Genomic DNA, 114088 nt, shown 5'->3' with positions numbered 1-114088 from the left:
CGGTCCTGCACGTCGACCGACGGACCGGACACGCGCTTCGCGCGGGGCTCGACCACACGCATGACGCCGCCAACTGGGAATTGCAGCTCGAAGGGAAGGACTCGCTGCTGGTGTTCTACTCGCGCACCGAGGACTTTCCCTCGGACGGGCTGCTCGACGACATCGCTGCGCGGCTCCTGGGCTGACTCCGGTCCGGAACATGCATCGGGGCCGGCTCCGAAGAGCCGGCCCCGATGTTTCCGCACGTCAGCGGCCGCGGAGGATAGGGGATTCGAACCCCTGAGGGCTATTAACCCAACCCGCTTTCCAAGCGAGCGCCATAGGCCACTAGGCGAATCCTCCGCCGAGGAGGTTACCGGTCCGCGTCGGCGCCGCGAAATCGCCTCCACTTTGTCCAGGGCGACGGCGCTCACCTACACTCTGCGACAACCCCCCACGTGGCGGCATCTTGCCAAACTCCCCCAGGGCCGGAAGGCAGCAAGGGTAAGCGAGCTCTGTCGGGTACGTGGGGGGCCTTTCCCTGTCCGGCGTACGCGAGGATGGGTCGGTGAGCTTCGCCCAGCTGTCGGTGGTCTGCCTGATTGCGCTGCTCGGCCCTGTGCTCGCGCTGGGCGCCACCTGGCGGCTGCCGGTGGTGCTGGGTGAGCTGCTCGGTGGCCTGGTGCTCGGCCAGTCCCTGCTCGGCTACCTCGATCCCGGTGACCCGACCTTCACGGTCCTGGCTGACATCGGGTTCGCCCTCGTCATGTTCGTCGTGGGATCTCATGTCCCGGTGACCGACCCATCGCTTCGCCCGGCGCTGGGTGTCGGCGTACTCCGCGCGTTGGCCGTCGGCGTCGCCTCGGCTCTGCTGGGGTGCCTGCTGGCCGCGGCGTTCGACGTCCCGCACGCCGCCCTGTACGCCGTGCTGATGGCGTCGTCGTCGGCGGCCCTGATCCTGCCGGCGCTCGACTCGACCGGCCTGACCGGGAAGCCGGTGCTCGAGCTGCTGCCGCAGGTGGCGATCGCCGACGCGGCCTGCATCGTGGCCCTTCCTCTCGTGCTCGAGCCAGCGAACGCGTGGCGAGCCGCGGGTGGCACCGCAGCCGTCATCGCGGCGACCCTGCTGGTCTTCTGGCTGCTCCGGCACTTCGAGCGCAACGGCGCGCGCGCCAAGGTGCACGACCTCTCAGAAGAGCGCGACTTCGCGCTCGAGCTGCGCGTCCAGCTCGCGCTGCTCTTCGGACTGGGTGCGCTGGCGGTGTGGCTGCACACATCGATCCTGCTTGCCGGATTCGCCTTCGGGCTGGCTGTCGCGGCGGTGGGCGAGCCCAGACGGCTCGCCAAGCAGCTGTTCGCACTCACCGAGGGCTTCTTCGGGCCGTTGTTCTTCGTGTGGCTCGGTGCCAGCCTGGACCTGCGAGCCCTCGCGGAGCACCCGCGACTGATCCTGCTGGGGGTCTGCCTGGGGGTGGGGGCCTGCCTGGCGCACCTGGTGGGCCGGTTGCTGGGTCAGCCGGTGCCACTGGCACTGCTTGCCTCGGCCCAGCTCGGGGTTCCGGTGGCCGCTGCCAAGGTGGGCACGGAACTGGGCGTCCTGGTCCCCGGTGAGGCCGCCGCCCTGATGCTCGGCGCCCTCGTGGCCATCACGGTGGCGGTCCTGGGCGGCGTACGGCTTGCTGGGCGCCTACCGGGTGTCGGAACGGGTGCGTAGGGTTCAGTTCGTGGATGCCCCCCTCGCGTTGTATCGCCGCTACCGGCCCGAGACCTTTGCCGAGGTCATCGGCCAGGATCACGTCACCGAGCCGCTGCGGGCAGCGCTGGCCAACAACCGGGTCAACCATGCCTATCTGTTCTCCGGCCCGCGTGGCTGCGGCAAGACCACGTCGGCGCGCATCCTCGCCCGTGCCCTCAACTGCGAGCGTGCGCCCGTGGCGGACCCCTGTGGGGAGTGCGAGTCCTGCCAGGACCTCGCCCGCGGCGGTCCCGGCTCCATCGACGTCATCGAGATCGACGCGGCCTCGCACGGCGGGGTCGACGACGCCCGCGACCTGCGTGAGAAGGCCTTCTTCTCTCCGGTCAAGAGCCGCTACAAGGTCTACATCATCGACGAGGCCCACATGGTCTCCACCCAGGGCTTCAACGCCCTGCTGAAGCTCGTCGAGGAGCCACCGCCACACCTGCGATTCATCTTCGCCACGACTGAGCCCGAGAAGGTGCTGCCGACCATCCGATCGCGCACCCACCACTACCCGTTCCGGCTCATTCCGCCCCGGCTCCTGTCGGCCTACCTCAGTGAGTTGTGCGAGCAGGAAGGGGTGTCCATCGAGCCGGCGGCGCTGCCCCTGGTGGTCCGCGCGGGTGCTGGATCCGCGCGAGACACGCTCTCGGTGCTGGACCAGCTCCTCGGCGGCGCCGGGCCGGAGGGGGTGACCCACATCCTGGCCACGGGACTGCTCGGCTACACCCCTGACTCCTTGCTGGACGAGGTCGTCGATGCCTTCGCCGCGTCCGACGGTGGGGCTGTGTTCGGAGTGGTCGACAAGGTGATCGAGACCGGCCAGGACCCCCGCCGCTTCACCGAGGATCTCCTGCGTCGCCTGCGCGACCTGGTGATCGTCGCCGCCGTCCCGGATGCCCCAGCGACCGGTCTGATCGACTGTTCCGAGGACCAGGGTGACCGCCTGGTCGCCCAGGCCGCCCGCTTCGGAGGCGTCGAGCTCAGCCGCGCAGCCGACCTGGTCGCGGCTGGGCTGACCGAGATGCGCGGCGCGACAGCTCCACGGCTCCTGCTCGAGCTGATCTGTGCCCGGGTCCTGCTGCCCGGCGCCGACGACTCGACCGATGGTCTGATGGCTCGACTCGACCGGCTCGAGCGACGCATGTCCGTCGAGGGCTCCGTATCCGCTGCCCCCCAGCACGCTCCCGTGGGGGGCGCCGCTGCGGGGTCCGCCCCACCGCGGCAGGTGCCGACTTCCGCCCCGGCCCAGACCCCGCCCCCGACGCCGGCCCCGGCTCCGGACGCGTCGGATCCCGGATCGGTCGCGGGTCTCACCGCGCCCGCAGCTGCCCCCGAGCCACCTCCGGCTCCGGCACCCTCGCCGGCGGTGGCGCCTCCGGCGCCGGTCGCCTCGAGCCTCTCGCTCGTCGACGTCCGCCGCCTGTGGCCCGACATCGTGGAGGCCACGAAGCTGCGCCGAAGGGTCACCTGGATCCACCTGACCCAACATGCGCAGGTGGTCGCGGTCGACGACGCGTCCCTGACGCTCGGCTTCGGCAACGCCGGTGCGCGTGACTCCTTCGCCAACGGCGGCAGTCTCGAGATCGTCCGGCAGGCCGCGATCGACGTGGTCGGCAAGGACTGGAAGATCGACGCCATCGTCGATCCGTCCGCCACGCCACCGGGAGCTCCGGGGACCCCGAGCCCCCGCCCCCCGGCTGAGTCGATCCAGACCGGTCCGGCCGCACGACCGGCCGACCCGCCTCGGGAGCCACCGCACCAGGCACCCGATGACCCCGACGGCCCACCCGCCTGGGCGGTGCCCGACGAGCCGGAGGCCGAGGTTCGCGCCGTCGAGGAGCAGGCCTCGTCGAAGGCGAGCCCGGAGGCCATCGCCAAGGCTCGCGAGGCGATCGGGCAACCGCGCGGTGCGGACGCTCCACGTCCCGATCCCCGGCTCGCTGACGCCGACGCGCACCGTGACGACCCAGATGTCGAGGACTCGGGACTGGCAGGCGCAGAATTGCTCCAGCGCCACCTCGGCGCCCAAGTCATCGAAGAGATCCCCCACGACTGAGAGGCATCACCCCATGACCGAGAACCCCTTTGGTGGGCTGATGGGCGGCGGTGAAGGCGGGTTCGACATGAATGCGCTGCTGCAGCAGGCCCAGCAGATGCAGAGCGACCTTCAGCAGGCGCAGGCCGAGCTCGCCGAGACACCCGTCGAGGGCACCGTCGCCGGCGGGGCCGTCAGCGTGACCGTGAACGGTGTGGGCGAGCTCCTCGCGGTCAACCTCAAGGTGGGGGAGTTCGACGGAAGCGACGCCGACCAGCTGGCTGACCTCGGCGACATGATCGTGGCTGCCTACCGCGACGCCAAGGCCTCCGCCGATGCCATGGCCAGCGCCCGGCTCGGGCCGCTCGCCGGTGGCTTCGGAGGCTGAGTTCGCTTGTATGAAGGCATTGTTCAGGACCTGATCGACGAGCTCGGACGACTTCCCGGGGTCGGACCCAAGAGCGCCCAGCGCCTCGCCTTCCACCTGCTCCAGGCCGACCCCGTCGACGTCCGTCGCCTCGCCGACGTACTCATCGAGGTCAAGGCGAAGGTGAAGTTCTGCTCCATCTGCTTCAACGTCTCCGAGGACGACCAGTGCCGGATCTGTCGCGACCCGCGACGCGATCCCTCGCTGCTGTGCGTGGTCGAGGAGTACAAGGACGTCGTCGCCATCGAGCGCACGCGCGAGTTCCGGGGCCGCTACCACGTCCTCGGCGGGGCCATCTCGCCGATCGACGGGATCGGTCCGGAGCAGCTGCGCATCCGCGAACTCATGATCCGGCTGGCCGATGGAGCCGTCACCGAGGTCATCCTGGCCACCGACCCCAACTTGGAGGGGGAGGCGACAGCGACGTACCTCACGCGAATGTTGCGGCCGTTGGGGTTGCGCGTGACGCGTCTGGCGAGTGGACTACCAGTAGGCGGTGACCTCGAGTATGCCGACGAGGTCACCCTGGGACGGGCATTCGCTGGGAGGCGATCGGCTGATGACTGACATCACGCCACAGATGGACAGCGAGACCGAGTATTTCGCGCAGCAGATCGCTGATCAGGTGGAGAGCTTCCTGGTCGCCGTCCAAGCCATCTCTCGTGACGAGGACGGCAGCCGTGCCATCTCGCTGCTCCTGCTCGAGGTGAGCCAGATCCTGCTGGCCGGCGCCCGTCTCGGTGCGCAGTCCGACTTCACGCCGGAGCTGGAGTTCCAGCCCGACGTGGGTCCTGACCCCGACCTCGATGCCATGCGGTTGCGGCTGGCGCGCATGCTCGACCCGGTCGACACCTACAGCTACAACTTCGATCCGTACGACGCCGAGCTCGTCACCGCCCAGCTCTCCGACGACCTCACCAGCATCGCCAGCGAGGTGGCCAACGGGTTGCGCCACTACCGAGCCGGCAATGTGGGTGAGGCGCTGTGGTGGTGGCAGTTCTCCTACGTCTCCTCCTGGGGCAACGACGCGAGCGCCGTACTGCGCGCCCTGCAGTCGATCGTGACCCACAGCCGCCTCGATGCCGAGTTCGAGATCGAGATCGAGCAGGTCGAGGCCGCCGCTGAGATGCTGGGCTCGGAGGCTGACGTCCCCCGCTAGAATCGACGGCGGTCGCCAGCGACGCGGCGACCATTCCGACACCGATCGACCGAGGACTTCACCGTGGGCATTGTCGTGCAGAAGTACGGCGGATCATCGCTGGCCGATGCCGCCAGCATCAAGCGCGTGGCCCGACGAATCACCGAGGCCAAGAAGGCCGGAAACGACGTCGTCGTCGCGGTCTCGGCGATGGGTGACTCCACCGACGAGCTGCTCGAGCTGGCCGAGGGTGTCAGCCCGCTCCCGCCGGCTCGCGAGCTCGACATGCTGCTGACTGCGGGCGAGCGCATCTCGATGGCACTGGTGGCGATGGCCATCTCCGACCTCGGTTTCACCGCGCGGTCGTTCACCGGCTCCCAGGCGGGCGTGATCACTGACTCGGTGCACGGCAAGGCCAAGATCATCGACGTGACGCCGGGCCGGATCCGCGATGCGATCGCGGACGGGCACATCGTGATCGTCGCCGGCTTCCAAGGCGTCAGCCAGGACACCAAGGAGATCACCACGCTGGGCCGTGGCGGCACCGACACGACCGCGGTCGCCCTGGCCGCGGCACTCGGCGCCGACGTCTGCGAGATCTACACCGACGTCGACGGGGTCTTCACCGCAGACCCGCGGATCGTCCGGTCCGCACGCAAGCTGGACCGGGTCTCCTACGAGGAGATGCTCGAGCTGGCCGCCTGCGGGGCGAAGATCCTGCACCTGCGGTGCGTCGAATACGCCCGTCGCTACACCATTCCGATCCATGTGCGCTCATCGTTCAGCCACAAGGAAGGCACCTGGGTCATGGACCCGGCAGAGGGAGACACCATGGAACAGGCCATCATCGCCGGCATCGCCCACGACCGGAGCGAGGCCAAGATCACCGTCGTCGGGGTCCCCGACAAGGTGGGCTACGCGGCCCGGATCTTCGAGGCGCTGGCAGCCGCTCAGATCAACCTCGACATGATCGTGCAGAACATCTCGGCCGCCGCGACCAGCCTGACCGACATCTCCTTCACGTTGCCGCGCACGGACGGTGCCACCGCCATGAAGGCCCTCGACGCGCTCAAGGACGAGATCGGGCTGGCGTCGCTGATGTACGACGACAAGATCGGGAAGATCTCCCTGATCGGGGCCGGCATGCGCTCGCACCCGGGCATCAGCGCGAAGTTCTTCTCAGCGATCGCGGCTGCTGGGGTCAACATCGAGATGATCTCCACCTCCGAGATCCGGATCTCCGTGGTCGTCGACGAGGCCCAGGTGGATGCTGCGGTGGCCGCTGCCCACACGGCTTTCGACCTGGACGCCGATGAGGGCGAGGCCGTCGTGTACGGCGGGTCGGGGCGATGAGCCGCGGCGTACGCCTCGGGGTCGTCGGGGCAACCGGCCAGGTCGGGGTCGCGGTGCGACAGATCCTGTTGCAGCGGGAGTTCCCGATCGATGAGATCCGCTTCTTCGCCTCCGCACGCTCCGCCGGCACCGTGCTGCCGTTCGGTGATCGTGAGGTCGTCGTGGAGGACGCCGCCACGGCCGACCCTGCCGGTCTCGACATCGCCATCTTCTCCGCGGGCGGGGCGACCTCCAAGGCACTCGCTCCGGTCTTCGCGGCTGCCGGCGTCACCGTGATCGACAACTCCTCCGCGTTCCGGATGGACCCCGACGTGCCCCTGGTGGTCTCCGAGGTCAATCCCGAGGCCATCGGCGATGCGGTGAAGGGGATCATCGCCAACCCCAACTGCACCACGATGGCGGCGATGCCGGTGCTCAAGCCGCTCCATGACGAGGCTGGACTGGTGAGGCTGATCGTCTCGTCCTACCAGGCCGTCTCCGGCAGCGGCGTGGCAGGCGTGGACGAACTCCTCGGTCAGGTCACCGCAGCCGGTGAGAAGGCGCGTGAGCTCGCCTACGACGGTGCAGCCGTCAGCTTCCCCGAGCCGGTGAAGTACGAGCGCACGATCGCCTACAACGTGGTCCCCTTGGCCGGTTCCATCGTGGACGACGGGCTCAACGAGACCGATGAGGAGCAGAAGCTCCGCAACGAGTCCCGCAAGATCCTCGGGATCCCGGAGCTGCGCGTCTCGGGCATCTGTGTGCGGGTCCCGGTCTTCACCGGCCACTCGCTGGCCATCAATGCCGAGTTCGCCGAGTCCATGACGCCGGCTCGCGCCGCCGAGCTGCTCGCCTCCGCTCCGGGCGTCGAGCTTTCCGACATCCCGAACCCGTTGCAGGCAGCTGGTCAGGACCCGTCGTACGTCGGGCGGCTCCGCACCGACCCCGGCGTCGACGGCGACCGGGGTCTCGCGCTCTTCGTCTCCAACGACAACCTGCGCAAGGGCGCTGCGCTGAACACCGTGCAGATCGCCGAACTGCTCGCTGCTCGCCTCTGACCCGTTTCACACTGGCCGCATGATTCACCGGCTGGCCGGGTGTCTTCGCGGTTGTCAGCCTCTACAAGGGCTGACAACCGCGGGTTTCCCCGGTCGCCCGGGGAATCATGCACGAAATCGACGAGCACCCCGGATCCAGGTGGATCCGGGGTGTTTTTTGTCGGGCTGACAGGATTTGAACCTGCGGCCTCGTCGTCCCGAACGACGCGCGCTACCAAGCTGCGCCACAGCCCGATCGCGAGCACGAAGACACCGCGCTCGCGAGCATCTGGAGCATACCCGAGCCGCACTCGGGCCTTGAAATCGGGCGTCCCCGGCAAGATGACCCGGTTCAGGCGGGCCGTGCGGTGAGCGTGATCAACGTGACTTCGGGACGGCAGGCGAGCCGGATCGGGGTGTAGGGATTGGTGCCGAGCCCGGCCGAGACATGCAGCCAGGCTGATCCGGGGTCACCGGGTCGGGAGGAGGCCGGATGGCGGTGCAGCCCCTTCGCGCGCCTCCGGTCGAGGTCGCAGTTGGTGGTCAGCGCACCCACCCCGGGCAGGCAGACCTGACCACCGTGGGTGTGCCCGGCGATGATCGCGTCGTACCCGTCGTGGGCGAACTGGTCCAGCACCCTGAGGTACGGCGCGTGTGCCACCGCCAGCCGCACGTCGACGTCGGTGCGGGCCGGGCCCGCCACGAGCGTCAGGTCGTCGTAGCTGAGGTGCGGGTCATCAACCCCCGCGAACGCGAAGGTGGTCCCGGCGATCGACAGTTCCCCGTAGGTGTTGGTCAGGTCCTGCCACCCCGCTGCCACGAACCCCTTCTGCAGGTCCCCCCACGGCAACTTGGGCTGGTCGAGGTAGCGCTTGCCGGTGTCGGGCAGAAGGTAGCGCAACGGGCTGCGCAGGATCGGGGAGTAGTAGTCGTTCGAACCGAAGACGAACACCCCGGGTACGTCGAGCAGGTCACCCAGCGCGTCAAGCAGGACCGGGACCGAGTCGGCGTGGGCGAGGTTGTCACCGGTATTGATGACCAGGTCCGGCTGGAGATCGGCCAGGCGCCGGACCCACGCGATCTTGCCGGCCTGTGTCGGGGTCAAGTGCAGGTCGCTGAGGTGCAGAGCCCGCAGCGGCGGCCGGCCGGGCGGCAGCAACGGCACCGACACGTGGCGAAGGGTGAACTGTTGGGCCTCCCAGAGGGCATAGCCGAGCGTGGCGCCCCCGACGAGCGCGCCGCCGGCGACCGTCCTGCGGAGAATCCCCGTGAGTCCCATGCCGCAAGGCTGCCACAATGACCCCATGAGTGCTCTCAAGGACCGTCTACGTGCTGACCTGACCACCGCCATCAAGGGCCGTGACGAGGTGCGCTCCTCCACGATCCGGATGTTGCTGACGGCGATCACCAACGCCGAGGTGGCTGGCAAGGAGCACCGCGAACTGACCGACGACGACATCGTCGGGGTTCTCTCCACCGAGGCCAAGAAGCGCCGCGAGGCTGCGGTGGCCTTCGACGACGGCAACCGGCCGGAGATGGCGGCCAAGGAGCGCGCCGAGGGCGTCGTGATCTCCGACTACCTGCCGGCGCAGCTCTCCGAGTCCGAGATCGCCGACATCGTCAGCGCTGCGGTGGCGCAGACCGGCGCCGCAGGTGAGGGCATGCGCGCCATGGGCAAGGTCATGGGCGTCGTCTCCCCCCAGGTCAAGGGCAAGGCCGACGGGTCCCTGGTCGCTGCTGAGGTACGACGACAGCTCGCGTGATCCCTGGGCAGGAGGAAGAGTCCGCTGCAGCAGTTCCAGTGCGCCACCTCTCGCGCAGTCGCCGGAGACGTCTGCCACGGCATCGACTCCTGTGGGGTGCCGGCACCGGCGGCGGCATCTGCGTGGTGGAACCAGATCAACGACGCCTTCTGGTGACCGCGATCAGCCGCGCCCCGGACCACCATTCTTGTTCTTCGGCGGCTTGCGGTAGGGCGAGCCGTCCGAGAGATAGATCGTGACGGTGTCCCCGGCCGAGTAGTCGGCGTAGGCCGCCGGGTAGGTGCCGGCCACGAGTCCCTTGGTCAGACCGGAATCCCGGTAGCCGCCTTCGGCAGGCGTGAACCCGGCGTCTTCGAGGACGCCCTTGGCCTGCTCGAGGCTCATGCCGCTGACGTCCGGAACCGGCGTGAGCACGCCGGCGACGTCGGTGGCGGACGGCGGGGTGAAGTCGGTGTGCGGGATACGGTCCTGGATCGCGTGCATCGCGTCGCCCCACATCGGGCCTGCCGTGGTGGAACCATGGGCGCTGTAGGTGGTGACGCCACCCAGCACCTGCCCGTTGAGGGGCACCCAGTGGCCCTGGTCGTTGGCGCCGGCGATCATCGAGGCCGTGGCCACCGCAGGCGTGTAGCCGACGAACCAGACGGCCCGGTTGCTGTCGGTGGTGCCGGTCTTGCCGGCCGAGGCGGTGTTGAGTGCCAGTCCGGCTGAAGCACCGAAGCCGTTGCCCTCCTGGACTCCCCGCAGCACGTCGTTGACGGCATCGGCCACTGCGCTGGGCAGCACCTGGGTGCACCGGGCGGGGTACTTCTTCAGGATCTTCTTGTTCGAGTCGAGGATGTCGGTGACCGGGCGGGCGTCACAGTGCAGTCCACGGCCGGCGAACGTGGCGTAGGCCTCGGCCATCTCCAGCGGGCTGACGTCGACCGTGCCGAGGGTGAACGACGGCGTGCGCTCGGCGCCGTACCCGTCCTTGTTGGGCAGCGGGTGGGTCAGCTGGACACCCAGCTCCCTTGCGAGGTTGAACGGCTGGCAGATCCCGGTCATCTGTTCGAGCTGACCGAAGAAGGTGTTCACCGACAGCCGGGTCCCGGTGTACATGTTCATCCGACCGCTGTCGGTCGAGTTGTGCACCACCCAGGTGCCGTAGCCGTAGGGCTTGTTGCCGCAGTCCTCGTAGTCGCTCTCGTTGAACGTCATCTCGGGCTTGGACTGCAGGGTGGTGCCCAGTGAGATCCCCTGGTCGATGGCCGTGGCCAGTACGAAGGCCTTGAAGGTCGATCCGCCCTGGAAGCCGTTGGCGTCGCCGTACTCCTTGGGGACCACGTAGTTCAAGAAGGTCTCGCCGTCCTTGACCCGGGTGCCCATCGGGCGCGACTGGGCGATGGCGAGGACATTGCCGGTGCGGGGCTCGATCTCGGCCAGGGCGCCGATCGCGCGGTCCTTGGCGAAGACGTGCTTGGCCACCGAGTTGTCGGCAGCGGTCTGGAAGGGCATCTTCACGGTGGTGTGGATCGTCAGCCCGCCGGTCTTGAGCAGCTTCTCGCGAGCCTCGGGGGTCTTGCCGAGCTGCTTGTCCTTCATCAGGTAGCGCAGCACGTAGTCACAGAAGAACGGCGCCCGCGAGTTGAGGCAGCCGTTGCCGACCTTGGACTTCGTGACCTTCAGGTGCAGGGCCTGGGCCTTGACCTGGTTGGCCCTCGCCTGGGTGATCACGTTGAGCTGGGCCATGCGGTCCAGCACGACGTTGCGGCGCTCGAGGGCGACGTCGGGGTTGTTCGTGGGGTCGTAGCCGGTGGGGTTCTTCACCAGCCCGGCCAGCATGGCCGACTCACGCAGGTTGAGCTTGGAGGCGTTCTTGCTGAAGAAGTGCCGGGCCGCCGACTGGATGCCGAACACGCCGTCACCGAAGTAAGCGATGTTGAGGTAGCGCTCGAGGATCCAGTCCTTGGAGTACTTGTCCTCGAAGGCGATCGCGTAGCGCAACTCGCGCAGCTTGCGCTCGTAGGTGTCGGCAGTCGCCTCCTTCTGCAGCCGCTTGTTGTCGCCCGCCTGGGCGAGCAGCGTCAGCTTGACCATCTGCTGGGTGATCGACGAGCCACCCTGGACCACGTCGCCGTTGCTGGCCTGGTTGGTCACGAGCGCGCGGATGGTGCCCTTCACATCCAGGGCGCCGTGGCTGTAGAAGCGATAGTCCTCGATCGACACGATGGCCTTGACCATGGTGCGCGAGATGTCCTTGAGCGGGACGTTGATCCGGTTCTCGTCGTAGAGGGTTGCGATCAGTCCGCCGTTGGCGTCCAGGATGCGGGTCTTCTGCGCCAGGGGCTGCGCGACCAGCTCAGACGGCAGGTCGTCGACGGCGTTGGACACGTTGCGCGCGCCGAGGCCGAGCAGCCCCGCGAAGGGGATGGCCAGGCCGGCCACGATGATGCCGAGCACGACGGATACCACGCCCATCACGGCGAGGTGCGAAAGTACGCGGGATTTGGGCAGCGGAGACCCAGGTCCTGTCACTGACATGGCTCCAGAGTACGGGACGGGTCACATCTCGACCCATTCCCGACCAGAGCGGCATAGCCCGAACAGACTATGGAGAAGAAACCGAAGGGGGGTCGTCACCAGGGTGTTGAAACCTTAACTTTGTTTCTGGGGTTGTACCCCGATCGGAATGGGTCCCTGTGGGAGGGCACTCGTCGAGATAACTCGGATGGGACTGGGGAGAATCGTTATGTGGGTTGAAGATTGGGCACCGTCAGCAGTCTGCCGTCAGGCACAGCCTGACCACCTGTTCGTGCGTGGAGCCGAGCAGAACAAGGCCAAGCAGTTGTGCGGGGCCTGCCCCGTGCGCACCGAGTGCCTCGCGGAGGCACTGGACAACCAGATCGAGTGGGGCGTCTGGGGTGGCATGACGGAGCGTGAGCGCCGTGCGCTGCTTCGTCGTCGCCCCGCTGGCTCGTGGCGTTCGGTCCTCGAGGCTGCCAAGGCCGGCAACCTCACTCCGCTCGCTGGCTGAGCAGGCCCCCGATCCGGCGGAGGCCGTCGAGGTCGTGCACGTCGGTGGACAACGCCGGCACGACCACCGTCGCGACCCGCGGGTGGGCCGCGGTGAACCGCGAGCGCAGGTAGGTCTCGCGCTCGACCATGCGGACGCGGTCGGCGTGCAGTCGCAGCAGGTCGGCGGTCAGTGACTCCGGGTCAGTGCGGCGCAGCCGAGTGGCCGCGCTCATCGCCTCGTCGGCGGACAGGGCGCCGGCCGGCGTACTGCTGGCCCGGTTGACCACCAGGCCCGCCAACGGCATGTCCTCCTCGTCGAGCCTCTCGACGAAGTACGCCGCCTCGCGCAGCGCGTCGGCCTCCGGGCTGGCCACGACGAGGAAGGCCGTGCCATCGGTCTGCAACAACTCGAAGGTCTTGGTCGCCCGAGCGCGAAAGCCCCCGAAGAGGGTGTCCAGGGCAGCGATGAAGGTCTGCAGGTCGCGCAGGACCTGAGCGCCCAAGATCTTCATGAGCGCACCGGTGATGAGGCTCAGGCCGGCGGTCATCAGCCTGGCCGGGCCGCGCGCCGGCGCCAACATGATCCTGATGAACCGCCCGTCGAGGAAGCTCGAGAGCCGCTCGGGTGAGTCGAGGAAGTCCAGCGCCGATCGCGACGGCGGCGTGTCGACCACGATGAGGTCATAGGCACCGGTCTTCTCCGCGTCGCGGTGCAGCTGCCCCAGCTTCTCCATCGCCATGTACTCCTGGGTGCCGGCAAAGGAGCTCGACAGCGCGATGTAGAAGGGGTTCTCCAAGATCTGCTGGGCCTTCTCCGGACTGGCGCCGCTCTCGACGACCTCGTCGAAGGTGCGCTTCATGTCCAGCATCATGGCGTCCAGCGAGCCGCCCGAGCCCGGGGCGATCCCGACCACCGGACGTGGGGTGTTGTCGAGCTTCTCGATGCCCATGGACTGAGCCAGTCGACGAGCGGGGTCGATGGTGAGGACGACCACCTTCCGGCCGCGCTCGGCCGCCCGGAGCGCCAACGCCGCGGACGTGGTGGTCTTGCCGACTCCGCCGGAGCCGCAGCAGACGATGATCCGGGTGTCTGGATCGTCCAGGAGGGCGTCGACGTCGAGCTCCGGTGCCTTCCCCGGCGACGAGGCGAGCGGCCCGACCCGGGGCTTCGGGCTCATGGCGACACCATCCCCTGCGACTTCAGCGAGTCGGCCAGCTCGTAGAGGCCGCCGAGGTCGATGCCCGAGGGCAGTCGCGCGAGCTCGAAGCTGGTCACGTCCAGGTCGCCGACCAGGAGCCGTTGGCTGTCCTCGAGGGAGCGGCGCTCGGCGTGGTCGTGGGCCTCGGTGAGCAGTCCGTCGACCAGAGCGTCGGTCGCCTCGATCCCCGCGGCACCCAGGTCGGCCGCCGTCCGGGCCCGGTCGATGCTGCCGGCGAGGGCCGCCTCGAGCTCATGGGAGTCCAGATCGCGCGGGCGCACCAGGTTGACGATCACCACACCCACCGGAAGTCCGTCGGCGCGCAGCTCGGCGATGCCGTCCGCGGTCTCCTGCACGGGCATCTCCTCGAGCACCGTCACCAGGTGCACGGCGGTGCGCGAGGACCGGAACAGGGTGTTGACCGCGTCGGCCTGATTCTTGATCGGGCCGACCTTGGCCAGCCCGGCGACCTCGTGGTTGGTGTTGAGGAACGCCGCGATCCGACCCGTCGGCGGTGCATCGAGCACGATCGCGTCGTAGTCGCGCACGTTCTTGCCCTTGCGGTGGGGTTTGGCGGCCTCGTAGACCTTCCCGGTGAGCAGCACGTCACGCACGCCGGGGGCGATCGTCGTGGCGAAGTCGATGACCCCGAAACGGTCCAGGGCCCGGCCGGCACGGCCCAGCCGGTAGTACATGGACAGGTACTCGAGCAGGGCGGACTCCGGGTCGATGTGCAGCGCCCACACCGAGCCTGCGGTCCCGCTCTCGTCGACCAGCCCTGTGGCGATCCGCTGCTCGGCGTACGGCAACGGCGGTACGTCGAACAGCTGCGCGATCCCCTGGCGGCCCTCGACCTCGCACAGGAGCACGTCCTTGCCGGTCGAGGCCAGGGCCAGCGCGAGGGCGGCCGCCACCGTCGACTTCCCGGTGCCGCCCTTGCCGGTGACGATGTGCAGCTTCACGTCGTCGCGGATGTCGCGCCACTGAGTCACAACCAAGGAGCCTACTGAGCCGGTGGGAACGCCCGGGCGCGCCTCAGTGGATCGCGCGCTGCAACCGTTGCGACAACGTGTGCGCCTCGCGCAGCAGCAGCGTCCCCAGTTCGGAGCGACGGGCCTCGGTGAAGCGCGACTCGATCCCGGTCAGGCTGAGTGCCCAGGCCGGCGTACCCGTCGAGTCGAAGACCGCGGCACCCAGTCCCCAACTGCCCTCCACGACCAGCCCCGGGTTCACGGCGTACCCGGTGCGCCTGGTGGCGCGCACGCGGTCGGCCAGGGGAAGGCGCCCGTGGGCAGGACCCCACGCGGTGGTGAGGTCGACCCGGGCGAGGTAGGCCTCGCGTTCGTGCTCGGGTAGGTGAGCCAGGATCACCAGTCCGGCGGAGGCGACCCCGAGCGGGAAGCGGACACCTTCGTAGAGCACGAAGGAGCGGATCGGGAAGCTGCCGTCCTCGCGGACCAGGCAGATCGTCTCGTCGCCTCGCCGCGCGGAGAAGAACGCGCTCTCACCGGTGGCCTGCGCGAGCCGGGTGACCGAGGGCCGCGCCAACCCGGTGACGTCGTACCGGGCGGCGGCCGCGTTGCCGAGGAAGAAGAGCTCAGGTCCCAGCACCCAATGCCCGCTGGAGGCGATGCGGTCCACCAGGCCCTCGGCCTGGAGCGAGGTCAGCAGCCGGTGCACCGTGGGGCGCGGCAGTCCGGCCGCGTGGGCGACGCCTGCGGTCGTCGTGCCGGTCGGCTCGTGGTTCGCGACGCTGCGCAACAGCGCGCCGACGCGGCTCACCAGATGCGGGCCGGGCTCCATGCCCGGACTGTAAGGCGTTCACTCAGTGGACGCAATCCGGAGGGGAGGTCCACCACGCGACAGATTCCGTCCGGGGCGGTGCGGTGGCGTTGACGCGCTCCGTCCGTCCAACTTGAATCGGCGGTGGAGATCCGGAGCGCACGGGACCGACGTGCCCAGGATCCACTGAGTGGACGGAGTTGTCATGGACAAGGTGGTCGCGAGCGCCGCGGACGCGGTGGCGGACATCGCCTCAGGGTCGCGGTTGGCGGTGGGTGGCTTCGGCCTGTGCGGGATCCCGTCGGTGCTGATCGACGCGGTCCTCCAGGGCGGAGCAGAGGACCTGGAGGCGGTGAGCAACAACTGCGGGGTCGACGACTGGGGCCTGGGCCGGCTGCTGATGGCCAAGCGGCTACGGCGCATGGTCGCCTCCTACGTCGGGGAGAACAAGGAGTTCGCCCGGCAGTACCTCTCGGGTGAGCTCGAGGTCGAGCTCACGCCTCAGGGCACGCTGGCTGAGCGGATGCGCGCCGGTGGCTCTGGGATCGCGGCCTTCTTCACCGCGACCGGTGGTGGCACTCAGGTCGCCGAGGGCGGACTTCCCTGGAAGTACGACGACGCCGGCACCGTGATCCTCGCCTCGCCGCCCAAGGAGACCCGGATGTTCCTGGTCGACGGGGTGGCTCGTGAGTTCGTGCTCGAGGAGGCGATCACCGCGGACTTCGGTCTCGTGCGCGCTTGGAAGGGCGACCGGCACGGGAACCTCGTCTACCGCGACTCCGCGCGCAACTTCAATCCGCTCGCCGCGATGTGCGGGAGGATCACGATCGCCGAGGTCGAGCACCTGGTCGAACCTGGGGAGCTGAACCCCAATGACGTGCACACCCCGGGAGTGTTCGTGCAGCGCGTCGTCGCGCTGACACCCGAGCAGGCCGCGGACAAGCGGATCGAGAAGAGGACCGTTCGCCCCTCGGTGGTCGAGCCTGTCGAGACCACGAACGGAGCGAACTGACATGAGTTGGACGCGTGAGGAGATGGCGGCTCGGGCTGCCTCGGAGCTGAGCGACGGGTCGTACGTGAACCTCGGGATCGGGCTGCCGACGTTGGTGCCCAACTACGTCCCCGACGACGTCGAGCTGGTGCTGCAGTCGGAGAACGGGATCCTCGGGGTCGGTGCCTACCCGATCGACGGTGAGGAGGACCCGGACCTGATCAATGCCGGCAAGGAGACCGTGACGCTGCGTCGCGGTGCGTCGTTCTTCGACTCCGCGACATCGTTCGGGATGATCCGGGGCGGCAAGATCGATGCGGCCATCCTGGGTGCGATGCAGGTCTCGGCCGGCGGTGACATCGCCAACTGGATGATCCCCGGCAAGATGGTCAAGGGCATGGGCGGCGCGATGGACCTGGTCCACGGCGCCAAGCGGGTGATCGTGCTGATGGAGCACGTTGCGCGAGACGGCTCCTACAAGATCGTCAACGAGTGCTCCTTGCCCTACACAGGGCGGGCCGTGGTCCAACGGATCATCACCGACCTGGCCGTCATCGACGTCACCGCCGCTTCTGAGGGAGGCGGACTGGTGCTGGTCGAGTGCGCACCCGGCGTGACCCCGGAGGAAGTGCGCGAGAAGACCGAGCCACCGCTGGGCTGAGGACCCCTGACGCCCGTGGGCTGCTCGCTAGTAGGGTGCGAACCATGACCAAGTGGGAGTACCTGACCGCGCCGATCCTGGTGCACGCCGCCAAGCAGATCCTCGACAACTTCGGCTCCGACGGCTGGGAGCTGGTGCAGATCGTGCCCGGCATGAATCCCGAGAACCTGGTGGGCTACTTCAAGCGGGAGGTTTCCTGATGAGCGCCGTCGAAGATCGCCTCGCCGCCCTCGGCCTCACGGTGCCTGATGTGGCCAAGCCGGTCGCCACCTACATCCCGGCCGTGCGTAGTGGGCACCACATCTTCACCTCGGGCCAGCTGCCGATGCGGTCGGGTGCGCTGATGTACACCGGCAAGGTCGGTGGTGACGTCACCGCCGAGGAGGCGACCGAGTGTGCCCAGCAGTGCGCGCTCAACGCGATCGCGGCGGTGAAGGCCGAGATCGGTGACCTCGACCTGGTCAAGCGGATCGTCAAGGTGGTCTGCTTCGTGGCCTCGACGCCCGACTTCACCGGGCAGCCCGGGGTCGCCAACGGAGCCTCGCACCTGTTCGGTGCTGCCTTCGGTGACGCCGGCATCCACGCACGCTCGGCCGTCGGCGCACCCGTGCTGCCGCTCGATGCGCCGGTCGAGGTAGAGATCATCGTCGAGGTCTGAGGGGTGGACCCCACCCGCATGCTGCCTCCGGCGCTGGTCGAGTCCGCCAAGGCCTACGCCGCGGGCGTCAAGACTCCGGTCGAGCCACGCAACGCCGCGACCGTCGTCCTGCTGAGGCCGGGTGCGAGCGCTGAGCCGGGTGAGCTCGAGGTCTATCTGCTACGCCGCCATGTCGCCATGGCGTTCGCCGCCGGCATGTCGGTCTTCCCTGGTGGCGGCGTGGACCCCAAGGACGCCGACCTGCCGAGTTCGCTGTGGGCCGGACCGACTCCGCAGGAGTGGGCAGACCGGATGGGGTGCACGGCCGACGAGGCCGCGTCCTTGGTCTGCGCTGCGGTCCGGGAGACGTTCGAGGAGTCCGGCGTCCTGCTCGCCGGCACGGCTGAGGCGGTGCTCGCCGACACCACCGGCCTGGAGGCCGAACGAGCCGCCCTCGAGAGCAGGGAGCTGGCCTTCTCGACGTTGCTCGAGGAGCGGGGATGGGTCCTGCGCACCGACTTGCTCGCGGTGCTCGGCGGATGGCTGACGCCGGTCTTCGAGCCGCGGCGCTACCGCACGTGGTTCTTCGTCGCCGCGATGCCAGCCGGCCAGGTGACCCGCGACGTGTCGAGCGAATCCGACCAGGTGACCTGGATGAGCCTGCGGCAGGCCATCGAGGCTGCTGACTCCGGCGAGATGCTGTTGATGCCACCGACGTACGCGACCTGTTGCGAGTTCTATGCCGCGCGCACGCCCGACGAGGCGCTGGCGCACGCCGCCCAGCTGCCCTACGAGATGATCGAGCCGGTGGCTGAGGGGGAGCGGCTGATGATCCCCGAGCGACTGGTCGCGCTCGGTCTCGAGGTCGGTCGCCAGGTGCATGGCCTATGACCTGGACGGGCGGATCGTTCGGCGCGATCGCCGAGTGCGTGCTGGCACCCAACCCCGGGATGATGACGCTGGAGGGCACCAACACCTGGATCCTGCGCGATCCGTCGTCGTCGCGCTCGGTGGTCATCGACCCCGGACCGCTCGACCACGACCACCTCGACGCCGTGGCGGCGGTTGCCGGCGACGTCGTGGCCGTCCTGCTGACCCACCACCACCTCGATCACTCCGAGGGCGCGCGGGAGTTCGCTGAACGGGCCCGGTGTGGAGTGCGCGCCCTCGACCCGGCGTACCGCCTCGGCCCCGAAGGGTTGGGCGACGGTGACGTGGTCGCGGTGGGTGAGCTGGAGGTCCGGGTCGTCGGTACGCCGGGGCACACTGCCGACTCGCTGTCGTTCCTGGTGCCGTCGCAGTCAGCGGTGCTGACCGGCGACACGGTGCTCGGCCGCGGAACCACCGTGGTCGCACATCCGGACGGTGTCTTGGGTGCCTACCTGTCCTCGCTGGACCGGCTGCACGCCCTGGCGGCGGCCCACGAAGTCACCGCGGTCTGGCCGGGGCACGGACCGGTCATCGACGACGCCTTGGCAGTGCTCGACTACTACATCGCTCATCGGCGGTCCCGTCTGGAACAGGTGGCCGCAGCTCTGGAGACGCTCGGCCCGCAGGCCAGCCCCCGCCAGGTGGTGGAGCATGTCTACTCGGACGTCGACCCGGTGCTCTGGGGGGCCGCCGAGCTCTCCGTGCGCGCGCAGTTGGCCCATCTCTCGACCCAAGACTGAGGCACCACTCAGCGGTCAGCGGGCGCGGCGCGTGAGTCGGTCGATGTCCATGATGACGACCGAGCGGGGCTCGAGGCGCACCCACCCGCGCGACGCGAAGTCGGCGAGCGCCTTGTTGACGGTCTCGCGGGAGGCGCCGACGAGCTGGGCCAGCTCCTCCTGCGTCAGGTCGTGGTGGACGTGCACCCCGTCGTCGGCAGTGCGACCGAAACGGCTGGCCAGGTCGAGCAGTGCCTTGGCCACCCGGCCGGGCACGTCGGAGAAGACCAGGTCCGCGACGACGTCGTTGGCCTTGCGCAGGCGGCCGGCGAGCTGGGTGAGCAGGCCCCGGGCCACCATCGGCCGCCCGTCCAGCCAGCGCAGCAGGTCTTCGTGGGACAGGGACGCGAACGTGGTGTCGGTGACCGCGGTGACGGTGGCCGAGCGCGGACCCGGGTCGAACAGGGACAGCTCGCCGAACATCTGACCGGGGCCGAGGATCGCCAACAGGTTCTCGCGACCGTCGGAGGAGGTGCGCCCGAGCTTCACCTTGCCCTCGAGCACGACGAAGAGCATGTCGCCGGAGTCACCTTCGCGGAACAGCACCTCACCACGACGCAGGGTGTGGTCGGTCATCGAGGACCGCAACGCCGTTGCGGCCTCGTCGTCGAGCGCGCTGAAGAGCGGAGCCTGACGGATGACGTCGTTGTCCACGGTTCCTCCAAGTCCTCCGGCGCCGGATGCGACGCATTGGCTTGATCCTAGCGAGTGGAATGCCTCACAGTGCACGAGCCCGGAAAGCTGGTCATCCAGCCGGCCCGAGACCACGGGGTTGTCGGTGCCAGCACGTACGCTGAGCGGGTGCCTGACACGTCTGTGGTTCGCCGCGCCCGCAAGATCGATCGCACCCTGGCAGCGACCTATCCCGACGCCCGGTGCGAGCTCGACTTCGACACCCCCTTCGAGCTGCTCGTGGTCACCGTGCTGAGTGCGCAGACCACCGACAAGCGGGTCAACGCCGTGCGTCCGGCGCTCTTCGCGGCCTACCCCGGCCCCGAGGCCATGGCGTCGGCCGACCGCGCCGACGTCGAGCGGATCATCGGACCCCTGGGTTTCTTCCGCGCCAAGACCGACAGCCTCCTCAAGCTGTCCCAGGCCCTGGTCGAGCGGCACGACGGCCAGGTGCCGCCCAGACTCGATGACCTGGTCAAGCTGCCCGGTGTCGGTCGCAAGACCGCCAACGTAGTGCTCGGCAACGCCTTCGGGATCCCCGGCATCACCGTCGACACCCACTTCGGCAGGCTGGCCAGACGTTTCGGCTGGACCGAGGAGACCGACCCGGTGAAGGTGGAGCACGCAGTGGGAGAGCTGTTCCCCAAGCGCGACTGGACGATGCTCTCGCACCACCTGATCTGGCACGGTCGGCGGCGCTGCCACGCCCGCAACCCCGCCTGCGGGGCCTGCCCGCTCGCTCGCCTCTGCCCGGCGTACGGCGAGGGGCCGACCGATCCCGAGGTCGCGGCCAAGCTGGTGCGCACCGAGGGTCGGGCATGAGGGTTCTCCTCGTCCTCGCCCTGGCCACCGCGCTGCTCAGCGGCTGTGCTCCTGCGAAGGACGACGACTTCATCGTCCCGATCGTTCCGCCGTCCAAGGTGGACGTCGACACTCCCGCGCTGCGGAGCGCCAAGGCTGCCGCGGGGATCGCGGACTGCACTCCCGGCACGGGCGACAACGACCTCCCCGAGGTGACGCTGCCGTGCTTCGGTGGCGGCCCGGACGTGCGGCTCGACACCCTGACCGGGCCGCTGGTGGTGAGCTTCTGGGCCGGGTGGTGCGGCCCGTGCCGCAAGGAACTGCCCTACTACGCCCGCCTGTCCCGCGACTACGCCGACAAGCTCGGCGTGATCGGCATCGACTACCTCGACCAGCAGACCGAGGCGGCGATGGACCTGCTCGGCGACACCGGGGTGACCTACCCCCAGCTCGCCGATCCCGGGGGTGACCTGGCCGGCAAGGCCGGGCTGCCGCCGCTGCGCAACCTGCCGGTCGTCGTCCTCGTCGGGGCGGACGGGTCGATCGCCGGGTTCAACATCGGCGAGATCACGTCCTACAGCGAGCTGCGGCAGCTGGTCAGCGACGAGCTCGGGATCGCTGCATGATCCCCGAGTGGCTCGAGCCGGTGCGCTCCGGCGCCGCCACCATCACCGCCGACCAACTGTCGCGCTACGTCCCCCCTGCGGGCAGCACCCCGCGGCAGGGCGCCGTACTCCTCCTGATCGGGGAGGGGCCCGACGGCCCGGACCTGCTGCTCACCGAGAGGGCGCACCACATGCGCTCCCATCCTGGCCAGGTGTCGTTCCCGGGAGGGTCGATCGACCCGGACGACGGCGGGCCGGTCGCGGCCGCCCTGCGCGAGGCGCAGGAGGAGACCGGTCTCGACCCGGCCGGCGTTGAGGTGTTCGGCGAGCTCCCGCAGCTGTGGCTGCCGCCCAGCAACTTCGCGGTCACCACGGTCCTGGGCTGGTGGCGCGAGGAGTCTCCGGTCAGCGTGGTCGACACCGACGAGGTGGCCTCCGTCCTCAGGGTGCCCATCGACCAGCTGCTCGATCCGGCCAACCGCGTGACCACGGTGCACCCGATGGGCCGCTTCGGTCCGGGGTTCCTGCTGGCCGACGACCTGCTGCTCTGGGGCTTCACCGCCGGCATCGTCTCGAGGCTGTTCGACCATGTGGGGTGGACCAGGCCGTGGGACGCCGACGTGCAATTCGAGGTCCCGGACTGGATGATCTTCGGTAGGAACGGCGACGAGGCCGAATTTCCCGAACTCCCCGCGCCCAACACGTCGTTCCAGGAGTACCCCGACCGATGAACGTCCTCGACTGGATCCTCGTCGTCCTCGTGCTCGCCTATGCGTTGAGCGGCTACTGGCAGGGTTTCATCACCGGCGCCTTCGCGACGGCCGGCCTGCTGCTCGGCGGCCTGCTCGGCATCTGGCTCGCGCCGCTGGCCCTGGGTGACGCCCAGTCCTCGGTGTGGGTCTCCCTGGGTGCACTGTTCATCGTGATCTTGTCGGCCACGCTCGGCCAGGCGTTCTTCCAGTACGCCGGCGCCAAGATCCGCGAGCGCATCAAGTGGCAGCCCATCCGCGCCGTGGACGCCGTGGGAGGCGCTCTGCTGAGCGCGGTGGCGGTGCTGCTGGTGGCCTGGGCCCTCGGCCTGGCCGTCTCGGGCTCCCGGATCGTCGGGATCACGCCGGCCGTGCGTGACTCGGTGGTCCTGGCGAAGGTCAACGAGATGCTGCCGCAGTCGGCGACCGGGGTGCTCCAGGCGTTCAACAACGTGGTCGGCCAGAGCTTCTTCCCCCGCTACCTGGAACCGTTCGCCCCGGAGACCATCGTCGAGGTGGCCGAGCCGCCGAAGCGGCTGCTCAATGATCCGGACGTGCTCGACGCGGCCGACAGCGTCTTCAAGATCCATGCCGACAACTCCTGTGGTCGGGGGGTGGAGGGCAGTGGCTTCCTCTACGGCAACGACCGCCTCATGACCAACGCGCACGTCGTGGCGGGCGTGAGTGATCCCGAGGTGCTGATCGGCGACGAGACCGTGTCAGCCTCGATCGTCTACTACGACCCGGAGATCGATGTGGCCGTCCTCGCCCTCGACGACCAGGGTCGCACCCCACTCGACTTCGACGACGGCGGCCAGGCCGACGACGGCGTCGCCGTCCTCGGCTATCCGCAGGACGGTCCGTTCGACGTCCAGGCGGCCCGGATCCGAGCCGAGCAACGCCTGCGCTCTCCCAACATCTACGGCGAGGGTTCCGTCGTGCGTCAGGTGTTCTCGCTGCGCGGGCTGATCCGTCCGGGCAACTCGGGTGGACCGCTGGTCTCCTCGCGCGGTGACGTGGTGGGAGTCGTGTTCGCCGCCTCCGTGACCGATGCCGACACCGGCTACGCGCTCACCGCCGAGCAGGTCGCCAAGGCTGCTGCCGCCGGCATGTTCTCCACCGACGAGGTGAACACCGGCGACTGCGCCAGCTAGCTCCGCTTGGTCAGGGCGAGCTTGGTCTCCTGCGCCTGGTGGATGGCGCGTTCGGGACCCTTCACCTTCTTCACCTTGCGCAGGCCGATGAGCGCCAGGATCACGGCGACGAGCACGTAGAACCCGGTGACGATCAGGAACGACCAGTGCAGGCCCAGCCCGGCCCAGTGGATGAAGTACGCCGCGGTGATCGACAGCAGGATGATGCTGATCAGCAGCAGGAACGCGGCCACCGCGAACAGGGCGGCACCGATGCCACCGGTCTTCACGCTGATCTTGAGCTCGGACTTGGCGAGCTGGATCTCCTGCGATATCAGCGACGAGATGTCACGGGTGGCGTCGGTGACGAGCTTGCCGATGGTGGGGTCGTCGTCCTTGACCGGTTCGGGTGCCATGGGTGCGTCCTCTGGATCGGCGTTTCGTCTCGTGGCCGACCTTACAGAATCCTTCGTCGGCGCGGTCAGGGCGGCTCAGGTGTCGCGTCCGCCGTACACGTCGGGAATGCCGTCCCCGTCGGCGTCCAGGGTCTCGCGGGCGTGGATGGCGCGGTAGACCCGGTTGCGCGAACGCAGCACCACGCTGGCCAGGATCACTGCCACCAGGGAGCCGACGAGGACGCCGACCTTGACGTGGTCGTCTCGGTTGCTGCCGTCGCCGAAGGCCAGTTCACCGATCAGCAACGAGACCGTGAAACCGATGCCGGCCAGCATCGCCATGCCGATCACGTCGCTCCAGCTCAGGTCGTCGTCGAGCTCGGCACGGGTGAACCGGGCCAGCAACCAGGTGGATCCGGCGATGCCGACGGTCTTGCCGACCACCAGGCCGAACACGATGCCCAGTGCCACCGGATCGCGCAGGGAGTCCATGAGGCCGTCGAGACCACCGATGGTCACGCCGGCGGCGAAGAAGGCGAAGACGGGCACCGCGAAGCCGGCCGACACGGGACGCAGCAGGTGCTCGAAGTGCTCGGCCAGGCCAGGGCCGTCGTTGCCGTCGCGTCGCAGCACCGGCACCGCGAATCCGAGGAGTACGCCGGCAACCGTCGCGTGCACCCCGGAGGCGTGCACCAACGCCCACGCGATGAGCGCCAGGGGCAGGAGGAGGAAGCCGTTGCGGCTGCGTCGTTGCACCAGGACGGTGAACGCGGCCAGCGGCAGGACGGCGAGGGCCAGGTAGGCGAGATGCACGTCCTGGGTGTAGAACAGCGCGATGATCGTGATGGCCAGGAGGTCGTCGACGACGGCCAGGGTGAGCAGGAAGGTGCGCAGCCCGGTCGGCAGGTGAGTGCTGATGACCGCCAGGATGGCCACGGCGAACGCGATGTCGGTGGCAGTGGGGATCGCCCATCCACTGAGGTCGCCGCGTGAGCTCAGGTTCCAGGCCACGTAGACCAGGGCCGGTGCAGCCATCCCACCGACCGCCGCGGCGACCGGGAGCGCGGCGCGCCGGGGGTCGCGCAGGTCTCCGGCCACGAACTCGCGCTTGAGCTCCAGGCCCACCACGAAGAAGAAGATCGCCAGGAGCCCGTCGGCCGCCCAGGTGCCCAGCGAGAGGTCCAAGTGCAGTGAGGCGGGCCCCACGACGAAGTCCCGGATCGCCTCGTAGCCGTCCGACCACGGGGTGTTGGCCCAGATGATGGCCACCAGCGCTCCGATGATCAGCAGGATGCCGCCGGTCGTCTCCGCGCGCAGGATCTCCGCCACCCGGGAGTTCTCCAGGAAGGACCCCCGGGCGAAGAGGCGGGGCTTGTCGGACTGCGTGGGCATCGGGCTCCTGAGGGGTCGGCGACGTGATGCCGACCAGACTTCCCGGCGCACCCTGATGATCCGGCGTCAGTCTAACGGCAGCGCGCCTACTCCTCCGTCGTCGTCGTGGACATCCCTTCGGAGATGAGACCCATCACCGAGGAGTCGGCCAGGGTCGTGACGTCGCCGACCTGCCGGTTCTCGGCGACGTCGCGCAGGAGGCGCCGCATGATCTTGCCGGAGCGGGTCTTGGGGAGCTCGGCGACGATCAGGATCTTGCGCGGCTTGGCGATCGCCCCGATCTCATGGGCCACGTGGTTGCGCAGCTCCTGGACCAGTTCCTCACCTTGACTGGCGTCCTCGGCGGCGCCCTCCCGCAGGATCACGAAGGCGCACACGGACTGGCCGGTGGTCTCGTCGCTGGCTCCGACGACTGCAGCCTCCGCGACGCGGGGGTGTGACACGAGGGCGGACTCGATCTCGGTCGTGGAGAGCCGGTGTCCCGACACGTTCATCACGTCGTCGACGCGGCCCAGCAACCAGATGTCGCCGTCCTCGTCCTTCTTGGCCCCGTCGCCGGCGAAGTACATGTCCTTGAACCGCGACCAGTAGGTGTCCTTGAAGCGCTGGTCGTCGCCCCAGATGGTGCGCAGCATCGAGGGCCACGGCTCCTTGACGACCAGGTAGCCGCCGGAGCCGTTGGGCACCGAGACCCCCTCGTCGTTGACCACGTCGGCCACGATCCCCGGGATCGGCGTCATCGCCGAGCCGGGCTTGCCCGCGGTCACGCCCGGCAGCGGGCTGATCATGATCGAGCCGGTCTCGGTCTGCCACCAGGTGTCGACGATCGGGCAGCGGTCGCCGCCGATGACCTCGCGGTACCACATGTAGGCCTCGGGGTTGATGGACTCACCCACCGATCCGAGCAGCCGCAGCGAGGACATGTCGAAGCCGTCGGGGATGTCACGGCCCCACTTCATGAACGTCCGGATCGCGGTGGGGGCGGTGTAGAAGATGGTCACGCCGTACTGCTGGATGATCTCCCACCAGCGACCCTTGTGCGGGCTGTCGGGGGTGCCTTCGTAGAGCACCTGGGTGACCCCGTTGGCCAGCGGTCCGTAGACGATGTAGGAGTGCCCGGTGACCCAGCCGACGTCCGCGGTGCACCAGTAGACGTCGGTGTCGGCCTTGAGGTCGAAGATCGCGTCGTGGGTGTAGGCCGCGCCGGTGAGGTAGCCGCCGGTGGTGTGCAGGATGCCCTTGGGCTTGCCAGTGGTGCCTGAGGTGTACATGACGTAGAGCGGGTGCTCGGAGTCGAAGGCCTCGGGGGTGTGCTCGGCCGACGCAGTGTCGACGGCATCGTGCCACCACACGTCCACCTCGTCGTCCCAGGCCACCTCCTGGCCGGTGCGGCGTACGACCAGGACGTGGTCGACGACGTCGGTCTTCGTCCGGGCCTCGTCCACCGCGGGCTTCAGCGCCGACGGTGCTCCGCGGCGGTAGCCGCCGTCGGAGGTGATGACGACCTTGGCCTGGCAGTCGTCCAGGCGGGACGCCAGGGCGTCGGCCGAGAAACCGCCGAACACGACCGTGTGCGGGGCGCCGATGCGGGCACACGCCAGCATCGCCACGACCGCCTCGGGGATCATCGGCATGTAGATCGCGACCCGGTCGCCGGTCTGCACCCCGAGCCCGATCAGCGCGTTGGCGGCCTTCGAGACCTCGTCCTTGAGCTGGGCGTAGGTGATCGAGCGGGTGTCGCCCTCGGGCTCACCCACGAAGTGCAGGGCGACCTTGTCGCCCCGCCCGGCCTCGACATGCCGGTCGACACAGTTGTACGCCGCGTTGAGCTTGCCGCCGACGTACCACTTCGCGAACGGCGGGTTGTCCCAGTCGAGGACCTGGTCCCACTTCTGGGCCCAGTCGAGCCGCTCGGCCTGCTCGGCCCAGAACCCCAGGCGGTCGTCGGTGGCACGCTGATAGGCCTCAGCCTTGAGGTTGGCGTGCTCGGCGAGCTCCGCGGGCGGCTCGAAGCGTCGCTCCTCATGCATCAGGTTGGACAGCGTGTCTTGTGGATCGCTCACGATCTCTCCTCTTGCAGACGGGGTGTCGAGACGGGCGTACAGCGCCCTGCTCTACCAAAAGTAGTGTCGAGCTGGCCGGTGACCGGTCCTCCGGTTGCCAGCCTAGGGGTGGGAAGAGCCCGACGACGAGGCCGATGTGTGACTGTCGTCACGCGACCTCGTCGCCGGGAAGGTTGTCAGCCCACGGGTTGCAGCGACGTTGCGCTGCCGGCCCGGATCAGTGCTGGACCGCACCCTCCGCGCCCGCTCCGGTGAGCGCACGCACCTCGAGCTCGGTGTAACGGCTGCCCTGGGACTCCTTCTCCTTGGACAGCACCGTGCCCAGCCAGCCCAGGAAGAAGCCGATCGGGATCGAGACGATCCCGGGGTTCTCCAAGGGGAAAAAGGAGATGTCGATGCTTGTCGGCAACAGACTCTGGTTGACCCCGTCGATCACGCCCTTGCCCGACATCACCGGCGAGAACAGCACGAGTCCGAGGGAGGCGATCAGCCCGCCGTAGATGCTCCACGTCGCGCCCTGGGTGTTGAAGCGCCGCCAGAACATGTTGTAGACGATCGCCGGGAGGTTGGCCGAGGCGGCCACCGCGAAGGCGAGCGCGACCAGGAAGGCGATGTTGAGGTTCTGGGCCGGGATCGCGAGCAGGATGGCGATGAGACCGATGGTGAGCGCCGCGATCCGGGTCACCTTGATCTCGTCCTGCTCGGAGGCCTTGCCCTTCTTGATCACGTTGTTGTAGATGTCGTGCGCCACGGAGGCCGACGACGTCAAGGTCAGGCCGGCCACCACCGCCAGGATGGTGGCGAACGCCACCGCGGCGATCACGGCCAGCAGTACGGCGCCTCCGGTCGAGCCGGCTCCACCGCCCACCTCCTGGGCGAGCAGCGGCGAGGCCAGGTTGCCCTTGCTGGTGGCCACCTGTGCGGCCTGGTCGCCCTTGAGCATGGCGGCGGCACCGAAGCCCAGCACCAGGGTGAAGAGGTAGAAGACCCCGATGAGACCGATGGCCCACAGCACCGACTTGCGGGCGTCACGGGAGGTCGGGACCGTGTAGAAGCGGATCAGGATGTGCGGCAGACCCGCGGTGCCGAGCACCAGCGCGATGCCCAGCGAGAGGAAGTCGATCTTGCTGGTGGTGCTGACGCCGTACTTCAACCCAGGCTCGAGGAACGCCTGGCCCTTGCCGGAGTTCGACGCGGCAGTGCCGAGCAGGTCGGAGAGGTTGAAGTGGAAGTGGATGAGCACCAGGAGCACGATCAGCGCCGAACCGATCATCAGCAGCACAGCCTTGACGATCTGCACCCACGTGGTGCCCTTCATGCCCCCGACGGTGACGTAGAAGATCATCAGGATCCCGACGCCGAAGATGGTCAGGTTCTTGATCGCCTGGCTGTCCACGTCGAGCAGCAGGGCCACGAGCGAGCCGGCACCGACCATCTGGGCGAGCAGGTAGAAGATCGACACCACGACCGTGGACGTGGCTGCCGCCATCCGGACCGGCTTCTGCTTCATCCGGTAGGCCAGCTGGTCGGCCATCGTGTAGCGACCCGAGTTGCGCAGCATCTCCGCGACGAGCAGCAGGGCTACCAGCCACGCGACCAGGAAGCCGATGGAGTAGAGGAAGCCGTCGTACCCGGACAGGGCGATGGCGCCCGAGATGCCTAGGAACGACGCCGCCGACATGTAGTCGCCGCCGATGGCCAGACCGTTCTGGATCGGTGAGAAGGATCGGCCGCCGGCGTAGAAGTCAGCCGTGCCGGAGGTCTGGCGGCTGGCCCAGAAGGTGATCGCGACGGTCAGCGCGACGACCCCGAGGAACAGAGTCGTGGTGAGGAGTTGGTGATCACCCATGTCAGTTCTCCTTGGCAGGGTTGGCGGCGTCGAAGCGGTCGTTGAGCTCGCGCGCCAGCGGGTCGAGCCGCGCGGTGGAGAACCGGCTGTAGAGCCAGGCCAGGGCGAAGGTGGTCACGAACTGCAGCAGTCCGAACACCAGGGCCACGTTGATGTTGCTGTCGAAGAGCCTGCGACTCATGAAGTCGCCAGCCCAGTTCGACATGATCACGTAGAGCAGGTACCAGCTCAGGAACGCGACGGTGGCGGGGAAGACGAAGCCGCGATAGCGGCGTCGCAGCTCTTTGAACTCGGCGGTCTCGGCGATGTCTTCGTACTCGCTGCGGCGATGGTCGGTCTGATGAGTCGTCACGGGGCATCAACCTTCTCGGGGGCAGTGTGATCACCGTCACCGTCGCAGCGCCTTGTGCGGTTCGGGGAGGGGGCCGTGCTCCTGGCTCGGTCAACGGGGCCCAGCCATCGCCGAACGGTGGATCTGGTGCGACGAGCGGTCAGCGCGCCAGGTCGACGGCCTCCGGGGTGTGCAGACGCACCATGAAGCGCCGCACGTGCGCCGGCACCCGCCTGCGGGTGAGCAGGGACCCGCCGATCATGGTGGCGAAGGCCAGCGGGACCGACCAGGCGGCCGGCTGGCTCAGCAGGGCACCGACCCAGCCCGAGGTGGACGGGGTGGCGAAGGCGTAGGCCACCCCGAGCCCGGAACCGAGGAAGCCGACCAGCATCCCGGCGACGGCACCCACGTCGGTCAGGCCCCGCCACCAGATGCCCAGGACCAACAGGGGGCAGAAGGTGGAGGCGGCCACGGCGAAGGCGAGACCCACTGCTCGTGCCACTCCGACGTTCTCGGTGGCGAGGGCGAGGAGGCACGGGACCACCACGGCGATCGCCGCACCGATCCGGAAGGCGGTCACGCCCGAGACCCGAAGCCGGCCGACGACATCCTGGCCGAGCACCCCACCCACGGCGATGGACAGACCCGAGGAGGTGGACAGGAAGGCGGCGTACGCCCCCGCGGTGACGAGCGCGGCCAGCAGCTCGCCGCCCAGCCCGGGGACCATCTGCCGCGGCAGCTCGAGGACCAGGACGTCACTGCGGGCGGGATCACCGTAGATCCGGCCGAGAGCGGCGTACACCGGGGGCAGCACGTAGAAGGCGCCGAGCAGCGCCAGCACCACCAGCGTCGTACGACGGGCGGCACGGCCGTCGGGGTTGGTGTAGAAGCGGACCACCACGTGGGGCAGTCCCATCGTGCCCAGGCAGGTGGCGATGATCAGGGACCAGGTGACGTAGAGGCCCTGGGCACCGCCGTCGGCCACCGGGAGTGACCACGCAGCCGCGTTGGGACCGGCCCCGGCCGGGCTGGGAGAGCCGTCGCCGACCCAGACCGAGAGCAGCACGATGGCCGGCACCAGGAGGGCGGTGACCTTGAGCCAGTACTGGAAGGCCTGGACGAAGGTGATGGAGCGCATCCCGCCACTGACCACGTTGAGCAGGACCACCACGGCCACGCTCACCGCGCCGACCCACCGGGGCGCACCGAGCGCCGCGGCGAGCGTGAGCCCGGCGCCCTGGAACTGGGGCAGCAGGTACAGCCAGCCGATGGCGACCACGAGCAGGGAGGAGACGGCCCGGACCCGGGTCGAGCGCAGCCGTGCCTCGGCGAAGTCGGGCAGCGTGTAGGCGCCCGAGCGGCGCAACGGGGCGGCGACGAGCACGAGGAGCACGAGGTAGCCGGCGGTCCAGCCCACCGGGTACCACAGCATGTCCGCACCGAACACGAGCACGAGGCCGGCCACCCCCAGGAACGAGGCGGCCGAGAGGTACTCCCCGCCGATGGCACTGGCGTTGAGGGCCGGCCGGACGCTGCGCGAGGCCACGAAGAAGTCACTCGTGGTGCGCGACAACCTGAGGCCGACGGTGCCGATCGCCAGGGTCGCGATGATGACCAGCACGACGGCGACCACGCCTGGGACCGAGGTCATCGCTGGTCCGAGCGCAGTTCGGTGATCTCCACCAGCTCCGCGAACTCCCGCTCATGGGTCTCGGCGCGGCGAACGAACGACCAGCCGAGCAGGAACAGCGCCGGATAGATCAGCACCCCGAGCACGAGCCAGGAAACCGGCACACCGACCAGGTGCCACTCGGTGAGCTCCGGGGCGAGGCGGAAGGCCAACGGCATCGCGAAGCCGAGGAGTACGACGGGCAGCAGCGTCAGCACGGCGAGTCGCAGCTGGGCCCGCAGCAGCGAGCCCATCAGCACCGTGCCGAGCACGGTCTCCTCATCGATCTCGCGGGCCCGGGCCCGAGCGCGGCTGGTCAGCCGGGCCGGTCCGGTGACCCGGACGCGCTCGGGAGGCGGGAGCGGATCGGGATCGGTCACGGCTTGCGCCGGGTCAGGAGATCGCGGAGCTCACGGGTGTGCCGCCTGCTCACCAGCAGCTCCCGGTCGCCGACCAGGACACTGCACTTGCCGCCCTGGACCCGGACCTCGTCGACGTGCTGGAGTGCCACCAGAAGACTGCGGTGGATCCGGACGAAACCGGCGGCCGCCCAGTCGGCCTCGAGCGTCGAGAGCGGGATCCGGACCAGGTGGGAGCCCTCCGCGGTGTGCAGACGCGCGTAGTCGCCGTGGGCCTCGACATGGGTGATGTCGGAGCGGTTGACGAACCGGGTGACGCCGCCGCGCTCGACCGGGATCTGCTCGTCGCCGCTGACCGCCGCCCCCGACCCGCCCTCGACGATGCGGCGGATGGCCTCGGCCAACCGCTCCGCGCGCACCGGCTTGAGCACGTAGTCCACGGCACGCAGCTCGAAGGCGTCCACGGCGTGCTCCTCGTGGGCGGTGACGAAGACGATGGGTGGCGGACTCTTGAACCGCGACAGCACCTGGGCGAGCTCGAGGCCGGACAGTCCGGGCATCTGGATGTCGAGGAAGACCGCGTCCACCTCGAGGTCCTGCAGGATGCGCAGCGCCTCGGTGGCCGAGTCGGAGGTGAGCACACCCCCGACGCGCGGGTCCTTGCCGAGCAGATAGGTCAGCTCGTCGAGTGCGGGCCGTTCGTCGTCGATGACCAGCACCTTCAGCGTGTTCATCCGTGGACCCCCGGGGCGAACTTGGGCACCCGGACGATCACCTTGGTGCCGGCTCCCGGGGCTGTCTCCACGATCAGACCGTAGTCGTCACCGAAGGTGGCGCGCAGCCGTGCGTCGACGTTGCCCAACCCCACGGAGTCGACATCGGAGTCACCGGCCAGTGCCCGCCTGACCTTCTCGGGGTCCTCTCCCACGCCGTTGTCCTCGACCTCGATCACCGCCTCGCTGTCCTGGTCGCGCGCCACGATGGTGATGTGTCCCTCCTCGCCGGTCAGGCCGTGACGCACGGCGTTCTCGACCAGCGGCTGGATGCACAGGAACGGCACCGCAACCGGAAGCACCTCGGGGGCGATCCGCAAGGTCACCTGGAGCCGGTCGCCGAAGCGTGCCTGCTCCAGCAACAGGTAGCGCTCCACGCTGCGCAGCTCCTCGGCGAGCGTGGTGAACTCCCCGTGCCGGCGGAAGGAGTAGCGGGTGAAGTCCGCGAACTCGAGCAGCAGCTCGCGCGCCCGATCGGGGTCGGTGCGCACGAACGAGGCGATCGCTCCCAGAGAGTTGTAGATGAAGTGGGGGCTGATCTGGGCCCGCAGCGCACGGACCTCGGCCTCGATCAGCCGGTTGCGGGAGGCGTCGAGCTCAGCGAGCTCCAGTTGGCTGGACACCCAGCGCGACACCTCGTCCGCGGCCCGGACCAGGTTGGCCGTGGCGGCTCCGGTGAAGACCTGCAGGGTGCCGACGATCCGTTCCTCGACGACCAGCGGGCTCACGATCGCCGCGCGCACGCCACAGTCCGGCCTGGCGCAGCCGATCTCGCGACGGTCGGCCACCCGGGTCGCCCCGTGCTCGATCGCGAGCGTGGCCAGACCGGCGCTCTGCTCCGCGTGGTGACGGCTGCTGCCGTCCCAGGCGAGCAGGGACACGGTGTCGGTCAGCGCGGCCGCCGGCGTACCGAGCAGGGTCCTGAGGTGCCGGATGCTCTGCTCGGCGCTGGCACCGGTCAGCCCGCGGCGCAGGGCAGGCGAGGCGAGCGAGGCCGTGTGCAGGGTGCGAAAGGTCGCCCGGTCGGCCTCGGTCCCCAGCGGAGTACGCCGCCAGTGCAGCCTCACCGCCGGCTCCTCAACTCACCGGAAGTCGATGAGGAGCGTGGCCTCGGCAGAGCTCTCGAACAGGGCGTCCTCGGGACTCGAGGCGCTCCCGGTGGTCGAGCCGGTCTGGGTGGTGCCGGCTCCGGCGGTCGAGCGGGCTTCGGTGGTCGACCCGGTTCCGGTGGTCGAGCGGGCTTCGGTGGTCGAGCGGGCTTCGGTGGTCGAGCGGGCTTCGGTGGTCGAGCTTGTCGAGACCACGTCCGGGGTCGCCCACAACGCGTCCACCACGGTCGCTCGATGGCACGTGCTCACCCACGGCATCTGCATGCCGTCGTTGCCGCGGCCGTAGCCGGCGTACAGCTCGAGCGCTGCGGCCACCCGCTCCTCCCGGTCGGCGGGCTCGAGGGCGCTGAGCTCGGCCCGGATCAGCCCGGGCAGGGTGTCCTGGTTGACGATCTGCCAGTAGCGGAAGGTCTCCTGCTCCACAGCTGCGAAGCGGGGGTGGAGCGTCAGTGCGGCAGCCGGGTCGGCAACCGGAGTCAGCCCGAGGAGCCGGTCGAGCTTGCGGGCCCACGGGATGCGCTGGTCGCGCTGACTGCACACGAGCGTCAGGCGTCCCCCGCTGCGCAGCAGCCGGGCGATCCGGTCGAGGTCCTCGGGAAGCCGATTGGAGGCGACGACCGCGTCGAGCACCGTGGTGCCCTCACCGGGGAGCGCCATCACGTGGTGCCCGGCGCGCGTCACGGCGGCGGTCAGGTAGGCCGGCGCCAGGCACGCGACCTTGCGCCGCGGGCCGCCCACCAGCCAGTCAACGGCCTCGGCGGGAAACGCGGGGGCGTCCTTCGGGGAACCCAGGGGGTCGGCTGGAGTCTGCATCGGTTGTGAGGCTACCTGTCCGGTGGCCCGGAATCGGGGAGCAACTAGCCTTCGGTGCCATGGACTCCCGTATGGACGCGCTGGCATCGCTCGGCTCGCTCGAGGGAGTCGCGTCCGCGCTCGCGGGGAGCCGCGACGGCATCGACGCGCTGCTGCGTGACCGAGGGCTGCGTCGTACCCCGCCCGAGCTGACCACCGAGTCCCTCCTTCGAGGTGCCATCGCCTCGGCCACGCTCGAGGGGTCCGTCTCCTCGGCCGAGGAGATGCGGGCGGGCCAGGGTGACGAGGTGGCCGTGGCTGCGTTGCGGCTGTCCACCGAGCTGCTGGCACTGGTGCCCACGCTGAGGACGGCGCCGTTGCAGGCCTTTGCCCGCCTCCACGCCGTGCTCGGAGCAGGAGCGGTCGCTGACGACCAACTCGGGCGTCCTCGCGACGGTGCGGCAGCCGAACGCCTGCACCTGCTGGCGCGACGCCTTCTCGAGCCCACGACCGCCCCGGCCCTGCTCGTCGCCGCCGTCGTCCACGCCGAGCTCGCCACGGCCGCCCCTTTCGCCTCACACAACGGGCTCGTGGCCCGTGCGGCCGAGCGGCTGGTGCTGGTCACCCGTGGCGTCGACGAGAAGTCGCTCATCGTGCCCGAGGCCGGGCACCTGGCACTGCGCGCGGAGTACGAATCCAACCTGCGGGCCTATGCCCAGGCTGGCGGCAGCAGCGGCGTGCACGCGTGGTTGGTCTACGCGGCTGAGGCCTACGCGAAGGCCGCGGAACTCAGTCCGGTGCGGTAGTCGGAGCCCGTCGTTCGGTGGTCGAGCAAGCCCGAGACCAAATGCGAGCGGCACCCGCCATCGACGAGGATGTCAGGTGCCGCCGCTGACACACGAAGCCTTGGCTACCAGGCTGCAATCGTTCCAACTGCTGTCCCGGGAGTATCCCGGAGACGCGCGCCCTGTAGGAAGGGTAGATCGATGCGTGGGTACCCGGCTCGTGTGCAAATTCATGGAGTTGTGACTCCGTTGTACGCCGCGTTCGGCGCGCACACAAGGCTTGACTTTTCGGCCGATCGGCGCGTTCTCAGGCACCCAACCGGCGTTTGCGGCTGTTGGCCCAGACCGCGCCACCGACCGCCAGCGCCCCACCCACGGCGAGCACAGCGAGGGTCGGACGCACCGGCAGCACCCTGCTGCGCAGCGCGACCGGCTTGGTGAAGACCAGGATCGGCCACTCGTTCTGCACCGCGACCTTGCGCAGCTCGCGGTCGGGGTTGACGGCGAACGCGTGCCCCACCGCCTCCAGCATGGGGACGTCGGTGATGGAGTCGCTGTAGGCGAAGCACTGGGTGAGGTCGTAGCCCTCGGCCTCGGCCAGTTCGCGGATCGCCCGCGCCTTCTCCTCCGCGTAGGCGTAGTAGTCGATGTTGCCGGTGTACTTGCCGTCGACGACCTCCATCCGGGTTGCGATCACCCGATCGGCGCCGAGGAGTTCGCCGATGGGACCGACGACCTCGGAGCCGGAGGTGGACACGATGATCACGTCGCGTCCGGCCATCGAGTGTTCCTCGATCAGGCTGACCGCCTCGTCGTACACGATCGGATCGACCACGTTGTGCAGGGTGTCGGAGACGATGTCCTTCACGGTGTCGACGTCCCACCCGGTGCACAGCTGCGACATGAACTGCCGCATCTTCTCCATCTGGTCGTGGTCGGCCCCACCCACGAGGTAGACGAACTGTGCGTACGCCGAGCGGAGCACGGCCCGCCGCGAGATCAGCCCGCCGGCCTGGAAGGGTTTGCTGAACGCCAACGTGCTCGACTTGGCGATGATCGTCTTGTCGAGGTCGAAGAAGGCCGCTTGGCGCATTGCTTCAGCATAGGCGCCCGAGGGCAGCCCGGTGGGTGGATCCCCGGGCCAGGTGTTCTCCACAGGGCCTCTCGAGGCCGTGGTTGTCCACAACCTGGAGGTGACCGGGTGTGGCCGTCCGAGGACCGGGGGAGCCTCACAGCATGACCGTTCCGCTGATCGTCACCCGCGACGACGTCCTGCTCGAGGAGCTGCTCAGGCTCAGTGCGGCTGCGGGCGTCGTGCCCGAGCTGGCGGCCGATGGCCAGGCGGCCCTGCGGTCCTGGTCTGGCCCGCCGGTGGTGCTCGTCGGCGCCGATCTCGCCGCCGAGGTGTCGGGTGTCGACCCGCCGCGACGATCGGGGGTGCACCTGGTGTCGTGGGGTGACGTGGCCCCCGAGATGTTCCGCATCGCGTTGCGGCTGGGGGCGGAGAACGTCGCCGAGCTGCCTCGAGCCGAAGGGTGGATCATCGAGGCCCTTTCCGACCTCGACGAGGGTGGACCCGGCCTCATCCTGGGAGTGATCGGAGGCAGTGGTGGGGCCGGGGCCTCGACGTTCGCCTGTGCTCTGGCCCAGGTGGCGGCGCGGCGCGCCCCTGCAGCGCTCATCGATCTGGACCCGTTCGGACCGGGGCTCGACCGGATGCTCGGCTGTGAGTCGGAGGCAGGCATCCGGTGGTCGGGCCTGGTGCAGAGCTCCGGCCGCCTGAGTGCCCGCTCCCTGCGCGAGGCGATGCCCGGCCGGGCCGGAGTCGGGGTCCTCACCTGGGGGTCGGGCCAGCCTGGGTCGCTGGGGGTTCGCGGCGTCCGAGAGGCGCTGGCGGCTGCTCAGCGGGGCCACTCGAGCGTGGTCCTGGACCTGCCGCGACTCGATGATCCGTGGGTCGATGAGGTGATGGCCCGCTGTGACCACCTGCTCGTCGTGGTCCAGCCGACCCTCACCGGCATCGCCTCCGCGACCCGGGTCTGCCGCCGCTGGGCGGCGGGAGGGCCGGCCTCCCTGGTCGTACGACGCCCCGGGCTCCCAGCCCACGAGATCGCTGACGTCCTGGACCTGCCGATCGCCGTCGAGCTGGGCCGGCAGCGCGGGCTCGACGAGGCGATCGACCTCGGCGTCGGGCCCGTCCGCTCCTTCCGGGGACCCCTGGCCCGGGCCGCGGCCACGGCACTGGACACGGTGCGGTCCCGGACGGTGACATGAACGCGCGAGTCGAGGACGACCTGGTCGCCCTCGTCCGGGAGCGACTGACCCGAGAGCCGGGCGACCTGACCCCCCAGCGGGTGGCCGCGGCCCTGCGTGCGGAGGGACGACCTGTGGGGGACGCGACCGTGCTCCTTGTCCACGAGGCCCTGAGTCGTGACGTTCTAGGAGCCGGTCCGCTCGAGCCGCTCCTGCGTCAGCCGCTGGTGACCGATGTGTTGGTCAACGGTCCGCATCAGGTCTTCATCGATCGCGGACAGGGGCTGGAGCAGACCGATGTCCGGTTCCGCGACGACGATGCGGTCCGACGGCTGGCGCAACGGCTTGCCGCGCGCGGTGGGCGCCGGCTCGACGACGCCTCACCCTGGGTGGATCTGAGGCTCGCCGACGGCACCCGCTTCCACGCCGTGCTCGCACCGCTCGCCCGACCCGGCACGTCCCTGTCCCTGCGGGTGCCGCGCAGTCAGGTGTTCACCCTCGAGCAGCTGGTCGACACCGGGGCGGTGACAGCAGGTGGTGCCCGACTCCTCACCCGGATCGTGGAGCGCCGCCTGGCGTTCCTGGTCACCGGCGGCACCGGGTCGGGCAAGACGACCCTGCTCAACACCCTCCTGAGTGAGGTCGATCCTCGCGAACGGCTCGTCCTGGTCGAGGATGCCAGTGAGCTTCGCCCCGACCACCCGCATGTCGTCGCCCTCGAGGCACGGCCGCCGAATCTGGAGGGTCAGGGGGCAGTGACCGTGTGTCAGCTGGTCAGACAGGCGCTGCGCATGCGGCCGGACCGGCTCGTGGTGGGGGAGGTTCGCGGGCCCGAGGTGGTCGACCTGTTGGCGGCCCTCAACACGGGCCACGAAGGGGGCAGCGGGACCCTGCACGCCAACTCGGCGGCCGACGTGCCGGCCCGGATCGAGAGCCTGGCCCTCGCCGCCGGCCTCGGTCGCGAGGCCACCCACAGTCAGCTCTCGTCGGCCATCAACGTGGTCATCCACCTTGCCCGGACACCGGCGGGGCACCGGTTCCTCGCGGAGGTCGCGGTCCCGATGCGCGATGAGGCGGGCATCGTCAGGGTGCTCACCGCGGCCCGCTTCACGGCCTGCGGGGAGTCCTCCACAGGGTCTGGGGCAGACCTTCTGGCCCGAGCACTGGAACCGGAGACCTCGTGACGTCCTGGCTCTCGTGGGTCACCGTCGGGACTGCAGCTCTGGCCGCTGCGTTGCTCGTGCCTCGGCCACCGGTGTTCCCGGCCAGACCCCGGGTGACGCCGGTCCTGCTGGTCGCGGTTGCCGCCGTCGTTCCACTGGCCTCCGCACGAGTCGTTGTCCTGTCCCTTGTCATGGGGGGCTGCCTGCTGGCGGCCAGGAGTCTGCTGGTTCGTCGCAGGCACCGGCGAGAGTCGTTGGAGGGGCAGGCGCGGGTGCTGGGCTTCTGCCAGGTCGTCGCCGCCGAGCTGAGCGCCGGTCAGCCTGCCGGCGTTGCCCTGGAGCGTGGGGCGGTCGAGTGGCCCGGCCTGGCCCCGGTCGTGGCGGCGTTCGAACTGGGCTCTGACGTGCCGCAGGCGTTGCGCGAGGCGGCCACCGCCCGTGGCCAGGGTGATCTTGTCCTGATCGCGGCCGCCTGGCAGGTCGCCCATCACAGTGGGGGCGGCCTCAGTGCAGCGATCGCCCGCGTCGCTCGAGGTCTTCGCGCCGCGCAGGCCACGCGGCGTGTCGTGAGCGCGGAACTGGCCAGCGCCAGGGCGACCGCCCGGTTGATGGCCGGGTTGCCGGCGCTCGCCCTGGTCATGGGCCGAGGGATCGGAGCTGACCCGGTGAGCTTTCTGGTTGGTTCGAGCGCCGGGCTCGTCTGCCTGGCTGGTGGCCTGATGCTCGGATTCCTGGGGTTGTGGTGGATCGAGGCGATCGCCGACGGCATCTCGTGAGCTGGATCCTGGCCTGCGGGCTGTGCTCGGGTGTGGCAGGTCTCCTGATGTGGCCGCTGCGACCATGGCTCAGGCGTGAAGAGCCGCCACCCCGGCCCGACGAGCGTGGACTGGTCGCGCGCGGGAGGTGGCTATGGGTCGTGTCGGCCTTCATCGGGGCCACCACGTTCGCCCCCGGTCGGTGGTCCTTCGCGCTGGGTGCGGTGTGTGCCGGCGCCACCTGGTGGCTGGTGGAACGCTCCGAGACACCAACCGCACGGCGTCGACGCGAGGGACTGCGCCGCGACCTGCCGCACCTGGTGGAGCTGCTCGCGGCAGCGCTCGGTGCTGGCGCCTCGCCCGGACCCGCGCTGTCCGTCGTGTGCGCGGCCCTCCCCGGCGCAGTCGCCGACGAGCTGCAAGGTGCGCGTTCCAGTCTTGCCCTCGGCCGCACGGCCCTCGAGGTCTGGACCGAACTGGCCCGCCACCCACAGCTGGGGGCCCTGGGGCGGGCTCTGGCACGCGCCGAGCGGTCCGGTGCACCGGTGGTCGATGCCGTCAGGCTGCTGGCGGACGACCTCGCCTCCGATGCCCGCATGGACCTGGAGGACCGAGCACGGGCAGTCGGAGTCAAGGCGGCATTGCCGCTGGGGCTCTGCCTGCTGCCGGCGTTCCTGCTGCTGGGCATCGTCCCCCTCGTGGCCGGAGCCGTCGGAGCGATCCGGTGGTGAGCCCCCTCATCGTCCACAGGGCGCGCCGCAAGCGCACTTGTTCACAGCCAGTCCGAGAGGCGAGGCAGATTCCTGACCGGCAGCGCAGAGTCGAGACAGGCCGCGGAACGACCGCGGCGGACAAGGAGGCAGCAATGACGATCTCGCCCAGCCGGCCCCGCAGTGAAGCCGGCATCACCACAGCCGAGTACGCCGTCGGCACCGCCGCGGGGGCCGGGCTGGCAGGCCTGCTCTACACGATGCTCACCGGCGGGTTCGGCACTCGCCTGTTGACGACCCTGTTCGACCACGTCCTGGCGCTGTTGGGGATCGGCTGATGTCGCCGCGGGTCGGGGCGGTGGCCTCGCGAGGCACCACCCGGCCCTGGGGACGTCGCGAGGAGCGTGGCGCGGTGACCGCCGAGACGGCCATGATGCTGCCGCTGCTCGTCGCGCTGACCGGAGTGCTCGTGTGGGTGCTCAGTCTCGGGGTGGACCAGGTCCGCGCGGTCGACGCGGCGCGTGAGTCGGCGCGGGCGCTGGCTCGTGGCGAGACCGAAGCGGCCGCAGTTGCGCTCGGCCACCGGGTTGCGCCGCCGGGCGCCGAGGTTGCGGTCACCCGTCGCGACGGACTCGTGACCGTGGTGGTGACCAGCCGGGTGCAGGCGCCAGGCGGACTGTTCTCCGCAGTGTCCGGCCCCACCCTTCGGGCCGAAGCCGTTGCGCTGCAGGAGGATGCGCCGTGACCAGTCAACGCGGCGCGGCCACCGTTGTCTCGCTGGTGCTGGCCGGAGTCCTGTTCCTGGTGGGGCTTGCCGGATCCTGGGTCGGCGGTGTCGTCGTGCGTCACCGAGCCGCCCAGTCCGCCGCGGACCTCACCGCCCTCGCCGGTGCCGAGGCGATCCAGACCGGACGCGCGCCGTGTCCGGTCGCTGATCGGGTGGCGCGCGAGAACCAGGCGCGGATGACCCGCTGCGAGGTCTCCGGTCAGGAGATCTGGATCGGCGTTGAGGTCAGCGGACCTGCCCTGCTCGGCAGAGTGCCGACCCTCGCGGGCCTGGCCCACGCAGGGCCGCGGCGGTGAGGGGTCAGTTCGAGTCGTCGTCGGAGCGGCGCTCAGCCTCGACCCGGTCCAGCTTCTCCGAGAGTTCCGACAGCTTCTTGTGCTCGCGCCGAGCTCGCATCTCGCGTTTGGTGCCGATCTTGAGGATCGAGAAGCCCCAGAGCACGCACACACCGGCGGCCACGCCGACCAGGAAGAGCGCCATCGGGCTGAGATCGATGCCGAGCAACGAGGCCTTCCCCGCCGCATCGGTGTCGCTGGTGAAGACCCCGGCCACGATCGCGAGTGCACCGACGCCGAGCAGCAACAGACCCAGGATCACCATGTCGGCAGGCTACCGGTCAACGGCCGAGGAGCACATCGAGCAACGCCACCGCGCCGGCCTTGTCGAGTGGGTTGTTCTGGTTGCCGCACTTCGGCGACTGGATGCACGAGGGACAACCCTCGATGCATCGACACGAGGCGATCGTCTCCCGAGTGGCCGACAGCCAGGCGCGCGCCGCGTCATGCCCCCGTTCGGAGAAGCCGGCACCGCCGGGATGCCCGTCGTACACGAACACGGTGAGCTGGCCGGTGTCGGGATGGCGCGCGGTGGATACGCCACCGATGTCCCACCGGTCACACGTGGCGAAGAGCGGGAGCAACCCGATCGCACAGTGCTCAGCGGCGTGAGCCGATCCGGGCAGGTCACTCGCTGCGAGCCCTGCAACCTCGAGGGCATGGTCGGGCACGGTCCACCAGACCGCGGCTGTCCGCAGGGTGCGCTCGGGCAGATCAAGGGGCTCCTCGCCGAGGACCTCACCGCTGGGCACCCGGCGGCGCAGGAAGGCCACCACCTGATGGGCGACGGCCACGTCGCCGAAGCTCAACCGGCAGTCTCCCCATTGCTCGTGACGCCGTTCCTCGACGATGGAGATGTCGGTCAGTTCGCGCGCCGAGGTGGAGTAGTCCGGTTCAGCGCGCCGGATCACCGCGACATGTTCGTCGAGATCGAGCGACTCGACGAGCCAGGTCTCACCCATGTGGACGTAGACGGCGCCCTGATGGGCCGAGCCGTGGGCCGCGTTCGCATCGACCGTGCCGATGACCCGCCCCGTGTCGGCCTCGACCAGCTGGACGGGCCTCCCACCGCTCGAGCGCAGATCGGCCAGGTCCGAGGCTCGACTGCGGTCGGTCCAATACCAGCCGCGGGCGCGGCGGCGCAGCAGCCCCGCGGCCGTCAACGACGCCACTCCCTCAGCCGCTGTGGGTCCGAAGAGCTCGAGGTCGGCGTCGGTCAGTGGGAACTCCGCGGCCGCGGCACACAGGTGAGGGTCGAGCACGTGCCGGTTGGTGGGATCGAAGACGGTCGCCTCCACGGGGGCGCCGAGCAGCGCGTCGGGGTGCGTGACCAGGTAGGTGTCCAGCGGGTCGTCTCGAGCCACCAGGATGCCGAGTGCGTCCTGGCCACCACGGCCCGCGCGCCCGAGTTGCTGCCACATCGCAGCGCGGGTGCCCGGGAAGCCGGCGAGGAGCACGGCGTCAAGACCGGAGATGTCGATGCCGAGCTCGAGAGCGTTGGTGGCGGCCAAGCCGAGAAGGTCACCACGACGCAGCGCCTCCTCCAGCGCCCTTCGTTCCTCAGGGAGGTAGCCGCCTCGATAGGCCGCCACCCGGGCCACCAGCTCGGGGGAGATCTCGCCGAGGAGCCGGGAGGCCGTCATGGCCACGGCCTCCGCCCCACGCCGCGACCTGATGAAGGCCAGCGTGCGCACCCCCTCGAGGACCAGGTCGGTGAGCAGGTCGGCCACCTCCGAGGAGGCTGCGCGACGCACCGGCGCACCGTTCTCGCCGGCGTACGACGTGAAGGCGGGCTCCCACAGGGCCAGGGCGACCTGACCGTGCGGGGAGGCGTCATCGGTGACGGCCCGGACCGGGAGCCCGGTGAGCCGGCCAGCGGCGAGAGCCGGCTCGGCCACGGTCGCCGAGGCCAGCACGAACGTCGGGTCGGCGCCGTACAACGCGCACACCCGGCGCAGTCGGCGCAGGACGGCGGCCACGTGGGCACCGAAGACGCCGCGGTAGTGATGGCACTCGTCGATCACGACATAGCGCAAGGCGCCGAAGAACTTCGCCCATCGAGCATGGCCGGGCAGCAGCGAGTGGTGGAGCATGTCCGGGTTGGTGAGCACGTACTCACCGTGGTCACGAGCCCAGTCGCGCTGCTCGAAGCTCGAGTCCCCGTCGTGGGTGCAGGCGCGCACATCCAGCCCCAGGGACAGCAGGCCGCTCAGCTGGTCCTGCGCGAGAGCCTTCGTGGGGGCCAGGTACAACGTCGTGGCGCCCCGTTGCTGACGCGGTCCCCGGCTTGCCCGGATGGCGCTCAGGGCCGGCAGCTGGAAGGTCAGCGACTTGCCCGAGGCGGTGCCGGTCGAGACGATCACGTGCTGCCTGCCCTGCGCCAGGTCCGCGGCGGCGACCTGGTGCTGCCACGGCCGCGTCACGCCACGCGCGGCGTACGCCTCGCGCAGTTCCGGCGCCGTCCACTGCGGCCATTCTGCTTCCACGGCCTCGCGGGCGGGCACCAGTTCCAGGTGGGTGAGCCGGTCCTCGCGACCCGGGACAGCGACCAGCCGATCGATCAGCTCTCGGGCCGATCCACCGGCTCGGTCGCTGGGTGTGCTCACCTGGGAAGTCTCGCAAACGGTGCCGACAGCCTCGTCGGCGCCAGTGAGTCAGTGCGGCCCGGCGAGCCGCGTGGTTTGATGTTGCCCGGCAGCGTTCGTCGGCTCGGGAGGCCGGACAAGGAATCGGGGAGAACACCGTGGATCTGACTCTTGCGACCCAAGTGGTCGAGGGCGCCACGATCGTCGTGGTCGGCGGCGAGATCGACGTCTACACCGCGCCCCGCCTTCGCGACAAGATCACCGAACTTGTCGGTGACGGCGTCCACACCCTGATCATCGACATGGAGGCGGTCGAGTTCCTCGACTCCACCGGCCTCGGGGTCCTGGTCGGTGGACTGAAGAAGGTGCGGGCCCACGGTGGCTCGCTGCAGCTGATCTGCACCCAGGAACGCCTGTTGAAGATCTTCCGGATCACCGGTCTTGCGAAGGTGTTCACGATTCACGACTCGGCCGAATCAGCCCTTGCCGGCTGACTGCCCTGGCCTCGCTCGCGGGCCCTGGGTGTCCGCGTTTCGCCTATTTGAGGCTTTTCGTGTGGAACAGGTCACAACCACCTCTCCATGCCCCGGATGCACTGCGTAGACTCCGCCGCGGATCGTGTTACCTGCATCACAAGACTTGGAGGAAGACGCATGGGGCTCACCCCCAACGTCGTTGACGTCTCCGGGGGCAATCTCGTTCTGGTCGTCGTCGTCGCCATCATTGCGCTGCTCGCGCTCGGTATGGCTGCGATGTTCCGCCAGGAGGTCATGGCCGCCGGTGAAGGCACCGACAAAATGAAGGAAATCGCTCAGGCCGTCCAGGAAGGCGCCAACGCCTACCTGACCCGGCAGTTCCGAACCCTGGGAGTCTTCGCCGCACTGGCGTTCTTCCTCCTGCTCGCTCTACCCGCCGACGACATGGCGGTGCGGATCGGACGCTCGATCTTCTTCCTGGTGGGCGCTGGGTTCTCGGCGACCGTCGGTTTTCTCGGCATGTCCCTGGCGGTGAAGGCCAACTTGCGCGTGGCCGCCGCAGCCAACGAGGTGGGCCGCGACCCGGCCATGAAGATCGGTTTCCGGACCGGCGCCATGGTGGGCATGCTCACGGTCGGCCTCGGCCTCCTGGGTGCCAGCGTCGTCGTACTGCTGTTCAAGGACGAGGCTCCCCACGTGCTGGAGGGCTTCGGCTTCGGTGCCGCCCTCCTGGCCATGTTCATGCGAGTCGGCGGCGGCATCTTCACCAAGGCTGCCGACGTCGGCGCCGACCTGGTCGGCAAGGTCGAGAACAACATCCCCGAGGACGACCCCCGCAACGCGGCCACGATCGCCGACAACGTCGGCGACAACGTCGGCGACTGCGCGGGCATGGCCGCCGACCTCTTCGAGTCCTACGCCGTCACGCTCGTCGCCGCGCTCATCCTGGGTTCCCAGGCATTCGGCGACAAGGGCCTCGTCTACCCGCTGCTCATCCCCGCGATCGGGGCGCTGACCGCCGTGCTCGGCGTCTACCTGTGCAAGCCCCGCCCCGGCGAGAACGGCCTGACCACCATCAACCGGGCGTTCTACATCTCGGCTGCGGTCGGCGCGCTCGGCTCGGTGATCCTCTCGTTCATCTACCTGCCGAGCAGCTTCGCGGACTTCTCCAACATCTCGAACATGGCCGGCGCCGAAGGTGACCCGAGGTTCATCGCCTCGGCCGCCGTGGTCATCGGCATCGTGATGGCGGCCGGGATCCTGGCCCTGACCGGCTACTACACCGGCACCGAGTACCGCCCGGTCAAGGACGTCGGCAAGACCTCGTTGACGGGCGCGGCCACCGTGATCCTGTCCGGTCTGTCGGTCGGCTTCGAGTCAGCGGTCTACACGACGTTCGTCATCGGTGCCGCCGTCTTCGGAGCGTTCCTCCTCGGAGGTGCCACGCTCACCGTGTCGCTGTTCGCGGTCGCGTTGGCCGGCTGTGGTCTGTTGACCACCGTCGGCGTGATCGTGGCCATGGACACCTTCGGCCCGGTCTCCGACAACGCCCAGGGCATCGCGGAGATGTCGGGCGACGTGAGCGAGGCGGGGGCCCAGATCCTCACCGAGCTCGACGCCGTCGGCAACACCACCAAGGCCATCACCAAGGGCATCGCGATCGCGACCGCCGTACTCGCTGCCACGGCGCTGTTCGGTTCCTACGCCACCTCGGTGGCCGAGGCCGTCGCGGATGCCAACGCCTCCCTCGACCCGCTGACCTTCGTGGTCTTCAGCCCCGACGTGCTCGTGGGTGTGCTGCTCGGAGCGGCGGTCGTCTTCCTGTTCTCCGGGCTGGCGATCAACGCCGTCGGTCGCGCGGCTGGCGCGGTTGTCTACGAGGTACGTCGCCAGTTCCGCGACATCCCCGGGATCATGGAGGGGACGGGTCGTCCGGAGTACGGCAAGGTCGTCGACATCGTCACCAAGGACTCGCTGCGCGAGCTGGTGACCCCTGGCCTGCTCGCGGTGCTCGCTCCGGTCGCCGTCGGCTTCGGACTGGGTGTCGGCCCACTCGCCGGCTTCCTGGCGGGCGCGATCGGCACCGGCACCCTGATGGCGGTCTTCCTCGCCAACGCCGGTGGTGCGTGGGACAACGCCAAGAAGCTCGTCGAGGACGGCAGCCACGGCGGCAAGGGCTCTGAGGCCCACGCCGCCACAGTCATCGGTGACACCGTCGGTGACCCGTTCAAGGACACCGCCGGCCCGGCGATCAACCCGCTGATCAAGGTCATGAACCTGGTCTCGCTGCTGATCGCCAGCGCCGTGGTGTCGATGAGCATGGGTGACGACCAGAACGACACCCTGCGCATCGTCATCGCCCTCGTGGCGGTCGTGATCATCGCGGTGGCGGTCTACATCGCCAAGAAGCGTCCGATCGCGATCGGCGACGACGCTCCGGTCGCGGAGGCCAAGGTCTGAGCCTCGACCCGTCGCAGATGTACATGTCCATGTGTACATCTGCGACGGGTCAGCGCATTTCTGAGGTACATCTGCGACAGGTCAGGCGATGACGCGGACCTTCACCTTCGCGGTGCCGTAGCGCACGCCGGCCCGGAAGTACTCGTGATAGCGCCGGACCAGCGCCCTCAGGTCGTGTGGTGACATCTTGATGCAGCCGTAGGACTTGTAGTCGTTGACCGCCGGGTACTCCCAGCGGCAGATCTGGTCACCCCGGGCGTTGCGGCACTGCTTGTTGCCGCTGCCGGTCTCGGTGTGGATGAAGAGCTCGGTGCGCAGCGTGCCGTTGCGGCAGCGCTTGTTGCCCAGGTAGAACGCCCGGCCCTTGATCAGCTGACCCCAGTAGTCGTCGTACTGGATGACCGAGTACTTCCCGTTGGGCAACCACCCCTTGCCCTTGGCGCACTCGTTCGTCGCGAGACGACCCTCGAAACCGGATCCGGCCCGCCACGACTCCCGTTCCACCGTGCTCCAGACGCCGCCGGCGCCGCGCTTCTGCACCCGCCACACCAACGTGCTGCGATGCGGGTGCTCGGCATCCTTGTTGAACGTGATGATCGCCCGGGTCCGTGCACCCACCGCGCTCGAGGGCTCCGCGATCGCCACCGGCGCGAACGAGACGAGCGACACGGCCACCACCAGCAGCAGGATTCGGCGCATGCCGGGCAGGCTACTGGACCGCCCGGGTCGGGTGCCCCATAGGAAGAGCCGGGCGATGAATTCGGTTGTCCCCTGGAGTCGGTACGTTCCACAGTGAGGGGGAGGTGACACGTGACGCAGACGCCGGAGAAGTCGAGTCCATCAGCTGGCCTACGGGTGCTGAGGCCCTTCCGCTTCCCCGCCTACCGGCGGCTTGCCGTCGCGCTGGTGCTGAGCACCTTCGCCTCCGGCGTGTGGGTCGTCGCCCAGGTGTGGGAGGTGATCCGGATCGGCGGCGGGCCCGGCCAGCTCTCCGTGGTGGCCACAGCCAGTGCGGTCGGGATCCTGCTCCCGGCGTTGCCGGCGGGAGTCGTGGCCGACCGGGTGGCACAGAAGACGATCCTGCTGTGCGTCGCGGCGGTGGAGCTCGCAGGCATGGGGCTGCTCGCCTACCTGTCGATCAACGACCTGACGCAGCTGTGGCACCTGGCGGTGGTGTCCTTCGTGACCGGCATGGGCATGTCCTTCTACTACCCCGCCTACTCGGCCTGGCTGCCCTCCCTCGTGCCGGAGTCGGCGCTGTTGGCCGTCAACGGCTTCGAAGGCATGGTGCGCCCCACCATCGGGCAGGCACTCGGACCGGCCGCGGCTGGGGCGGTCGTCGGCGCCATCTCCTCCGGAGCGGCGATGGGGCTGTCCGCCACCGCCTCAGCCGCCGGTCTGCTGGCCTTGAGTCTGGTGCCGAAGACCCCCGTACGCCGCGACCTGTCCCTCAGCCCCCATCAGCACCCGGTGCGTAGGGCACTCGCGGACATGCGGGAGGGCTTCTCCTACATGGTGCGTACGCCGTGGCTGCTGGCCACGTTGCTGTTCGCCAGCGTCCTGGTGCTGCTGACCATGGGGCCGCTCGAGGTGTTGATCCCGTTCCTGGTCAAGAACAAGCTGGGCGGCGGACCCGACGACCACGCCTGGGTGCTGGCGGCCTTCGGCATCGGAGGAGCCGTCGGCTCGCTGTCGATGACCCTCGTGGAGATGCCGAGGCGCTACCTCACGGTGATGAACCTGATGTTCGGCGCCGGGTGCCTGCCGATGGTGGCGATCGGAGTGGCCACCGAGGTGTGGATGGTCGTTGCCGCGGCGTTCGTGCTCGGCGCCGTCTTCGCGGCCCCGATGGTGATCTGGGGGACGCTGCTGCAGCGTCGCGTGCCCGCGGAACTCCTCGGCCGGGTGTCCTCGCTGGACTTCTTCGTGTCCATCTCCCTGATGCCCATCTCGATGGCGCTGGCAGGTCCGGTGGCCGAGCTGATCGGTCTGCGCACGACCTTCCTCATCGCCGGGGTGGTGCCGGTGCTCTTCGCCGCCGTCGCGATCGTGTGGGCAAAGCTGCCCCAGGACGAGCTCGCCCACCCCTTGCGCGACTAGGGTTCCTGCGTGACCTTCGAGCTCGCCGTACCCCTGCGTGAGGCCCTGGTGGCCGCGGACTACACCTACGACGGGGTCGCCGGCCTGCTGGGGACCACCGCTCATGCGGCGCTCTCGCGCAACGAGACCACCCCGGGACTGCGCGGGACCGGGGGCGGCTCGCCCCTGGAGACACTGACGCGGCTGTTCCTGCTGCAGACTCCCGTTGCGCTCGACGAGGCGGAAGCGGCTCTGCCCGGGCTCGTCGACCGGATGTGCAACGCGGGCCTGCTGGAGCAGAGCATCAGCGAGGTCGCGGCCCGGCTCGACGTCCGGCCGTATGCAGCACCCGACGACCGTGGCGAGCGTGACCTGTGGATCGTCAGTGACCTGACCCCGGGACTCGACGGCTCTCCCAACTCGGTGGGGTCCGACCACGTGCTGGGCATCAGCAGCGCCTCCTCCTCGCTGGCCCAGCTCACGATCCGGGAGCCGGTGGCCAGGGCACTGGACCTGGGCACCGGGTGCGGTGTGCAGGCCCTGCACCTGGCTGGCCACGCCGCACAGGTGGTGGCCACCGACGTCAACAAGCGCGCGCTCTGGATGACCGGACTGAACGCGGCGCTCAACCAGGCCGAGGGGATCGAGGTCCGCGACGGCTCGTTCTTCGAGCCGGTGGCGGGGGAGACGTTCGACCTGATCGCGACCAACCCGCCGTTCGTGATCTCGCCGGCGACCGGTGAGCGACTGGTCTACCGCGATTCCGGGCTGCCTGGCGACCGGGTGGTGGAGGACATCGTGCGGGCTGCGCCCGGTCACCTGAACGAGGGTGGCTGGTGCCAGATCCTGGCCAACTGGGTGATCTCACGCGGCACCCCGTGGGAGGAGCGGCTGGGCAGCTGGCTCGACGGCAGTTGCGCGGCCTTCGTCGTCCAGCGCGAAGTGGTCGACCCGGCGACGTACGTCGAGCTGTGGCTCAAGGACGCCGGTCTGCAGGGATCAGGCGACTACCTGCACCGCTACGACACGTGGCTGGCCTGGTTCGAGGAGCAAGGGATCGAGGCTGTGGGCTTCGGGTGGATCAACCTGCGCAAAGGGTCGTCGACGGCCACCGAGTTCCTGGACTGGCCCTACGACGTGGAGCAGCCGATCGCACCGGCGATCGGTCAGTGGGGGGAGGCGCTCGAGCTGTCCATCGACGAGCACGCCCGCCTCGTGGTGCGTCCCGACGTCATCCAGGAGACGGTGGGCGAGCCCGGCGCCGCGGACCCCGAGAGCATCGTCCTGCGGCAGCAGCGCGGATTGCGTCGCGCGCGCAAGGTCGACACCGTCGAGGCCGCCCTGGTGGGCGCCTGCGACGGTGACCTCACGGTCGGCCAGATCCTGGACGCGGTGGCCCAGCTGCTCGACCTCGACGCCGCCGAGACACGGGGCACCTACCTCCCGGTCGTGGACGAGCTGGCCCGCCAGGGCTACCTGGTCACCCCGGCCTGATCGGCGTCCTCCCACCGACGACGCGCGGGAGTTTTCCACAGGGCGCCCCGTAGGGGCGGAGGCTCCACCGCTGGGGGAACCGGCAAGGTGTCGCCACAGCACGCGCTACCGTAGCGGCGCAACACCCCCTCAACTTCGCCTCTGAGCAGCAGAACCCAGGAGAAGCACGCACGTGGCACACAAGCTCGTCATCGTCGAGTCCCCCGCCAAGGCCCGCACCATCGGCGGGTATCTCGGCGACGGCTACGTCGTGGAGTCCTCGATCGGCCACATCCGCGACCTCCCGAACAATGCCGCCGACACCCCGGCCAAGATCAAGGACAAGCCCTGGGGCCGCCTGGCGGTCGACGTCGATAACGGCTTCGAGCCCTACTACGTGGTGCCGCGGGACAAGAAGAGCCACATCGCGAAGTTGAAGAGCCTGCTCAAGGATGCCGACGAACTGTTCCTCGCCACTGACGAGGACCGCGAGGGCGAGGCGATCGCCTGGCACCTGCTCGACGAGCTGAAGCCGAAGAACATCCCGGTCAAGCGGATGGTCTTCCACGAGATCACCAAGGCCGCGATCCTGGCCGCGGCCGACAACCCCCGTGAGCTCGACATGGACCTGGTCGAGGCGCAGGAGGCCCGCCGGATCCTCGACCGGCTCTACGGCTACGAGGTCTCGCCGGTGCTGTGGCGCAAGGTCATGAGCGGGCTCTCCGCCGGCCGGGTCCAGTCCGTGGCCACGCGGCTGGTCGTCGACCGGGAGCGTGAGCGCATGGCGTTCCGGCTCGCGTCGTACTGGGACCTCGAGGGCACCTTCGACGCCGGCGCCAAGCACGAGCAGCGGATGTTCCCCGCTCGCCTGCACTCCGTCGACGGGGCACGGGTCGCCCGCGGCTCGGACTTCGGGCAGGACGGTCAGCTCAAGGTTTCAGCAGGCTCAACCTCGGCGAAGAGTGTCGTGCACCTCGACCAGGCCAGGGCCGAGGCCCTGGCCGAGGGCCTGCGCGACACGACGTACGACGTGCGTTCGGTGGAATCCAAGCCCTACCGTCGCTCGCCCTACGCCCCGTTCCGCACCACGACCCTGCAGCAGGAGGCCAGCCGCAAGCTCGGCTTCACGGCGTCCTCCACGATGTCGGTGGCGCAGCGCCTGTACGAGAACGGTTTCATCACCTACATGCGGACCGACTCCACCACGTTGTCGGGGGCGGCCATCGGCGCTGCCCGCGACCAGGTGCGCGAGCTGTACGGCGCCGAGTACGTGCCCGACAGTCCACGGGTCTACTCCTCGAAGGTGAAGAACGCCCAGGAGGCCCACGAGGCGATCCGCCCGTCGGGTGACTCGTTCCGGACTCCGGCCCAGACCGGCCTGACCGGCGACCAGTTCCGGCTCTACGAGCTGATCTGGATGCGCACCGTCGCCTCGCAGATGAAGGACGCCGTCGGCAACACCGTGTCGGTGCGCCTCGGTGGCGTGGCCGCGTCCGGCGAGGACGTCGTGTTCTCCGCGTCGGGTCGCACGATCACCTTCCACGGATTCCTCAAGGCCTATGTCGAGGGCACCGACGACAACGCCAGGAAGGACGACGCGGAGACCCGACTGCCGAACCTCGCCCAGGGCGACGCTGTCACCGCCGCATCGCTGAGTGCCAACGGCCACGAGACCAAGCCCCCGTCGCGCTACACCGAGGCCACCTTGATCAAGGAGCTGGAGGAGCGCGAGATCGGTCGCCCGTCGACGTACGCCTCGATCATCGGCACCATCCTCAACCGGGGTTACGTCTACAAGAAGGGCACCGCGCTGGTGCCGGCCTGGCTCGCCTTCTCAGTCGTGCGGCTGCTGGAGGAGCACTTCAGCCGGCAGATCTCCTACGAGTTCACCGCCGGCATGGAGGACGTGCTCGACGACATCGCTGGCGGCAGGCGCGATCGCAACACCGAGCTCGGGGAGTTCTACTTCGGCTCCGGCAACGTGGTCGGGCTCAAGACCCTGGTCAACGAGCTCGGGGACATCGACGCCAAGGAGCTGGCCACCTTCCCGATCGGTGGCGCCGACAGTGGCATCGCCCTGCGGGTCGGCAAGTTCGGGCCCTACCTCGAGGGACCTGGCGAGGACGGCACGCCATCAGCAGTGAAGGCCAACGTGCCCGACGACCTCCCCCCCGATGAGCTCACCCTGGAGAAGGCGAAGGAGCTGCTGGCCAATCCGGCCGGCGAGGAGACCGTGCTCGGCGTCCACCCCGACACCGGTCTGACCGTCGTGGCGAAGAACGGCCGCTACGGCCCCTACGTCACCGAGCTGTTGCCCGAGGACGCCCCCGCCAAGGCCAAGCCCCGCACGGGATCGCTGTTCGCCTCCATGTCCCTCGACACGGTCACCATCGAGGACGCCGTCAAGCTGCTCTCGCTGCCGCGGGTCGTCGGTGTCGACGCCGAGGGCGTGGAGATCACCGCCCAGAACGGGCGCTACGGGCCCTACCTCAAGAAGGGCACCGACTCCCGGTCTCTGACCTCGGAGGAGCAGCTCTTCTCGGTGACCCTCGAGGAGGCGCTCGCCATCTACGCGCAGCCGAAGCAGCGCGGCCGTGCCGCTGCGGCGCCGCCGCTCAAAGAGCTCGGCAACGACCCGGTCTCGGGGCAGCCGGTCGTGGTGAAGTCCGGCCGGTTCGGTGAATATGTCACCGACGGCGAGCACAACGCCACCCTGCGCAAGGACGACTCCGTGGAGGCCATCACGCTCGAGCGTGCCGCGGAGCTGCTCGCTGACCGCCGCGCCCGCGGACCGGCGAAGAAAGCCACCAAGAAGACCGCCAAGAAGGCGCCGGCCCGCAAGAGTGCGGCGAAGAAGTCCGCCGCCAAGAAGACGGCCACCAAGAAGGCCACCGCCAAGAAGTCCTGACCCGGTCACCCCCGTGATGGTGGTTGTCGGAGGGACCTCGTAGGTTCGTCGCGTGCACACTGAGCCCGGCGTCCATTCCTCCACGGGCGTCTTCGTCTGCTTCGAGGGCGGCGAAGGGGCTGGCAAGTCGACGCAGTCGAGCCTGCTGAGGCAGTGGTTGGAGTCACAGGGCTACGCGGTGGTCCTCACCTTCGAGCCGGGTGACACCACGGTCGGGCGCCGGGTTCGCGAGATCGTGCTGGACCCGGCGACGGGTGCGCTGGCCGACCGCACGGAGGCGCTGCTCTACGCCGCCGACAAGGCCGAACACGTGGAGACCCTGGTCCTGCCGGCCCTGGCTCGGGGAGCCGTGGTGATCACCGACCGCTATGTCGACTCGACCCTGGCCTACCAGGGAGCCGGCCGGGGGATGGACCTGGTCGACGACGGGCTCGAGCGGGTGGCGCGCTGGGCCACCGGCGACCTGCGGCCCCACCTGACCGTCCTGCTCGATCTCGAGCCGCACCACGGGCTGGGCCGGTTCGAGACCCGGGACCGCATCGAGGGGGAGTCGCTGGAGTTCCACCTGCGCGTCCGGGCCGCCTTCCTGGCCCTTGCCGCCGCCGACCCCGACCACTACCTGGTGCTGGATGCCCGGCTGCCGGTCGACGAGATCGCCACCGTGGTGCGCGAGGCGATCGCCGGCCTCCTGGCGCAGGCGGTGCGGACATGACGGTCTGGGACCGCCTGGTCGGGCAGCGCCCCGTCGTGCATGCGCTGAGCCAGGCCGCGAGCGGCCGGGGCATGACCCACGCCTGGCTGTTCACCGGTCCGCCGGGTTCGGGGCGCTCCAACGCTGCCATCGCGTTCGCCGGCGCCCTGCAGTGCGAGCAGCAGGGCTGCGGCGAGTGCCACGAGTGCGTCACGGTCGCGGCGGGCTCCCACGCCGACGTCAACGTGGTGCGCACCCAGAAGCTCTCGATCGGCGTCGACGAGGTCCGCCACCTGGTCCGCAGCGCCTCGCTGCGACCGGTCGGGCGTCGCTGGCAGGTGCTCATCGTGGAGGATGCCGACCGCCTGACCGACCAGGCGTTCAACGCGCTGCTCAAGGCGATCGAGGAGCCCACCCCACACACCGTGTGGATGCTGTGTGCCCCGTCGGTCGAGGACGTCCTGCCGACGATCCGGTCCCGCTGCCGGTTGGTGACGCTGACCACGCCGACCACGCGTGACGTCGCCGACTTCCTGGTCCGCACCGCCGACGTGACGCCCTCGCTGGCGGCGTACGCCGCTCGGGCGAGCCAGGGACACATCGGCAGGGCCCGAGCGCTTGCCCTCGACGAGGCCACCCGCAATCGTCGCCGCGAAGTGGTGTCGCTGCCCTCGCGGCTGACCGGGCTGGGGGCCTGCATGAATGCCGCCGCCAACCTTGCCGAGGTCGCGAAGGAGGAGGCCGACGCGATCACCAGCGAGTACGACGTCCGCGAGAAGGCCGACCTCGACGCCTCCTACGGGGTGGTCGAGCGTGGTCGCCGGCCCCGGGAGTACGCACCGGCGCTCGCCGCGCTGGACAAGGCCCAGAAGACCCGGGCCAAGCGTCAGGTGCTCGACGTGGTGGACCGCAGCCTCATGGACCTGGTCTCGGTCTACCGCGATGCGATCGCCCTGCGTGCCGGGGCCCCCGGTGAGCTCGTCAACGAGGAGATGCGTGGCGAGATCGCCGAGCTCGCCCGGGTCTCGACCCCGGAGGAGCACCTGATCAGGATCGAGCGGATCTTCCAGGCGCGCGAGCAGATGCTCGACTACAACGTCCCGGTCGCTTTGGCACTGGAGTCCATGATGGTGGGACTTCAGCTCGAGAGGAGCGCTCGGTGAGACGTGCCATGGTCGCGCTGGTGGTGCTGGTCCTGTTCCTGTCCCTGGCCGGCTTCAGTGCGCTCGCGTTGACCGGTGAGGACGATCCCCTCGACGCGCAGCCCGAGCCGCACACGCCCTCACCCTCAGGCGCTGCGGACCCGATGCCGGACCCGCCGCCGGCGCTGGCGCGGTTCTACGACCAGCAGGTCGACTGGCAGCCGTGTGACGGCAACGAGGACAACGAGTGCGCCACCCTGGAGGTGCCGCTGGACTACGCCCGGCCAGCCGGCGACAGCATCGACCTGGCGCTGCTCCGGGTCCCCGCGCGACAACCGGAGCTCACGGTGGGGTCCCTGGTGGTCAACCCTGGCGGCCCGGGTGGTCAGGGCACGACCTACGCCGCGGGGGCGGCCACCACGTTCGGCGAGGCCCTCCTGCAGCACTACGACATCGTCGGGTTCGATCCGCGCGGGGTCGGCGACAGCGCGGCGATCGACTGCCTGAGCGATGGGGATCTCGACACCTACCTGGCCACCGATCCCGATCCTGACACGGCGCGCGAGGATGCCGAGTTCCAGCGTCAGCTGAGCGAGCTCGGTGCCGGCTGCGTCGCGAAGTCGGGGGCGTTGGCCTCACACGTGACCACCGTCGAGGCCGCTCGGGACATGGACGTCCTGCGGGCGGTGCTCGATCAGCCGAAGCTCGACTACTTCGGCGCGTCCTACGGCACGAAGCTCGGCGCCACCTACGCGCAACTCTTCCCGGGCAATGTCGGGCGGATGGTCCTGGACGGTGCCATCGACCTCTCGATCGGCGCCCGGGCATTGGGCCTGCAACAGGCGACCGGCTTCGAGACGGCGCTGACGGCGTACGTCGCCAACTGCGTCGACTCCGGCAACTGCTTCCTGGGCGACAGCGTGGAGGCGGGCCTCGACCGCATCCGGCAGTTCCTCGCGGCCGTGGAGCAGACGCCGCTGCCCACCAACGGCGAGCGTGTCCTCACCGGCGGCAGTGCCTACTACGGCCTGATCACCCCCCTCTACGACCGGCAGTACTGGAACCTCCTGAGCCTGTCGCTGCGCCAGGCCTTCGACGGGGACGGCAGTGCGCTGCTGCTGCTGGCCGATGCCTACGCCTCGCGCGGCCCGAAGGGCTACCTCAGCAACACCATCGAGGCCAACTACGCGATCAACTGCCTCGACGACCCGAGCTTCGTGCCGCTGGCGAAGGTCCCCGGCCAGCTCGCCGCCTTCCAGAAGGCGTCCCCGACCTTCGGCGCGGTGTTCGCCTACTCCTTGGCCACCTGCTCCGGGGCCGTGGCCAGGTCGAGCGTGAAGGCACCCCACACCTCCGCCGAGGGGGCCGCGCCGTTGCTGGTCATCGGCACCACCCGGGACCCGGCCACGCCCCTGCGATGGGCGCAGGCGATGGCCCGCCAGCTGTCCTCGGCGATCCTGGTGACGCGCGACGGTGACGGCCACACGGGCTACCACGCCGACAACGCCTGCGTCGACGCCGTGGTGGAGGACTACCTGGTCGACGGCACCGTGCCGGCAGCCGACGTGGACTGCCCAGCGGCCTAGGCCCGTTTTCGCTCGGGCAGCCCGGTGGCCCTACACTCTCTCCTCGTGCCGTCACTCATGGCACGCGCCGCCTTAGCTCAGTCGGTAGAGCGTCTCACTCGTAATGAGAAGGTCGTCGGTTCGATTCCGACAGGCGGCTCCATCAGTGGCCCTCACGGTCCAGCGACGCATGCGCCGCGATCAGCGACGGGCCGTACCAGGTCAGCAGGCGCCCGCTCACGAGCCGGGTCGTCGTGTGTGAGAAGGCCTCCGGCCCGTCCTCGGCTGTGAACAGGTAGGGCTCGTCGGGGAGCAGGATGACCTCGGCGCCGCATGAGTCGATCTCCTCGGCAGTGGCGTGCGGGTAGCGGCCCTCGTGGGCCGCGAAGACGTTGTCCCAGCCCAGCCGCCGGGCCAGATCACCGGTGAAGGTGGATCGGCCCACGACCATCCAGGGGTCGCGCCAGATCGGGATCGCGACCCTGGCCGACACAGCGGGCAGCGGTCCGCACCAGAGGTCGCGGGCGTCGTCGAGCCAGTCGGGGCGCGGCCAACCCAGGACGTCGTCGAAGAGCTCCTCGTAGGCCGCGATGGCCTGGGGGACCGTCTCGATCTCGCTGACCCAGACCCGGACGCCCCCGTCGCGGAGCCGGCGTACGTCGAGCTCGCGGTTCTCCTCCTTGTTGGCGATCACGATGTCGGGGGCGAGGGCCCGGATGGCTGCGAGGTCGGGGTTCTTCGTGCCTCGGACCCGGACCACGTCGAGATCGGCCGGGTGCGTGCACCAGTCCGTCGCCCCGACGAGCGCATCCGGCCGCGTCAGAGCCAGGGCCTCGGTGATCGAGGGCACCAGGGAGACGACCCGATGGATGCTCACACGTTGCGCCGGTACTGCCCGCCGACCTCGAAGAACGCCTCGGTGACCTGACCCAGGGAGCAGACCCTTGCTGCGTCCATCAGGACCGCGAAGACGTTCTCGCCGCCGATGGCTGCTGCCTTGAGCCGCTCGATGGCCGCGGCCGACTCGGCGGTGTGGGCGTCCTGGAAGGCGTGGACCCGGCTGAGCTGCGACTCCTTCTCCTCCTCGGTGGCGCGGGCCAGCTCGACATGGGCGGGCGTGCCGCCGTGGTCGTCGGGCTTGCGGAACGTGTTGACGCCGATGATCGGCAGCGAGCCGTCGTGCTTGCGGTGTTCGTAGAGCATCGACTCGTCCTGGATCCGGCCGCGCTGGTAGCCGGTCTCCATGGCGCCGAGGACCCCGCCGCGCTCGTTGATGGCATCGAACTCGGCGAGTACGGCGGCTTCCACCAGGTCGGTCAGCTCGTCGATGATGAACGAACCCTGGAGCGGGTTCTCGTTCATGGCCAGGCCCCACTCGCGGTTGATGATCATCTGGATCGCGAGAGCCCGGCGTACCGACTCCTCGCCGGGGGTGGTCACTGCCTCGTCGTAGGCGTTGGTGTGCAGGCTGTTGGCGTTGTCATAGATCGCGATCAGCGCCTGCAGGGTGGTGCGGATGTCGTTGAAGTCCATCTCCTGCGCGTGCAGGGACCGCCCGCTGGTCTGCACGTGGTACTTCAGCTTCTGCGAGCGCTCACTGGCGCCGTACTTGTCCCGCATCGCGACCGCCCAGATCCGTCGGGCGACGCGGCCGATGACGGAGTACTCGGGATCCATGCCGTTGGAGAAGAAGAACGACAGGTTCGGGGCGAAGTCGTCGATGTCCATGCCGCGGGCCAGGTAGGCCTCGACGTAGGTGAACCCGTTGGCCAGCGTGAAGGCGAGCTGGCTGATGGGGTTCGCCCCGGCCTCGGCGATGTGGTAGCCGGAGATCGAGACGGAGTAGAAGTTGCGGACCTGGTGCTCGATGAACCACTCGGCGATGTCGGCCATCATGCGCAGCGAGAACTCGGTGGAGAACAGGCAGGTGTTCTGGCCCTGGTCCTCCTTGAGGATATCGGCCTGCACGGTGCCGCGCACGTTGGCCAGCGCATAGGCCGCCAGCTCGTCGTGCTCCGCGGGGCTGGGCTGACGGCCCTCCCGGTCCACGAAAGCCTCGACCTGCTGGTCGATCACGGTGTTGAGGAAGAAGGCGAGCACGGTGGGGGCCGGGCCGTTGATGGTCATCGACACCGACGTGCTGGGCGAGACCAGGTCGAAACCGTCGTAGAGCGCCTTCATGTCCTCCAGCGTCGCGACCGAGACTCCGGAGGTGCCGACCTTGCCGTAGACGTCCGGGCGCGGGTCGGGGTCGCGGCCGTAGAGCGTCACGGAGTCGAAGGCGGTCGAGAGTCGCTTGGCGTCACCGTCGGCCGAGAGCAGCTTGAAGCGCCGGTTGGTGCGGAACGGGTCGCCCTCGCCGGCGAACATCCGTGCGGGGTCCTCGCCGTCGCGTTTGAACACGAACACCCCCGCGGTGTAGGGGAAGTAGCCCGGGAGGTTCTCCCGGCGCCAGAAGCGCACCAGCTCGCCATGGTCGGCGTAGCGCGGCAGCGAGACCCGGGGGATCTTGTTGCCCGAGAGGGACTCGCGGGTCAGCTTGGTGTGGATCTCCTTGCCGCGCACCACGACGGTCTGTTCGTCGCCGGAGTACGACGCCACGACGTCGGGCCAGGCGGAGATCTGGTCGGCGATCTCGGGCAGCAGGTCGCGACGGGCCGACTCCAGGAGCTGCTCGACGCCGTCGGTGTCCTGGTCGGCGGCGACGAGCTCGCCCTGCACCAGGTCGAGTCGCTGGACCCGGCGGGCGGCCTCGGCCAGTCGCTCGGTCTGGGCGTGGTAGCCGCGGACGGTCTCGGTGACCTCGGCCAGGTAGCGGACGCGGTCGACCGGGACCACCTGGCGGATGCCGGAGGAGAACTTCACGTCGACCTGCGGCAGGGTGCCGTCCGCGACGGCGAGCCCGACTCCTGCGAGCACGCCGCGCAGGTGCTGGTAGAGCGCCGTCACGCCGTCGTCGTTGAAGGTGGCCGCGGAGGTGCCGAACACGGGCATGTCCTCCGGCTTCTTCCCGAAGGCCTCGCGGTTGCGGACCATCTGGCGCCCGACGTCGCGCAGCGCGTCCTTGGCGCCGCGGCGCTCGAACTTGTTGATCGCCACGACGTCGGCGAAGTCGAGCATGTCGATCTTCTCCAGCTGCGAGGCGGCCCCGAACTCCGGGGTCATCACGTACATCGAGGTGTCGACGAACGGCACGATCGCGGCGTCGCCCTGCCCGATGCCGGGTGTCTCGACGATGACCAGGTCGAACCCGGCTGCCTTGACGACATCGATGACCTCGGACAGGTGCTCGGGGGTCTCCCGGGCGCCGCGGGTGGCGAGGGAGCGGAAGAAGATCCGGTCACCATCGAGGGAGTTCATCCGGATCCGGTCGCCGAGCAGCGCCCCGCCGCCGCGGCGCCGGGTGGGGTCGACGGCGAGCACGGCGATGCGGAGCTTGTCCTGCTGGTCGACCCGGAAGCGGCGTACCAGTTCGTCGGTGAGCGAGGACTTGCCCGAGCCGCCGGTGCCGGTGATCCCGAGAACGGGTACGGCGTGGCGGGTGGCGGCGCTCCGGAGCTGGTCGAGCACGTCGGCGGGCAGCTGTCCCTGCTCGGCGCCGGTGATGGCACGGGCGATCGCGAAGCGGTCACCGCTGAGCACCTGCTCGGCGGCGACCTGCTTGCCCTGCCAGAGGTCGAAGTCGCAGGCGGCCACGACGGAGTTGATCATCGCGACCAGTCCCATCCGCTGCCCGTCCTCGGGGGAGAAGATGGTCACGCCGCTCTGTCGCAGCCGGGCGATCTCGTCGGCCACGATCACGCCGCCGCCACCGCCGACGACCTGGATGTGGTCGGCGCCCTGCGCGCGCAGCGACTCGACGAGGTATTCGAAGTACTCGATGTGTCCGCCCTGGTAGGACGACACCGCCACGCCTTGGACGTCCTCCTCGAGGGCGGCGTCGACGACCTCCTGCACGGAGCGGTTGTGGCCCAGGTGGATCACCTCGGCGCCCTGCGACTGGAGGATCCGTCGCATGATGTTGATGGACGCGTCGTGCCCGTCGAAGAGGCTGGAGGCGGTCACGAGTCGCACCGGATGCGTGGGCTGGTGGAGGTCGGTCACCTGGTACCCCTTGGAGTAGGTTTAGTAGGACGTCCTACTAAATACTATGACGCCCTACTAAAATCCGCCACTCCGGAGCTGATCAGCCCAGGAACGCCAGGGTCTGCCGGAACGCCCTGCGGGCCTCGGGGAGGAAGGGCAGCATCGGGTAGACATGGATCAGACCAGGCTCCTCGACGTAGGTGAGATCCCACCCGGCCTGCGCCGCGCGCCGCGCCAGCAACCGGCATCCGGGGGCGAGGGAGTCCCGGGTCCCGCAGAACATCAGGGCCCGCGGCAGACCGCTGAGGTCGGCGAGTCCCGGGCTGACCTCGGGACGACCCAGGTCCTGCTCGTGCCCGGCCCAGAACAGCGCCCAGGCGTGGATCTTGGTCAGCCTCAGCCACGGATCCCGGGCGCTGAACTCAGCAGTCTCCGGCGTGCTCGTGGTCAGGTCCACCCAGGGGGAGATCAGCAGCAGCGACGTGGGCTGTGCGCCACCTGCGTCGCGCAGTGCCAACGCCACCGCAAGGGCCAGCCCGCCCCCGGCCGAGTCGCCGGCCAGGATCATCGGCCCGGCGGCCGCCCAGGCACCGGCCGAGGCCACCAGCGCGTCGTACGAATCGCGCCACGTGTGCTCGGGCGCGAGCGGGTAGTCGGGGATCACCACCCGCGCGTCGAGCCCCCGGGCCAGCCGTGCGGCGTACCGCACGTGGAAGGGGTCGATCGGTCCGGTGAAACCTCCGCCGTGGACCAGGAAGACCGTACGCCGCGGTGCCCGGCCGCGGCGACTGATGACGTGGGCACCGAAGGCGCCGACCCGGGTCTGGGACACGACGAAGCGGCGGTGGAAGAACGGCACCACCCGGGTCGGCAGCTCGTGTGCCTCCCCGAACTCCTGGCGACCGCTGTTCTTCGCCGCCAGCTTGGCCCGTTCCGCCTCCACCGTCTCGATCTCGCTCACGGCCCGGATGCGGGGGATCAGGTTGGCGAGGAGCTCGTGCAGGGCAGAGGGCATGGACGCAACGGTAGGGGCTGCCCGGGCGCGCGGTAACGTAGGAGGTCGAGACAGGGGAGCGCCCAGGCGCTGAGAGTGCGGAACCGCCGCAGACCCTACGAACCTGCTCCGGTTAGCACCGGCGAAGGGAGTCACCGATGAAGGTCCTGCCTGCGTTGGCAGCACTCGTGCTGCTCACCACGACCAGCCTGTCGGCCTGTTCGGCCATCGGGGAGGGGGACGACTCGCCCTCCCCGGAGGCGGACGGCACCATCACCGACGTGGTGCTGGTCGCGCACGACTCGTTCAGCCTGCCCAAGAAGCTCGTCCAGCAGTGGGAGGCCGACACCGGCTACCACCTCGTCGTCCGGGCCAGCGGGGACGCCGGGGAGCTGACGACGAAGCTGGTGCTCACCCAGGACTCCCCGACCGGTGACGTCGCCTTCGGCATCGACAACGCCTTCGCCGGCCGGGCCCTGGCCGAGGACGTCTTCGCGCCGTACGCGGTGAGCCTGCCAGCCGGCGCGGAGGACTACACGCTCCCGGGCGACGGCGCGCGCATGCTGGCGCCGATCGACACCGGGGACGTCTGCGTCAACGTCGACACGACCTGGTTCGCCGAGCATGACCTGGCGCCGCCGAAGACCCTCGACGACCTCACCGACCCGGCGTACCGCGACCTCTTCGTCACCGCCGGGGCGCCGACCAGCTCGCCGGGCTTCGCCTTCCTGCTGGCCACGATCGCTGCCAAGGGCGACGGCTGGCAGGACTACTGGAGCGACCTCATGGCCAACGGTGCCAAGCTCACCAAGGGCTGGGAGGATGCCTACTACGTGGACTTCACCGCAGGTGGCGGCGCCGATGCGACCCGCCCGATCGTGCTGTCCTACGACTCCTCGCCGGCCTTCACGATCGACAAGACCACCGGCACGTCCACCACGGCCGCGCTGCTCGAGACCTGCACGCGCCAGGTGGAGTACGCCGGGGTGCTCGACGGGGCCCGCAACGAGCCCGGCGCCGAGGCCGTTCTCGAGTTCCTGCTCAGCCCGGAGGTGCAGGCGGCGCTGCCCAGGAGCATGTACGTCTTCCCGGTCCGTGACGGGATCGACCTCCCGCCGGACTGGGCGAAGTTCGCGGTGCAGCCGACCAGCACCCTGGACGTCGCGCCCGAAGACATCGAGGCCAATCGGGACACCTGGCTGACCGAGTGGTCCGACATCACCTCGCGGTGAGACTCGCACGCTGGGGCACGATCGTCGGTCTCGCCCTGGGGCCGGTGCTGGTGCTGGCCGTCTTCTTCGTTCTGCCGGTGAGCGGCATGCTGGCCAGGGGGCTGTGGCCCGACGGGCACCTCGACCTGGGTGGGGTCCTCGAGGTGCTGGCGCGTCCTCGCGTGCACCGGGTCATGTGGTTCACCCTCTGGTCGGCCACGCTGGCCACCGTCCTCACGTTGCTCCTGGGGATGCCCGCCGCCTTCGTCCTGCACCGGCTCCGATTCCCCGGGGTGCGGGTCCTTCGCTCGCTGCTGCTGGTCCCCTTCGTGCTGCCGACCGTCGTCGTCGGGGTCGCCTTCCGCCAGCTCATCTCGGAGGGCGGCCCGCTCGGCCGTCTCAACCTCGACGGTTCCGCGTCAGCCATCATCGCCGCTCTGGTGTTCTTCAACGTCGCCGTGGTCATCCGCGCCGTGGGCACCGCCTGGGAAGGATTGGATCCGCGCCCCGCCGAGGCCGCTGCCGCGCTGGGCGCCTCGCCGCTGCGGGTGCTGTGCGGGGTGACGTTGCCGATGCTTCGCCCGGCGATCGTGTCGGCCGCAACGGTGGTGTTCCTGTTCTGCGCGACCGCCTTCGGAGTCGTGCTGACGCTGGGGGGGCTGCGCTACTCGACGATCGAGACCGAGATCTACCTGCTGACCACCCAGCTCCTCGACCTGCGCGCCGCAGCGGCGCTCTCCTTGCTGCAACTGCTCACGGTCACCGGGCTCCTGGTCGTGGCCCATCGGGCGCGGCGCGACGTCGTCGTGGCCCGGTCCCAACCCCGCGCCCGGCGCCCGCGTCGCGGGGACCTGCCGGCCCTGGCCGTGGTGGGGCTGGTCCTGGCACTCGTGGCCCTGCCTCTCGGCACGCTGCTGGCAGGCTCGTTGACCGTGGACGGCGAATGGTCCTGGGGCAACTACACCGCGCTGTCGACGACCGGCCAGCGCGACGCCATCCTTGTGCCGGTCACCGATGCGCTCGTGAACTCGCTGCGCATCGCCCTCGATGCGACCTGGATGTCGTTGCTGCTCGGGATGCTGGTCTCGCTGGTGGTGACCCGGCGGTCGCACTCGGCCGCCGAGCGCCGGGTTCGCGCCGGCCTCGACGGTTTCTTCATGCTGCCGCTCGGGGTGTCCGCGGTGACGTTGGGCTTCGGCTTCCTGATCACCTTGGACCGCCCGCCGCTCGAGCTGCGCGACTCCCCGTTGCTGGTGCCCATCGCCCAGGCGCTGGTTGCGCTCCCGCTGGTGGTGCGCACCATCGCACCGGTGCTCTCCGGGGTCGACGACCGCCAGCGCCAGGCCGCGGCGTCCTTGGGCGCCCCTCCCTGGCGGGCGGTGCTCACCGTCGACCTGCCGGTCGTGTGGAAGCCGCTGCTCGCCGCGGCCGGGTTCGCGTTCGCCACCTCGCTCGGAGAGTTCGGCGCCACCAGCTTCCTGGCGCGCGAGGACCACCCGACGCTGCCGATCGTGATCTACCGACTGCTGGGCCACCCGGGCCCGCAGAACTACGGCATGGCCCTGGCCGCCTCGGTCGTCCTCGCCCTCACCACCGCTGTCGTGATGTTCGCCGTCGAGCGCCTTCGGGTGCGCTCCGTGGGAGCCTTCTGACGATGCTGCAGATCACGGAGGCCTCGGTGCGGTACGGCGACCTGCTCGCCGTCGACCGGGTGAGCCTCGACCTGCCCACCGGCCAGGTCCTGGCCGTGCTCGGACCCTCGGGGTGCGGCAAGTCCACCCTGCTGCGCGCCGTCGCCGGCCTGGAGCCGCTGACCGCCGGCTCGATCTCGTTCGACGGCGGGGACCTGGCCGGCGTACCGACCCACCGGCGGGGCTTCGCCCTGATGTTCCAGGACGGTCAGCTCTTCGAGCACCAGAGCGTCGGCTCGAACGTCGGCTACCCGCTGCGCCTGCGCCGTCGCAGTCGAGGCGACATCGGTGCTCGGGTCGCCGAGCTGCTCGAGCTCGTCGGCCTGGGGGGGTACGCCGACCGCAGCCCGGGGACGCTGTCGGGCGGTGAGCGTCAGCGGGTCGCCCTGGCCCGGGCGCTGGCGGTCGAGCCTCGGCTGCTCCTGCTCGACGAGCCCCTGTCGGCGCTCGACAAGAGCCTGCGCGAACGGCTCGCCGTGGACCTGCGCGCCATCCTGACCGCGGCCGGGACGACCGCGCTGCTGGTCACCCACGACCACGAGGAGGCCTTCGCGATCGCCGACCGGATGGCCGTGCTGCACCAAGGTCGCCTCGTGCAGTCGGGGACGGTCAGCGACGTCTGGCAGCACCCCGCCGACGCGGAGACCGCCAGGTTCCTCGGCTATGCGGCGGTGCTGACCGACGCGGCCGCCCACACCGTGACGGTGGCCGCGGGACTCGCTCCCGCCGAGGCGGTGGCACTGCGCCGTTCCGCTCTCGAGGTCGCCGACCGGGGACCCCTGGCGGGGACGGTGCTCACGGCCACCCTGAGCCCCGAGCAGATGCGGTTGACGGTGGCCGTGGACGAACTGGGGGTGCTCGATGCCGTCGCCGCGTCGGGTACGTCGGCACCCCTGCCCGGACAGCGGGTCCGGCTGCGCCTCGACGTGACCCGGATCGCAGTCGTGGGGCCGGGGACCAATCCGTTGGACTCCGCCTAGGCACTGTTCCCTAGACTGCCCCTCGTGCATCGTCGGGCTTACGTACTCCTCATCGGCATCGCTGCCCTGATGGGTTCCCTGGCGGTGATCACGGCCGTGAGCCTCAACAAGCCCCTGCTGGACCCCGAGGGAAGCTTTCTGGGTCCGTCGTGGCTGAGACTCCCGCTGATCATCACCGGTGCCTTCGCGCTCGACTTCGTGCCGCGCACGTTGTACCTCTCCAAGCTGAACCCGGCGCTGATGCCTCAGATCGTCAAGGATCGCTGGAAGGAGCACTGGACCCGCGACCGCATCACGCTCGTCGTCCTGGGCCTGGTGTGCTTCTACATCACCTATGTGAGCTATCGGAACCTGAAGTCGTTCCTGCCCTTCGTCATCGCGACGAAGTACGACCGCCAGCTGCACGCCCTGGACCAGTTCCTGTTCTTCGGCAACGAGCCGGCGATCATCCTGCACAACGTCCTCGGCGAGGGTGCCTCCGCGCACCTGCTCTCCACCATCTACCTGTGGTTCCTGCCGCTGGTGCCGCTGGCTCTGGCCGCGTGGCTGGTGTGGTCGCGAAACATCTCCTACGGCTACTGGTTCGCGACCTCGCAATGCCTGGCGTGGTCGCTGGGGACGGCGTCGTACTACGCCCTGCCGACGCTCGGCCCTGGCTTCGAGTATTCCTACAAGTACGCCGAGCTCGCCAACACGGCCTCCTCGGCGCTGATGGAGTCGTTGTCCTACGGCCGGATCAGGATCAAGGTCTTCGGCGTGCAGGACGCCGTCCAATCGGTGGCCGGGTTCGCCAGCCTGCACTGCGCCATCACCTTGCTGGTGGCACTGATGGTGCAGCACACGTTGCGCACCCGGGTGCTGCACTGGATCTTCTGGGTCAACTTCGCCATCACGGTCGTGGCGACCCTCTACTTCGGCTGGCACTACGTCGCTGACGACGTGGCCGGCATCCTGATCGCTCTGATCGCCTTCTACGTCGGCGGCATCGCCAGCGGCCAGAAGTTCGACAGACGCGGGCTCGCATCACACCCGACGACCACGACGTCGTCGGTGCCCGTCGACGAGTAGGGCCCCCGCGTCAACAGCCGCCCCGGGCGGCCGTCGTGGCGCGCCCGGAGGAATGACACCGGTGTAGTTCGGAATTACAATCTTGTAGTTCGTCAAGTCGACACGCCGCGACTTTCAAAGTTTCTTGGGAAAAGTGTTTCCAATGTGACTGATGAGCACTAGCGTGCTCAGAGTGCCTCGGGTGAAGGGGAAGTTGCCCGAGGTATTCCACTGCGATGTGGCGGTTAAGGGATTGGCCGTCACGGAGGAAAGACGAGGTCACGTGCGAGCGCCACTCCGTAGGGTCTGGGGACCTGGGACCCGACGGACGGCTCGCACGGGCCTCGTCACTTGTGTGGCACTGTGCGCGATCGGTGGGATGGCCACCGTCGCGGTGGCCGACCCCGACGGCGTCCCGTCGCAGACAGAGGTCGATGCCGCCCAGCAGGCGACGGTCGACAAGGCTCGCGATGTCGCCGCCGTCCAGGCCGACCTGGTGATGGCCAACCAGCGCGTCCAGGACGCACAGGTGCAGGCGGCCAAGGCTGCCGAGGCCTACAACGGTGCCCTGTGGAGGCTCCAGCAGGCCAAGCGCGCGGTCCGGCTCGCAGAGGAGCGCGAGACCCAGGCGGCCGCCGACGTCGAGCGCCAGCGCCAGGACTACGCCAACGCCCTCGCCTCGTCGTACGAGATGGCCCCGGAGCTGACCGCGATGTCAGCCATGCTCGACGCCGACGGGCCGACCGGCGTGATGGAGCGCTACAACGCGTTGGACTCCGCGCAGTCCGCGATGGACGCGCGCTACGACGAGTACCGGGCCACCGCCACCCTCGCGACCGTAGCCACGAGTCAGGCCGACGACGCCCGCCACGAGGCTGCTGAGCTCGAGAAGCAAGCCGACGCAGCACGTGCCGACGCAGAGGCGGCCGAGGGAGCCGCCAGCGCGGAGGCCCAGGCGGTGGCCGGACAGCGTGACGAGCTGATCGCGGAGCTGGCGAAGCTTCAGAACGTCTCGGTCCAGCTTGCCGGGCAGCGCCAGCAGGCGCTGGAGGAGGCAGCCGCCCAGGCAGCAGCCGATGCCGCCCAGCAGCAGGCTGAGCAGGCGGCCGAGGATGCGGCGAACGAGGCCCAGGACAACGACCCCGCCCCGCAGGGCGGCCAGGACCCCACGCCGAGCCCGGATCCGCAGCCGACCCCCGATCCCCAGCCGAGCCCCGACCCGCAGCCCGATCCACAGCCGGATCCCCAGCCAGACCCCGACCCGCAGCCGGACCCGACCCCGCCGCCGTCCTCGAACGGTGCTCGGGCCGCGGTCGCCTTCGCGAAGGCCCAGGTCGGCGAGCCGTACGTGTGGGGCGCGGCCGGCCCCAACGCCTGGGACTGCTCGGGGCTGATGATGGGCGCCTGGCGTGCCGGCGGCAAGTACCTGCCGCACTACTCCGTGGCGCAGTACGAGCAGTCCACCCCGATCTCGCCCAGCGCGCTCAAGCCCGGTGACCTGGTCTTCTGGGGCGACAGCAGCAACCCGTCGTCCATCTACCACGTGGCGATGTACGCGGGGAACGGCATGATCGTGCAGGCCCCCCGTCCCGGCCGCGGCGTCGAGGTCGTGTCCATGTACTACTGGATCGCGCCGAACTTCTACGCGCGTCCCTAGCCGCCTGCTGCCCCACCAGCCTCGTCGCCGCTGCGGGATTCCCCGGTCGGCCGGGGAGACTCGCGGTTGTCAGGCATTGCTCAGGCCGACAACCGCGAGTAGCCCCTGACAGGCATCTGATCCGCGGGCACAGGGCCCACTTCGTGTCCGCAGGCCCTCGACCGACGCCGCCTCTCCCCAGGCTGAGGAATGGGGGCGGCGCTCGCGCACGTCGCTCGGCAGTCTTCCGACATGGATGAACGACTGAGAGCAATCGCCAGAATCCACGGCGTGTTCACCCGCCGCGAGGCGCTGGAGCAGGGGTACGACGACCGAAGCATCAGCGTCGAGCTGCAAACCGGGCGATGGACGCGCGTCCGACGGGGTGCCTACGTGTTCGCCGACAGCTGGCGAGATCTGGACGAGCGAGGTCGACATCGACTCGTGGCCAGGGCGGTGCTCCGCAACGCGAAGTGTGAAGTGGCCTTGTCACACACATCGGCGTTGATGGAGTTCGGCACCCCTCACTGGGATCTGGATCTGTCGGACGTCCACCTGCAGCGCTTCGACCGTAAGGCCGGTCGACGGGAAGCGGGGGTGGTCCAACATCGCGGCACTGTCGGTGTCAATGACCTCACCGTTCGCGACGGCTTGCTGATCTCGTCGGCGACGAGACTCGCCCTCGACCTCACGATGATCACCGACACGGAGCATGCACTCGTCGCCATGGACGGCCTGCTCCAGGCTGGCGAGACGACCCTCGAACTGTTGTCGCAGGCGCTTCAGATGCTGACATGGTGGCCACACTCCCTGCGAACGCGGCTCGTTCTGGATCTAGCAGACGGCCGCTCTGAGTCGGCCGGAGAGACCAGGCTGCGATACCTCTGTTGGTGCCAGGGGCTGCCGCGGCCGGTGCCTCAGTTCGAGGTGCGCGACCATGGTCGCGTCATTGCGCGACTGGACCTGGCCCTGCCCGAACTTGGGGTGTGGTTGGAGTTCGACGGCGCCATCAAGTATCGGTCCAGCTGGCGTGAAGGAGACCAGCCAGAGGACGTCGTACTGCGGGAGAAGCACCGCGAGGACCTCATCCGACGGCTCACGGGATGGCGATGCATCCGGGTGACGTGGGCGGATCTGCGCAACCCTGCCGCGCTTGCGGCCAAGATCAGGCGAGCGATCAACGAACAAGCAAGGGTCGGTCGTCAGGCTTCGTAGACGGTTGTCAGCCCGTGCAAACGCTGACAACCGAGGGTTTCCCCGGCCGACCGGGGAAACCGGCACACCTGCAGCGCCTCAGTGCCCGGTCGTCTTCGCGCGTTCGAAGCTCGCCCGCACCTCGGCCTCGGCCTCGGCGAGACCGACCCAGTTGGCACCCTCGACGGACTTGCCGGGCTCAAGGTCCTTGTAGACCTCGAAGAAGTGCTGGATCTCCAGGCGGTCGAACTTGGAGACGTCGGTGATGTCCTTGAGGTGGGCCTGGCGCGGGTCGCGGACCGGCACGCAGAGGACCTTGTCGTCGCCGCCTGCTTCATCGGTCATCCGGAACATGCCGATCGCCCGACAGGCGATGAGACAGCCGGGGAAGGTGGGCGCTTGGAGCAGCACCAGCGCGTCGAGCGGGTCGCCGTCCTGGCCAAGGGTGTTCTCGATGTAGCCGTAGTCGGCTGGGTACTGCGTGGAGGTGAACAGGGTGCGATCGAGCCGCAGGCGACCGGACTCGTGGTCGACCTCGTACTTGTTGCGCTCCCCCTTGGGGATCTCGACCAGTACGTCGAACTCCATGCCAACGTATGCGTCCACCACTGCTCCTCCAGTTGTACGTCGCGCCGCGAAGTCTGTGCGGCCCGCTGAGCGGGCCGATTCAGCGACGAGGTTAGTGTCGCGCACAATGACCGTAGTCGACCATTCGGAGAGGCAGGGACGTGTCCAAGGGTGACCCGCGCCACGTTCGGGGCCGCATCGTGCGGTGGCTCTCCGTGGGTCTGGTGCTGGCGGTGCTTGCCGCGGCCGCGGCGACCTACCACTTCGATCTGGGCGAGCGCTGGCTCGGCGTGACCCGGGCCGACCCCGCCCACAACCCCGCAGCCGTCGCCCCGCCGGCAGGTCTGGAGCTCCCCGACCTGCCCCCCGCGGCCAGCGTGGCCGACCCGATCGAGCCCTCGGGGGCCGGCACCCTCAGCGAGCGCGCGGTACGCCGTGCCATCGGCCGGCAGTTCGAGAACCAGGACCTGGGCAAGCGCTTCGCGGCCAGCATCTCGCCCTTGTCCGGTGGAGCCCCGGTCATGGTGGCCGGCAGTGGGGCCTCCATCCCTGCCTCCACGACGAAGCTCCTCACCGCCATGGCCGCCCTGGAGGCGATCGACCCGGGCACCACGTTCGCCACCCGGGTGGTCAGGACCGGACCCGGGGCCATCGTGCTCGTCGGTGGCGGCGACCCCTACCTGGCCAGCAAACCCGTCGCTCCCGCCGACCGCGCCAGCACCTACCCCGCCCGCGCCGACATCGTCACGCTCGCTCGGCGTACCGCCTCGGCCCTGCGCGCGGACCAGGTGGGCTCCGTGCGGCTGGCCTACGACGACTCCCTGTTCACCGGGCCCGACGTCAGCCGAGGATGGGAGCCGACCTACCTGCCTGAGGGGGTGGTCCCGCCGATCACAGCCCTGTGGGTGGACCGGGGGTCGGACGCGGGTGGACCGGTGCCGGATCCGTCCCGGCGGGCCGCCGAGGTGTTCGCGGCCGCGCTCGGGCGTGCCGGCATCGCGGTGCGTGGAGCGCCGGTCACCCGCGTGGCGGGGTCCGGCGCGACCGAACTGGCCCGGGTGGAGAGCGCCCCGGTCGAGCAGATCGTCCAGCATGTCCTCGACGTCAGTGACAACGAGGGTGCCGAGGTGCTGGCCCACCAGGTCGGACTCGCTGTCGCCGGGGAGGCATCGTTCGCGGGGGGCGTCCGCGGAGTGCTGGCGACCCTGAAGAAGTTGGGCGTGGACACCGGCGGCGCCGTCTTGTATGACGGGTCCGGACTGTCGCGCCGGGGTCGGCTCCGCCCCGCCACCCTGGTCGACGTGCTCCGGACCGCGGCCGATCCGAGTCGCCCGGAGTTGCGCCCGGTGCTTGAGGGGCTGCCCGTGGCCGGGTTCACCGGGTCGCTGGCGGACCGTTTCGCCGACGCGGACCCGGCTGCCGGGGGGCGGGTGCGCACCAAGACCGGCACGCTGACCGGCGTCCACGCCTTGGCGGGACTCGTCTCCGACCTCGACGGCAACGTCATGGTCGTCGTCCTCATCGCCAACCGGGTCCCGGTGGTCGATACGCTCGCCGCGCGCGCAGCGCTCGACGAGGCTGCTGCCTCGCTTGCCGGGTGTCACTGTGGAGCGGCCGCGTAGGGTTTCGCAGCATGAGCGCTGACACCCCCACGATGGTCGACTGGGGACTCGCGGTCCAGCTAGGCGCCAGGATCGCCGGCGACGGACCGAAGGTGAGTGCGGCGGAGGCTGCGCAGGCCGTCGCCGAGCTTCGCGACGGAGCAGCGCGCTCGACCGACTATGTGGGCGACTTCACCAGCCTCGACGCACCGGCTGACACGGCACCGGTGCTGGTGGTCGACCGCCTCGGGTGGGTCCAGGCCAACGCGGACGGCTTCGCCAAGATCATCAACCCTGTCGCCGACAAGCTCGCCGGCAGGAAGGGCGTGCCGAAGGGCCTGACCAAGGCCATCGGTTCGCGGGTCACCGGGGCCGAGGTGGGTGCGCTGCTCGGCTTCCTGGCGACCAGGGTCCTGGGTCAGTTCGACCCGTTCCACGAACCCCATGGGCGGCTGCTCCTGGTGGCTCCCAACATCGTCCACGTCGAACGCCAGCTCGAGGTCGACCCGACCGACTTCCGGTTGTGGGTCTGCCTGCACGAGGAGACCCACCGCGTGCAGTTCACTGCGGTGCCTTGGTTGAGGGACCACCTGTTCGCCGAGATGACGCTGCTCATCGACTCGGTCGAGCCGCAGCGGATGCTCGACGGTGGGCTCAAGCGGATCGGGGAGCTCGTCAAGGGCGACGGCGGGAGCCTCCTCGAGGTGATGGGGTCTCCGGAGCAACAGGAGATCCTGGATCGGATCACCGGCGTGATGTCCCTACTGGAGGGCCATGCCGACTTCGTCATGGACGGGGTCGGGCCTTCGGTGATCCCGACGGTGCGGGCGATCCGCAAGAAGTTCACCAGGCGTCGTCAGGGGGTCGGTGCACTCGACAAGATGCTGCGGCGTCTCCTCGGCATGGACGCCAAGATGGCTCAGTACCGCGACGGGGCCGCGTTCGTGCGGCACTCGGTCGGAGCCGTCGGCATGTCTGACTTCAACGCGGTGTGGGCAGCAGCCGAGAACCTCCCCTCCAAGGCCGAGATCTCCGACCCAGCCGCCTGGGTCGCTCGCGTCCACGGCTGAGTGATGGCTCTGGATCCTGCCGTCGCCGCCGTCCGGCTCTGCGTACGACGAGCGCTCGCCGACGTCGCTCCCGGGACCCCGGTCCTGGTCGCCTGTTCGGGGGGAGCGGACTCGTTGGCCCTGGTGTCGGCCACCGTCTTCGAGGCCCGCAGTCCTGCCTGGAAGGTGATCGGGGTGACGGTGGACCACGGGTTGCAGGAGGGGTCGGCGGCGCAGGCCGCGCGGGTGGTCGAGCAGATGGCCGCGCTCGGGGTGGCCGAGACCGCCTCGGCCCGCGTGGCGGTCGACAGTCGTGGCCTGGGTCCGGAGGCGGCGGCTCGCCAGGCCCGCTACGAGATCCTGGATCAGATGGCGGAGCATTTCGCAGCGCCCGTCGTACTCCTGGGACACACGCGCGACGACCAGGCCGAGACGGTGCTCCTGGGCCTTGCCAGGGGTTCGGGTGGCCGGTCGATCGCGGGCATGCGGCGAGCCTTCGGGCGTTACCGGCGACCGCTGCTCGACGTGTCGCGTGCCGACACGGTCGCGGCGTGCACTGCCGAGGGGATCGACTTCTGGGCGGACCCACACAACGACGACCCAGCGTTCACGCGGGTCCGGGTGCGCCACCAGGTGATGCCGATGCTGGAGTCCGAGCTGGGCCCTGGGGTGGCAGTTGCCCTGGCGCGCACCGCGGACCTGATGCGTGCCGACCTTGAGTACCTCGATCAGGTCGCCGAGGCCGCCCTCGGTGATCTGGCCGGCTCGCTGACCGCCGAGGGGCTGGCGCAGCTGCCCACACCGATCCGCACGCGGGTGCTGAGGCTGGCGGCACTCCGGGCCGGTGCCAACGCCTCGGAGCTCTTCCACGAGCACATCGTGGGCATGGATCAGTTGGTCACCGCATGGCGCGGGCAGGTCGGGGTCGACCTGCCCGGGCACCTGCGGTTCGTGCGCCGCGACGGCGTACTCCTGTTTGTGTCCTCGTCTGCCTGAACTTGTCAGGCTGTGTTGGCGCTTGTCAGCCGTTGCGAGGGCTGACAACCGCGAGTCTCCCCGGATGACCGGGGAATCCTGCAGACCCCGTAGGCTGCCGCCCATGGATGCGGCCCACGTCGAGAGCGACCTCGTCAACGTCCTCTTCACCGAGGCGCAGATCCAGGGGAAGGTCCAGGAGCTGGCCGACCAGATCAGTGCTGATTATGCCGGCAAGGATCTCCTGATGGTCGGAGTCTTGCGGGGCGCGGTCATGGTGATGGCCGACCTCGCGCGGGCCCTCGACCGCCACGTCGAGATGGACTGGATGGCCGTGTCGTCCTACGGCTCCGGGACCAAGTCCAGCGGGGTCGTGCGCATCTTGAAGGACCTCGACTCCGACATCTCCGGGCGCCACGTGCTGGTCGTCGACGAGATCATCGACACGGGCCTGACCCTCAGCTGGTTGATCAGCAACCTGTCCAGCCGCAGCCCGGCCAGCGTCGAGATCGCCACGCTGCTGCGCAAGCCGGAGGCCCAGACGATGCCGGTCCCGGTGAAGTACGTCGGGTGGGACATCCCCAACGAATTCGTCGTGGGCTACGGGCTGGACTACAAGGAGAAGTACCGCAACCTGCGTGACATCGGGACACTCTCGCCCACCGTCTACTCCTGAGTGAGACACTTGAGGGCGAACACCGGGGCGGCCGCTGCCTAGGCACTGGCCTGTACCGTCAATATCTCCGAAGTCACCTCCGAAGCACGCGTGCGAGAGAAGCCTGTGAAGCGCATATTCAAGGGTCCATGGCTGTGGATCGTCGTTGCCGTGGTCGGCGTCCTGCTGGCCCTCCAATTCCTCACGCCCAATGGCGGGTATGACCAGATCTCCACCGGTGAGATGGAGTCCAACATCTCCACCGGCAAGATCAAGGAGATCACCTTCGTCGACGGTGACCAGGAGATGCGCGCCACCCTGGACGACGGCTCGAAGGTCGTCGCCTCGTGGGTCGCCAACCAGCAGGTCGACCTCGTCGATGCCGTGAACGCCCAGATCAAGGCCGGCACGATCGAGAAGTTCAACGTCGACGTGCCCAAGCCGAGCCTCCTGGGTTCGCTGCTGATGACCCTGCTGCCGTTCGCGCTGATCATCCTGCTGTTCGTGTTCTTGATGAACCAGGTCCAAGGTGGCGGTGGACGCGGAGTGATGCAGTTCGCCAAGTCCAAGGCGAAGCTCGTCTCCAAGGACATGCCCAAGACCACGTTCAGCGACGTGGCCGGCTGTGACGAGGCGATCGAGGAGCTCGGCGAGATCAAGGAGTTCCTCCAGGAGCCGGCGAAGTTCCAGGCGGTGGGCGCCAAGATCCCGAAGGGTGTCCTGCTCTACGGCCCGCCCGGCACCGGCAAGACCCTGCTCGCCCGTGCGGTGGCCGGCGAGGCCGGCGTGCCGTTCTACTCCATCTCCGGCTCGGACTTCGTCGAGATGTTCGTCGGCGTCGGCGCCAGCCGGGTTCGCGACCTGTTCGAGCAGGCCAAGGAGAACGCTCCGGCGATCGTGTTCATCGACGAGATCGACGCGGTCGGCCGGCACCGTGGCGCGGGGATGGGTGGCGGCCACGACGAGCGCGAGCAGACCCTCAACCAGCTGCTGGTCGAGATGGACGGCTTCGACGTTCGTGGCGGCGTCATCCTGATCGCGGCCACCAACCGGCCCGACGTCCTCGACCCGGCGCTGCTGCGCCCGGGTCGCTTCGACCGCCAGATCGGTGTCGACGCACCCGACCTGGCAGGGCGGCACAAGATCCTGCAGGTGCACTCGCGTGGCAAGCCGATGGCTCCCGACATCGATCTCAAGGGCATCGGGCGCCGGACGCCGGGCTTCACCGGCGCCGACCTGGCCAACGTGCTCAACGAGGCCGCGCTGCTCACGGCGCGGCGCAACGCCAAGCAGATCACCAACGACGCCCTCGACGAGGCCATCGACCGGGTGATCGCCGGGCCGCAGCGCTCCAGCCGCCTGATGAGCGAGAAGGAGAAGCTCATCACCGCCTATCACGAGGGTGGTCACGCGCTCGTGGCCGCGGCGCTGCCCGGCAGCGACCCGGTGCACAAGATCACGATCCTGCCGCGCGGCAGGGCGCTGGGCTACACGATGGTGCTGCCCGACGAGGACAAGTACTCCCAGACCCGCTCGGAGATGCTCGACAAGCTGGCCTACATGCTGGGCGGCCGGGCGGCCGAGGAGATGGTCTTCCACGACCCGACCACGGGTGCCGGCAACGACATCGAGAAGGCCACCAACCTGGCCCGGGCGATGGTCACCCAGTACGGCATGACTGAGCGTCTGGGTGCCATCAAGCTGGGCGACTCGAACTCCGAGCCGTTCCTGGGCCGCGACATGGGGCATCAGCGCAACTACTCCGAGGACGTGGCCGCGATCATCGACCAGGAGACCAAGAACCTCCTGACCGAGGCTCACCAGGAGGCGTTCGACATCCTGGTGGAGAACCGGGACGTCCTCGACTCGCTGGTCCTGGCACTCATCGACCGCGAGACCTTGGACAAGGCCGAGGTCGCCGAGGTGTTCGAGCCGCTGCGCCGTCGCACCCGTCGACCGGCCTGGACCGGGTCCCCGGACCGGATCCCGTCGACGATCCCCCCGGTCGAGTTCATCAAGAAGAACGGCGCCTCGATCAACCTCGACAAGGAGCCCGAAGGCGGCCTGGTGATCTCCCCGCCCGGTGCCGGTGGCGACGTCGCCGGCAACCCGGGCGTCGAAGGCGGCCACACGTCGTGACCGATGTGATCTCGAGGGTGGAGCCCGACGCGGCCGACATCCCGGCCTTCGACCACGACCGGGCAGCGGCCGCGATCCGCGAGTTGCTCTACGCCATCGGTGAGGATCCCGATCGCGAGGGGCTGCAGGACACCCCGGCCCGGGTGGCCCGGGCCTACGCCGAGCTCACGCAGGGCATCCGGCAGCGCCCCGAGGATGTGCTGACCACCACGTTCGACCTCGGCCACGACGAGATGGTGCTGGTGCGTGACATCGAACTGTGGTCGATGTGCGAGCACCACCTGGTGCCGTTCACAGGCGTGGCCCACGTCGGCTACATCCCGGCCGAGAACGGCAAGATCACCGGGTTGTCCAAGCTCGCCCGCCTCGTCGACGTCTACGCCAAGCGGCCTCAGGTGCAGGAACGCCTCACCACCCAGGTGGCTGACGCGCTCATGGAACTGCTGGAGGCGCGCGGCGTGATCGTGGTGATCGAGGCCGAGCACCTGTGCATGACGATGCGCGGAGTGAAGAAGGGCGGGGCCCGCACCATCACCTCTGCGGTGCGCGGCATCATGCACAAGGCGGCCACCCGCTCCGAGGCGATGGCGCTGATCCACAGCCGTCGCTGAGCACCCCGCGGCGGCGTCATACCTGGTTCCGTTCCAGGCTCGGGCTAGTCTGGACCAGTTGTACGACGTCCTATCGGGGGAGACGACGGATGAACTCGGGAAGATTCGGCCGCTCAGTGATCGCCGGCTCGGTGCTGTGTCATGAGTGATTCGGCGACCGCGGCAGGTCAGGTCCCAGCCCGCTTCGTCGACCTCATGACCGTGGCCGCCCGGGTCCTCGAGCAGACGTCCGCGCCGAGGATCGTCCTGGTCGGAGAACGCCGCCCACTGCTGGTCAAGCTGCTCAGACTGGCCTATCCCGGATCGGTCGTCACCTCCCACCCCGAGTCGGTGCCCGAAGAGCTGCACCTGACGATGGCGACCGAGGGTCCCTACGACCTGCTGATCGACATCGGCTCCCAGGCAGGCAAGTACGACCGGTTCCGGGCGATCTTCTTCCACACCCGTCGGGGAGGCTCCTTCGTGACGGCACTGGGTCCTCGAGGCCTGGAGTCGAAGGGTCGTCTGGCCTGGCTTGCTCGGCGGCTCCAAGCTGCGCTCGCCACCGGGGACCGGCCTCCCGAGCCCGGGCTGCCGCTGACCAGCGACAACAGGACGCGGACCGAGCGCGACTTCGACGCCCTGGCCTGGTCGATCTCCCAGTTGCGCGAGGACGACGGCCACCTCGTCGTTACCAACCGGGCGTCCGCGCTCCCGATTCTGCGCGAGGATGACGCCAATCGGGTGCTGGGCCACCTGCAGCCCCCCGCAGCGGTGCTCGAGACGCTGCCGGCAACGACCCTGGTGTCGCGCAGCCAGCTGCGCCGCAGCGCTGGCGTGCTCAGGCCCGAGCCCCCCTCGACGTACGACGCTCCCGAGCTGTCCCTGCGCACCTACCGCGACGTCGTGTGCCATCCGCACCAGATCGTGGTCAGTGGCCGCGTCGTGCTGCCCGAGACCTATCGGCAGAACATGCGCCCGCGCCTACGCAACCGCGAGCTGGTGGGACTCGCGCCGTCGTTCGTGCAGGACCTCGGCGGTCCGGCGGGAGAGCTGTCGGGGACCTGGTTCCACCTGGACAACGAGTGCCGCGGGCACTTCGGTCACGCCATGACCGAACAGATCTCGCGCCTGTGGGGCTGGAAGCGCGCCAAGGAGCGCTACCCCGACGCCCGCGCTCTGGTGTTCCAGAACCGCGAACGCGGCATCGCGCAGTGGGAGTACGACCTGTTCGCGGCCGGTGGCATCGACCCCGAGGACCTGTGGATGGCTGAGGACCCGGTCCGGGTGGAGCACCTCGTGACCGCCTCGCCCATGTTCAGCCTGCCCGACTTCGTCCACCCTGGCATCGAGGAGACCTGGCGCGAGATCGGCGTCGCCCTCGACGCCCGGTCGACCTTGACCCAGACGCCTCGACGGATTTTCTGCTCACGACGCATCGACAAGCGCAACTGCCACAACGCCGCTGAGCTGGAGGGGCTGTTCGCCGCCCACGGCTTCGAGGTGATCTTCCCCGAGGATCATTCCCTGCCTGACCAGGTCCGGATCTTCCGCGGGGCTGAGGTGATCGCCGGGTATGCGGGCAGTGGGATGTACCAGATCGCCTTCACCGAGCGTCCCCGTCACCTGATCCTGGTGACCTCCGAGTCCTACACGGCCCACAACGAGCACCTGATGGCCGCTGTGCTCGGCCACCGCGTCGACCTCGTGCTCTGTGAGCCTGACGTCGCCCAGCCGGAGCAGGGCTGGAGCCGCGCAGCGTTTCGTTCCGACTTCACCTTCGATCCGGCCCGCGAGGGCGTCTTCCTGCGTGAGGTCCTGGCGGGTCTGGACCGGTAGCCTCGCCCTATGGGCCTGTTCTCCGAGCTGGGCATCACGCGGGTGATGGGCGTCGTCAACGTCACGCCTGACTCCTTCTCCGATGGCGGGTTGTTCTCCGAGGCCAGCGCAGCGATCGCGCATGGCCTCGAGCTCCTGGAGCAGGGTGCCGACATCCTCGACATCGGCGGTGAGTCCACGCGCCCGGGCGCCACGCGGCCGCTGCTCGAGGAGGAACTGGGTCGCGTCGTCCCGGTGATCAGGGAGCTGGCGAGTGCCGGGGCCGTGGTCTCGGTGGACACCATGCGGCACGAGGTGGCCGAGGTGGCCGTGGCGGCGGGGGCCTCCTTGATCAACGACGTGTCCGGCGGCCTGGCCGACCCCCGGATCCTCCAGGTGGCCGCGGACACCGGCGTCGGCTATGTCGCGATGCACTGGCGCGCGCACAGCACCGAGATGCAGCGCCATGCCGTGTACGACGGGGGAGTGGTCGAGGCGGTGATCGCCGAGCTCTCCGAGCGGATCGACGCTGCCCTGGCTGTCGGCGTACTGCCGGATCGGCTGGTCCTGGACCCCGGCCTGGGCTTCGCGAAGACGCCCGAGCACAACTGGGAGCTGCTGCGCGAGCTGCCTCGGCTGCAGTCGCTGGGCCACCCCGTTCTGGTGGGCTCGAGCCGCAAGTCGTTCCTGGGTGCCCTGCTCGCCGACGCGAACGGGGTCCCGCGCCCGGTCGAGGATCGCGAGGACGCCAACGTGGCCCTGACCACCCTGGCCGCCCATGCCGGGGTCTGGGGGGTCCGGGTCCACGACGTGCGTGCGAGCATGGACGCCGTGCGGGTGGTCGCCCGGCTGGCAGCAGGAAGGCACTGATGGTCGAGGAGGAGGCGCCGGTCGAGGGCGCCGCCGGCGGTCGCGACGCGATGGCCACGACCCGGGAGGCCGCTGTCGAGGCAGCACACCGGGCCTACTACGCCGCCTGGGAGGCGGGCGACGGCAACGCCATCATGGCGGCGTGGGCCGACGACGACCGGATCTGCTGTGTGTTGCCCGGCAATCCGCCCCACCACGGCCGCGTCGAGGTCTGGGACCGCATCCTCGAGGGACTCGACCTGACGCCCGGACTCCAGTTCGTCTTCAGCGACGTCGTGGTGACCGTGCGTGACGACCTGGCCCGGCTCACCTGCGTCGAGACGGTGATCACGCCGGAGACTTTCGACCAAGGGCCGGAGATGGAAGCCGCGCTCGCCAAGCTGGCCGTGACCAGCCTGTTCGTGCACACCGACCACGGGTGGAAGCTGTGGCACCACCAGGCGGGCCCGATGCTGACCCACCTACGACTGGAGCGTGAATGACCGACGAACTGGCTGTCCTTGGCATCGAGTGCTTCGCCCACCACGGGGTGCTCGACTTCGAGCGACGCGACGGACAGGTCTTCCTCATCGATCTGCTGCTGGGCTTCGACACCCGGTCCGCGGCGGCGAGCGACGACTTGCGCGACACCGTTGACTACGGAAGTCTCGTGACCTCGGTGAAAGCCGCCGTGGAATCCGATCCGGTCGACCTGATCGAGACCCTTGTGCAGCGCATCGCGGACGTCTGCCTCTTGGATGAACGTGTTGAATGGTGCAGGGTGACCGTTCACAAACCAGACGCACCCATCGACGCCACGTACTCGGACGTGGCGTTGACGATTACCCGAAACCGTGAGGGCCGCTGAGTGACTGAGACCCCCAATCCCTACATCGTCGACACCGACACCCTGACGGGTGAGATGCACCCGATCCGCCGCGCCGTGCTGTCCCTGGGCTCCAACCTCGGCGAACGCCTGGCCAGCCTCCAGGGCGCGATCGACTCGCTCGCCGACACCCCGGACGTCTGGGTGACGGCGGTGTCGCCGGTCTACGAGACCGCACCGGTCGGTGCGCCCGAGGGGTCGGGACCATTCCTGAACGCAGTCGTGCTCGTCGACACCACGCTGTCGGCACCCACCCTCATGGACCGTGCGCGGGCGATCGAGGATGCCTTCGAGCGCGACCGTGACGTGGAGCGCAACGCACCCCGGACCCTGGACGTCGACCTGATCGTCGTCGGTGACCGGCGCAGTGACGAGGACTTCCTGAGGTTGCCGCACCCCCGAGCGGGCGAGCGGGCGTTCGTGCTCCAGCCCTGGTTCGACCTCGAGCCCGACGCCGTGCTGCCGGACTCCGGTCCGATCTCGGACCTCCTGCAGCACGCCGATGCCGCCGGCATCACCCGTCGCGACGACCTGGCCCTCGACGTCCAGTGACTGACGACCAGCCGGTCGGCAGCCTGAAGCCGACGCCGGTTGGTCTGCTGACCGCCCTGTTCGTGGCCGCGATGATCGGCGGTTGGCTGCTGCACCGGATCGGGGAGCGCTTCTGGACCAGCGCACCGCTGGTGACGTGGGCACAGGTGAGTGTGCTGGCGTTCGTGGCAGCGGTCGTGGGCCTGACCGCGTGGGTGACCTGGCGGCAGGTCCAGGTGCACCATCATCGAATCGAGCCGCACCGGGCCGTGAACCGCCTGGTGCTGGCCAAGTCCTGTGCCCTGGTGGGGGCCCTGGTGGCCGGCGGCTACACCGGGTACGCCGTCAGTTGGGTCGGGCTGGAGGCCGAACTCGCAGGTCAGCGGGTGGTCCGCTCGCTGCTCGCGGCGCTCGCAGGCGCTTTGTTGACCGTTGCAGCGGTCGCCCTTGAACGCGCGTGTCGAGTCCGCAAGAATGATCCCAAGACTTAACCTGAGTCACATGAGTCCCACCACTTCCCGTCGCCGTCAACGCAGCGTCCGCCTCGTGGCGGCCGTTGCCTTCCTCGTTGTCTCGGTGCTCGTGGTTGCAGGTGCCCTGTTGTCCGGCTCCTTCCTCCTCGTCGCGCTCGCCGCGGTCGCAGCGGTCCTCCTCGGTGCCGCTGCCGTCCGCATCACCCACTCCGAACTCATGTTGGCCCGCCGCGATGCGGCCCGCGACCGCGCTGAGCAGGCCATGGCCTACCAGGACCTGGCTGCCCGGCGCACCGCCGAGCACCAGGTGCAGTCCGAGACGCTCGTCTCCCGGATCGCCGAGCGCCAGCAGATCATCCACGAGCTTGAGGGTGAGCTCTCAGCCGCGCAGCGTCGGCTGGCCGAGGAGCACCGCAAGGTGAATCGTGAGGCCCGGCGCGCCACCCTGGCCGAGGACAAGCTGCTGGTCGAGACTGCCCGTGCCGAGGAGTCCGAGCAGCGTGCGGCCGAGGCGATCGTGGGACTGGCGGGACTGGAACAGGAGATCACGACCCTCAAGGCGGAACTCGTCGCCTGGGAGACGGCTGCCTCCGCTCCGCTGCGCAAGCACGGCTGAGACCATGGTCGGGTGACCACCGACGATTCCCGCTTCGCCACTGACCCAGCCGACGTCGTCCCTGGTCGGGCGACCCTGCCCGAAGGCTGGTCACTCGGGACCCCGACCGAAGCCGACACACCCCGGCTGGCCGAACTGCGCCGTGCCCATGAGATCCACGGGCGCGGCTGGGCCGGCACCTCCGAGGCGGATGTTCGGATCGAGGTGTCCGGACCCGGACTCCCGACGCGGGCGCACATCGTGATCCGGGATGCCGAGGGTGGGATCCGGGCATGGGGCAGCGTCCACGACCGGGCCGAAGGGCGGATGCTCTACGCCGACGTCATCGACCGCGACCTGCCCCACGACGTGGCGGGGTGCTGTTCGGAACTGCTGCTCGCTTGGGGTGAGGCTCAGGCGCGCGAGGTCGGCGCGGCCCGAGGCCTGGCCGTCCAGCAGATCGACACCGGCGCCTTCGCCGAGGACGACCGACAGCACCGCTGGTTGGCCGCCGCCGGATTCGAGCACGTGCGCACCTGGTGGCAGATGAGCCGCCCGGTGGCTGCCTCCGAGGCCGAACTGGTGGCCGACCCGGAGCACTGGGAGCGCGCCGGCGTGACCTTCCGGCTGGTCCGGCTCACCGACTCCGACCTCCCCGAGGAGGGCGACCTGCGTGCAGTGCACGACGTGCTCGAAGGGGCCTTCGCCGACCACTTCAACTCACGCGAGGAGAGTTTCGACGAGTTCCTCGGTCGACTGCGTGAGGACCCGGGCCACCGCTGGGACCACTGGTGGTTGGCCGACCTCGACGGTGTCGGACCGGTCGGGGCCCTGGTCGGGTCGCACGTCGAGTCCGCCGACGGGCCCGACGGCTCCTACGTGGACTACCTCGGGGTCCTGGAGCAGGCCAGAGGACGAGGCGTGGCCAAGGGGCTGCTGAACACGATCATCGCGGACGCCGCCGCCCGGGGGCGCAACCGCGTGGGGCTCGAAGTGGATGCCGACTCGCCCACGGGGGCCGAGGGCCTCTACGTCGCGATGGGGTGGCAGACGGCCTACGTGACCCAGTCCTGGCACCGCGACGTACCGGTGACCTAGCCGGTTCAGGCCGAAGCCTCCACCGAGGCACGAAGCGCGCGATGGATCCCGTTGGGGGTCAGGACGCCGAGGAACACGGCTCCGCGCTTGACCCCGAGGACGGACTTGTCCTCGCGCATCAGCATCGCCAGGGCATCCTCCAGCGTGGAGTCCACGTCGATGGCCCCGGCCAGGTCGCCCGTGCTCACGCCGTCCAGGGGCTCGAGGTGGGCCTCGTCGATCGGGGTCACCCGGAGTCGGCGCAGTCCTCGCTCGGAGCCGACGAAGTCCGCCACGAAGTCGTCGGCCGGGGCCCCCAGGAGGCGGGCAGGCACGTCGTATTGCGCGAGGCGTCCTCCGGTCGCGAACACCGCGACCCGGTCGCCCATGCGGACCGCCTCGTCGATGTCGTGGGTGACGAGCACGACGGTCTTCTCCAGCTCACGCTGCAGCCGGAGGAACTCGTCCTGCAGGCGGCCGCGGACCACCGGGTCGACGGCGCCGAACGGCTCGTCCATGAGAAGCACGGGAGGGTTGGCAGCCAGGGCCCTGGCCACGCCGACCCGCTGGCGCTGGCCGCCGGAGAGCTGGTGGGGATAGCGATCCCCGAACGTGGACGGGTCGAGGCCGACGAGGTCGAGCAGCTCGTGGGCGCGCTGCCGGGCGGTCGACTTCTTCTCCCCGTAGAGCAGCGGGACCGTCATCACATTGGTCTCGATCTTCTGGTGCGGGAACAGGCCGATCTGCTGGATCACGTAGCCGATGCCGCGGCGCAGCTTGACGGGGTCGGCCTCGGTGACGTCCCTGCCATCGATCTCGATGCGTCCGCTGGTGGGCTCGATGAGGCGGTTGATCATCTTGAGCGTCGTGGACTTGCCGCAGCCGGACGGGCCGACCAGGCACACCATCTCGCCACGCTTCACGTCGAGGTCGAGCTCGTGTACGGCGACCGTGCCGTCCGGGTAGGTCTTGCCGACCCCGCTCAGCCGGATCATCGGCGCGTCGGGAGTGCTGGCCCCTGTAACGTCCATGCAGTGACCCTACTCGCGAGCTCGGGGGCGTTGGCCGCCGTGGAGCCCAGTTGTTACAGCAGGCTGGTGAACGAGTGGATCTGCGGGCAGTACCTCACCGACCGCAAGCAGGAGCTGATCGATGCCACGGTCCAGCACCTGTGGATCACTGCGGCCGCGATCGTGCTCGGGATCCTGATCGCCTTCCCGATGGCGTTGCTGGCCCGACGGGTGCCGCGGCTGGAGTCGGGCATCCTCGGCGTCTCCACGGGGCTCTACACCGTGCCCTCGCTGGCGCTGATCCCGCTTCTGGTGCCGTTCACCGGGATCACCGCCACCACCGTGGTGATCGCCCTGGCGCTCTACGCGCTGACGATCCTGGTGCGCAGCCTGCTCGACGGGCTCCGCTCAGTGCCCGAGGAGGTCCGTGAGTCCGCGACCGGCCTGGGCTACGCGCCGAGCTCATTGCTGTTCCGCATCGAGCTCCCCCTCGCCCTGCCGGTCGTGATGGCCGGGCTCCGTGTCGCCACCGTGTCCACGGTGGCACTGACCACCGTCGGCACCCTGGTCGGTCATGGCGGGCTGGGCAACCTGATCTCGGACGGGGTGACCCAGAACTTCAAGGCGGAGCTCTTCGCTGCCTGCGTGCTGTGCGTGCTGATCGCCCTGGCCCTGGACGTCCTCATCGTCGGCGCCCAACGGCTGCTCACTCCCTGGACCCGCAGGGGGACGCGATGAACGTCTTCGCCGACACCTGGTCCTACCTGCTCGACGGCGCCAACTGGACCGGCAAGGGCGGGATCCTCCAGCTGCTGGTCGAGCAGCTGCTGGTGAGCTTCACAGCCCTGGCGCTCGCCCTGCTCATCGGCCTGCCGATCGCCCTGCTGCTGGGCCACCTGGGTCGTGGCGGCTTCCTGGCCATCAACATCTCCAACATCGGCCGCGCCGTCCCCACCTTCGCCCTCCTGGCGCTCCTGGTCACCGCGGACTGGCCGGGCACCGCCACCGTCGGCCCCTATGGGCGCGCCGGCATCGCGACTCTCCTGGCCCTGACGGCCTTCGCCCTGCCACCGATCATCACCAACTCGTTCGTGGCCATTCGCGAGGTGCCCGAGGACGTGAAGGAGTCGGCCCGTGGGATGGGCATGACCGGTTGGCAGCTGTTCAGCCGGGTCGAGCTCCCGCTGGCCCTCCCGCTGGTGGCCGCCGGCGTACGTCTCGCCCTCGTGCAGGTGTGGGCCACCGCGACCATCGCGGCACTGGTCGCAGGCCCCGGTCTGGGTCGGATCATCACCGATGGCTTCGCAAATACCTATTACGGGAAGGGGATCGCAGGCGCCGTTGTTGTCGCAGTCGTTGCACTGGTGCTCGAGCTGGTGGCGGCAGTCGTACAACGATTGCTCGACCCGCTTCCGCGCACCGCCGTTCAGCTCAAGGATGAGGCCCAGCCGGCCACTACGTGACAACCCGTCGCGAAGGGGTACTGGGCTGCCGGACACGCGTGACCACGGGGTCGCGGGACACAGAAGGTGACAATCAGATGCAGGTACGACGGATTCTCGCGACCTTGGTCGCAACCAGCGCGGTGCTTCTCGCAGCGGCATGTGCCGGTGACGACCTGCCCGAGGGTTCCTCGGGCTCGGACTCACCTTCGGCCGGCGCCGACAAGGGTGCGGTGAAGATCTCCGGCCAGAACTTCCCGGAGGCGACCCTGGTCGCCAGCATGTACGAACAGCTCCTGGACGACGCCGGGTACGACGCCAGCACCACGCTGGTCGACACCCGCGACGTCTACATGGCCGACGGCCAGTTCCCGACCGGCATCCAGATCGTGCCGGAGTACGTCGGTGGCATCGTCGACTTCCTCAACACGACTGTCAACGGCCAGGACGCCAAGGCGCTCACCACGAGCGACCCGGCTGCCTCCATCGATGCGGCCCAGTCGCTCCTCGACGACAAGGGGATCACGCTGCTGGACCCCTCGGAGGCGACCGACCAGAACGCCTTCTTCGTCACCAAGGACTTCTCCGAGGCCCAGTCGGTGACCAAGCTGTCGGACCTCGAAGGGGTCTCGGTCGTGCTCGCGGCCGCCCAGGACTGCACGGGCCGTGCGGACTGCGAGGCCGGTCTCAAGGATGTCTACGGCATCGACATCACCGAAGTGCTGCCGCTGGGCTACGCCTCCGCGGACACCTTCAAGTCGGTGCTCGACAACGAGTCCCAGCTCGGCCAGACAAGCACCACGGACGGCACGCTCGAGTCCCAGGGCCTGGTGCTGCTCGAGGACGACAAGGCGATCCAGCCGGCCCAGAACCTGGTGCCAGCCGTGTCGACCGAGTTCCTCGACGCCCACCCGGACGTTGCCGACACGCTCAACGCGTTGATGGCGGCGCTGACGACCGAGAAGCTCACCGAGCTCAACGCGTCCATCTCGGTGGACCGTGAGCAGCCCGAGGCCGTGGCCAAGAAGTTCCTGGAGGACGAGGGCCTGCTCTGATCTGGGCAGTCAGTCCGTGGAGGGCGCGTACCGCTGGCGTAGCACGTTGCGGCGGTTCGTGCCCTCCCGGTTCTCACCCTTCTGGATGATCACCAGGTTGTGGTAGCAGTGCACGGCCACCACGTGCAGGTCGGTGTAGGTGGGCTGGTAGGCCTCGTCGACGTACTCCTCGTAGTTGAGCCCGTCGATGAGGTCCTTGACCAGCGCCATCGTCGTGGTCGGGTCGTGCCGGTCCTCGCTGCCTCCGAACTCCGGCCAGTACGACGTCTGGGTGTCCTCGATGGCGTAGACGCCCCGCTCGGCGAGCAGCGGGAAGAGGATCCGGAAGGTCTCCCTGATGTGCTCGGGCCGGTGGCTGCCGTCATCGACGACCACCTCGAGACCACCGGCGTCGGCGACGATCTGGCGCAGGACCTCCTCGTCGACCTGGCTGCCCTGATAGGTCGTGATCCGGCGCTCGTCGACGAACGACTTGTCCTGGATGTCGAGGCCGATGATCTGCGCCTTGGGGAAGAAGTGCTTCCACATCCTCAGGGATGCGCCGCCCTTGCCCTGCTTGGCGTAGCCCCCGATGCCGATCTCGAGCATCGCGAACCGGGTGCCGCGCAGGTGGTGCAGGTGACGTTCGTAGTGGGGGGTGTAGCGGTGGATCCGGGCCTTGTCGGTCTTGAACTCCCGGGCGAGCTCGGTCAGGTCCATGGCCCGCAGGCGGTCTCGACGCTGCTGCGCGGCGGTGCGCGACCGCGGCGGCGGGGCCTGGTCGGCACCCCCCAGGCGGCCGCCCCAGGACCTCAGCTTCGACCAGGCGGACTCACCGACCACCGGTTTGATCGTGCGCACGGCCAGTGACCGAAATGCGTTCGACATGGCTACCCCGTCTCCATGCGGCCAAGGTCGACGACCCGAGTCCGCGACGTCGGAGAACTTATCAAATCCGGTGGCGTCGTCACCGCCGTTAGGCTGGTGGCATGTCCGGTCGATCCTCTGTGCGCCGGTCTGCCGGGCGACTGGCCTCCTGGTTGCCGCCACGGGCTCGCAGCGGGGTGTGGAGCGCGTTGGCGCCCCGGTTGACCGGCCGGGTCGGTAGGCGACTGGGCATCTCGGGGTCCGAGGCTGGGGTGGTGAGCTTCGTCCTGCTGGTCGAGGCCGCCGACGTTCCCCGGTTGCCCGACGCGCTGGCTTCGCTGCGCGGCCAGTGGTATGCCCTGTTCGAGGTGCTGGTGTGTCCGGTCGGCAGCGCGCACGTATCGCTGGACCCGGTGGGGGGCGACCCACGTTTCCGGGTGGTGGCGGCGCAACCGACGTGGCAGGAAGCCGCCCAGCATGCGGCCCGTCGAGCTCGTGGGGACTACCTGTGGTTCGTGCGCGGCTGCGACACCCTGACCGCGCACGCCGCGACAGACCTGGCCGGGGCGCTCGCGCGTTCGGGATCAGACCTGGCGACCGGGATCCTGCTCCAACAGGGGCAGCCCGAGTCGTGGCTCTCGCGTGCCCAGCTGGACGCGCACCGCGACCCGCAGCGGGGCCTGGCTGCCGCTGCGCGGCCGGGGCTGGCCGGCGACCTGGTGGTCGGGAACAAGCTGCTGCGGGCGGCGTTCTGGCGCACCTGCGCAGGGTTCGGAGAGCAGGACGACTGGCTGAACGCACCCGCCCTGGCCCTGGCCCTGCGTCGTGCCCGGGTCGACGTGCTCGACGTGCCGGTCGCCCGCCACGCCCATGAGCACGGACACCGGCCGTTCGGTGCCCTGCCCAGCCCGCTGCCCGAACTGCCTGGTTGGCGGCGCAGCTCGCAGGCCGTCGAGGAGGCGCTGGCCGGCTCGCCCCTGATCGAGGGATGGCACCGCCACGTCCTCGACGTGGCCCTGCCGCGCTTCCTCGCCGACACCGAGCGCGCCGACGACGAGCAGTGGCACGAACTGGTGGCCGCGTCGCGCCGTCTGCGCGACCAGCATCCCTCGGTCCTGGCCTCGGTGCGGGCGGAGTCCCGTGCACTGCTGTGGCTGGCCGCCCACGAGCGCCGTACCGAGCTCGTGTCGCTGTCCACCGAGCTCTTCGGACTGGCCGACGACCTCCCCACCCGACTGGTCGACGGCGAGCTGCTGGCCTGCTGGGCGTCGATGCCGCAGGACCTGCCGGTCGAGACGCGGCTCCTGACGGACGCCGAGTCCCCCTTGGAGGCCAAGGTCCAGCGGGTCTTCGCCGCCGCGGACGGCACGGTGGTGGCCGACGTCTTCGTGCGGGTTCGCCTGCTCGATCTCGCCGACCTGGACTTCACCATCGCAGCGGAGCTGCCGGACGGCACGGTGCTCGAGGTCGAGCCCCGCCCCGACGCGACGGCCGAGCGCTGGAGCCGGTCTCGGTTCCAGTCCGCGGCTCCCGGAGGCATCCGCCTGCGCCTGCCGGCGGGCTCCGAGCCACAGCTGCTGCGGCTGACCCTGTCCTCAGGTGGCTTCCACCGGGAGGGCTCCGTGCTGGTCGAACCCGCCGGGGACGAGCCGCGGCGTACGGCGCTGCCCACCGTGCACGCCGTGTCCGTCGTCGACGACGACCTCGTGCTCCGGTTCGGCTCCGTGGCACCCCCGGCCCGCCTGACCGGACCTGGCGGCATCGAGCGAGTGGGGACCCCGGCGGCCGCCGACCTGCGGTTCGACACCAACGCCGATCTCTTCGGCCGCGCTGTCGGCCTGCCGTCGGGGCGCTACCGGCTGGGTCACGAGGTCGCCGTGGCAGCGGAGCTGGCCGCGGCGCTGCCGCTCGAGATCGCCGGCCGCCGGCACCGCGTCCGGGTCCACCACGAGGATCAGCACCTGCTGTTCGATCTCGGGCCACCGCTCGCCGACGACGAGATCGGCCCCTACGCGCAGGAGCGGTTGCGCCGCGACTACGCCGCCGCCACCGGGCCCACGGACGCCGACGTGTGCTACTTCGAGACCTACGCCGGCCGTTCCGCGACCGACAGCCCCCTGGCGATCTTCGAGGAGCTGTCCAGTCGCAGACCTGAGCTCCGGATCCACTGGGGCGTGCTCGACCACGGCCAGTGGACCCCACCGGGTGCCCATCGCGTCATCCTGCGCTCGCGGGCCTGGTACGACGTCCTGGCGCGGGCGCGGCTGCTGGTGACCAACACCGAGCTGGAGGACTGGTACGTGCGCCGACCCGACCAGTTCGTCGTCCAGACGTTCCACGGCTACCCGTCGAAGGCGATGGGCGAGAGCCAGTGGCGCGCCCGCCAGCTGCCGCCGAGCCGGATCGCGGCCATGCGCGCGCGCAGCGTGGCGACGTGGGACCTGATCCTGACGCCGACCCCCGAGATGACCAGGCACTATCGCGAGCAGTACGGCTACACCGGAGCCGCGCACGAGCACGGCTACCCCCGCGACGATGCTCTGCGCGCACCGGGTGCCGGCACTCGCCGCGAGGAGACCAGGAGCCTTCTGGGCATCGAGGAGGGACAGACGGTCGTCCTCTACGCCCCGACGTGGCGCGACCACCTGGCCTCCCGCCCCCGAGCCGCAGCGATGGCGGACTTCCTCGACCTTCGGAGGGCGGCCTCGGCTCTCGGCCGTGACCACGTGCTGCTGGTGCGCGGCCACCGCTTCCACCAGGCCAGCTCGACCCAGGCACCGGACCCTGCCGCTGCCCGGGTCCTGGACGTGACCGGCCACCCGGAGATCAACGACCTCATCCTGGCCTCCGATGCGGCCGTGCTCGACTATTCGTCCCTGCGCTTCGACTATGCGCAGACCGGCAAGCCGATGGTCTTCCTGGTGCCCGACCTGGACAGCTACGCCGGCGGGGTCCGCGGGTTCCTCTATCCGTTCACCGACTCGGCCCCCGGTCCGCTGCTCACCACGACCGATGAGGTGGTGGCCGCCGTACGCGACCTGAACGCCCTGCGCCAGGAGTGGCAGGCCGAACTGGCCGCGTTCGATGCCACGTACAACCCCTGGCAGGACGGTCGGGCCGCGAGCCGGGCCGTCGACCTGCTCCTGTCCTCCACTCATCTAGGCTGACGCCCATGCCTGAACCCTCCCTCTCGGACAAGATCTCGGAGAAGGCGAAGCGCGCCCTGAACCGTGCCCGCCGCCCGATCGCCCCAGACGCGCCGCCCGCCGCCAAGCCGGGCCCCACGCCGACGATCGTGCAGGCTGCGCCGGCGCCGGTCCCCGACGACCCGCGCCGCGACATCCGCTTCGCGAAGTGGTACGGCCGGCTCACCCGGATCCTGCTCGACGCGAAACCGCCGTCGGTCGACGAGGCCAGCTCCGACGACGAGTTCGACCTGGACCTCGCTCGTGAGGCCGTCCTCGTCGCCGAGCGCGCCAAGGGCTACGCCGTCTTCGGTGACCTGGTGAGCAGCGGCGCCGACCGCGACCTGGCGGTGGCCTCGACGGTCCGCGCCCTGTGCGAGGCCAACCTGCGCCACGACGCCCGAGCCTTCGCCCTCGGCATGGCTGACCCGGCGGATCCCGAGAGTGCCCGTCTGGGGCTCGGTCAGGTCCTCTACTCGATGGCTGAGTACCACCCAGGTTGGGAGAGGATGCGCACGATCCCGGTCGTCGAGCTCGCCCGGCTCGCGCCGATCGAAGCGGTGACGTGCGCACTGGCCACCGGCACGCCGGAGTCCGTGGCGGCGGCCCTGGAGATCGGTGCCCTCAACTCGTCGTACGACGTGCACACGCTGGTGGAGCTCTCCGGACGGTTCCTGTCCACCGGACACCGTGACCTGGCCCTGGAGCTCTTCGTGAAGGCCGACGCCCAGGACCACAGCGACGTCCGCGCTCGGACCCTCGAGGCACTGGAGAACCTGAGGCAGTGGGCGGAGCCCAAGCCCACCCCGGTGCTCGAGCCGGGCACCATCTCGGTCGGGGTGATGGACTACCACCAGCCCGACGTGGACCGGGCCTCGCGCAATGTGGGTGACTACATCCAGACCCTCGCGATGCTCGGCAACCTGGCGCGCTTCCAGCAGACGCGGTTCCACGGAGACGACGGCCTCGGGGACCTCATGACCGACCTGCAGGCCAGGGTCAAGCCGGAACTGCGGGTCGACGGCGGTGCTGCGGACGTCCACCTGATGCCGGTGAGCCGCGACTTCAGCTCCGGGGACAATGTGCCCGACTCGACCTGGATGCTGGCCTTCGGGTGGCAGATGCACTCGACCTACCGGCTGGGTTTCGGGCTGCCCTACGACGAGCGCATCAACCCGATCTTCCTGTCCTTCCACATCAACCGGGTCGCGGTGCTGACTCCGGAGGCCATCGACTACCTCAAGGCGCGCGGCCCCATCGGCTGTCGGGACTGGACAACGGTGGACCTGCTCCTCAGCGCCGGGGTGGACGCCTTCTTCACCGGGTGTCTGACGACCACGGTGAACGCGGTCTTCGCGGACCTGGCCGACGTGGAACGCGACAAGCCGGGCGTGGTCGGCACCATCGATGTGCCCGAGTGGGTGGTCAAGCGGATCAAGAAGCCCACCGCGTCCATCAGCCACGGCGGTGCCGAATACCGCAGCGCGGACCTCGTCACCGGGGTGCGCTCCGCTGTCAGCCTGCTCGAGGACTACCAGAAGCGATTCACCCGGATCGTCACCAGCCGGTTGCATGCCTACCTCCCGGCCACGTCGCTGGGGTTGAAGGTCAAGTTCCGTCCGGCGACCCTGAGCGACGTCCGCTTCGAGGGACTGCTCGGCATGGAGCCCGAGAGCCCCGCCTTCGTGGCGATCCGCGACGGATTGCGCGGCCTGATAAACGAGACGTTCGCGCTGGTGTTCGCCGGTGCCGGACCGGACGAGGTCTACGCCCACTGGCGAGAGTTGTGTGCGCCCCTGGTGGCTGAGGCGCGGACTCGCTTCGAGGCGCCCTCGGTGCTGGAGCCGGCGCACTTCGACCTGCCGGCGGCTCTCGCCGAGATCGAGCGGTCGCAGCGGCGCTACGGTCCTCACGAGTCCATCGACGAGGCCCGGATCACCGATGTGGCGCTGAGCCTGGACCAGAACTTCAAGGGCCTGCTGCCGGTCACCGTCGAGTCGATCGTCACCAACGCGACCGGACCGGTCCGGCTGTGGGTGACCTCACGGGGCCTGGACGCCGACTACGAGGCGTGGTTCGCGCGGTCCTTCCCGGACCTGCCGGTGACCTTCTTCAGCTTCGACCACGTCTCCTACGGCGAGATCACGCGGATGATCTCGCACATCAGCGTGGCCTGCATGGACCGCCTACTGCTGCCCGAGGTGCTCACCCACCTCGACCGGGTCACCTACATCGACATCGACACCGTCACCCAGGGTGACGTGTGCGAGCTCGCGCGCACCGATCTCGAAGGCTTCCCGCTGGCCGCCCGCACGGGCATCCAGACGGCTGCGTTCCAGTGGAGGCTGGCCGGCAACCGGCTCGAGCCGGACGTCGCCACCGACCTGCGCCGCACGCTGTCAGCGGCGCACCCCTTCGACTTCACCATGTTCAACGCAGGTGTCCTCGTGCTCGACCTGGCCAGGATGCGCGAGGACCACTTCGTCGAGCGGTTCCTGCCGATGGCCGGCACCTACGGCCTCAACGACCAGGACATCCTCAATGCCTATGCCGGAGCCGGCCGCAAGGTGCTCCACCCGACCTGGAACGCCTTCCCCCTGCTCGAACAGATCGGGGACGGCGGGATCGTCCACTACGCCGGGGCCGGCAAGCCGTGGGATCGCCAGCTGGTGCCCTACGGAGAGCGCTGGCAGCGTCAGGCCGCCGCCTTCGCGGCCCGGACCGGCGGATCTGCTCAGTGACCAAAGGCGCTCACCTGCTGAACGACGTCCGGGGACGCTCTGCCGCCCTCGCCCGGAAGGCGGCGCGCAAGGCAGCCCGGTCCAAGGTCGGCCGGAGACTGCGGCCGCCCACGGTCAGCCTGATCGTGCCCTTCTACGGCGTCGAGGCCTACCTGGCCGAGTGCCTCGACAGCATCCTGGAGCAGACCTGGAGCGACTTCGAGGTGGTGCTGGTCGATGACGGCTCGAAGGACGGCTCCCGAGCGATCGCCGAGCGGTACGCCGCCCGCGACGCCCGGATCCGCCTCGTCACTCGCCCCAACGGAGGGCTGGGCGCAGCGCGCAACACCGGGGTCCGGGAGGCCCGCGGACGGTTCCTGACCTTCGTCGACTCCGACGACCTGCTGCCTCCCGGAGCTCTGCGCACGCTGGTGGAGAGCGCGCAGCGCACCGGTTCGGACATCGTGGTGGGTTCGGTCGAGCGCTTCGACAGTGGCAAGACCTGGTCGCCGACCTGGGTGGAGGCGGTCCACACGATCTCCCGCACCGGTATCGAGGTCGAGTCCTTCCTCCCGCTGCTGCGCAACCTCTACAGCTGGAACAAGCTGTTCCGCACCGACTTCTGGACCGCCCAGGACCTGTGGTTCCGCGAAGGCGTCGCCTACGAGGACCAGCCGATCATCAGTCAGCTCTACGCCCGCGCGAGGTCGATCGACGTACGCCCCGAGATCGTCTACCGCTACCGCGCGCGCGACGACCAGAGCTCGATCAGTCAGCAGACGGCCTCGCTCAAGGACCTGCGTGACCGCATCGAAGCCTGGCAGGTCAGCCGCGACGTGCTGCGCCGCGAGGCGTCCGAGCAGGTCTATCAAGGCTGGCTGGCCACCCTCTTCGAGGCCCACTTCCACTGGTACCTCACCAGCACGGGCACGGTCCAGGACACCTATTGGCGCGAGCTCGTCACCGCCGTCCAGGACTTCGCCGGTGACGCCGAGGACTGGGTGTGGCGATCAACCCCGCCTCCTCAGCGCGTGCTCGTCCGGCTCGCCCAGCTCGAGCGCCGCGCCGACGCCCAGGAGTTCGTACGGCGGGGCGCGTTCAAGATCGAGCAGTGGCCGGCCACCGTGCGCCCCGAGGGGGTCCGGCTGCACCTCCCGTTCGAGGACGACCCCGATCTCGATCCCGACCTGTTCCTCATCAGGCCGGAGCAGCTGCGCATCTCTCACGCCGTGGAGAACGTGCACTGGCTCGAGAAGTCCGGTGCGGCCGATCCTTCCTGCTGGATCTCGGGGTGGGCCTACCTGGGCAAGGTCGACCAGAGTGTGCACCCCTCTGCGGTCAGCGTGGTGCTGCGCGACGAGAGCAACGGGGTCGAGCACGTCTTCGCCTCCACCGCCCAGCCGCCAGCGGCGTTCCCGCCGCCACGCGACGACACCTGGTGTGACTACTCCCCGGGACGATTCGGGGTCGAGGTGCCGGTGGGTCAGCTGTTGGCAGCCTCGGACGGGGACGCCACCTGGTCGCTCTGGGTGCGCGTCGAGGCAGCCGGCTTCACGGTGACCCAGGCCGTGAGCCGCCTGCTGCGCAGCGGGTCGGCAGGGGTCATCCCGGCCATGCCGTTGCGTCAGGGCGGCCGGTTGGTCGCGGACTGGCAGTACCAGCAGCAACTGAGGCTGCGTCGCGACAACTCCGGCATCCGGGTCGAGCAGGCCGGTTTCCGCGAGGGCCGGGTGCTCGCCATCACCGGGGCGGGCGATGCCTCGGTCCCGCCCCAGATCACCGTCTCGGCACGTGGAGTGGGGGCGGTCGAGGGACGCCTGAGCCGCGAGGGCGGGGCTCCGACCTGGACCGTGCGGCTGCCTGCCGCGCCCTCGCTGCCACCGGGCGAGCCGCTGGTGTGGCATGTCGTCGCACGCGACGGAGAGGGCCGAGCGGTTCCCCTGGTGCCCGGTGTCGACTCCCGCGACTCGATGGTGGCCACCTCCGCCACCGGCGCCTTGGTGGTCGAGACGAACCGCAACGGGGAGCTCCAGGTCACTGAGTGGTCCCGGGGTGCGGTCGCCGACTCGGTCTCGGTGCAGCCGGACGGCTCGCTCAGCGTGACCGGGCGGCTCCTGGGCCCGCAGGCCGGCTCGGTGGCGCTGGCCACGCGCAACAAGCGCACACGCACCTTCGGCGATCCCGTTGCACCGGTGCAAGGGCACTTCGAGGCACGACTGGAGCTGAAGCAGGAGCTCTACCGCTTCGGGCGCCGGCCGCTGCCCAGCGGTGACCACGACCTGTCTGTGCTGCTCGGCGAGCCCGGCAGCCCGGACCCGGTGGAGATCCCACTGCGGGTCGGGGCGGCTCTCAGCGACCAGTTGCCGATCCAGATCTCGGGTGCCGAGCACGACGGTCGCGTGGTGCGTGGGCCGGGCAGTGGGGTGCGCGTCACCCTCCAGCGGCCGATCGGATCCGCCCGCGGCCAGTACCAGCAGAACCGGCTCAAGCTGGGAGTCGGACGCGAGCCAGGCCTGACCCGCGGTGTGCTGATGCGCTCGTACTTCGGCGAGCAGGCCACCGACAACGGGCTCTCGATCCAGCGGGAACTGCAGCGACGCGGCAGCGACCTCCCTGTCTACTGGGCCGTCCAGGACCGATCGATCCCGGTGCCCGAGGGTGGCATCCCGGTGGTCGTGAACAGTCGTGAGTGGTATTCCCTGCTCTCGTCGGTCACCTACTACATCGACAACATGTACCAACCCGAGTTCCACCAGAAGCCTGAGGGGCAGGTGCTGGTGCAGACGTTCCACGGCTACCCGTTCAAGCAGATGGGGCACCCGCACTGGCGCAACGTGCAGTTCTCGCAGGCCCGCATCGATGCGTACGACGCCCGGGCGGCTGCCTGGGACTACCTGGTCTCGCCGGCGCGCTATGCCACCCCGCTGCTCGTCCGCGACTTCGCCTACCCGGGGGAGGTGCTGGAGATCGGCTACCCACGCAACGACGTACTGCAGTCCGCGGAGGCGCCGGAGATCCGAGAGCTGACCCGGGCGTCGCTGGGGATCGGTCCCGATCAGACCGCGGTGCTCTACGCGCCGACCTTCCGCGACTACCTGGCCGAGGATGACAGCAAGGCGGCGATGGCCGACTTCTTCGACTTCGCTGAGGCCCACGCCCGGCTGGGCGACGACTTCGTCATCCTCGTGCGCGGCCACGCGTTCAACGCGCGCTCCAGGCACCGCGTCGGCCAGCAGCCCGGATGCATCGACGTCACCGACTATCCCGAGGTCTCCGACCTCTACCTGGCAGCCGACGCCGCGATCGTCGACTACTCGTCACTGCGCTTCGACTTCGGCGTCACCGGCAAGCCGATGGTGTTCCACGTCCCGGACCTCCAGCGCTACAAGGACACCCGGGGCTGGCTCTTCGACTTCGAGCTCACCGCACCCGGCCCGCTCGTGGCCACCACAGCCGAGGTCGCCGAGCAGTTGGCCGACCTGGACGCCGTACGTGCGCGGCACGCCGAGGCCTACGCGAGTTTCAAGGCCGACTACCTGGACCTCGAGGACGGCCACGCCGGTGAGCGGTTCGTGGATGCTGTCTTCGTGCCGCGCGGTGACGCGTGAGCACCCGCCTGACTGGAACAGGAGTTCGATCGTGAACCTGCTCGTGCTGATCACCGGCACCGGACGCAGCGGCACCAGCACCATGTCCGGCACGCTGCACCACCTCGGGCTGTCCGTGCCAGGGCCGCACCTGGGCGCGAATGCCTCCAACCCCAAGGGCTTCTTCGAGTCCTCGTGGGCGGTGGCCTTCCACAAACGGATCACCGCCGCTGCTCGGATCAACGACTTCGACAGTCGCCCGGGCGCCTTCGCACGCACCCAGGCCGTGCTGACGCCCCAGTTGCGGGAGGAGTTGACCACTTTCCTGGCCGAGAAGTCGGCCGGTCATCCGCAGGTGGTCGTGAAGGACCCACGTTCGGTGTGGGCGCAGACCCTGTGGCGCGAGGCGGCGGCCGACGCCGGCCTCGAGATCCGCTACATCTCGATGCTCCGGCACCCTGCCGAGGTCGTCGGGAGTCGTGCGACGTACTACGCGAAGCAGGCGGAGGAGGACCAGCGCCACACCTACGAGACCTTCAACGTGGCTCGCTGGGTGAACAGCTCGGTGCTCAGCGAGCGCGAGACGCGCGGTCAGGTGCGTGCGTTCGTGCGCTACACCGACCTGCTGGAGGACTGGAGGCCCGTGCTGGCCCGACTGGGCTCGGAGCTCGGCCTCAGCTACGACAGTGACCTGGCCGAAGGAGTGCCGAGCCCCGTCGACGAGTTCATCGACCCGGGGTTGCGGCGCCACCAGGTGACGTGGGACGACCTGGACGTCCCCGCTGACCTGCAGGACGTCGCCCAGAGGGTGTGGGACGACGTGTCCGTCCTCGGCGACTCGGCGGGAGTCGATCCGTCCGCCTCGGCCGACCTAGACCTCCAGGCGGAGCGCTACGCCCGGATCTTCGCCGACGCCACCGCCGTCAGTCACGACGCCATCGAGGAGGCGAAGGACGAGGCGCGCCGGGCCGGCGCCAAGGCGGCGCGCAAGAAGCCGTCTGCCCCGGCCCCCGCCCCGGCCCTGGAGGACCGCCCGTTGCGCGACGTGGGCGGACGCGACCTGCTGCGTACGGCGGTCGGTCGCCTGACGGGGCGCATTTCTGGACGTATCCGAGGCCGCTGATAGCCTCGTGCCCCCGGCCGGTGCCGGTTCGAGAGAGTGACCAGATCGGCGATGGCGAAGGATGAAGACGGTGGCAGAACCTGAGCCGAGCGCACCCACTGACAGGGCCGAGCCTTCGCTGGTCTTCGTGCTTGGACCCGGACGCAGCGGGACGAGCACCATGGCCGGAGCCCTTGCGTTCAGTGGCTACACCGTCCCGCAGGCGATCAAGGGCAACAAGACCAATCCCCTCGGTTTCTTCGAGCCCCGCTGGGTGGTCAACTTCCACCGCAGGTTCCTGAACAAGGCGGGGGTGTCCACGCTCGACACGGACCCCGCCGCCCTTGCCCTCCTCGAGCGCGCCGTGGCTCCCCCCGAGGTGCGCAGCGAGCTCCTCGACTGGTTGCGGGCGCGCCTCGCATCGGATCAGCGGCTGGTGATCAAGGACCCTCGCATGGTCTGGTTCAAGAGCCTCTGGCTCGACGTCGCCCGCGAGCTGGGCATCGAGCCTCGGTTCGTCATCATGCTGCGTCACCCTGCGGAGGTCTCGTCGAGTCGCAGCACCTACTACGAGGCCCGCGAAGTGCCCGCCGTCGCCGGCTGGATCAACGTGGCGCTCCTCACCGAGCGGCTGACTCGCGGCACCCCTCGAGCGCTGGTGCACTATTCCAGCCTGACCTCGCAGTGGCGACCGGAACTGGTCCGGATGCGCGACACCATCGACCTCGCCCTGGACCCTGGCCCGGAGGTGTCGCCGCACCCGGTGGACGACTTCATCGACCCGAGTCTGCGGCGGATGACTCCCTCCTGGGACAACGTCGCGGCGCCCGCTCACCTCCAGGAGTTGGCCGAGCGCACGTTCGTCGCCCTCAGTCGACTGGCCGACGAGGGCGAGTCCGACGAGGTGCACGTGGCTCTGGATGGCATAGCCGCGGAGTACGCCACCGTGTACTCGGACGCTGTCGACCTCGTCGGAGCGGCGCTGCGACGGGCCCGAGCCGACGCGCGCCGCAAGGCTCTGCGCCAGGCAGCGGCCAAGGCACGGGAGCAGGCGGCCACCGCCACCGCCCCCCCGCGCAGCCCGGGTGCCACCCTGACGGACCTGGGACGTCGGGTCGCTCGCAAGGCGAAGGCTCTGACCGCCCGCTGAGGGCGCCGTGGCAGTAGGCGTCACCGCGCTGTTGCGCAGACGGCTGCCGTGCGTCATCAACGTTCGGATGGGGTTCTCCACAGCTGGTTGAGTTCGTGATTGACGACGTTATGGAACTATTCCTAGACTCGAACGCATGTTCGAACAGTCCGGTGACCCGTCCTCCAGTTTCCCTGTGAGTGCTGCTGGGCTGCGTGGGTGGGCGGCTGCGTTGGTCGGTGTGGATCGGGCTGTGGACGATGGGGAGCGCGTCGAGCAGTTGGCTGCGTTGGAGGAGTTGAAGGCGGCCGCGTGTGCGGCGCAGGCCAGGGTGGCGGTGGACTTCGCGCGGTCGCAGGAGGCTGTGATGCGAGCCAGCGGAGTCCCGGCGGCGAGGGCCGGGGCCACGGTTGGGGTCGGGGTGGGGGCTCAGGTCGCTCTGGCGCGTCGGGAGTCGCCGCACCGTGGTGGTCGGTTGTTGGGGCTGGCCCGGGTGTTGGTCGCGGAGATGCCGTGCACCCTGCGGGCCTTGGAGACCGGGTTGGTCAACGAGTGGCGGGCCACCGTGATCGTGCGGGAGACCGCGTGCGTGACCGGGGAGGACCGGGCAGCGATCGATGCCGAGCTGTGGGCCGATTCCACTGTGGTGTCCGCGCTGGGGGACCGGGCCCTGGCCGCTACGGTCAAGAGGCTGGCCCACCGCTGTGACCCGCGCGCGGTGCTGGCGCGGGCCGCGCAGGCCGAGACCGAGCGGTGCGTGAGTCTGCGCCCGGCCCCGGACACCATGACCTACCTGACCGCGCTGCTGCCGATGGCCCAAGGAGTCGCCGCCTACGCGGCCCTGACCCAGGCCGCCGACACTGCCCGCTCGGATGGCGATGTCCGGGGTCGGGGGCAGGTGATGGCCGACACCCTGGTGCAGCACCTCACCGGGCAGACCCGGGCCAGCGACGTGGGTGTGCGGGTGAACCTGGTGATGAGCGACACCACCCTGCTCGGCGACTGCACCGACCCAGCCACCACTGACCCGGCCGCGGATGAGCCGGCGCTGATCAGCGGGCACGGCCCGATCCCGGCCACTGTGGCCCGCCGACTCGTCGCGACCGCATCAGGGTCCCAGCGGGCGTGGGTACGGCGCCTCTACCAACACCACGGGCGGCTGATCGCGATGGAATCACGCGCCCGACGCTTCCCGGAGGCGATGGGCGACTTCCTCGACCTACGCGACCAGCAATGCCGCACCCCGTGGTGTGACGCCCCGATCCGCCACCACGACCACATCACCGCCCACACCACCGGCGGGCCCACCGCCGTGACCAACGGCCAAGGCCTGTGCGAGGCCTGCAACCACACCAAACAAACCCCAGGCTGGCAAGCCAGACCCGGCCCTCACGGCCAGGTCATCACCACCACCCCCACCAGACACCACTACACCTCACCCGAACCACCACCACCCGGACGACCACCACCCAGACAAGCCCGCAGGAAAGCCGCCTAGCTGCTCTGCTCCGGGTCGAGGGCTCCCGCGAACGGGTCGTCCTTGCGGATGTCGATCACATGCCCGGTCTGGCGTGACAGGAGCACGTCCAGCGAGCTTCGGGCAACGATCTCGGACTCGAGGAGTGAGCCGACCGGTTCCTCACCGAATGCCTTGGTGCGCATCGGTGTGCCGGTGCGCTCGGGGTTGACGCAGTTGACGCGCACCCCGTCCGCCGCCCATTCGTCCGCGAGCGCCTGGGTCAGGTTGACGACCGCTGCCTTCGCCGAGGAGTAGAGGCTGTAGCCGGCGCGGCCGCGGGTGTAGGAGCTCGACGTGAAGAGCAGTAGCGACCCCTGGGTCTGCTGCAGGTGTGGGTAGAACTCCTGGGCGATGAACACCGGCGCCAGGTAGTTGATCTCCGTGGCGGCGTAGATGGTCTCCTCCGAGGTCTCCAGCAGGGTGCCACGGGGCAGTACGCCGGCCGTGTTCACGACCAGGTCGATCCGTCCGGTCTTGGCCAGCACCTCGCTGGCCGCGGCGGCGATGTCGGCACGTCGTTCGACGTGCGTGTTGGTCGAGGAGCGGCTGAAGGTGAAGACGGTGGCCCCGAGTCGTTCGGCGAGCGCCGCGATGTCGGCGCCGATGCCGTAGCTGCCTCCGAAGACCACCATCGTCTTGCCGGCGAGTGCCGCGGCGTACTCCTCGTCGGTGCCCGCGTCGGGGAGATCGTTGGTGGTCAGCTGGAAGAGCTTGTCGGCCAGGTAGACGTCGATGGGCTCGGTGACCTTCATGTTGCGCTCGTCGCCGCGCACCACGTGGATCGGGACGTGGGGCAGGTAGCGCAGTACGACGGTGCAGTCGTCGGTGGCCACGAAGTCCGGATCCTGACCGGCGTTGACGTAGGCCTGCTTGATCACCGAGGCCGTGAACGCCTGCGGCGTCTGGCCGCGTCGCAGCGAGGCGCGGGGCGGGATGTCGCGGATGGTGTCGTCGTCGTTGACCTCGATGATCGTGTCCGCCGACGGGATGGCCACGTCCACCGCCTGGTGCGTCGTCAACGCGTCGAAGCACTCCTGGATGATGCGGTCGCTGACCAGGGGGCGAACGGCCTCGTGGAAGAGCACGTTGCACTCGTCGGGCCCGAGCGCCTCCAGGGCGCGCTGGGTGGTGCCGTTGCGAGTCTCGGCACCTTCCAGGATCTGGGTGACCTTGCTGTAGCCGCCGGTCCTGGTGATCGCCCGGACGGCATCGAGATGTCCCGGTGCCATGAGCACGATGATCTCGTCGACCGCCGCATGGGCGTTGAGCACGCCGAGGGTGTGCTCCAGGATGGTCTTGCCGGCGATCTTGATCAGTTGCTTGGGGATGCTGAGTCCCACGCGGGTCCCCACGCCTCCGGCGAGCAGCACGGCGACGTTGCGCAAGGCGGGCGGAGGAGTGCTCGACTCAGGGCTGGATTCCATGCACGTACTCTCTCATCCACTCCGGGTGCCCCGGCAGAACCCCACTACCGCCAGGGATCAGTGCACGGGGGCCGTGAACTCGAGGTGACTGAGGTCCGCGCCATGGACCACACGGCTCCCTGTCGCGGCCGCCACGGCGTCGAGGGCGACTGCGGCCGTCAGGTCACGCGAGCCGTCCGGAATGCTCCGTCCGCTGGGTGAGGCCAGCGAGCCTCGCAGCGGCCGGTCGTCACGGACGTGCCCCCGGTCGATCGCGATGGCTCGACCGCCGGGGCCAAGACGGGTCACCACGCCCAGCCAGGCCGCGTCTCGGGAGGTGCCGACCTCGGCCCGAGCGCCGGTCCCGAAGTCGACCAACGGCCACCACTCCTCGAGCCACAGCCCGATCGACTGTGGCACTGACGTGTCGTTGAGACGCGAGCCGAGCGACTCCCGCCCGGTGAGGGGGGAGACATGCACCACGTGAGGGTGCCCATCGGCCCCCATCTCCACCACGTGCGTGGGCACGTGGGCCAGCCAGTCGAGGGCGACGACCAGGCCGTCGTACCCCTCGGGTACGTCGAAGCGGACGGTCCTCCCGGTGTCGGACAGCTGCGTGGCGAGAGTGCCTGCGCAGCCGAGCAGGGCCACGTCGCCCCGGGCTGGGCCCACCGAGCTCACCACGGCCAGCACCGACGCGGCCGAGGTCGAGCACTCCATGGGATGAGTCCGGAGGAATCCCGAGGTGCCGTAGAGGGCGGTGTCCCAGGCCTGCTTCCACACGGGATCGACCGGCCGCGGCGCGGCGGGCATGCCGAGAGACGTCACGGACCGTGAGGCTACGCGCCGACGTGTCGGTGCTGACTGCTGGGGGCGGAGGCGAGTAGCCTCCGGTCTTCCCGGCGGCTGGTCGTCGGGCCCCCGAAGTTGCCTACGTCACAGCCTGGCCGGTTCCCAGCAGGAAGGGCGGCGCGTAACCTCGTGGTTGCAATCGATTAGTCCGGTACCCACACCGGCCCCCAACCCGGGGGTGGTCGGCGGGATTGGAACGAAAGGTTCACCATGATCGACGTTGCCCCCGCCACCTTCCGGATCGGCGTCGTCGGCGCCGGGCGGGTCGGCGCCGTGCTCGCTCACGCGCTGCGTGCCGCCGGTCATGAGGTCGTCTCTGCGGCAGGTGAGTCCGACGCCTCGCGCAACCGGATGGCCACGCTGCTCCCTGGTGTCGACATCGACAAGCCGAGCGCGGTGGCCCGGGACTGCGACCTGCTGCTCCTCACGGTTCCCGACGACATGCTGCCCAACGTGGTGGCCATGCTCAGCGCGAGCGGCGCGATCCACGCCGGCCAGTACGTCGTGCACACCTCGGGACGGCACGGGCTCGGGGTCCTGGCCGAGGCCATCTCCGTGGGTGCCCACGCCATCGCCCTGCATCCGGCCATGACCTTCACCGGCACCGAGGTCGACCTGCCTCGTCTGCACGACTGTGTCTTCGGGGTCACCGCCGAGGAACCCGAGCGGGCGGTCGCCCAACGCCTCGTGGACGACCTGGGCGGGCGCACCATGTGGGTCCCCGAGGATCGCCGCACGCTCTACCACGCCGGGCTCGCCCACGGCGCCAACCATCTGGTCACCCTCGTCACCGAGGCCATGGAGATCCTGTCGGCTGCCGGAGCCGCGGACCCAGCTGGCACCCTGCGTCCGTTGCTCACTGCAGCCCTCGACAACGCCCTGTCCTCGGGGGACGCAGCCCTGACCGGTCCGATCGCTCGCGGCGACGTGAACACGGTTGCTGCGCACCTGGCAGATCTGCAGCTCAACGCCCCGCAGGCACTGGCGTCGTACGTCGCCCTGGCGCGCGCCACGCTCGACCGGGTCGTCACCGATGGACGCCTGCTGCCGATCCGTGCGGCCAGGATCAGGCTGATGCTCGACGAAGCGGTGGCGCCGAGTCGGCAGCCCCTGCTGTGACCCGACCGCTCGTCGCGCACACCCGGGCCGAGCTGCGAGAGGCACTGTCGAAGGTGCGGGCCCGCGGCGGTCTCGTGGCACTGGTGCCGACGATGGGTGCCCTGCACGACGGCCACGCCGCGTTGATGGCGGCGGCACGGGCCGCGGTCCAGGAAGCTGATGTCGTCGTCGTCTCGATCTTCGTGAACCCGATGCAGTTCGGTCCGGGTGAGGACCTCACCCGCTATCCCCGGACCCTGGACGCCGACCTCGACGTCTGTGCCGCCCACGGGGTCCAGGTGGTGTTCTGTCCGACGGTGACCGAGGTCTACCCGGGCGGCGACCCGGTCGTGACGGTCGATCCTGGCCCGGACTCGCGCAGCTGGGAGGGGCGCGTGCGCCCCGGGCATTTCCGAGGGGTGGCCACCGTGGTGGCCAAGCTGTTCGGCCTGGTGCGCCCGGACCTCGCGTTCTTCGGCGAGAAGGACTACGAGCAGCTCGTCCTGGTTCGCCGGATGGTCGCCGACCTCTGCATGGGGATCGAGATCGTCGGGGTCCCCACCGTGCGAGAACCCGACGGGCTGGCGCTGTCCTCGCGCAACCGGTTCCTCGAGCCGGACCAGCGACTGCTCGCCCAATCCCTGTCCCGGGCGCTGTCGGCGGGCGTGAGGGCCGGTCCACACGGACCGGAGGCGGTCCTGGCCGCCGCCCGTGAGGTCCTCGAGGCCGAGCCCGGCATCAGCCTCGACTACCTCGCCCTGAGCGACCCGGACCTGATCGGGACGCCTGAGTCGGGACCGGCCAGGGTCCTGGTCGCGGCACGGGTCGGTTCCACCCGACTCATCGACAACATGGCCCTCACCCTCGGAGGTGTGTCGTGAACCGCACGATGATGCACGGCAAGATCCACCGGGCCACCGTGACCCAGGCCGACCTGCACTACGTCGGGTCGGTCACGGTCGACGAGGACCTGCTCGACGCGGCCGACCTGCTGCCTGGCGAGCTCGTGCACATCGTGGACATCACCAACGGGGCCCGCCTGGAGACCTACACGATCGCAGGCGAGCGTGGTTCGGGGGTGCTGGGCATCAACGGTGCGGCGGCCCACCTCGTGCATCCGGGGGACCTCGTGATCCTCATCGGCTATGTCAGCCTCGACGACGCCGAAGCCCGTCGGCACCAACCTCATGTCGTCTTCGTCGACGCCGCCAACAGGATCCTCGAGCAGGGCGCCGACGCAGCGCACGCCCCCGCAGGCTCGGGGCTCGTGCGCGGTTCAGCGACCTCCCGCTAGGTTTCTCGAATGATCCCCTCGCGACTCGCGTCGCCCGCACCCGGCTGGACCACGGAGGCAGACGTGGTCATCGTCGGCTCCGGAATCGCCGGCCTGACGGCCGCGCTGCGGCTCTACGGCCGGGTCGGCAAGATCCTGGTGGTCACCAAGGACGTCCTCAACGCCGGCTCCACCCAATGGGCGCAGGGCGGCATCGCCGCCGCCCTCGGCCCCGGAGACACCCCCGCCCAGCACGAGCGCGACACCCTGGTGGCCGGCGCGGGAGCGTGCGACCTCGACGCCGTACGCATCCTGGTCAACGAAGGTCCCGACGCGGTGCGTGAGCTCATCTCGTGGGGAGCGGTCTTCGACCAGCACGACGGGGCGCTGTCGCTGACCCGTGAGGGCGGGCACCACCGGGACCGGATCGCCCACGCCGGCGGAGACGCGACGGGTGCGGAGATCCAGCGGGCCCTGATCGCCGCCGTGGAGGCCGCCCCGGCGATCGAGGTCATCCAGCACGCCCTCGCAGTGGACCTGCTGCGCGCCGAGGACGGCGGCGTGGCCGGGGTGACCCTCCACGTGCTGGGTGAAGGGCAGCGCGACGGCGTCGGAGCGGTGCGGTGTCGGGCCGTGGTCCTGGCCAGCGGTGGCCTCGGGCAGGTGTTCTCCCAGTCCACCAACCCCGCCGTCTCCACCGGCGACGGGATGGCGCTCGCACTGCGCGCCGGTGCCGTGCTGCGCGACCTGGAGTTCGTCCAGTTCCACCCCACGGTGATGTACCTCGGCCCGGACTCACACGGCCAACAGCCGCTGATCTCGGAGGCGGTGCGAGGAGAAGGCGCCTTCCTGGTCGACTTCGAGGGCAACCGCTTCATGCAGGGGGTGCACGAGCTTGCCGACCTCGCCCCCCGCGACGTCGTCGCCAAGGCGATCACCCGGCGGATGTTCGAGTCCGGCCACGACCACATGTGGCTCGATGCCCGGCACCTGGGGGCTGAGTTCTGGGAACGGCGTTTCCCGACCATCCTGGTGACCTGTCGCTCCTACGGTGTCGACCCTGTCGTCGACCTGATTCCCGTCGCCCCGGCCCAGCACTACGCGTCCGGCGGAGTGGCCACCGACCTCTGGGGTCGCTCGAGCGTGCCGGGCCTGTACGCCACCGGGGAGGTGGCGTGCTCGGGTGTTCACGGCGCCAACCGCCTGGCCTCCAACTCGCTGCTGGAGGGGCTCGTGTTCTCCCGCCGCATCGCTGAGGTCCTGCCCGGTGAACTGCGCGACTGGTCCGATGCCACGGGGGACCCCCGCTCGCCCGGTGTGCTCCCGGAGAGTGCACGCCACCCCATGCAGAAGCTGATGACTGAACAGGTCGGCGTGCTGCGCTCGGCCTCCGGGCTGGCGCTCGCGGCCAAGGGGCTGACCGAGCTCGCCGGGCTTCGCAGCGACACCGTCGGGCCCGACGAGTGGGAGACCACCAACCTGGTCACGATCAGCACCGCGCTCACCGCGGCCGCCGGTCTGCGCGAGGAGACCAGGGGATCGCACTGGCGCGACGACTTCCCCGAACGCGACGACCAGCACTGGGCCGGGCACTTCGACGTGTCGCTGGTCGACGGCGTTCCCGTGGTGTCCTTCCAGGCGGCTCCCGCGACCGACATCGTCCTGCAGGAGCCGTCGTGACCATCGCCCGCACGCCCTACGCCGACCTGCCCGCCGTACTCCTCGACGAGCTCGGCGCCTCCGGACTCGACCCGGCCGCCGTGTACGCCGGGATCGTGGCGGCCCTGGAGGAGGACCTCCCCCACGGTGGGGACGACGTCACCAGCAGCGCCACCATCAGCGCCGCCGCGACCGGGGTCGCGGACTTCGCGGCGCGCGAGGACGGGGTGGTCGCAGGGCTGGGGATCGCGGCGCTGGTGTTCGCCTACGTCATGGGCGAGGAGGCCGTCATCTCCGAGCGGTTGCCCGACGGCTCGAAGGTCCGGGCAGGAGAGGCGGTCATGCGTGTCGAGGGACCGACGCGGGGACTGCTCACGGCCGAGCGCACTGCCCTGAACTACGCAAGCCACCTCTCCGGCGTGGCGACGGCCACCGCGGCTTGGGTGTCGGCGCTGGCCGGCACCCGTGCCCGGGTCCTCGACACCCGCAAGACACTGCCGGGCTACCGCGCCCTCCAGAAGTACGCCGTGCGCTGCGGCGGCGGGGTCAACCACCGGTTCAGCCTGTCCGACATGGCCATGGTCAAGGACAACCACGTGGTCGCCGCAGGTGGCGTGGTGCCGGCCTATGAAGCCGTACGTCGCGCCAACCCCGACCTCCCGATCGAGGTCGAGGTCACCGATCTCGATCAGCTGCGCGAGCTGCTCGCGGTCGGCTGTGACCGGATCCTGCTCGACAACATGCCCCCGGCGCTGATGGCCGAAGCGGTGCTCATCACCGATGGGCGGGCCAGTCTCGAGGCCTCGGGTGGTCTCACCTTCGACCGGGCCCGGGAGGTGGCCGAGACGGGGGTGGACTTCATCTCGGTGGGTGCACTGACCCATTCGGTCAAGGTGTTCGACCTGGGCATGGATCTGCGGGACTCGTGATGCCGATCCTGTGCGCCGACATCGGCAACGGCCACACCCAGCTCGGTCTCGTCTCCGACGGCGAGGTGCTCGCGCACTGGCGGGTCTCCACCGACGAACGGCGCACCGCTGACGAGTGGGCCGCGCTGGTGCTCGGCCTGCTCCGCGAGCACGCGGTGGACGGCGTGGCCATCTGCGCCACCGTTCCGAGCGTGCTGCACGAGTGGCGCGACATGCTCGCGCGCCACTTCGCGGACCTCCATCACGTCGTGGTCGAGCCCGGGGTGCGCACCGGTGTGCCGGTGCTGATGGACAACCCGCGCGAGGTCGGCGCCGACCGGATCATGAACGCGCTCGCCGCGGCCACGCTCTACGAGGGGCCGAGCATCGTGGTCGACTTCGGCACTGCCACCACCTTCGACGTGGTCTCCGCCGGCGGACAGTACGTCGGCGGTGCGATCGCGCCGGGGATCGAGATCTCGTCGGAGGCCCTGAGCCGCCGCGGTGCCCAGCTGCGCAACGTCGAGCTGCTGCGGCCGCGTTCGGTGATCGCGAAGAACACCGTCGAGGCGATCCAGTCCGGAGTGCTCTTCGGCTTCGCCAGCCTCGCCGAAGGCATCATCGCCCGGATGATGGCCGAGCTCGGTGCCGACCCGGCCTCGGTGAACGTGATCGCCACCGGCCACCTGGCGCCCGTCGTACTCGACGAGTGCGCGAGCTTCACCGAGCACCAGCCGTGGCTGACCCTGCGCGGCCTGGAGCTGGTCTACCTGCGCAACGCCTGAGACGACCCTCAGGCCATGACGCCGAGGGGGTGGTGGCTCAGGCCGGGGAAGACCGAGGCGACCGAGCGGTCGAAGCGTCGGGAGACGACCTCGCCGAGCACGTCGCGGTAGTCGGTGGTGACCGACAGGTCGCCGTCGACAAGGCTCCCGTTGCCCAGGGACGGCCAGGTGCCGTAGTACTGACCACCTCGCACTCCGCCGCCCAGCACCAGCATCATGTTGCCCCAGCCGTGGTCCAGGCCACGGTTGCCGTTCTCCCGGACCCGGCGGCCGAACTCGGAGATGGTCACGACCGTCACCTGCTGGGCACGGTCGCCGAGGTCGGTGAGGAACGCGGCCAGCCCCGCGGCGAGGGCGCCGACCATCTCCCGCATCTCGCCACCGTCCAGGTTGCCGTAGCCACTGTGCATGTCCCAGCCGCCGAAGTCGATGCTGACGACCTCCGTGCCGACGTCTGCGGTGATCAGGTGGGCGGTGTCGTTGAGGGCCTCACCGAGGTCGCGCCCGGGGAAGGTCGAGGGGTAGACCGCCCCGTTGGCGGGCTGCCTGGCCTTGCCGAGCGTGCCGGAGTAGGAGCGGGAGATCTGGACGGCCGACCGGGCGGCGTCGCCGAGCGCTCCGGGCGACTGCGACCAGGCAGTGCCGAGCGAGCGGTAGCGATCCGCGGCTCGGCTGTCGGTGCCGGCCACCTTGAGCTTGGTCAGCCCGGGGGCGGAGAGCACGGGTGCCGGACCGGTGAGCATGGTCGGGGTCATCGCGGAGTTGATGTGCACCGCTTCGGTGGCCTGGGCGGTCGCGTTCAGCCCGATCATCCGGTTGACCCACCCGCGGCGCTCGCTGGACCCGGGGTCGGCGTCCTCGATCTCCTCCATGGCCAGGAAGTGCGATCGGTTCGGCACGTTGAGGCCCACCGCGTGCACCGCCGCGAGCTTGCCCGAGTTCCACCACGGCATGAGGGGCGCCATCTGCGGGTGCAGCCCGAACATGGCGTCGGCACCGAGCAACGAGGCGGCAGGGACTGCCAGCTTGGGCCGCGCGGTGTAGTACGCCGGGTCGCCGTGGGGTACGACGACGCCGAGTCCGTCGATGCCACCGCGCAGGCTGATCACGACCAGGGTGTTGCCGGTGCCGGTGGCGCCGAAACTGGCCTGCCGTACCGCCTGGCCGAACACCGTGGTGGTGAGTGCTCCGCCCAGGGCGGCGGCCTTGAGGAACGAGCGTCGCTGAAGTGACGCTGCGCGTTCGAACGAGGCGCAGCAACCCTGCTGCTCGGGGATCTGCGTGGACACCGCCATCACCTCGTCATGTGGGCGGGTGAGTCGAGCAGCGCCCCCACCAGTCGTGGGAACAGGAACGTGCTCACCGGGTGGGTCTTGGTGACCACTTCGGTGGGCGGCAGCCGGGTCGCCTCGCAGGCGGCCTGCAGCAGCAGTGCGGTGGAGCGCCGGCCGAGGAGCACTCGGCACAGGTGGTCGACGTACACGTCGAAGCGCATCCGCTTCTTCGGCATCCAGGCAGGTCGGGGTCGGTAGACCACGTCGACCTTGGGGTAGAAGCCCCCGGCCATGCCCCAGTGCATCCGGTAGCTGTTGAGCATGCGTGAGGCCGAGCACCACTCGGCGTTGGTCTGGGGCGATCCGTCGGGCCGCGGCCAGTCGTAGAGCCGGTCCCCACCGTGGATGTGCGACATGTCCCGCGCGAAGGCACCCGCGTGCACCGGTCGGCTCGGGTTCACCCGGAGCGCCCTGGCCGTCGCGACCAGGTCGTCGACCGGTGTCCGCACCTTGGCATCCGCAGAGGCTGCGAACTCGGGGGAGTCGACCAGGGCGCGCAGCACGCTCTTGATGTCGGTGTCGGAGTCGAGGAACACCTGGGCCAGGCGGTCGATGAGGGCCTCGGAGGGGGTGTCGCTGACGAACCGGACCGCCAGCTTGCGGGCCACCGTGCGCGCGGTGGCCGGGTGACGGGCCAGGTAGGACAGGTACGCCGTGGCGACGGCACTGCCGTCGGGGGTCGCGTTCTCGTGCGTGAAGTCGAGCACCCTGACCCGGCCGGTGGTGTGGGCGGCAGGGTTGTAGTAGCGCTCGAAGGTCGTCTTGTCGTAGACGGTCCACCCCGAGAGGATCACCGCGGAGCTCTTGACCATGTCCTCGGAATAGCCCGAATCACGTCCCACGGTGTGCAGTTCGAGAAGTTCGCGACCCTGGTTCTCGTTGGGTGCCCCGACGGTCGAGCGGAAATTGTCGAGATAGAGCAGCATCGCGGGGTGCAGGCTCACACCGATCAACAGATCCTCGAATCTCCCCAATGCGTGGGCGCGGATCGTCGAGTCATAGCCCTTGCGAGGGACCCAGGAATGCCCGGTGTAGGCCGAGACATGAAAGTGATTGGACCAGAGGTCGACCATGTTCTCGTAGACCGAACGGGTCGAGAAGATGCGGCGCAGCATCGACCAGTTGCCGAACTCGACGCCGTATTCCCAGCCCAGTTTCCGTTTTGCCTCGCTGTTGCGGTATTTGGTCTCCATCGACTCGGCCAGGGACGGGAACCACGTGTCGAGGTCGGCGACCTTCGCTGCCTGCGGCACCGAGCTCGGCGTGAGTTGCTGCTCGAACCAGGCTCGCGCGCCGCCGGCCGCGCGCATGCGGGTCAGGGTGGCGCTGGAGAAGCCGCATCCCATCCGGTTCATCATGTGCCGCTCCAGGGGTCCTGGGACGGGCGTGTCCCGATAGGCGCGGGCCACATAGGTCCGGGCCGAGGACGTGACGGGGGGCATGCCCGCGAGTCTGGCGAAACAGGGCAGGCGACGGGGCAGAAGCCGGGAGTTCCAACCGATTGGCGCCGGCCATGGCCTGTTCGGACTAGTCCGTCCACCGAAATTCGGTCGCCATGAATGCGACGGGTTTCGATAAGTGGGATGGAAAGTGGCATGATCGTTGCGGCGATACCCCGCCGCGCGTCTCTGGAAAAGGAAATGCTCATGGCTCAGAAAGTCCATATCGTTCTCGTTGATGACATCGATGGCACCGACGCCGACGAAACGGTCACGTTCGGCGTTGACGGCGCGACCTATGAAATCGACCTGAACACTGCGAATGCCGCGAAGTTGCGTGAGGCGCTCGCGACGTACGTCGGGGCACGCGCGCAAGGTGGGCGGACGGCGCACCGGTCGCAAGGTGGCCACCGGTGGCACCAGTGCGGCCGAGATCCGGGAGTGGGCCCGTGCCAACGGCCACGAGGTTCCCGACCGCGGGCGGGTCAGCGCGGACGTCCGAGCGGCCTACGAAGCCGCCAACTGAAGCGACCCCTATCGAAGGCTCCCCCTGCTCGGGGGAGCCTTCGGTGCGTCCGAGGTGTCTCAACCCCTGATTGCGTGTTCGCTGACAGCAGATCGGCACCGCCCGGATTTCGGGAACGGTTAGGCTGTCGGTGGGGTTAGAACTCTTGTCCCGCCACATCCCATTGATGCGGCGGCCCCGCTGTTGCAAGAGGAGCGATGCGCACATGTTCGAGCGGTTTACAGACCGAGCCCGTCGGGTGGTCGTGCTGGCCCAGGAAGAGGCCCGCATGCTCTCCCACAACTACATCGGCACCGAGCACATCCTGCTCGGGCTGATCCACGAAGGTGAAGGCGTCGCTGCGAAGGCGCTGGAGTCCCTCGACATCTCCCTGGAGGCCGTGCGCGCCCAGGTCGAGGAGATCATCGGCCAGGGCCAGCAGGCGCCCTCCGGCCACATCCCGTTCACGCCGCGCGCCAAGAAGGTGCTCGAGCTCTCGTTGCGCGAGGCGCTCCAGCTCGGACACTCCTACATCGGCACCGAACACATCCTGCTCGGCCTGATCCGCGAGGGCGAGGGCGTTGCCGCCCAGGTGCTGCAGAAGCTCGGCGCCGACCTCAACCGGGTGCGTCAGCAGGTCATCCAGCTGCTGTCGGGCTTCCAGGGCAAGGAGACGCAGTCGTCGGCCACGTCGACCGGTGGTGGTGCTGAGGCGCCGTCCTCCTCGCTGGTGCTCGACCAGTTCGGCCGCAACTACACGCAGGCCGCCCGCGAGGGCAAGCTCGACCCGGTGATCGGTCGCGAGCAGGAGATCGAGCGCGTGATGCAGATCCTGTCGCGCCGCACCAAGAACAACCCCGTGCTCATCGGCGAGCCGGGCGTCGGCAAGACGACCATCGTCGAGGGCCTGGCCCAGGACATCGTCAAGGGCAACGTGCCCGAGACCCTGAAGGACAAGCAGATCTACAGCCTCGACCTGGGTTCGCTGGTCGCCGGCTCGCGCTACCGCGGTGACTTCGAGGAGCGCCTGAAGAAGGTGCTCAAGGAGATCAAGACCCGCGGCGACATCGTCCTGTTCATCGACGAGATCCACACCCTGGTCGGTGCGGGCGCCGCCGAGGGTGCCATCGACGCGGCCTCGATCCTCAAGCCGATGCTGGCGCGTGGAGAGCTGCAGACGATCGGTGCGACGACGCTCGACGAATACCGCAAGTACCTCGAGAAGGACGCTGCCCTCGAGCGCCGGTTCCAGCCGATCCAGGTGGCGGAGCCGTCGATCGCCCACACCATCGAGATGCTCAAGGGTCTGCGCGACCGCTACGAGGCTCACCACCGGGTGACGATCACCGACGAGGCGTTGGTGTCGGCCGCGACGCTGGCCGACCGTTACATCTCCGACCGGTTCCTGCCCGACAAGGCGATCGACCTGATCGATGAGGCGGGCGCCCGGTTGCGGATCCGCCGGATGACCGCTCCGCCGGACCTGCGTGAGTTCGACGACAAGATCGGCGAGGTCCGCCAGCGCAAGGAAGGCGCTATCGACGGTCAGGACTTCGAGGCTGCCGCCCGCCTTCGTGACGAGGAGAAGCAGCTCATCCTCAAGCGCTCCGAGCGTGAGAAGCAGTGGCGCGCCGGCGACATGGACGTCGTGGCCGAGGTCGACGAGGAACTGATCGCCGAGGTGCTCGCCGTGGCGACCGGGATCCCGATCGTCAAGCTCTCCGAGGAGGAGTCGACCCGGCTGCTCAAGATGGAGGACGAGCTGCACAAGCGCGTCATCGGTCAGGAAGAGGCCGTCAAGGCTCTCAGCCGCGCCATCCGCCGTACTCGCGCCGGGTTGAAGGACCCGAAGCGCCCCGGCGGGTCGTTCATCTTCGCCGGTCCCTCAGGCGTCGGGAAGACGTGGCTGTCCAAGACGCTCGCTGAGTTCCTGTTCGGTGACGAGGACGCCCTGATCCACCTCGACATGTCGGAGTTCTCCGAGAAGCACACGGTGTCGCGGCTGTTCGGCTCGCCTCCTGGCTACGTCGGCTACGAAGAGGGTGGCCAGCTCACCGAGAAGGTGCGCCGCAAGCCGTTCTCGGTCGTGCTCTTCGACGAGGTCGAGAAGGCGCACCCCGACATCTTCAACAGCCTGTTGCAGATCCTGGAGGAAGGTCGCCTGACCGACAGCCAGGGCCGCGTCGTGGACTTCAAGAACACGGTGATCATCATGACCACCAACCTCGGAAGCCGCGACATCGCCAAGAGCGTCAGCCTGGGCTTCAACCAGACCTCCGACGTGGGGGGCTCCTACGAGCGGATGA

General features: G+C 69.5%; 102 protein-coding genes, 3 tRNA genes, 1 other RNA gene, 1 pseudogene and 1 riboswitch (2 of these 108 cut by a window edge). Of the genes and pseudogenes, 75 read left to right on the top strand and 32 right to left on the bottom strand.

Annotated elements, in window-relative coordinates:
* Positions 1-185, top strand: partial view of a hypothetical protein gene (locus tag AB7I40_RS06275; protein ID WP_428344185.1) — the 3' end only. 217 nt of this gene lie to the left of the window's left edge; 185 of the gene's 402 nt are visible here — the last part of the coding sequence; the start codon falls outside the window, past its left edge; the stop codon is at positions 183-185.
* A 71-nt stretch (positions 186-256) separates the two neighbouring features.
* Here the strand turns inward: AB7I40_RS06275 and AB7I40_RS06270 are convergent.
* Positions 257-342 (bottom strand) — tRNA-Ser (locus AB7I40_RS06270).
* 85 nt (positions 343-427) lie between these two features.
* On the opposite strand from AB7I40_RS06270, the gene ffs reads away from it, so the two are divergent.
* The 8 genes from ffs (at position 428) to AB7I40_RS06230 (ending at position 7710) form a co-directional block, all read left to right on the top strand.
* Positions 428-518, top strand: an RNA gene (gene ffs / locus AB7I40_RS06265) — signal recognition particle sRNA small type.
* A gap of 29 nt (positions 519-547) precedes the next feature.
* Positions 548-1693 carry a cation:proton antiporter gene (locus AB7I40_RS06260; protein ID WP_428344184.1) on the top strand — a complete coding sequence of 382 codons (1146 nt, stop codon included), beginning with the start codon at positions 548-550 and terminating at the stop codon, positions 1691-1693.
* Between the two features lie 10 nt (positions 1694-1703).
* The gene (locus AB7I40_RS06255; RefSeq protein ID WP_428344183.1) at positions 1704-3776 is read left to right on the top strand and encodes a DNA polymerase III subunit gamma and tau; all 2073 of its coding nucleotides are present in this window, start codon (positions 1704-1706) and stop codon (positions 3774-3776) included.
* Positions 3777-3789: 13 nt separating this feature from the next.
* Complete coding sequence (locus tag AB7I40_RS06250) at positions 3790-4143, top strand: YbaB/EbfC family nucleoid-associated protein (RefSeq protein WP_428344182.1); 354 nt, start codon at positions 3790-3792, stop codon at positions 4141-4143.
* A gap of 6 nt (positions 4144-4149) precedes the next feature.
* Positions 4150-4749 carry a recombination mediator RecR gene (recR, locus tag AB7I40_RS06245; protein ID WP_428344181.1) on the top strand — a complete coding sequence of 200 codons (600 nt, stop codon included), beginning with the start codon at positions 4150-4152 and terminating at the stop codon, positions 4747-4749.
* Positions 4742-5341: a DUF5063 domain-containing protein gene (locus AB7I40_RS06240; RefSeq protein WP_428344180.1), complete on the top strand. Its 600-nt coding sequence runs from the start codon at positions 4742-4744 to the stop codon at positions 5339-5341. Before recR ends, AB7I40_RS06240 begins: the two co-directional genes overlap by 8 nt.
* 63 nt (positions 5342-5404) lie before the next feature.
* A complete protein-coding gene (locus AB7I40_RS06235; protein WP_428344179.1) occupies positions 5405-6673 on the top strand; it encodes an aspartate kinase in 1269 nt (422 codons plus the stop codon).
* On the top strand, positions 6670-7710 hold the full coding sequence (locus tag AB7I40_RS06230) for an aspartate-semialdehyde dehydrogenase (protein WP_428344178.1): 1041 nt from the start codon (positions 6670-6672) through the stop codon (positions 7708-7710). The genes AB7I40_RS06235 and AB7I40_RS06230 overlap by 4 nt, the downstream gene beginning before the upstream one ends.
* A gap of 160 nt (positions 7711-7870) precedes the next feature.
* Here AB7I40_RS06230 and AB7I40_RS06225 read toward each other — a convergent pair.
* Positions 7871-7944: transfer RNA gene (locus AB7I40_RS06225), tRNA-Pro, on the bottom strand.
* A gap of 97 nt (positions 7945-8041) precedes the next feature.
* The gene (locus AB7I40_RS06220; protein ID WP_428344177.1) at positions 8042-8968 is read right to left on the bottom strand and encodes a metallophosphoesterase; all 927 of its coding nucleotides are present in this window, start codon (positions 8966-8968) and stop codon (positions 8042-8044) included.
* 25 nt (positions 8969-8993) lie between these two features.
* Here AB7I40_RS06220 and AB7I40_RS06215 point away from each other — a divergent pair, with 25 nt between their 5' ends.
* Positions 8994-9452, top strand: a complete 459-nt coding sequence (locus tag AB7I40_RS06215) for a GatB/YqeY domain-containing protein (protein ID WP_428344176.1) — start codon at positions 8994-8996, stop codon at positions 9450-9452.
* 162 nt (positions 9453-9614) lie between these two features.
* Here the strand turns inward: AB7I40_RS06215 and AB7I40_RS06210 are convergent, their stop codons facing one another.
* Complete coding sequence (locus tag AB7I40_RS06210) at positions 9615-11912, bottom strand: transglycosylase domain-containing protein (RefSeq protein WP_428344175.1); 2298 nt, start codon at positions 11910-11912, stop codon at positions 9615-9617.
* Between the two features lie 271 nt (positions 11913-12183).
* On the opposite strand from AB7I40_RS06210, the gene AB7I40_RS06205 reads away from it, so the two are divergent.
* Complete coding sequence (locus tag AB7I40_RS06205) at positions 12184-12468, top strand: WhiB family transcriptional regulator (protein WP_428344174.1); 285 nt, start codon at positions 12184-12186, stop codon at positions 12466-12468.
* On the opposite strand, the gene AB7I40_RS06200 is transcribed toward AB7I40_RS06205, so the two are convergent.
* From AB7I40_RS06200 to AB7I40_RS06190, 3 genes are read right to left on the bottom strand one after another with little or no spacing between them, the layout of a single operon-like run.
* Positions 12449-13627, bottom strand: coding sequence for an ArsA family ATPase (locus AB7I40_RS06200; RefSeq protein WP_428344173.1), 1179 nt, complete (start codon positions 13625-13627; stop codon positions 12449-12451). The genes AB7I40_RS06205 and AB7I40_RS06200 overlap by 20 nt on opposite strands.
* On the bottom strand, positions 13624-14640 hold the full coding sequence (locus AB7I40_RS06195; RefSeq protein WP_428344172.1) for an ArsA-related P-loop ATPase: 1017 nt from the start codon (positions 14638-14640) through the stop codon (positions 13624-13626). The genes AB7I40_RS06200 and AB7I40_RS06195 overlap by 4 nt, the downstream gene beginning before the upstream one ends.
* A gap of 43 nt (positions 14641-14683) precedes the next feature.
* Positions 14684-15451 (bottom strand): IclR family transcriptional regulator, encoded by a 768-nt coding sequence (locus tag AB7I40_RS06190; protein WP_428344171.1) that lies wholly within the window; start codon positions 15449-15451, stop codon positions 14684-14686.
* 184 nt (positions 15452-15635) lie between these two features.
* Between AB7I40_RS06190 and AB7I40_RS06185 the strand changes: the two genes are divergently transcribed.
* Genes AB7I40_RS06185 through AB7I40_RS06160 form a run of 6 tightly spaced genes read left to right on the top strand, consistent with a single transcriptional unit; the run spans position 15636 to position 19389 of the window.
* On the top strand, positions 15636-16442 hold the full coding sequence (locus AB7I40_RS06185; RefSeq protein WP_428344299.1) for a CoA transferase subunit A: 807 nt from the start codon (positions 15636-15638) through the stop codon (positions 16440-16442).
* A 1-nt stretch (position 16443) separates the two neighbouring features.
* The gene (locus tag AB7I40_RS06180; RefSeq protein WP_428344170.1) at positions 16444-17082 is read left to right on the top strand and encodes a CoA transferase subunit B; all 639 of its coding nucleotides are present in this window, start codon (positions 16444-16446) and stop codon (positions 17080-17082) included.
* A 44-nt stretch (positions 17083-17126) separates the two neighbouring features.
* Positions 17127-17282 (top strand): DUF4177 domain-containing protein, encoded by a 156-nt coding sequence (locus AB7I40_RS06175; protein WP_428344169.1) that lies wholly within the window; start codon positions 17127-17129, stop codon positions 17280-17282.
* On the top strand, positions 17282-17740 hold the full coding sequence (locus AB7I40_RS06170; protein ID WP_428344168.1) for a RidA family protein: 459 nt from the start codon (positions 17282-17284) through the stop codon (positions 17738-17740). The genes AB7I40_RS06175 and AB7I40_RS06170 overlap by 1 nt, the downstream gene beginning before the upstream one ends.
* Positions 17741-17743: 3 nt before the next feature.
* Entirely contained in the window at positions 17744-18610 is an 867-nt protein-coding gene (locus tag AB7I40_RS06165) for an NUDIX hydrolase (protein ID WP_428344167.1), read from the top strand.
* Positions 18607-19389 (top strand): MBL fold metallo-hydrolase, encoded by a 783-nt coding sequence (locus tag AB7I40_RS06160; RefSeq protein ID WP_428344166.1) that lies wholly within the window; start codon positions 18607-18609, stop codon positions 19387-19389. The genes AB7I40_RS06165 and AB7I40_RS06160 overlap by 4 nt, the downstream gene beginning before the upstream one ends.
* 15 nt (positions 19390-19404) lie before the next feature.
* Here AB7I40_RS06160 and AB7I40_RS06155 read toward each other — a convergent pair whose 3' ends face one another.
* Positions 19405-20082, bottom strand: a complete 678-nt coding sequence (locus AB7I40_RS06155) for a Crp/Fnr family transcriptional regulator (protein ID WP_428344165.1) — start codon at positions 20080-20082, stop codon at positions 19405-19407.
* Positions 20083-20229: 147 nt separating this feature from the next.
* Between AB7I40_RS06155 and nth the strand changes: the two genes are divergently transcribed.
* From nth to AB7I40_RS06135, 4 genes are read left to right on the top strand one after another with little or no spacing between them, the layout of a single operon-like run.
* Complete coding sequence (nth, locus tag AB7I40_RS06150) at positions 20230-20922, top strand: endonuclease III (RefSeq protein WP_428344164.1); 693 nt, start codon at positions 20230-20232, stop codon at positions 20920-20922.
* A complete protein-coding gene (locus AB7I40_RS06145) occupies positions 20919-21527 on the top strand; it encodes a TlpA family protein disulfide reductase (RefSeq protein ID WP_428344163.1) in 609 nt (202 codons plus the stop codon). Before nth ends, AB7I40_RS06145 begins: the two co-directional genes overlap by 4 nt.
* Positions 21524-22237: an NUDIX hydrolase gene (locus AB7I40_RS06140; RefSeq protein ID WP_428344162.1), complete on the top strand. Its 714-nt coding sequence runs from the start codon at positions 21524-21526 to the stop codon at positions 22235-22237. Before AB7I40_RS06145 ends, AB7I40_RS06140 begins: the two co-directional genes overlap by 4 nt.
* The gene (locus tag AB7I40_RS06135) at positions 22234-23409 is read left to right on the top strand and encodes a MarP family serine protease (RefSeq protein ID WP_428344161.1); all 1176 of its coding nucleotides are present in this window, start codon (positions 22234-22236) and stop codon (positions 23407-23409) included. Before AB7I40_RS06140 ends, AB7I40_RS06135 begins: the two co-directional genes overlap by 4 nt.
* Here AB7I40_RS06135 and AB7I40_RS06130 read toward each other — a convergent pair.
* From AB7I40_RS06130 to AB7I40_RS06085, 10 genes are all read right to left on the bottom strand, one after another.
* Positions 23406-23804 (bottom strand): phage holin family protein, encoded by a 399-nt coding sequence (locus tag AB7I40_RS06130; RefSeq protein WP_428344160.1) that lies wholly within the window; start codon positions 23802-23804, stop codon positions 23406-23408. The genes AB7I40_RS06135 and AB7I40_RS06130 overlap by 4 nt on opposite strands.
* A gap of 75 nt (positions 23805-23879) precedes the next feature.
* Positions 23880-25175 carry a Na+/H+ antiporter NhaA gene (gene nhaA / locus AB7I40_RS06125; RefSeq protein WP_428344159.1) on the bottom strand — a complete coding sequence of 432 codons (1296 nt, stop codon included), beginning with the start codon at positions 25173-25175 and terminating at the stop codon, positions 23880-23882.
* A gap of 86 nt (positions 25176-25261) precedes the next feature.
* Entirely contained in the window at positions 25262-27205 is a 1944-nt protein-coding gene (acs, locus tag AB7I40_RS06120; RefSeq protein ID WP_428344298.1) for an acetate--CoA ligase, read from the bottom strand.
* A gap of 250 nt (positions 27206-27455) precedes the next feature.
* Positions 27456-29087, bottom strand: a complete 1632-nt coding sequence (locus AB7I40_RS06115) for a solute symporter family protein (protein ID WP_428344158.1) — start codon at positions 29085-29087, stop codon at positions 27456-27458.
* A gap of 1 nt (position 29088) precedes the next feature.
* Positions 29089-29439 carry a DUF485 domain-containing protein gene (locus AB7I40_RS06110; protein WP_428344157.1) on the bottom strand — a complete coding sequence of 117 codons (351 nt, stop codon included), beginning with the start codon at positions 29437-29439 and terminating at the stop codon, positions 29089-29091.
* A 139-nt stretch (positions 29440-29578) separates the two neighbouring features.
* On the bottom strand, positions 29579-31069 hold the full coding sequence (locus AB7I40_RS06105; RefSeq protein ID WP_428344156.1) for a cation acetate symporter: 1491 nt from the start codon (positions 31067-31069) through the stop codon (positions 29579-29581).
* Complete coding sequence (locus AB7I40_RS06100; RefSeq protein WP_428344155.1) at positions 31066-31467, bottom strand: hypothetical protein; 402 nt, start codon at positions 31465-31467, stop codon at positions 31066-31068. Before AB7I40_RS06100 ends, AB7I40_RS06105 begins: the two co-directional genes overlap by 4 nt.
* Positions 31464-32180, bottom strand: coding sequence for a LytR/AlgR family response regulator transcription factor (locus AB7I40_RS06095; RefSeq protein ID WP_428344154.1), 717 nt, complete (start codon positions 32178-32180; stop codon positions 31464-31466). The genes AB7I40_RS06100 and AB7I40_RS06095 overlap by 4 nt, the downstream gene beginning before the upstream one ends.
* On the bottom strand, positions 32177-33286 hold the full coding sequence (locus AB7I40_RS06090) for a sensor histidine kinase (protein WP_428344153.1): 1110 nt from the start codon (positions 33284-33286) through the stop codon (positions 32177-32179). The genes AB7I40_RS06095 and AB7I40_RS06090 overlap by 4 nt, the downstream gene beginning before the upstream one ends.
* Before the next feature lie 15 nt (positions 33287-33301).
* Positions 33302-34141 (bottom strand): hypothetical protein, encoded by an 840-nt coding sequence (locus AB7I40_RS06085; RefSeq protein WP_428344152.1) that lies wholly within the window; start codon positions 34139-34141, stop codon positions 33302-33304.
* A 59-nt stretch (positions 34142-34200) separates the two neighbouring features.
* Between AB7I40_RS06085 and AB7I40_RS06080 the strand changes: the two genes are divergently transcribed.
* Entirely contained in the window at positions 34201-34926 is a 726-nt protein-coding gene (locus tag AB7I40_RS06080) for an oxidoreductase (RefSeq protein WP_428344151.1), read from the top strand.
* 286 nt (positions 34927-35212) lie between these two features.
* Here AB7I40_RS06080 and AB7I40_RS06075 read toward each other — a convergent pair whose 3' ends face one another.
* On the bottom strand, positions 35213-35998 hold the full coding sequence (locus tag AB7I40_RS06075; RefSeq protein WP_428344150.1) for an HAD family hydrolase: 786 nt from the start codon (positions 35996-35998) through the stop codon (positions 35213-35215).
* Positions 35999-36141: 143 nt separating this feature from the next.
* Between AB7I40_RS06075 and ssd the strand changes: the two genes are divergently transcribed.
* The 7 genes from ssd to AB7I40_RS06040 all read left to right on the top strand — a co-directional run bounded on the left by ssd (position 36142) and on the right by AB7I40_RS06040 (position 40869).
* A complete protein-coding gene (ssd, locus tag AB7I40_RS06070) occupies positions 36142-37179 on the top strand; it encodes a septum site-determining protein Ssd (protein WP_428344149.1) in 1038 nt (345 codons plus the stop codon).
* A complete protein-coding gene (locus AB7I40_RS06065; RefSeq protein WP_428344148.1) occupies positions 37176-38342 on the top strand; it encodes a TadA family conjugal transfer-associated ATPase in 1167 nt (388 codons plus the stop codon). The genes ssd and AB7I40_RS06065 overlap by 4 nt, the downstream gene beginning before the upstream one ends.
* Positions 38339-39097: a type II secretion system F family protein gene (locus tag AB7I40_RS06060; RefSeq protein ID WP_428344147.1), complete on the top strand. Its 759-nt coding sequence runs from the start codon at positions 38339-38341 to the stop codon at positions 39095-39097. The genes AB7I40_RS06065 and AB7I40_RS06060 overlap by 4 nt, the downstream gene beginning before the upstream one ends.
* A 140-nt stretch (positions 39098-39237) precedes the next feature.
* Positions 39238-39807: a type II secretion system F family protein gene (locus AB7I40_RS06055; RefSeq protein ID WP_428344146.1), complete on the top strand. Its 570-nt coding sequence runs from the start codon at positions 39238-39240 to the stop codon at positions 39805-39807.
* Positions 39808-39941: 134 nt separating this feature from the next.
* Positions 39942-40124: a DUF4244 domain-containing protein gene (locus AB7I40_RS06050; protein ID WP_428344145.1), complete on the top strand. Its 183-nt coding sequence runs from the start codon at positions 39942-39944 to the stop codon at positions 40122-40124.
* Positions 40124-40531: a TadE family type IV pilus minor pilin gene (locus AB7I40_RS06045; protein ID WP_428344144.1), complete on the top strand. Its 408-nt coding sequence runs from the start codon at positions 40124-40126 to the stop codon at positions 40529-40531. Before AB7I40_RS06050 ends, AB7I40_RS06045 begins: the two co-directional genes overlap by 1 nt.
* Positions 40528-40869, top strand: a complete 342-nt coding sequence (locus AB7I40_RS06040) for an Rv3654c family TadE-like protein (protein ID WP_428344143.1) — start codon at positions 40528-40530, stop codon at positions 40867-40869. The genes AB7I40_RS06045 and AB7I40_RS06040 overlap by 4 nt, the downstream gene beginning before the upstream one ends.
* A 4-nt stretch (positions 40870-40873) precedes the next feature.
* Here AB7I40_RS06040 and AB7I40_RS06035 read toward each other — a convergent pair whose 3' ends face one another.
* Complete coding sequence (locus tag AB7I40_RS06035; RefSeq protein ID WP_428344142.1) at positions 40874-41173, bottom strand: hypothetical protein; 300 nt, start codon at positions 41171-41173, stop codon at positions 40874-40876.
* Positions 41174-41189: 16 nt separating this feature from the next.
* On the bottom strand, positions 41190-43514 hold the full coding sequence (locus AB7I40_RS06030) for a DEAD/DEAH box helicase (protein ID WP_428344141.1): 2325 nt from the start codon (positions 43512-43514) through the stop codon (positions 41190-41192).
* A 137-nt stretch (positions 43515-43651) separates the two neighbouring features.
* Between AB7I40_RS06030 and AB7I40_RS06025 the strand changes: the two genes are divergently transcribed.
* Both AB7I40_RS06025 and AB7I40_RS06020 read left to right on the top strand, forming a co-directional pair.
* Positions 43652-43987 carry an anti-sigma factor antagonist gene (locus AB7I40_RS06025; RefSeq protein ID WP_428344140.1) on the top strand — a complete coding sequence of 112 codons (336 nt, stop codon included), beginning with the start codon at positions 43652-43654 and terminating at the stop codon, positions 43985-43987.
* Positions 43988-44146: 159 nt separating this feature from the next.
* A complete protein-coding gene (locus tag AB7I40_RS06020; RefSeq protein ID WP_428344139.1) occupies positions 44147-46429 on the top strand; it encodes a sodium-translocating pyrophosphatase in 2283 nt (760 codons plus the stop codon).
* A gap of 81 nt (positions 46430-46510) precedes the next feature.
* On the opposite strand, the gene AB7I40_RS06015 is transcribed toward AB7I40_RS06020, so the two are convergent.
* Positions 46511-47128: a hypothetical protein gene (locus AB7I40_RS06015; protein ID WP_428344138.1), complete on the bottom strand. Its 618-nt coding sequence runs from the start codon at positions 47126-47128 to the stop codon at positions 46511-46513.
* A 111-nt stretch (positions 47129-47239) separates the two neighbouring features.
* Between AB7I40_RS06015 and AB7I40_RS06010 the strand changes: the two genes are divergently transcribed.
* The 7 genes from AB7I40_RS06010 to AB7I40_RS05980 all read left to right on the top strand — a co-directional run bounded on the left by AB7I40_RS06010 (position 47240) and on the right by AB7I40_RS05980 (position 56450).
* Complete coding sequence (locus AB7I40_RS06010; RefSeq protein WP_428344137.1) at positions 47240-48529, top strand: MFS transporter; 1290 nt, start codon at positions 47240-47242, stop codon at positions 48527-48529.
* 9 nt (positions 48530-48538) lie between these two features.
* Positions 48539-50002, top strand: a complete 1464-nt coding sequence (locus AB7I40_RS06005) for a DUF7059 domain-containing protein (RefSeq protein ID WP_428344136.1) — start codon at positions 48539-48541, stop codon at positions 50000-50002.
* Between the two features lie 172 nt (positions 50003-50174).
* Positions 50175-52889: a type I DNA topoisomerase gene (gene topA / locus AB7I40_RS06000; RefSeq protein WP_428344135.1), complete on the top strand. Its 2715-nt coding sequence runs from the start codon at positions 50175-50177 to the stop codon at positions 52887-52889.
* A gap of 52 nt (positions 52890-52941) precedes the next feature.
* Positions 52942-53601: a dTMP kinase gene (gene tmk / locus AB7I40_RS05995; RefSeq protein WP_428344134.1), complete on the top strand. Its 660-nt coding sequence runs from the start codon at positions 52942-52944 to the stop codon at positions 53599-53601.
* Positions 53598-54743 carry a DNA polymerase III subunit delta' gene (locus tag AB7I40_RS05990; protein ID WP_428344133.1) on the top strand — a complete coding sequence of 382 codons (1146 nt, stop codon included), beginning with the start codon at positions 53598-53600 and terminating at the stop codon, positions 54741-54743. The genes tmk and AB7I40_RS05990 overlap by 4 nt, the downstream gene beginning before the upstream one ends.
* Entirely contained in the window at positions 54740-56308 is a 1569-nt protein-coding gene (locus AB7I40_RS05985; protein WP_428344132.1) for an alpha/beta hydrolase, read from the top strand. Before AB7I40_RS05990 ends, AB7I40_RS05985 begins: the two co-directional genes overlap by 4 nt.
* A gap of 66 nt (positions 56309-56374) precedes the next feature.
* A tRNA-Thr gene (locus AB7I40_RS05980) sits at positions 56375-56450 on the top strand.
* Here AB7I40_RS05980 and AB7I40_RS05975 read toward each other — a convergent pair.
* The 3 genes from AB7I40_RS05975 to AB7I40_RS05965 form a co-directional block, all read right to left on the bottom strand.
* A complete protein-coding gene (locus AB7I40_RS05975; protein ID WP_428344131.1) occupies positions 56451-57164 on the bottom strand; it encodes a helical backbone metal receptor in 714 nt (237 codons plus the stop codon).
* Positions 57161-60391: a fused isobutyryl-CoA mutase/GTPase IcmF gene (gene icmF / locus AB7I40_RS05970; protein WP_428344130.1), complete on the bottom strand. Its 3231-nt coding sequence runs from the start codon at positions 60389-60391 to the stop codon at positions 57161-57163. Before icmF ends, AB7I40_RS05975 begins: the two co-directional genes overlap by 4 nt.
* 82 nt (positions 60392-60473) lie before the next feature.
* Positions 60474-61388 carry an alpha/beta hydrolase gene (locus AB7I40_RS05965; RefSeq protein ID WP_428344129.1) on the bottom strand — a complete coding sequence of 305 codons (915 nt, stop codon included), beginning with the start codon at positions 61386-61388 and terminating at the stop codon, positions 60474-60476.
* A gap of 42 nt (positions 61389-61430) precedes the next feature.
* Positions 61431-61535: riboswitch (TPP riboswitch) on the top strand.
* Here AB7I40_RS05965 and AB7I40_RS05960 point away from each other — a divergent pair.
* The 6 genes from AB7I40_RS05960 to AB7I40_RS05935 all read left to right on the top strand — a co-directional run bounded on the left by AB7I40_RS05960 (position 61526) and on the right by AB7I40_RS05935 (position 69147).
* Positions 61526-62599 (top strand): thiamine ABC transporter substrate-binding protein, encoded by a 1074-nt coding sequence (locus AB7I40_RS05960; protein WP_428344128.1) that lies wholly within the window; start codon positions 61526-61528, stop codon positions 62597-62599. Its footprint overlaps the riboswitch before it by 10 nt.
* On the top strand, positions 62596-64230 hold the full coding sequence (locus AB7I40_RS05955; RefSeq protein WP_428344127.1) for an ABC transporter permease: 1635 nt from the start codon (positions 62596-62598) through the stop codon (positions 64228-64230). The genes AB7I40_RS05960 and AB7I40_RS05955 overlap by 4 nt, the downstream gene beginning before the upstream one ends.
* Before the next feature lie 2 nt (positions 64231-64232).
* Positions 64233-65249: an ABC transporter ATP-binding protein gene (locus AB7I40_RS05950; RefSeq protein ID WP_428344126.1), complete on the top strand. Its 1017-nt coding sequence runs from the start codon at positions 64233-64235 to the stop codon at positions 65247-65249.
* A 24-nt stretch (positions 65250-65273) separates the two neighbouring features.
* Positions 65274-66317 carry a phosphatase PAP2 family protein gene (locus tag AB7I40_RS05945; RefSeq protein WP_428344125.1) on the top strand — a complete coding sequence of 348 codons (1044 nt, stop codon included), beginning with the start codon at positions 65274-65276 and terminating at the stop codon, positions 66315-66317.
* Positions 66318-66675: 358 nt separating this feature from the next.
* Complete coding sequence (locus tag AB7I40_RS05940; RefSeq protein WP_428344124.1) at positions 66676-67953, top strand: NlpC/P60 family protein; 1278 nt, start codon at positions 66676-66678, stop codon at positions 67951-67953.
* A 231-nt stretch (positions 67954-68184) separates the two neighbouring features.
* Entirely contained in the window at positions 68185-69147 is a 963-nt protein-coding gene (locus AB7I40_RS05935) for a type IV toxin-antitoxin system AbiEi family antitoxin domain-containing protein (protein WP_428344123.1), read from the top strand.
* A 78-nt stretch (positions 69148-69225) separates the two neighbouring features.
* Here AB7I40_RS05935 and AB7I40_RS05930 read toward each other — a convergent pair whose 3' ends face one another.
* Positions 69226-69714 (bottom strand): inorganic diphosphatase, encoded by a 489-nt coding sequence (locus AB7I40_RS05930; protein WP_428344297.1) that lies wholly within the window; start codon positions 69712-69714, stop codon positions 69226-69228.
* Between the two features lie 140 nt (positions 69715-69854).
* Here AB7I40_RS05930 and dacB point away from each other — a divergent pair, with 140 nt between their 5' ends.
* From dacB to AB7I40_RS05860, 14 genes are all read left to right on the top strand, one after another.
* Complete coding sequence (dacB, locus tag AB7I40_RS05925) at positions 69855-71315, top strand: D-alanyl-D-alanine carboxypeptidase/D-alanyl-D-alanine endopeptidase (RefSeq protein WP_428344122.1); 1461 nt, start codon at positions 69855-69857, stop codon at positions 71313-71315.
* Between the two features lie 11 nt (positions 71316-71326).
* The gene (locus AB7I40_RS05920; RefSeq protein WP_428344121.1) at positions 71327-72364 is read left to right on the top strand and encodes a zinc-dependent metalloprotease; all 1038 of its coding nucleotides are present in this window, start codon (positions 71327-71329) and stop codon (positions 72362-72364) included.
* 3 nt (positions 72365-72367) lie between these two features.
* On the top strand, positions 72368-73339 hold the full coding sequence (tilS, locus tag AB7I40_RS05915) for a tRNA lysidine(34) synthetase TilS (RefSeq protein ID WP_428344120.1): 972 nt from the start codon (positions 72368-72370) through the stop codon (positions 73337-73339).
* Between the two features lie 103 nt (positions 73340-73442).
* A complete protein-coding gene (gene hpt / locus AB7I40_RS05910) occupies positions 73443-73994 on the top strand; it encodes a hypoxanthine phosphoribosyltransferase (RefSeq protein WP_428344119.1) in 552 nt (183 codons plus the stop codon).
* A 105-nt stretch (positions 73995-74099) separates the two neighbouring features.
* A complete protein-coding gene (ftsH, locus tag AB7I40_RS05905; protein ID WP_428344118.1) occupies positions 74100-76112 on the top strand; it encodes an ATP-dependent zinc metalloprotease FtsH in 2013 nt (670 codons plus the stop codon).
* A 38-nt stretch (positions 76113-76150) separates the two neighbouring features.
* Positions 76151-76723, top strand: coding sequence for a GTP cyclohydrolase I FolE (gene folE / locus AB7I40_RS05900; protein WP_428344296.1), 573 nt, complete (start codon positions 76151-76153; stop codon positions 76721-76723).
* Positions 76724-76864: 141 nt separating this feature from the next.
* A complete protein-coding gene (locus tag AB7I40_RS05895; protein WP_428344117.1) occupies positions 76865-78541 on the top strand; it encodes a glycosyltransferase family 61 protein in 1677 nt (558 codons plus the stop codon).
* Positions 78542-78550: 9 nt separating this feature from the next.
* Complete coding sequence (gene folP, locus AB7I40_RS05890; RefSeq protein WP_428344116.1) at positions 78551-79390, top strand: dihydropteroate synthase; 840 nt, start codon at positions 78551-78553, stop codon at positions 79388-79390.
* Positions 79390-79872 (top strand): YybH family protein, encoded by a 483-nt coding sequence (locus AB7I40_RS05885; protein ID WP_428344115.1) that lies wholly within the window; start codon positions 79390-79392, stop codon positions 79870-79872. The genes folP and AB7I40_RS05885 overlap by 1 nt, the downstream gene beginning before the upstream one ends.
* Positions 79869-80237 carry a dihydroneopterin aldolase gene (folB, locus tag AB7I40_RS05880; RefSeq protein WP_428344114.1) on the top strand — a complete coding sequence of 123 codons (369 nt, stop codon included), beginning with the start codon at positions 79869-79871 and terminating at the stop codon, positions 80235-80237. The genes AB7I40_RS05885 and folB overlap by 4 nt, the downstream gene beginning before the upstream one ends.
* Positions 80238-80807: a 2-amino-4-hydroxy-6-hydroxymethyldihydropteridine diphosphokinase gene (gene folK, locus AB7I40_RS05875; RefSeq protein ID WP_428344113.1), complete on the top strand. Its 570-nt coding sequence runs from the start codon at positions 80238-80240 to the stop codon at positions 80805-80807. It begins immediately after the preceding gene.
* On the top strand, positions 80804-81277 hold the full coding sequence (locus AB7I40_RS05870) for a DUF3180 domain-containing protein (RefSeq protein WP_428344112.1): 474 nt from the start codon (positions 80804-80806) through the stop codon (positions 81275-81277). The genes folK and AB7I40_RS05870 overlap by 4 nt, the downstream gene beginning before the upstream one ends.
* A 10-nt stretch (positions 81278-81287) precedes the next feature.
* Positions 81288-81875, top strand: a complete 588-nt coding sequence (locus AB7I40_RS05865) for a hypothetical protein (RefSeq protein ID WP_428344111.1) — start codon at positions 81288-81290, stop codon at positions 81873-81875.
* A 12-nt stretch (positions 81876-81887) separates the two neighbouring features.
* A complete protein-coding gene (locus AB7I40_RS05860; protein ID WP_428344110.1) occupies positions 81888-82952 on the top strand; it encodes a GNAT family N-acetyltransferase in 1065 nt (354 codons plus the stop codon).
* A 5-nt stretch (positions 82953-82957) separates the two neighbouring features.
* Here the strand turns inward: AB7I40_RS05860 and AB7I40_RS05855 are convergent, their stop codons facing one another.
* Entirely contained in the window at positions 82958-83962 is a 1005-nt protein-coding gene (locus tag AB7I40_RS05855) for an ABC transporter ATP-binding protein (protein WP_428344109.1), read from the bottom strand.
* Between the two features lie 3 nt (positions 83963-83965).
* Between AB7I40_RS05855 and AB7I40_RS05850 the strand changes: the two genes are divergently transcribed.
* The 3 genes from AB7I40_RS05850 to AB7I40_RS05840 all read left to right on the top strand — a co-directional run bounded on the left by AB7I40_RS05850 (position 83966) and on the right by AB7I40_RS05840 (position 86438).
* Positions 83966-84679: an ABC transporter permease gene (locus AB7I40_RS05850; protein ID WP_428344108.1), complete on the top strand. Its 714-nt coding sequence runs from the start codon at positions 83966-83968 to the stop codon at positions 84677-84679.
* Positions 84676-85404 carry an ABC transporter permease gene (locus AB7I40_RS05845; RefSeq protein ID WP_428344107.1) on the top strand — a complete coding sequence of 243 codons (729 nt, stop codon included), beginning with the start codon at positions 84676-84678 and terminating at the stop codon, positions 85402-85404. Before AB7I40_RS05850 ends, AB7I40_RS05845 begins: the two co-directional genes overlap by 4 nt.
* A 77-nt stretch (positions 85405-85481) precedes the next feature.
* Positions 85482-86438 carry a glycine betaine ABC transporter substrate-binding protein gene (locus AB7I40_RS05840; protein ID WP_428344106.1) on the top strand — a complete coding sequence of 319 codons (957 nt, stop codon included), beginning with the start codon at positions 85482-85484 and terminating at the stop codon, positions 86436-86438.
* 9 nt (positions 86439-86447) lie between these two features.
* On the opposite strand, the gene AB7I40_RS05835 is transcribed toward AB7I40_RS05840, so the two are convergent.
* Positions 86448-87305 carry a hypothetical protein gene (locus AB7I40_RS05835; protein ID WP_428344105.1) on the bottom strand — a complete coding sequence of 286 codons (858 nt, stop codon included), beginning with the start codon at positions 87303-87305 and terminating at the stop codon, positions 86448-86450.
* A 101-nt stretch (positions 87306-87406) separates the two neighbouring features.
* Here AB7I40_RS05835 and AB7I40_RS05830 point away from each other — a divergent pair, with 101 nt between their 5' ends.
* The 6 genes from AB7I40_RS05830 to AB7I40_RS05805 all read left to right on the top strand — a co-directional run bounded on the left by AB7I40_RS05830 (position 87407) and on the right by AB7I40_RS05805 (position 100505).
* A complete protein-coding gene (locus AB7I40_RS05830; RefSeq protein WP_428344104.1) occupies positions 87407-90451 on the top strand; it encodes a CDP-glycerol glycerophosphotransferase family protein in 3045 nt (1014 codons plus the stop codon).
* Positions 90452-90456: 5 nt separating this feature from the next.
* Complete coding sequence (locus tag AB7I40_RS05825) at positions 90457-93210, top strand: glycosyltransferase (protein ID WP_428344103.1); 2754 nt, start codon at positions 90457-90459, stop codon at positions 93208-93210.
* Positions 93207-96797: a bifunctional glycosyltransferase/CDP-glycerol:glycerophosphate glycerophosphotransferase gene (locus AB7I40_RS05820; RefSeq protein WP_428344102.1), complete on the top strand. Its 3591-nt coding sequence runs from the start codon at positions 93207-93209 to the stop codon at positions 96795-96797. Before AB7I40_RS05825 ends, AB7I40_RS05820 begins: the two co-directional genes overlap by 4 nt.
* Before the next feature lie 31 nt (positions 96798-96828).
* Entirely contained in the window at positions 96829-97899 is a 1071-nt protein-coding gene (locus AB7I40_RS05815; RefSeq protein ID WP_428344101.1) for a sulfotransferase family protein, read from the top strand.
* 70 nt (positions 97900-97969) lie between these two features.
* Positions 97970-99028, top strand: coding sequence for a sulfotransferase family protein (locus AB7I40_RS05810; protein WP_428344100.1), 1059 nt, complete (start codon positions 97970-97972; stop codon positions 99026-99028).
* Between the two features lie 136 nt (positions 99029-99164).
* Entirely contained in the window at positions 99165-100505 is a 1341-nt protein-coding gene (locus tag AB7I40_RS05805; protein WP_428344099.1) for an HNH endonuclease, read from the top strand.
* Here the strand turns inward: AB7I40_RS05805 and AB7I40_RS05800 are convergent.
* Together AB7I40_RS05800 and AB7I40_RS05795 are read right to left on the bottom strand one after the other, a co-directional pair.
* Positions 100502-101950 (bottom strand): SDR family NAD(P)-dependent oxidoreductase, encoded by a 1449-nt coding sequence (locus AB7I40_RS05800; protein WP_428344098.1) that lies wholly within the window; start codon positions 101948-101950, stop codon positions 100502-100504. The genes AB7I40_RS05805 and AB7I40_RS05800 overlap by 4 nt on opposite strands.
* Before the next feature lie 57 nt (positions 101951-102007).
* The gene (locus tag AB7I40_RS05795; RefSeq protein ID WP_428344097.1) at positions 102008-102757 is read right to left on the bottom strand and encodes a hypothetical protein; all 750 of its coding nucleotides are present in this window, start codon (positions 102755-102757) and stop codon (positions 102008-102010) included.
* A gap of 234 nt (positions 102758-102991) precedes the next feature.
* Between AB7I40_RS05795 and AB7I40_RS05790 the strand changes: the two genes are divergently transcribed.
* The 6 genes from AB7I40_RS05790 to AB7I40_RS05765 are packed head-to-tail and all read left to right on the top strand — an operon-like array spanning position 102992 to position 108504.
* Positions 102992-103900: a Rossmann-like and DUF2520 domain-containing protein gene (locus tag AB7I40_RS05790; RefSeq protein ID WP_428344096.1), complete on the top strand. Its 909-nt coding sequence runs from the start codon at positions 102992-102994 to the stop codon at positions 103898-103900.
* Positions 103897-104760, top strand: a complete 864-nt coding sequence (gene panC / locus AB7I40_RS05785; protein WP_428344095.1) for a pantoate--beta-alanine ligase — start codon at positions 103897-103899, stop codon at positions 104758-104760. Before AB7I40_RS05790 ends, panC begins: the two co-directional genes overlap by 4 nt.
* Positions 104757-105173, top strand: a complete 417-nt coding sequence (gene panD, locus AB7I40_RS05780; RefSeq protein WP_428344094.1) for an aspartate 1-decarboxylase — start codon at positions 104757-104759, stop codon at positions 105171-105173. The genes panC and panD overlap by 4 nt, the downstream gene beginning before the upstream one ends.
* A gap of 9 nt (positions 105174-105182) precedes the next feature.
* On the top strand, positions 105183-106832 hold the full coding sequence (locus tag AB7I40_RS05775; RefSeq protein ID WP_428344093.1) for an L-aspartate oxidase: 1650 nt from the start codon (positions 105183-105185) through the stop codon (positions 106830-106832).
* Positions 106829-107740, top strand: coding sequence for a carboxylating nicotinate-nucleotide diphosphorylase (gene nadC / locus AB7I40_RS05770; RefSeq protein ID WP_428344092.1), 912 nt, complete (start codon positions 106829-106831; stop codon positions 107738-107740). The genes AB7I40_RS05775 and nadC overlap by 4 nt, the downstream gene beginning before the upstream one ends.
* Positions 107740-108504 (top strand): type III pantothenate kinase, encoded by a 765-nt coding sequence (locus tag AB7I40_RS05765; protein WP_428344091.1) that lies wholly within the window; start codon positions 107740-107742, stop codon positions 108502-108504. The genes nadC and AB7I40_RS05765 overlap by 1 nt, the downstream gene beginning before the upstream one ends.
* Before the next feature lie 8 nt (positions 108505-108512).
* Here the strand turns inward: AB7I40_RS05765 and AB7I40_RS05760 are convergent, their stop codons facing one another.
* Together AB7I40_RS05760 and AB7I40_RS05755 are read right to left on the bottom strand one after the other, a co-directional pair.
* Complete coding sequence (locus tag AB7I40_RS05760; protein ID WP_428344090.1) at positions 108513-109793, bottom strand: DUF1501 domain-containing protein; 1281 nt, start codon at positions 109791-109793, stop codon at positions 108513-108515.
* A gap of 5 nt (positions 109794-109798) precedes the next feature.
* The gene (locus AB7I40_RS05755) at positions 109799-111280 is read right to left on the bottom strand and encodes a DUF1800 domain-containing protein (protein ID WP_428344089.1); all 1482 of its coding nucleotides are present in this window, start codon (positions 111278-111280) and stop codon (positions 109799-109801) included.
* Positions 111281-111484: 204 nt separating this feature from the next.
* On the opposite strand from AB7I40_RS05755, the pseudogene AB7I40_RS05750 reads away from it, so the two are divergent.
* Positions 111485-111803, top strand: a pseudogene (locus tag AB7I40_RS05750) (histone-like nucleoid-structuring protein Lsr2).
* Positions 111804-112008: 205 nt separating this feature from the next.
* Positions 112009-114088, top strand: the 5' portion of a protein-coding gene (locus AB7I40_RS05745; protein ID WP_428344088.1) for an ATP-dependent Clp protease ATP-binding subunit. Its footprint extends 515 nt past the window's final position; only the first 2080 of its 2595 coding nucleotides appear in the window; the start codon lies at positions 112009-112011; its stop codon lies beyond the right edge, outside the window.

Origin of the sequence: Nocardioides sp., assembly GCF_050246775.1 — a bacterium.
GTDB lineage: Bacteria > Actinomycetota > Actinomycetes > Propionibacteriales > Nocardioidaceae > Nocardioides.
The sequence above is the reverse complement of the archived record's forward strand: the minus strand, read 5'-3'. Positions and strand labels throughout refer to the sequence as shown.

What these genes read in the sequence shown, in the direction of transcription:
- AB7I40_RS05830 (WP_428344104.1), top strand. Translation starts at nt 87,407, where the DNA reads ATGTCCGGTCGATCCTCTGTGCGCCGGTCTGCCGGGCGACTGGCCTCC.
- AB7I40_RS06035 (WP_428344142.1), bottom strand. Translation starts at nt 41,173, where the DNA reads ATGGTGATCCTGGGTCTGTTGCTGCTCGGCGTCGGTGCACTCGCGATC.
- AB7I40_RS05775 (WP_428344093.1), top strand. Translation starts at nt 105,183, where the DNA reads ATGATCCCCTCGCGACTCGCGTCGCCCGCACCCGGCTGGACCACGGAG.
- AB7I40_RS06175 (WP_428344169.1), top strand. Translation starts at nt 17,127, where the DNA reads ATGACCAAGTGGGAGTACCTGACCGCGCCGATCCTGGTGCACGCCGCC.
- AB7I40_RS06045 (WP_428344144.1), top strand. Translation starts at nt 40,124, where the DNA reads ATGTCGCCGCGGGTCGGGGCGGTGGCCTCGCGAGGCACCACCCGGCCC.
- AB7I40_RS05765 (WP_428344091.1), top strand. Translation starts at nt 107,740, where the DNA reads ATGCCGATCCTGTGCGCCGACATCGGCAACGGCCACACCCAGCTCGGT.
- AB7I40_RS05950 (WP_428344126.1), top strand. Translation starts at nt 64,233, where the DNA reads ATGCTGCAGATCACGGAGGCCTCGGTGCGGTACGGCGACCTGCTCGCC.
- folP (WP_428344116.1), top strand. Translation starts at nt 78,551, where the DNA reads ATGGGCCTGTTCTCCGAGCTGGGCATCACGCGGGTGATGGGCGTCGTC.
- AB7I40_RS05940 (WP_428344124.1), top strand. Translation starts at nt 66,676, where the DNA reads ATGGCCACCGTCGCGGTGGCCGACCCCGACGGCGTCCCGTCGCAGACA.
- AB7I40_RS06020 (WP_428344139.1), top strand. Translation starts at nt 44,147, where the DNA reads ATGGGGCTCACCCCCAACGTCGTTGACGTCTCCGGGGGCAATCTCGTT.
- nhaA (WP_428344159.1), bottom strand. Translation starts at nt 25,175, where the DNA reads ATGCCCACGCAGTCCGACAAGCCCCGCCTCTTCGCCCGGGGGTCCTTC.
- AB7I40_RS05920 (WP_428344121.1), top strand. Translation starts at nt 71,327, where the DNA reads ATGAGCGCTGACACCCCCACGATGGTCGACTGGGGACTCGCGGTCCAG.
- AB7I40_RS06220 (WP_428344177.1), bottom strand. Translation starts at nt 8,968, where the DNA reads ATGGGACTCACGGGGATTCTCCGCAGGACGGTCGCCGGCGGCGCGCTC.
- AB7I40_RS06095 (WP_428344154.1), bottom strand. Translation starts at nt 32,180, where the DNA reads ATGAACACGCTGAAGGTGCTGGTCATCGACGACGAACGGCCCGCACTC.
- AB7I40_RS06250 (WP_428344182.1), top strand. Translation starts at nt 3,790, where the DNA reads ATGACCGAGAACCCCTTTGGTGGGCTGATGGGCGGCGGTGAAGGCGGG.
- hpt (WP_428344119.1), top strand. Translation starts at nt 73,443, where the DNA reads ATGGATGCGGCCCACGTCGAGAGCGACCTCGTCAACGTCCTCTTCACC.
- AB7I40_RS05895 (WP_428344117.1), top strand. Translation starts at nt 76,865, where the DNA reads ATGAGTGATTCGGCGACCGCGGCAGGTCAGGTCCCAGCCCGCTTCGTC.
- AB7I40_RS06065 (WP_428344148.1), top strand. Translation starts at nt 37,176, where the DNA reads ATGAACGCGCGAGTCGAGGACGACCTGGTCGCCCTCGTCCGGGAGCGA.
- AB7I40_RS05845 (WP_428344107.1), top strand. Translation starts at nt 84,676, where the DNA reads ATGAACGTCTTCGCCGACACCTGGTCCTACCTGCTCGACGGCGCCAAC.
- AB7I40_RS06160 (WP_428344166.1), top strand. Translation starts at nt 18,607, where the DNA reads ATGACCTGGACGGGCGGATCGTTCGGCGCGATCGCCGAGTGCGTGCTG.
- AB7I40_RS06230 (WP_428344178.1), top strand. Translation starts at nt 6,670, where the DNA reads ATGAGCCGCGGCGTACGCCTCGGGGTCGTCGGGGCAACCGGCCAGGTC.
- AB7I40_RS06240 (WP_428344180.1), top strand. Translation starts at nt 4,742, where the DNA reads ATGACTGACATCACGCCACAGATGGACAGCGAGACCGAGTATTTCGCG.
- AB7I40_RS06215 (WP_428344176.1), top strand. Translation starts at nt 8,994, where the DNA reads ATGAGTGCTCTCAAGGACCGTCTACGTGCTGACCTGACCACCGCCATC.
- AB7I40_RS05855 (WP_428344109.1), bottom strand. Translation starts at nt 83,962, where the DNA reads ATGGACGTTACAGGGGCCAGCACTCCCGACGCGCCGATGATCCGGCTG.
- AB7I40_RS05885 (WP_428344115.1), top strand. Translation starts at nt 79,390, where the DNA reads ATGGTCGAGGAGGAGGCGCCGGTCGAGGGCGCCGCCGGCGGTCGCGAC.
- AB7I40_RS05800 (WP_428344098.1), bottom strand. Translation starts at nt 101,950, where the DNA reads ATGGAATCCAGCCCTGAGTCGAGCACTCCTCCGCCCGCCTTGCGCAAC.
- AB7I40_RS06180 (WP_428344170.1), top strand. Translation starts at nt 16,444, where the DNA reads ATGAGTTGGACGCGTGAGGAGATGGCGGCTCGGGCTGCCTCGGAGCTG.
- ssd (WP_428344149.1), top strand. Translation starts at nt 36,142, where the DNA reads ATGACCGTTCCGCTGATCGTCACCCGCGACGACGTCCTGCTCGAGGAG.
- AB7I40_RS06130 (WP_428344160.1), bottom strand. Translation starts at nt 23,804, where the DNA reads ATGGCACCCGAACCGGTCAAGGACGACGACCCCACCATCGGCAAGCTC.
- folB (WP_428344114.1), top strand. Translation starts at nt 79,869, where the DNA reads ATGACCGACGAACTGGCTGTCCTTGGCATCGAGTGCTTCGCCCACCAC.
- AB7I40_RS06170 (WP_428344168.1), top strand. Translation starts at nt 17,282, where the DNA reads ATGAGCGCCGTCGAAGATCGCCTCGCCGCCCTCGGCCTCACGGTGCCT.
- AB7I40_RS05835 (WP_428344105.1), bottom strand. Translation starts at nt 87,305, where the DNA reads ATGTCGAACGCATTTCGGTCACTGGCCGTGCGCACGATCAAACCGGTG.
- AB7I40_RS06075 (WP_428344150.1), bottom strand. Translation starts at nt 35,998, where the DNA reads ATGCGCCAAGCGGCCTTCTTCGACCTCGACAAGACGATCATCGCCAAG.
- AB7I40_RS06050 (WP_428344145.1), top strand. Translation starts at nt 39,942, where the DNA reads ATGACGATCTCGCCCAGCCGGCCCCGCAGTGAAGCCGGCATCACCACA.
- AB7I40_RS06135 (WP_428344161.1), top strand. Translation starts at nt 22,234, where the DNA reads ATGAACGTCCTCGACTGGATCCTCGTCGTCCTCGTGCTCGCCTATGCG.
- AB7I40_RS05865 (WP_428344111.1), top strand. Translation starts at nt 81,288, where the DNA reads ATGAGTCCCACCACTTCCCGTCGCCGTCAACGCAGCGTCCGCCTCGTG.
- AB7I40_RS06080 (WP_428344151.1), top strand. Translation starts at nt 34,201, where the DNA reads ATGGACTCCCGTATGGACGCGCTGGCATCGCTCGGCTCGCTCGAGGGA.
- AB7I40_RS06205 (WP_428344174.1), top strand. Translation starts at nt 12,184, where the DNA reads ATGTGGGTTGAAGATTGGGCACCGTCAGCAGTCTGCCGTCAGGCACAG.
- AB7I40_RS06210 (WP_428344175.1), bottom strand. Translation starts at nt 11,912, where the DNA reads ATGGGCGTGGTATCCGTCGTGCTCGGCATCATCGTGGCCGGCCTGGCC.
- AB7I40_RS05805 (WP_428344099.1), top strand. Translation starts at nt 99,165, where the DNA reads ATGTTCGAACAGTCCGGTGACCCGTCCTCCAGTTTCCCTGTGAGTGCT.
- AB7I40_RS05990 (WP_428344133.1), top strand. Translation starts at nt 53,598, where the DNA reads ATGACGGTCTGGGACCGCCTGGTCGGGCAGCGCCCCGTCGTGCATGCG.
- tilS (WP_428344120.1), top strand. Translation starts at nt 72,368, where the DNA reads ATGGCTCTGGATCCTGCCGTCGCCGCCGTCCGGCTCTGCGTACGACGA.
- acs (WP_428344298.1), bottom strand. Translation starts at nt 27,205, where the DNA reads ATGCATGAGGAGCGACGCTTCGAGCCGCCCGCGGAGCTCGCCGAGCAC.
- AB7I40_RS06085 (WP_428344152.1), bottom strand. Translation starts at nt 34,141, where the DNA reads ATGCAGACTCCAGCCGACCCCCTGGGTTCCCCGAAGGACGCCCCCGCG.
- AB7I40_RS05935 (WP_428344123.1), top strand. Translation starts at nt 68,185, where the DNA reads ATGGATGAACGACTGAGAGCAATCGCCAGAATCCACGGCGTGTTCACC.
- AB7I40_RS06140 (WP_428344162.1), top strand. Translation starts at nt 21,524, where the DNA reads ATGATCCCCGAGTGGCTCGAGCCGGTGCGCTCCGGCGCCGCCACCATC.
- AB7I40_RS05840 (WP_428344106.1), top strand. Translation starts at nt 85,482, where the DNA reads ATGCAGGTACGACGGATTCTCGCGACCTTGGTCGCAACCAGCGCGGTG.
- AB7I40_RS06115 (WP_428344158.1), bottom strand. Translation starts at nt 29,087, where the DNA reads ATGGGTGATCACCAACTCCTCACCACGACTCTGTTCCTCGGGGTCGTC.
- AB7I40_RS06200 (WP_428344173.1), bottom strand. Translation starts at nt 13,627, where the DNA reads ATGAGCCCGAAGCCCCGGGTCGGGCCGCTCGCCTCGTCGCCGGGGAAG.
- AB7I40_RS05790 (WP_428344096.1), top strand. Translation starts at nt 102,992, where the DNA reads ATGATCGACGTTGCCCCCGCCACCTTCCGGATCGGCGTCGTCGGCGCC.
- AB7I40_RS06105 (WP_428344156.1), bottom strand. Translation starts at nt 31,069, where the DNA reads ATGACCTCGGTCCCAGGCGTGGTCGCCGTCGTGCTGGTCATCATCGCG.
- AB7I40_RS05960 (WP_428344128.1), top strand. Translation starts at nt 61,526, where the DNA reads ATGAAGGTCCTGCCTGCGTTGGCAGCACTCGTGCTGCTCACCACGACC.
- AB7I40_RS06185 (WP_428344299.1), top strand. Translation starts at nt 15,636, where the DNA reads ATGGACAAGGTGGTCGCGAGCGCCGCGGACGCGGTGGCGGACATCGCC.
- AB7I40_RS05965 (WP_428344129.1), bottom strand. Translation starts at nt 61,388, where the DNA reads ATGCCCTCTGCCCTGCACGAGCTCCTCGCCAACCTGATCCCCCGCATC.
- AB7I40_RS06015 (WP_428344138.1), bottom strand. Translation starts at nt 47,128, where the DNA reads ATGCGCCGAATCCTGCTGCTGGTGGTGGCCGTGTCGCTCGTCTCGTTC.
- AB7I40_RS06190 (WP_428344171.1), bottom strand. Translation starts at nt 15,451, where the DNA reads ATGGAGCCCGGCCCGCATCTGGTGAGCCGCGTCGGCGCGCTGTTGCGC.
- AB7I40_RS06145 (WP_428344163.1), top strand. Translation starts at nt 20,919, where the DNA reads ATGAGGGTTCTCCTCGTCCTCGCCCTGGCCACCGCGCTGCTCAGCGGC.
- AB7I40_RS05755 (WP_428344089.1), bottom strand. Translation starts at nt 111,280, where the DNA reads ATGCCCCCCGTCACGTCCTCGGCCCGGACCTATGTGGCCCGCGCCTAT.
- AB7I40_RS05930 (WP_428344297.1), bottom strand. Translation starts at nt 69,714, where the DNA reads ATGGAGTTCGACGTACTGGTCGAGATCCCCAAGGGGGAGCGCAACAAG.
- AB7I40_RS05825 (WP_428344103.1), top strand. Translation starts at nt 90,457, where the DNA reads ATGCCTGAACCCTCCCTCTCGGACAAGATCTCGGAGAAGGCGAAGCGC.